This window comes from Lentzea sp. NPDC051838, from assembly GCF_040681245.1.
Taxonomy (GTDB): Bacteria; Actinomycetota; Actinomycetes; order Mycobacteriales; family Pseudonocardiaceae; genus Lentzea.
This window is the reverse complement of sequence record NZ_JBFAYI010000001.1, coordinates 1-115,343: the sequence shown is the minus strand read 5'-3', so window position 1 is coordinate 115,343 and position 115,343 is coordinate 1. Positions and strand designations below refer to the sequence as shown.

Annotated in this window: 84 protein-coding genes (1 of these 84 running past the window's edge); 47 read left to right on the top strand and 37 right to left on the bottom strand. The window is 68.7% G+C overall.

Annotated elements, in window-relative coordinates; genetic code table 11:
* A protein-coding gene (locus tag AB0M24_RS00420; RefSeq protein WP_363758672.1) for a carboxymuconolactone decarboxylase family protein crosses the window boundary here: on the top strand, positions 1–68 show its end. It extends 415 nt beyond the left edge of the window; 68 of the gene's 483 nt are visible here — the last part of the coding sequence; its start codon lies beyond the left edge, outside the window; its stop codon occupies positions 66–68.
* Here the strand turns inward: AB0M24_RS00420 and AB0M24_RS00415 are convergent.
* Entirely contained in the window at positions 65–1,672 is a 1,608-nt protein-coding gene (locus AB0M24_RS00415; RefSeq protein ID WP_363761522.1) for a GMC oxidoreductase, read from the bottom strand. The two genes, AB0M24_RS00420 and AB0M24_RS00415, sit on opposite strands and share 4 nt — an antisense overlap.
* Positions 1,673–1,985: 313 nt before the next feature.
* Here AB0M24_RS00415 and AB0M24_RS00410 point away from each other — a divergent pair, with 313 nt between their 5' ends.
* The 4 genes from AB0M24_RS00410 (at position 1,986) to AB0M24_RS00395 (ending at position 6,670) form a co-directional block, all read left to right on the top strand.
* Positions 1,986–3,386: an alpha/beta fold hydrolase gene (locus AB0M24_RS00410; RefSeq protein WP_363758669.1), complete on the top strand. Its 1,401-nt coding sequence runs from the start codon at positions 1,986–1,988 to the stop codon at positions 3,384–3,386.
* On the top strand, positions 3,377–4,567 hold the full coding sequence (gene dinB, locus AB0M24_RS00405; RefSeq protein WP_363758666.1) for a DNA polymerase IV: 1,191 nt from the start codon (positions 3,377–3,379) through the stop codon (positions 4,565–4,567). Before AB0M24_RS00410 ends, dinB begins: the two co-directional genes overlap by 10 nt.
* A gap of 250 nt (positions 4,568–4,817) precedes the next feature.
* Positions 4,818–4,985: a hypothetical protein gene (locus AB0M24_RS00400; protein WP_363758663.1), complete on the top strand. Its 168-nt coding sequence runs from the start codon at positions 4,818–4,820 to the stop codon at positions 4,983–4,985.
* Positions 4,982–6,670, top strand: coding sequence for an HEXXH motif domain-containing protein (locus tag AB0M24_RS00395; protein WP_363758660.1), 1,689 nt, complete (start codon positions 4,982–4,984; stop codon positions 6,668–6,670). The genes AB0M24_RS00400 and AB0M24_RS00395 overlap by 4 nt, the downstream gene beginning before the upstream one ends.
* Here the strand turns inward: AB0M24_RS00395 and fxsT (AB0M24_RS00390) are convergent.
* From fxsT (AB0M24_RS00390) to AB0M24_RS00380, 3 genes are read right to left on the bottom strand one after another with little or no spacing between them, the layout of a single operon-like run.
* On the bottom strand, positions 6,657–10,814 hold the full coding sequence (gene fxsT / locus AB0M24_RS00390; RefSeq protein WP_363758657.1) for an FxSxx-COOH system tetratricopeptide repeat protein: 4,158 nt from the start codon (positions 10,812–10,814) through the stop codon (positions 6,657–6,659). The genes AB0M24_RS00395 and fxsT (AB0M24_RS00390) overlap by 14 nt on opposite strands.
* A complete protein-coding gene (locus AB0M24_RS00385; RefSeq protein ID WP_363758654.1) occupies positions 10,811–11,875 on the bottom strand; it encodes a MoxR family ATPase in 1,065 nt (354 codons plus the stop codon). The genes fxsT (AB0M24_RS00390) and AB0M24_RS00385 overlap by 4 nt, the downstream gene beginning before the upstream one ends.
* Positions 11,872–13,374: a hypothetical protein gene (locus AB0M24_RS00380; RefSeq protein WP_363758651.1), complete on the bottom strand. Its 1,503-nt coding sequence runs from the start codon at positions 13,372–13,374 to the stop codon at positions 11,872–11,874. Before AB0M24_RS00380 ends, AB0M24_RS00385 begins: the two co-directional genes overlap by 4 nt.
* A 325-nt stretch (positions 13,375–13,699) precedes the next feature.
* On the opposite strand from AB0M24_RS00380, the gene AB0M24_RS00375 reads away from it, so the two are divergent.
* A complete protein-coding gene (locus tag AB0M24_RS00375) occupies positions 13,700–16,639 on the top strand; it encodes a TIM-barrel domain-containing protein (protein WP_363758648.1) in 2,940 nt (979 codons plus the stop codon).
* Between the two features lie 261 nt (positions 16,640–16,900).
* On the opposite strand, the gene AB0M24_RS00370 is transcribed toward AB0M24_RS00375, so the two are convergent.
* Positions 16,901–17,602, bottom strand: coding sequence for a FadR/GntR family transcriptional regulator (locus AB0M24_RS00370; RefSeq protein ID WP_363758645.1), 702 nt, complete (start codon positions 17,600–17,602; stop codon positions 16,901–16,903).
* Between the two features lie 141 nt (positions 17,603–17,743).
* Between AB0M24_RS00370 and AB0M24_RS00365 the strand changes: the two genes are divergently transcribed.
* The 3 genes from AB0M24_RS00365 to AB0M24_RS00355 are packed head-to-tail and all read left to right on the top strand — an operon-like array spanning position 17,744 to position 21,753.
* Complete coding sequence (locus AB0M24_RS00365; RefSeq protein ID WP_363758642.1) at positions 17,744–19,048, top strand: SLC13 family permease; 1,305 nt, start codon at positions 17,744–17,746, stop codon at positions 19,046–19,048.
* A gap of 7 nt (positions 19,049–19,055) precedes the next feature.
* Positions 19,056–20,453: an acyl-CoA synthetase gene (locus tag AB0M24_RS00360; protein ID WP_363758639.1), complete on the top strand. Its 1,398-nt coding sequence runs from the start codon at positions 19,056–19,058 to the stop codon at positions 20,451–20,453.
* Positions 20,437–21,753 carry a carboxyl transferase domain-containing protein gene (locus AB0M24_RS00355; RefSeq protein WP_363758635.1) on the top strand — a complete coding sequence of 439 codons (1,317 nt, stop codon included), beginning with the start codon at positions 20,437–20,439 and terminating at the stop codon, positions 21,751–21,753. Before AB0M24_RS00360 ends, AB0M24_RS00355 begins: the two co-directional genes overlap by 17 nt.
* Here AB0M24_RS00355 and AB0M24_RS00350 read toward each other — a convergent pair.
* The 7 genes from AB0M24_RS00350 to AB0M24_RS00320 all read right to left on the bottom strand — a co-directional run bounded on the left by AB0M24_RS00350 (position 21,735) and on the right by AB0M24_RS00320 (position 26,197).
* Entirely contained in the window at positions 21,735–21,899 is a 165-nt protein-coding gene (locus tag AB0M24_RS00350) for a hypothetical protein (protein WP_363758632.1), read from the bottom strand. The genes AB0M24_RS00355 and AB0M24_RS00350 overlap by 19 nt on opposite strands.
* Positions 21,900–21,911: 12 nt before the next feature.
* Positions 21,912–22,217 (bottom strand): hypothetical protein, encoded by a 306-nt coding sequence (locus AB0M24_RS00345; protein ID WP_363758629.1) that lies wholly within the window; start codon positions 22,215–22,217, stop codon positions 21,912–21,914.
* On the bottom strand, positions 22,214–23,389 hold the full coding sequence (locus AB0M24_RS00340; protein ID WP_363758626.1) for a cation:proton antiporter: 1,176 nt from the start codon (positions 23,387–23,389) through the stop codon (positions 22,214–22,216). Before AB0M24_RS00340 ends, AB0M24_RS00345 begins: the two co-directional genes overlap by 4 nt.
* A 3-nt stretch (positions 23,390–23,392) precedes the next feature.
* Positions 23,393–23,866 (bottom strand): TrkA C-terminal domain-containing protein, encoded by a 474-nt coding sequence (locus AB0M24_RS00335; RefSeq protein ID WP_363758623.1) that lies wholly within the window; start codon positions 23,864–23,866, stop codon positions 23,393–23,395.
* A 10-nt stretch (positions 23,867–23,876) separates the two neighbouring features.
* Complete coding sequence (locus AB0M24_RS00330; protein WP_363758620.1) at positions 23,877–24,500, bottom strand: response regulator transcription factor; 624 nt, start codon at positions 24,498–24,500, stop codon at positions 23,877–23,879.
* Complete coding sequence (locus AB0M24_RS00325; RefSeq protein WP_363758617.1) at positions 24,497–25,474, bottom strand: sensor histidine kinase; 978 nt, start codon at positions 25,472–25,474, stop codon at positions 24,497–24,499. The genes AB0M24_RS00330 and AB0M24_RS00325 overlap by 4 nt, the downstream gene beginning before the upstream one ends.
* Before the next feature lie 72 nt (positions 25,475–25,546).
* The gene (locus AB0M24_RS00320) at positions 25,547–26,197 is read right to left on the bottom strand and encodes a helix-turn-helix domain-containing protein (RefSeq protein WP_363758614.1); all 651 of its coding nucleotides are present in this window, start codon (positions 26,195–26,197) and stop codon (positions 25,547–25,549) included.
* Positions 26,198–26,270: 73 nt separating this feature from the next.
* Here AB0M24_RS00320 and AB0M24_RS00315 point away from each other — a divergent pair, with 73 nt between their 5' ends.
* Positions 26,271–27,467: an MFS transporter gene (locus tag AB0M24_RS00315; protein WP_363758611.1), complete on the top strand. Its 1,197-nt coding sequence runs from the start codon at positions 26,271–26,273 to the stop codon at positions 27,465–27,467.
* On the opposite strand, the gene AB0M24_RS00310 is transcribed toward AB0M24_RS00315, so the two are convergent.
* Positions 27,451–28,035, bottom strand: coding sequence for an XRE family transcriptional regulator (locus AB0M24_RS00310; protein WP_363758608.1), 585 nt, complete (start codon positions 28,033–28,035; stop codon positions 27,451–27,453). The genes AB0M24_RS00315 and AB0M24_RS00310 overlap by 17 nt on opposite strands.
* 67 nt (positions 28,036–28,102) lie before the next feature.
* Between AB0M24_RS00310 and AB0M24_RS00305 the strand changes: the two genes are divergently transcribed.
* The gene (locus tag AB0M24_RS00305) at positions 28,103–29,026 is read left to right on the top strand and encodes an alpha/beta hydrolase (RefSeq protein WP_363758605.1); all 924 of its coding nucleotides are present in this window, start codon (positions 28,103–28,105) and stop codon (positions 29,024–29,026) included.
* Here the strand turns inward: AB0M24_RS00305 and AB0M24_RS00300 are convergent.
* Genes AB0M24_RS00300 through AB0M24_RS00265 form a run of 8 tightly spaced genes read right to left on the bottom strand, consistent with a single transcriptional unit; the run spans position 29,016 to position 36,823 of the window.
* Positions 29,016–30,488, bottom strand: a complete 1,473-nt coding sequence (locus tag AB0M24_RS00300) for an amidase family protein (protein ID WP_363758602.1) — start codon at positions 30,486–30,488, stop codon at positions 29,016–29,018. The two genes, AB0M24_RS00305 and AB0M24_RS00300, sit on opposite strands and share 11 nt — an antisense overlap.
* A 4-nt stretch (positions 30,489–30,492) precedes the next feature.
* Positions 30,493–31,344 carry an alpha/beta hydrolase gene (locus AB0M24_RS00295; protein WP_363758599.1) on the bottom strand — a complete coding sequence of 284 codons (852 nt, stop codon included), beginning with the start codon at positions 31,342–31,344 and terminating at the stop codon, positions 30,493–30,495.
* Positions 31,344–32,744 (bottom strand): amidase, encoded by a 1,401-nt coding sequence (locus AB0M24_RS00290; protein WP_363758596.1) that lies wholly within the window; start codon positions 32,742–32,744, stop codon positions 31,344–31,346. Before AB0M24_RS00290 ends, AB0M24_RS00295 begins: the two co-directional genes overlap by 1 nt.
* Positions 32,741–33,316 carry a TetR/AcrR family transcriptional regulator gene (locus AB0M24_RS00285; protein WP_363758593.1) on the bottom strand — a complete coding sequence of 192 codons (576 nt, stop codon included), beginning with the start codon at positions 33,314–33,316 and terminating at the stop codon, positions 32,741–32,743. The genes AB0M24_RS00290 and AB0M24_RS00285 overlap by 4 nt, the downstream gene beginning before the upstream one ends.
* A 49-nt stretch (positions 33,317–33,365) precedes the next feature.
* Entirely contained in the window at positions 33,366–34,295 is a 930-nt protein-coding gene (locus AB0M24_RS00280; protein ID WP_363758590.1) for a patatin-like phospholipase family protein, read from the bottom strand.
* Positions 34,270–35,184 (bottom strand): DMT family transporter, encoded by a 915-nt coding sequence (locus AB0M24_RS00275; RefSeq protein ID WP_363758587.1) that lies wholly within the window; start codon positions 35,182–35,184, stop codon positions 34,270–34,272. Before AB0M24_RS00275 ends, AB0M24_RS00280 begins: the two co-directional genes overlap by 26 nt.
* Before the next feature lie 50 nt (positions 35,185–35,234).
* A complete protein-coding gene (locus AB0M24_RS00270) occupies positions 35,235–36,221 on the bottom strand; it encodes a cytochrome P450 (RefSeq protein ID WP_363758584.1) in 987 nt (328 codons plus the stop codon).
* Between the two features lie 5 nt (positions 36,222–36,226).
* A complete protein-coding gene (locus AB0M24_RS00265) occupies positions 36,227–36,823 on the bottom strand; it encodes an AraC family transcriptional regulator (RefSeq protein WP_363761520.1) in 597 nt (198 codons plus the stop codon).
* Positions 36,824–37,042: 219 nt separating this feature from the next.
* Here AB0M24_RS00265 and AB0M24_RS00260 point away from each other — a divergent pair, with 219 nt between their 5' ends.
* From AB0M24_RS00260 to fxsT (AB0M24_RS00240), 5 genes are all read left to right on the top strand, one after another.
* On the top strand, positions 37,043–38,644 hold the full coding sequence (locus tag AB0M24_RS00260) for an ABC-F family ATP-binding cassette domain-containing protein (protein WP_363758581.1): 1,602 nt from the start codon (positions 37,043–37,045) through the stop codon (positions 38,642–38,644).
* Entirely contained in the window at positions 38,637–40,226 is a 1,590-nt protein-coding gene (locus AB0M24_RS00255) for an ABC-F family ATP-binding cassette domain-containing protein (protein ID WP_363758578.1), read from the top strand. The genes AB0M24_RS00260 and AB0M24_RS00255 overlap by 8 nt, the downstream gene beginning before the upstream one ends.
* A 37-nt stretch (positions 40,227–40,263) precedes the next feature.
* Entirely contained in the window at positions 40,264–40,716 is a 453-nt protein-coding gene (locus tag AB0M24_RS00250) for a hypothetical protein (protein WP_363758574.1), read from the top strand.
* 105 nt (positions 40,717–40,821) lie between these two features.
* Complete coding sequence (locus AB0M24_RS00245; protein ID WP_363758571.1) at positions 40,822–42,303, top strand: hypothetical protein; 1,482 nt, start codon at positions 40,822–40,824, stop codon at positions 42,301–42,303.
* Between the two features lie 7 nt (positions 42,304–42,310).
* On the top strand, positions 42,311–46,702 hold the full coding sequence (gene fxsT / locus AB0M24_RS00240; RefSeq protein ID WP_363758568.1) for an FxSxx-COOH system tetratricopeptide repeat protein: 4,392 nt from the start codon (positions 42,311–42,313) through the stop codon (positions 46,700–46,702).
* Here fxsT (AB0M24_RS00240) and AB0M24_RS00235 read toward each other — a convergent pair.
* A complete protein-coding gene (locus AB0M24_RS00235) occupies positions 46,699–48,273 on the bottom strand; it encodes an HEXXH motif domain-containing protein (RefSeq protein WP_363758565.1) in 1,575 nt (524 codons plus the stop codon). The two genes, fxsT (AB0M24_RS00240) and AB0M24_RS00235, sit on opposite strands and share 4 nt — an antisense overlap.
* A gap of 496 nt (positions 48,274–48,769) precedes the next feature.
* Here AB0M24_RS00235 and AB0M24_RS00230 point away from each other — a divergent pair, with 496 nt between their 5' ends.
* Together AB0M24_RS00230 and fxsT (AB0M24_RS00225) are read left to right on the top strand one after the other, a co-directional pair.
* Entirely contained in the window at positions 48,770–48,916 is a 147-nt protein-coding gene (locus AB0M24_RS00230) for a hypothetical protein (RefSeq protein WP_363758562.1), read from the top strand.
* Positions 48,917–49,586: 670 nt separating this feature from the next.
* Entirely contained in the window at positions 49,587–52,121 is a 2,535-nt protein-coding gene (gene fxsT, locus AB0M24_RS00225; RefSeq protein WP_363758559.1) for an FxSxx-COOH system tetratricopeptide repeat protein, read from the top strand.
* Positions 52,122–52,138: 17 nt separating this feature from the next.
* On the opposite strand, the gene AB0M24_RS00220 is transcribed toward fxsT (AB0M24_RS00225), so the two are convergent.
* Positions 52,139–52,879, bottom strand: coding sequence for a methyltransferase domain-containing protein (locus AB0M24_RS00220; protein WP_363758556.1), 741 nt, complete (start codon positions 52,877–52,879; stop codon positions 52,139–52,141).
* 54 nt (positions 52,880–52,933) lie between these two features.
* Between AB0M24_RS00220 and AB0M24_RS00215 the strand changes: the two genes are divergently transcribed.
* The 3 genes from AB0M24_RS00215 (at position 52,934) to AB0M24_RS00205 (ending at position 56,648) form a co-directional block, all read left to right on the top strand.
* Positions 52,934–54,133, top strand: coding sequence for a GNAT family N-acetyltransferase (locus tag AB0M24_RS00215; protein WP_363758553.1), 1,200 nt, complete (start codon positions 52,934–52,936; stop codon positions 54,131–54,133).
* Positions 54,134–54,269: 136 nt separating this feature from the next.
* Positions 54,270–55,586 carry a cytochrome P450 gene (locus tag AB0M24_RS00210; RefSeq protein WP_363758550.1) on the top strand — a complete coding sequence of 439 codons (1,317 nt, stop codon included), beginning with the start codon at positions 54,270–54,272 and terminating at the stop codon, positions 55,584–55,586.
* A gap of 135 nt (positions 55,587–55,721) precedes the next feature.
* Positions 55,722–56,648 (top strand): hypothetical protein, encoded by a 927-nt coding sequence (locus AB0M24_RS00205; RefSeq protein ID WP_363758547.1) that lies wholly within the window; start codon positions 55,722–55,724, stop codon positions 56,646–56,648.
* On the opposite strand, the gene AB0M24_RS00200 is transcribed toward AB0M24_RS00205, so the two are convergent.
* Both AB0M24_RS00200 and AB0M24_RS00195 read right to left on the bottom strand, forming a co-directional pair.
* A complete protein-coding gene (locus AB0M24_RS00200) occupies positions 56,649–59,108 on the bottom strand; it encodes an ABC transporter permease (protein WP_363758544.1) in 2,460 nt (819 codons plus the stop codon).
* A 3-nt stretch (positions 59,109–59,111) separates the two neighbouring features.
* Complete coding sequence (locus AB0M24_RS00195; RefSeq protein ID WP_363761518.1) at positions 59,112–59,828, bottom strand: ABC transporter ATP-binding protein; 717 nt, start codon at positions 59,826–59,828, stop codon at positions 59,112–59,114.
* A gap of 232 nt (positions 59,829–60,060) precedes the next feature.
* Between AB0M24_RS00195 and AB0M24_RS00190 the strand changes: the two genes are divergently transcribed.
* From AB0M24_RS00190 to AB0M24_RS00135, 12 genes are read left to right on the top strand one after another with little or no spacing between them, the layout of a single operon-like run.
* The gene (locus AB0M24_RS00190) at positions 60,061–61,437 is read left to right on the top strand and encodes a serine hydrolase (protein ID WP_363758541.1); all 1,377 of its coding nucleotides are present in this window, start codon (positions 60,061–60,063) and stop codon (positions 61,435–61,437) included.
* Entirely contained in the window at positions 61,434–62,273 is an 840-nt protein-coding gene (locus AB0M24_RS00185; protein ID WP_363758538.1) for a serine hydrolase, read from the top strand. The genes AB0M24_RS00190 and AB0M24_RS00185 overlap by 4 nt, the downstream gene beginning before the upstream one ends.
* On the top strand, positions 62,270–63,784 hold the full coding sequence (locus AB0M24_RS00180; protein ID WP_363758535.1) for an ABC transporter substrate-binding protein: 1,515 nt from the start codon (positions 62,270–62,272) through the stop codon (positions 63,782–63,784). Before AB0M24_RS00185 ends, AB0M24_RS00180 begins: the two co-directional genes overlap by 4 nt.
* Positions 63,781–64,758: an ABC transporter permease gene (locus tag AB0M24_RS00175; RefSeq protein WP_363758531.1), complete on the top strand. Its 978-nt coding sequence runs from the start codon at positions 63,781–63,783 to the stop codon at positions 64,756–64,758. Before AB0M24_RS00180 ends, AB0M24_RS00175 begins: the two co-directional genes overlap by 4 nt.
* A gap of 34 nt (positions 64,759–64,792) precedes the next feature.
* Positions 64,793–66,628: a dipeptide/oligopeptide/nickel ABC transporter permease/ATP-binding protein gene (locus AB0M24_RS00170; RefSeq protein ID WP_363758528.1), complete on the top strand. Its 1,836-nt coding sequence runs from the start codon at positions 64,793–64,795 to the stop codon at positions 66,626–66,628.
* A complete protein-coding gene (locus tag AB0M24_RS00165) occupies positions 66,625–67,371 on the top strand; it encodes an ATP-binding cassette domain-containing protein (RefSeq protein WP_363758525.1) in 747 nt (248 codons plus the stop codon). Before AB0M24_RS00170 ends, AB0M24_RS00165 begins: the two co-directional genes overlap by 4 nt.
* Complete coding sequence (locus tag AB0M24_RS00160; protein WP_363758522.1) at positions 67,368–68,381, top strand: membrane dipeptidase; 1,014 nt, start codon at positions 67,368–67,370, stop codon at positions 68,379–68,381. The genes AB0M24_RS00165 and AB0M24_RS00160 overlap by 4 nt, the downstream gene beginning before the upstream one ends.
* Entirely contained in the window at positions 68,378–71,599 is a 3,222-nt protein-coding gene (locus tag AB0M24_RS00155) for a serine hydrolase (RefSeq protein WP_363758519.1), read from the top strand. The genes AB0M24_RS00160 and AB0M24_RS00155 overlap by 4 nt, the downstream gene beginning before the upstream one ends.
* Entirely contained in the window at positions 71,599–72,657 is a 1,059-nt protein-coding gene (locus tag AB0M24_RS00150) for a M20 family metallopeptidase (RefSeq protein ID WP_363758516.1), read from the top strand. The genes AB0M24_RS00155 and AB0M24_RS00150 overlap by 1 nt, the downstream gene beginning before the upstream one ends.
* Complete coding sequence (locus AB0M24_RS00145) at positions 72,654–73,490, top strand: GNAT family N-acetyltransferase (RefSeq protein WP_363758513.1); 837 nt, start codon at positions 72,654–72,656, stop codon at positions 73,488–73,490. The genes AB0M24_RS00150 and AB0M24_RS00145 overlap by 4 nt, the downstream gene beginning before the upstream one ends.
* Complete coding sequence (menC, locus tag AB0M24_RS00140; RefSeq protein WP_363758511.1) at positions 73,487–74,584, top strand: o-succinylbenzoate synthase; 1,098 nt, start codon at positions 73,487–73,489, stop codon at positions 74,582–74,584. The genes AB0M24_RS00145 and menC overlap by 4 nt, the downstream gene beginning before the upstream one ends.
* Before the next feature lie 46 nt (positions 74,585–74,630).
* Positions 74,631–76,214, top strand: coding sequence for a helix-turn-helix domain-containing protein (locus tag AB0M24_RS00135; RefSeq protein ID WP_363758508.1), 1,584 nt, complete (start codon positions 74,631–74,633; stop codon positions 76,212–76,214).
* Here AB0M24_RS00135 and AB0M24_RS00130 read toward each other — a convergent pair whose 3' ends face one another.
* From AB0M24_RS00130 to AB0M24_RS00120, 3 genes are read right to left on the bottom strand one after another with little or no spacing between them, the layout of a single operon-like run.
* Positions 76,215–77,117, bottom strand: a complete 903-nt coding sequence (locus tag AB0M24_RS00130; RefSeq protein ID WP_363758505.1) for a spirocyclase AveC family protein — start codon at positions 77,115–77,117, stop codon at positions 76,215–76,217.
* Between the two features lie 12 nt (positions 77,118–77,129).
* A complete protein-coding gene (locus AB0M24_RS00125) occupies positions 77,130–77,972 on the bottom strand; it encodes an oxygenase MpaB family protein (protein WP_363758502.1) in 843 nt (280 codons plus the stop codon).
* Positions 77,972–83,209, bottom strand: coding sequence for a type I polyketide synthase (locus AB0M24_RS00120; protein ID WP_363758499.1), 5,238 nt, complete (start codon positions 83,207–83,209; stop codon positions 77,972–77,974). The genes AB0M24_RS00125 and AB0M24_RS00120 overlap by 1 nt, the downstream gene beginning before the upstream one ends.
* Before the next feature lie 450 nt (positions 83,210–83,659).
* On the opposite strand from AB0M24_RS00120, the gene AB0M24_RS00115 reads away from it, so the two are divergent.
* On the top strand, positions 83,660–84,625 hold the full coding sequence (locus AB0M24_RS00115) for a helix-turn-helix transcriptional regulator (RefSeq protein WP_363758496.1): 966 nt from the start codon (positions 83,660–83,662) through the stop codon (positions 84,623–84,625).
* Here AB0M24_RS00115 and AB0M24_RS00110 read toward each other — a convergent pair.
* Positions 84,577–85,458, bottom strand: coding sequence for a LysR family transcriptional regulator (locus AB0M24_RS00110; RefSeq protein WP_363758493.1), 882 nt, complete (start codon positions 85,456–85,458; stop codon positions 84,577–84,579). The genes AB0M24_RS00115 and AB0M24_RS00110 overlap by 49 nt on opposite strands.
* Positions 85,459–85,527: 69 nt before the next feature.
* Here AB0M24_RS00110 and AB0M24_RS00105 point away from each other — a divergent pair, with 69 nt between their 5' ends.
* The gene (locus tag AB0M24_RS00105; RefSeq protein WP_363758490.1) at positions 85,528–86,118 is read left to right on the top strand and encodes a short chain dehydrogenase; all 591 of its coding nucleotides are present in this window, start codon (positions 85,528–85,530) and stop codon (positions 86,116–86,118) included.
* Here AB0M24_RS00105 and AB0M24_RS00100 read toward each other — a convergent pair.
* On the bottom strand, positions 86,106–86,675 hold the full coding sequence (locus AB0M24_RS00100) for a TetR family transcriptional regulator (protein ID WP_363758487.1): 570 nt from the start codon (positions 86,673–86,675) through the stop codon (positions 86,106–86,108). The two genes, AB0M24_RS00105 and AB0M24_RS00100, sit on opposite strands and share 13 nt — an antisense overlap.
* 80 nt (positions 86,676–86,755) lie before the next feature.
* Between AB0M24_RS00100 and AB0M24_RS00095 the strand changes: the two genes are divergently transcribed.
* From AB0M24_RS00095 to AB0M24_RS00070, 6 genes are all read left to right on the top strand, one after another.
* The gene (locus tag AB0M24_RS00095; RefSeq protein WP_363761516.1) at positions 86,756–88,276 is read left to right on the top strand and encodes an MDR family MFS transporter; all 1,521 of its coding nucleotides are present in this window, start codon (positions 86,756–86,758) and stop codon (positions 88,274–88,276) included.
* Positions 88,276–88,749, top strand: a complete 474-nt coding sequence (locus AB0M24_RS00090; protein WP_363758484.1) for a universal stress protein — start codon at positions 88,276–88,278, stop codon at positions 88,747–88,749. The genes AB0M24_RS00095 and AB0M24_RS00090 overlap by 1 nt, the downstream gene beginning before the upstream one ends.
* Before the next feature lie 30 nt (positions 88,750–88,779).
* Positions 88,780–89,646 carry a hypothetical protein gene (locus AB0M24_RS00085; protein WP_363758481.1) on the top strand — a complete coding sequence of 289 codons (867 nt, stop codon included), beginning with the start codon at positions 88,780–88,782 and terminating at the stop codon, positions 89,644–89,646.
* A 170-nt stretch (positions 89,647–89,816) separates the two neighbouring features.
* Positions 89,817–91,934: a hypothetical protein gene (locus tag AB0M24_RS00080; protein ID WP_363758478.1), complete on the top strand. Its 2,118-nt coding sequence runs from the start codon at positions 89,817–89,819 to the stop codon at positions 91,932–91,934.
* Between the two features lie 19 nt (positions 91,935–91,953).
* Positions 91,954–94,251 carry a glycoside hydrolase N-terminal domain-containing protein gene (locus AB0M24_RS00075; RefSeq protein ID WP_363758475.1) on the top strand — a complete coding sequence of 766 codons (2,298 nt, stop codon included), beginning with the start codon at positions 91,954–91,956 and terminating at the stop codon, positions 94,249–94,251.
* A 33-nt stretch (positions 94,252–94,284) separates the two neighbouring features.
* Positions 94,285–94,740, top strand: coding sequence for a hypothetical protein (locus AB0M24_RS00070; protein WP_363758472.1), 456 nt, complete (start codon positions 94,285–94,287; stop codon positions 94,738–94,740).
* Here AB0M24_RS00070 and AB0M24_RS00065 read toward each other — a convergent pair.
* Complete coding sequence (locus AB0M24_RS00065; RefSeq protein WP_363758469.1) at positions 94,699–95,727, bottom strand: substrate-binding domain-containing protein; 1,029 nt, start codon at positions 95,725–95,727, stop codon at positions 94,699–94,701. The genes AB0M24_RS00070 and AB0M24_RS00065 overlap by 42 nt on opposite strands.
* 99 nt (positions 95,728–95,826) lie before the next feature.
* Between AB0M24_RS00065 and AB0M24_RS00060 the strand changes: the two genes are divergently transcribed.
* A complete protein-coding gene (locus AB0M24_RS00060) occupies positions 95,827–97,668 on the top strand; it encodes a discoidin domain-containing protein (protein ID WP_363758466.1) in 1,842 nt (613 codons plus the stop codon).
* A gap of 43 nt (positions 97,669–97,711) precedes the next feature.
* On the top strand, positions 97,712–99,511 hold the full coding sequence (locus AB0M24_RS00055) for a ricin-type beta-trefoil lectin domain protein (protein ID WP_363758463.1): 1,800 nt from the start codon (positions 97,712–97,714) through the stop codon (positions 99,509–99,511).
* Positions 99,512–99,563: 52 nt separating this feature from the next.
* On the opposite strand, the gene AB0M24_RS00050 is transcribed toward AB0M24_RS00055, so the two are convergent.
* The gene (locus tag AB0M24_RS00050) at positions 99,564–99,779 is read right to left on the bottom strand and encodes a hypothetical protein (RefSeq protein ID WP_363758460.1); all 216 of its coding nucleotides are present in this window, start codon (positions 99,777–99,779) and stop codon (positions 99,564–99,566) included.
* A gap of 104 nt (positions 99,780–99,883) precedes the next feature.
* Here AB0M24_RS00050 and AB0M24_RS00045 point away from each other — a divergent pair, with 104 nt between their 5' ends.
* Complete coding sequence (locus AB0M24_RS00045; protein WP_363758457.1) at positions 99,884–101,539, top strand: discoidin domain-containing protein; 1,656 nt, start codon at positions 99,884–99,886, stop codon at positions 101,537–101,539.
* Here the strand turns inward: AB0M24_RS00045 and AB0M24_RS00040 are convergent.
* Positions 101,529–105,548 (bottom strand): glycoside hydrolase family 3 C-terminal domain-containing protein, encoded by a 4,020-nt coding sequence (locus AB0M24_RS00040; RefSeq protein WP_363758454.1) that lies wholly within the window; start codon positions 105,546–105,548, stop codon positions 101,529–101,531. The two genes, AB0M24_RS00045 and AB0M24_RS00040, sit on opposite strands and share 11 nt — an antisense overlap.
* Positions 105,549–105,694: 146 nt before the next feature.
* Here AB0M24_RS00040 and AB0M24_RS00035 point away from each other — a divergent pair, with 146 nt between their 5' ends.
* The 3 genes from AB0M24_RS00035 to AB0M24_RS00025 are packed head-to-tail and all read left to right on the top strand — an operon-like array spanning position 105,695 to position 112,734.
* Positions 105,695–107,014 carry an ROK family transcriptional regulator gene (locus AB0M24_RS00035; protein ID WP_363758451.1) on the top strand — a complete coding sequence of 440 codons (1,320 nt, stop codon included), beginning with the start codon at positions 105,695–105,697 and terminating at the stop codon, positions 107,012–107,014.
* A gap of 23 nt (positions 107,015–107,037) precedes the next feature.
* Complete coding sequence (locus AB0M24_RS00030; RefSeq protein ID WP_363758448.1) at positions 107,038–110,115, top strand: GH92 family glycosyl hydrolase; 3,078 nt, start codon at positions 107,038–107,040, stop codon at positions 110,113–110,115.
* A gap of 9 nt (positions 110,116–110,124) precedes the next feature.
* Complete coding sequence (locus AB0M24_RS00025) at positions 110,125–112,734, top strand: LuxR family transcriptional regulator (RefSeq protein WP_363758445.1); 2,610 nt, start codon at positions 110,125–110,127, stop codon at positions 112,732–112,734.
* Here AB0M24_RS00025 and AB0M24_RS00020 read toward each other — a convergent pair.
* The 4 genes from AB0M24_RS00020 to AB0M24_RS00005 are packed head-to-tail and all read right to left on the bottom strand — an operon-like array spanning position 112,727 to position 114,975.
* On the bottom strand, positions 112,727–113,101 hold the full coding sequence (locus AB0M24_RS00020; RefSeq protein WP_363758442.1) for a nuclear transport factor 2 family protein: 375 nt from the start codon (positions 113,099–113,101) through the stop codon (positions 112,727–112,729). The genes AB0M24_RS00025 and AB0M24_RS00020 overlap by 8 nt on opposite strands.
* A complete protein-coding gene (locus AB0M24_RS00015; RefSeq protein WP_363758439.1) occupies positions 113,101–113,469 on the bottom strand; it encodes an ester cyclase in 369 nt (122 codons plus the stop codon). Before AB0M24_RS00015 ends, AB0M24_RS00020 begins: the two co-directional genes overlap by 1 nt.
* Positions 113,469–113,888 carry a Dabb family protein gene (locus AB0M24_RS00010; protein ID WP_363758436.1) on the bottom strand — a complete coding sequence of 140 codons (420 nt, stop codon included), beginning with the start codon at positions 113,886–113,888 and terminating at the stop codon, positions 113,469–113,471. The genes AB0M24_RS00015 and AB0M24_RS00010 overlap by 1 nt, the downstream gene beginning before the upstream one ends.
* A gap of 1 nt (position 113,889) precedes the next feature.
* A complete protein-coding gene (locus AB0M24_RS00005; RefSeq protein WP_363758434.1) occupies positions 113,890–114,975 on the bottom strand; it encodes an MFS transporter in 1,086 nt (361 codons plus the stop codon).
* Between the last annotated feature and the right edge of the window lie 368 nt (positions 114,976–115,343).

Below are 115,343 nucleotides of genomic sequence, written 5' to 3'. Positions count from 1 at the left end.
TCGCGTTCGGCAGGTTGAACCACGTACTGGGCCTCGACGCCATGTGCGTGCTGCCGAAGTTCGCTTAGAAGTCCGTCGCGATGATGTTCTCGACGTTGCGTTCGGCCAGCGCCGTGATCGTGACGAACGGGTTCACCGTGGTGGTGCCGGGAATCAGCGAACCGTCCATCACGTACAGACCGCTGTACCCGTGCAGGCGACCGTAGTTGTCGGTGGCCCTGTTCAGGATCGCGCCGCCGAGCGGGTGGTACGTGAGGTGGTCGCCCCAGATCTTGTACACGCCGAAGAGGTCGGTCCGGTAGATCGTCCCCTCCTTCGCGTTGATCTTGTCGAAGATGGACTTGGCGGCGTTGATGGACGTCTGCTTCCACGCCGTCTGCCAGTTCAGGTCCGCCTTGCCCGCGGCCGCGTTCCAGGTGAACTGGGCGCGGCTCGGCGTCCTGGTGATCGACAGGTAGAACGACGCGTAGGTCTCGATGCCCGTCGGCAACGGGGCCACCTCGGCGAACGCGCCGCCCGCCGCCCAGTTGTCGATGCCCGCGGTCGGGATTGACGACTGCAGCGCGCCGGTCGCGTCCCACATGTGGTTGGCGCGGCCGACCATGACGTTGCCGTTGTCGCCCCAGCCCTGGCCGATCTCGCCGTTCAGGTTCGGCAGAGCTCCAGTGGACTTGAGCTTCGTGAGCAGCTTGCTGGTGCCGACGCTGCCCGCGGCGAAGAACACCTTGGCCGCCGTGACGGACTTGGTGGCCACGACGCCGCCGGTGGTGTTGAGCTGCTCCATCGTCACGGTGTAGCCACCGGACGTGGGCGTGACCGACGTGACGCGGTGCAGCGGGGAGATCGTCACGCGGCCGGTCGCGGCGATCTTCTGGAGATAGGTCTTCTGCAGGGACTTCTTGCCGTGGTTGTTGCCGTACAGGATCTCGCCGGCCAGCGCCGACTTCGTGGCGGTGCCGGCCGCCTCCTGCTTCATGTAGTTCCAGTCGTACACGTTGGGCACGTAGACGAACGGGAAACCGGACCGCTGCGCGTGTTTGCGGCCCACCCTGGCGTACTGGTAGGCCGGGGTCGTGTCGAACCACGCCGGGTCGATCAGCGTCACGCCGAGCTCGCTGTTGGCGCGCGGGTAGTAGACGTTGTACATCTCATCGGGGTTGACCGAAGGCAGCACCTCGCCGAAGAACTCGCGCCGCGGCGTCACGGCCATGCCGCCGTTGACGAGCGACCCGCCGCCGACACCGCGTCCCTGGTAGACGGTGATGCCGCTGAACTCCTCCGCGTCCAGGATTCCCGTGTAGCGCGGGATGTCCTTGTCGATCGGGAAGCCGAGGAAGTTGCTCAGCGGCTGTTTCGTCCGTGTACGCAACCAGAACGACCGCTGGTCCGGTGTGGTGGTGTTGGCGAAGATCTTGCCGTCCGGGCCTGGCGTGTCCCAGGCCATGCCCATCTCGATCATGTGGACGTCGACGCCGGCCTGGGCGAGGCGCAGGGCTGTCACGCACCCGCCGTAGCCGGTGCCGATCACGAGGGCGGGGACGACGGCCGCGTCCGAGATCGACGCTTTCGCCGTTCCTGCCAGGCCTCCCAGGGCCACCGCCCCGAGAATAGAACCTGTTCCAGCAAGAAATGTGCGCCGTGAAGGACCTGTGGAACCGTTGTCACACTTCATTGTGTGGGCCATGTGATCTTCCTCACTCTAGCCGTATGAGAACAAGTTATACCTGCGCTCGCCAGGGGTGTCACTACCTGGGGCGTTCCGGTTCTCTCGTCCGACGGGGTGAAGCGAGTCCTGCTCGGGGCGGATCACGGGGGCGTGCCGCAGCCCTACCCCGCACTGCTCCATCGTGATCCACTTTCGGAAAGTCTTTGCACGGCAAGGGACTTTCGGCCACACCTGGACCGGTTGTCCTACCCCGGGCTGACGTGCCGACGGTCCCCTGGTCTGATGCCCGCCTACGTGCGGCTGATCCACTCTCGGCCGCATGAACATCAAGCTGGCAGGTCTGGCACTGGCCGGGCTGCTCCCGCTGTCGGTCACGGGCGTGGCTCACGCGTCCCCGTCGGTGCGGTGGGAGGAGTGCTCCCGGCCCGAGCTCCCGGTCATGAAGGGCGTGGAGTGCGGCAGGCTCTCCGTCCCCGTCGACTGGTCTCGTCCTTCAGGCAGCACCGTGGCGTTGCGCGTGTTCCGGCTCAAGGTCCCGGACAGCACGGGCACGATCCTCAACTTCCCGTCCGGTCCCGGCCAGACGGGCGATCTGAGCTTCGCGACGTTGCGCGACGCGCTCCCCCGCTACGACCTGATCGCACTGGACCCGCGTGGCGTGGGCCAGAGCAGCCCGATGACGTGCGACACCGCCCTGGCGCTCAAGATCCCTTACGTGCCACCGACCGACAGTTCCGCGTTTGACGCATTGGCGGCGAACCAATCCGCGTTCTGGAAGTCCTGCACCACCGGCGTACCCGGTCTCGACTCCCGTCTGGACGCCTACACGAACGCGCGCGACGCCGACGCGTTGCGGCAGGCGTTGGGGCTGAAGAAGATCAGCATCCACGGCTTCTCGTACGGGACGTTGACGGCCGAGCGGTACCTGGCCCGGTACGGCCGCCACGTCAACGGATCGCTGCTGGAAGGCGTGATGAACCCGGCGCAGGGCCGCACCGAGTTCGTGTCGTCCGAGGCCGCCGGCATGCAGGCGATCTTCGACCGGTTCACGCAGTGGTGCGCCGACACACCGTCGTGCGCACTCCACGGCTCCTCGCCCGCAGACGTGTTCCGCAAGGCGCAGTCCACGGCGGACCGCGTGCCCGGCACGTTGTACGGCCTCAAGTGGTCCGCCGTCACGGTCACCCGCTACTTCGAACTGGCCGGCCCTTCCGACTTCGGTCGCGTGGCGCGCGGCCTGCTGGACCTCTCGGAGGGCCGCAACCCGGTCGAGTCCGGCCCGATCGAGGAGTACCCGAAGCGCGTGCCGTACGCGGATCCCATGGTGTGCCAGGACTTCCCGCTCGGTGTCCACACCGTCGCCGAGGCGCGGAAGGACCTGGAGTCCACTCGGGCCGCTGCTCCGGTGCTCGGTTTCTCGACCAACGCCAGCAACTACAGTTCGATCTGCCTCGGCGGCCCGTCCCCGGCCGCTCACTCGTCCGCACCGGTGTCGTCACGCAGCGCACACCCGACGTTGCTGCTGAGCAACACGCTAGACCCGGCGACCCCGGTCAGCTGGGCGTCGAAGGTGGCCGAGCAACTGGGCCCGAAGGCACTGCACGTCCGCACCGACCAGGTGGGCCACGGCGGAGGCATGGACAACCCGGCCACGTTGCAGAAAGTCCGGGCCTACCTGGACTGTGCCAACCGAGTGAAGGATGCGAACATGTGTTCGTGAGCACGCCGATCCTGCACGCCGACCTGGACGCGTTCTACGCCTCGGTCGAACAGCGGGACGACCCGGGACTGCGCGGCCGCCCCGTCATCGTGGGCGGCGGCGTGGTGCTGGCCGCGAGCTACGAGGCCAAGGCGTTCGGCATCCGCACAGCGATGGGCGGCGCGAAGGCCCTGCGCCTCTGTCCACACGCGATAGTCGTACCGCCGCGGATGTCCGCCTACTCCGCCGCCAGCAAGGCCGTCTTCGAGGTCTTCCGCGACACCACCCCGCTGGTGGAGGGCCTCTCGATCGACGAAGCCTTCCTCGACGTGGGCGGTCTGCACAAGATCGTCGGCCCACCGGAGCTGATCGCGCGGCGCCTGCGAGCACAGGTGCTCGCCCAAGTAGGCCTGCCGATCACCGTGGGCGTGGCGCGCACCAAGTTCCTGGCGAAAGTCGCGAGCGCGGTGGCCAAACCCGACGGCCTCTTAGTGGTCCCGGCCGACCGCGAGCTGGAGTTCCTGCACCCCCTCCCAGTAGAGCGCCTCTGGGGCGTCGGCAAGGTCACCGCGGCCAAACTCCACACCCTCGGCCTGCGCACCGTCGGCCAGGTGGCTCGCCTCGACGAGTCCGACCTGATCTCCATCCTCGGCAAAGCCGCAGGCCGCCACCTCCACGCCCTGGCCCACAACCGCGACCCGCGCCCGGTCCAGGTCGGCAGACGCCGCCGCTCGATAGGCTCCCAACGAGCCCTGGGCCGCCGCGAACGCACCCCGGAAGACCTCGACGCCATCCTCGCCTCGCTGATAGACGGCACAACCCGCCGCCTCCGCACGGCCAACCGAGCCAGCCGAACCGTCATCCTCCGCCTGTGGTTCGCCGACTTCACCCGAGCAACCCGCTCCCACACCGTGATTCACCCGACTGCCGACACAGCATTGCTCCTGTCCACGGCCCGCCGCCTCCTCACCACCGCCCTGCCCGAGATCGCCGAACGCGGCATCACCCTGCTCGGCGTGTCTCTGACCAACCTCAGCAACGAGGACACGATCCAGCTCGTGCTCCCGTTCGACGAGGTCCAGCCCGGCGCGCTCGACGCCACCCTGGACCGCCTGAAAGACCGCTTCGGCGGCTCCTCGGTCACCCGCGCGGCGCTGCTCGGCCGCGACCCGGGCATCTCCGTCCCACTCCTGCCGGACTAGCACTTCCGTCCACTGTGGACTCGGTCGAGACCCGCTCGTGACCCGTTCGAGCATCACCCGTCCGCACCACTGACCACGAGGAAAAGCAGAGGTAAGACAGGCGCAGCGGGGCTAGACTCCCGGCGTCCGGATGGCGGTCCCGGCGCTCGGGCGTGATCGCCAGCGGATAGGATAAATCTGTGAACATCCGTCCCATGCCGCTCGCCGCCGAGTCGCCGTGGACGCGCGCGAGCCTCGGGAGGCGACCTCGATGGTGAACCGAAGGTCGGACCTGCTCTCGAAGCAGCTCGACCTCGCCTCGATCCCGCTGTCCGATCTGCGTTTTCTCCGCGCGAAAGCCCTGGACGCCGCGATCGCCTCGACCGTCGAGCACGCCCGCCACACCGATGCGGGCGACGGCATCCAGGAACAAAGGTGAGCGCCAGAACCGACCTGGCCAGGCTTCCCGTGCCGAGCCACGTCTTCGACCGGATCTGCGCGGGCCCCGCCGACGCCGAGAGCATGTCACTCCTGCGCAGGGGCCAGTACGGCATCCGCCGCCTGAAGCTCCTGTCGTTGCTCGACACGGCCTCGGGACGGCGTTTCTCGGAGAACGACCTCGACCAGGCGTGGGCCGTGCTCGCGACCGCCGAGCACCGGGCACCCGAGGTCGTCGAGGAACTGCTGATGCACCCGGCGGTCGGCGTCTGGCTGACTCGCGAGCTGCACGACGTCAGCACGGCGCCGGCCACGGCCCAGGCGGAAGTCCACACGCTGCACGCCGTTGCGGCCGCCGCGGCTGTCCGATGTGGACTTTCCTGCACGATCTCCGTGCCCGTGGTGCAGGGTGCCGTCACGCTGCCGACAGTCGGCCAGTGGCGCCTGCACGAGCAGCAGCCTCCCCTGAGCAGCGTCGAACTGCGGATCACCGCCGGCGAGGTCGCGTTCGGCCACGGTGTCTTCTTCCCGGCCAAGCGGCACAGCACGAACGCGCAGGGCCGGTCGCTGGAGGTCGCGTTCGACGACGTGGACCCGCATCGCGGCTTCGAGGCGCCCGCGGCCCCGAACCCGCTGGACGACGCCACCTTCGACGGGTGGTGCCGGCAGCTGGACGAGGCCTGGGACCTGCTGACGCGCTGGCACACGGGCTACGCCTCGGAACTGTCGGCGGGCCTGACCACGTTGATCCCGCTCGCCGTCGAGACGCCGGTGTTCGCGGCGTCGTCCACCGACGCGTTCGGCGGCGTCGCGTTGTCCCCCAAGGAGTCCGCGGCCGAGCTCGCGGAAGCCATGGTGCACGAGATCCAGCACTCCAAGCTCAACGCACTGATGGATCTGCTGTCCCTGCACCGCGAAGACGACCACGCGTGGTTCTATGCGCCGTGGCGGGACGACCCTCGGCCGCTCGGCGGGCTGCTCCACGGCATCTACGCCTTCACGAGCGTCGCGGAGTTCTGGCACGTGCAGCGCGATCTCGTACCGTCCGAGGAGGCCCGTCGCGGCCACTTCACCTTCGCCTTCCGGTGCCGCCAGGTGCTGGAGGCCATCGAAGCCGTCCGGGAGTCCACCGAGCTCACCGAGCTGGGCACGAGTTTCCTCGCGGCCTCGTCGGCACGGCTCGCGGCGCTCGACCCGGCTTCGGTACCCGCTGATCTCACCGCCGCGATCACCACGCTGCTGGACGACCACCGGGCCACCTGGCGGATCCGCCACGTCCGGCCGAACGCCGACGACGTCGCGGCTGCCGCCGACGCCTGGACGCACGGATCTCCGCGCCCCCAACGCATGCGCCACGAGGTCGTGCCGGACTCCCAGCCGGCGGAGGCCTCCCGCGCTGCGCTGGTCAAGCTGCGTGCACTCGCGCCAGAGTCGTTCCACCAGAAGGAGACCGCGGACGTGCTGTTCGCCCGCGGTGACCACGAAGCAGCCGCGGCCGCCTACGAGCGCCGCATCGAAGTCGAGCCGCTGAACCGCGACGCCTGGATCGGACTCGGCCTGGCTGCGGGATCGCAGGCCCTGCTGGCACAGCCGGAGACCGTGCGAGCCGTGCACCTGCAGGTGCTCGCCCGGACCGGTGTGGCGACGAACCCCCTCGACCTCGCCGCGTGGCTCACAGCTCCATGATGTCGGTGTCGCAGGTCGCCCTGAAGCCCTCGATCGCCAGCACCGTCGCTGGGTGGTCGAAGCCCAGAACCCTGCGGAACCCGGCCACCGTCTGCGCGTAGAGGGCTTCCGGCCATTCCGGCACGCCGGACTCCTGCTGGTCGATCGTGAGGTTGAGCGCGACGGCCAGCGTCGACGGGTGGTCGGCGCCGAGTACCCTGACCGACCGCTCCACCAGCTCCTCGTCGAGCGCCATCGCCCCGGCGACGTCACCGAGAGCGGCGAGATCGCTGGCGAGGTTCGTCGCGGCCACCAGGGCGAACGGGTGGTCGCTGCTGAACGTCGCGCGCAGCCCGGCCACCGCCAGCTCGTCGAGCTCGCGCGCTTTCCCCACGTCGCCGAGCACCCGGTGCGCCGAAGCGAGGTTCACCGCCGCGATCAACGTGTACGGGTGCTGCGGCCCGCGGATCTCGCGGAAGAGCTGGTAGGCCGTGAGCGCGGCGTCGTGCGCCGCTTTCAGGTCACCGATGTGCCGCAGGTCGACGGAAAGGCTCGTCAGCGCGGTCACGGTGTCGAGGTGACGGTCGCCGTGCCGGGCGCGGTAGGTCGCGACGCACTCCTTGGACAGCTCGACCGCGCCCGCGTGGTCGCCGAGCTTGCGCAAGGTCACCGCCAGGTTCCTGGTCGCGCCGATCGTGTACGGGTGGTCCGCGCCGAACAGCTCCCGCTGGCTGCGCAACGCGTCCTGCTGCAGGCCGCCGGCCCCGTGGTAGTCACCGCACTCGCGCAGGTCCATGGCGAGCGCGTTCATCGACCGGTAAGTCATCAGGTGATCGCTGCCCAGCACGGCGATCCTGCGCCGCAGGGTTTCCTCGTCGAGGTCCCGCGCCCGCTCGAAGTCGCCCATCAACCGGTAGCAGCTCGCGAGGTTGCTCGCGTAGTAGAGCGTGGCCGGGTCGTCCTCGCCGAGAATTCCGCGCGACCTGTCGTAGACGGTCTGCTGCAGCGCGAGCTCCTCGGCGAACTTGCCCTCCGAACGCCGGTCGGCCGCGACCGTGTCGAGCATGCTCAGAACCGTCTCGTGATCCTCGCCCACGGCCTCGCGCAACGCTTCGAGGTTGCGTTCGTTGAGCCGCATGGCCTGGTCGATCTTGCCGACCCTGCGCAGCGCGATCGCGTAGTAGCGGGTCATCTCGACGGTGTGGAGGTTGCTCTCGCCGAGGTTGCGCTGCCACACCTGCACCGCGTTCTCGGAGAGCTCCAGCGCTCCCCCGTAGTCACCGCTGGCGAGCAGGTAGCGGGCCAGGTTGATCATCAGCACCCGCACGCCGCGGTCACCGGACTCCACCGCTCGTGACACCGTCGCGTGCGGCAGCAGTTCGGCGTACCGGGACCAGGTCGTCGAGTCCTCCGGGTCTCCGGGATCTCCGTTGAGCAGCAACACGTGCACGGCGTGCCGCAGGTTGTCCTGCTCGGCGGGCGTCACCCGGTTCTTCAGCACCGCCTGCACGAGCCGGTGCAGCTGCAGGGTGTTGTTGCGGTGGTCGAGCTTGGCGAGGCTGTAGCGGCTGATCTCCCGCACCGCCCGGTTGAGCCTGATCGGGTCCTCGAAGGCCTCGGCGAGCTCGTCGGGCACCGGTGCGGCGCGCACACCGCTGAACCACCGCCGCGAGATCGGCTCCGGCCCGAAGAACGCGCAGACCTGCAGGAGCTGCAACGCTTCCCGGTGTTCGGCCTCCAGTCGCCGCAACGGCACGTTCCACGCCGCCGCGACCGGAAGCTGGTAGTCGCTGGAGTTCCCGACCTCCAGCAGTTCCGTACGGCCCTGCTCCAGCAGGTCCAGGTACTCGTCGACCTGCATCCCCGTCTGCGCGCGCCACGCGGCCGCCTGCTCGATCGCGAGCGGCAGGTCGCCGAGCGCCTCCGCGAGCCGGTTCGCATCGGCGCGCGGGAGCAGCGGATCCCTGCGCTGCAACAGTTCGATGCTCTCCGCGCGGGTGAACAGGTCCACCTCGACGGGGCGCGCGACGCCGGCCCATTCGGAGTTGCGCGACGTGACGACGACGTGCCCGATGCCCGAGGGGAAGAACTGCCGCACGGCTTCCGGGCGGTCGGCGTTGTCGAAGACCAGGATCCAGCGGGAGTAGGGCCGGCCGCGGCGCAACGCCTCCAGCACCGCGGGAATGGCCGTGTCCGCCGAGGTTCCCGGCACGCCGAGCCTTTTGGCCAGTTCGGTCAGGCTCGCCGTGATCTGGGCGGGGTGCTCGGCGGAGATCCACCACACGACGTCGTACTCGGACGCGTGCTGGTAGATGTACTCGATCACGGTCTGGGACTTGCCGACGCCACCCATGCCGTGCAGGGCCTCGGGGAGCACGGCCGTCGTGCCGGGTTCGAGCAGGCGGCGGCGCAACTGCTCCAGGAGCGCTCCCCGTCCCACGAAGTCCGGGTTCCGCAACGGAATCGGACCCCACACCGGCGGCTGGCCGATGGTCTCGCGCCGCTGCTCTTTGACGGCCGCGGCACGGACCGCGGCCGCGGCGGAGGCAGTGGACGACTCCAGTTCCGTTCGCGCGGCCGCGAGTCTCCGCGCCCGGCGGGCGAACGGCCCGGACAGCGCCCGCAGCACGCTCTCCTGGACTCTCAGGTACGGGAGGTTCTCGTGCGTCAGCTCAGGAACGGGAGCCTCGTCCGGAGCTGCGAGCGCGGCACGAAGATCGCGCAACGTCGTGTGCGTGTCCGCGGCCTGCTCGCTGAGCACCCTGGCGACCCGCATGGTGTCCGCACGCCTTGCGGTACCGAGAAGTTCGTCACGGACACCGTCGTGGAACTCGTACGCGATCCGGTCGTCGTCTACCGGCAGGTCGTCGGCGGGCACCTGCTTGAGCAGCCCGCCGAGCATCACCTCCGCCAGCGTCGTCAGGGTGGATCCCGGCAGCAGAACCCGTTGCACCAGCGTCATCAGCCGCGGTGACAACGGAGTCGAGGCGAGCAGACCGGCGAGCTCGAACGCCGTCACCGACGCATGTGTGCGGAACCTCGAAACGCGCTCCCGGGCAGTGAGGAGCTCTGCCCGCCCGTTCGGTGGCGCGGGTGCGGACTCCTCGGCCGTCCTTCCCATCAACGTCGCCGTCATCTCGACCCACCCGGCGTCGTCCGAGGTGAGGAGCTTCGCCCAGCCGGCCATCCAGTCCGCGGACAGCGCCAGCACCGGAACGGGCACCGATCCGGCCCGGTCGTACGCGCCGATGTCCACGTCCGGCGCGACGGCCTTGACGCGCAGGTTCCGATTCGCCGCACCGGCGCTGTTCGCGGACATCAGCACGCGGCGCGTGGAGAGCGCGCTCCAGTGCCAGAGCCGCTGCTCCAGCACCTGGACGATCGCGACGGGCATCGTGCGTCCCCAGCGAGCCAGCAACGCGGGCATGGCACCGTTGCGCCACGCCGCGCCGATGGCATCGGTCAGCACCAACACCACTCGTCTGCCCGAGGGCTCCACGAGGTGCGACCACGGCCAAGCCCTGACCGGTTCGGCTCCGACCTTCAGCAGCAGATCGTCCGGTGAGGTCGCGGAGCAGTCGAGCCGGTAGTCGCGGACGTCCCGGAACGCTCCCTGCCGCCGCAGCAGAGTCAGGAACTCCCGTGCCGTCCGGCGCCAGATGTCCATGGACGGCCCGATGTCCGTCACCAGTGCCAGGTCGAACGGCCGCCAGGGTGCCGGTCTCCACTCCGGTAACCACAGCCCGTCCTGCGCGGCCCGGATCGCGGTGATCTCCTCGTCGAGCACCATGTTCCAGGGCGACGACGCCGTGCGCATGAACGGGCGAAGGGCACGAGCGATCTCCCGTGCTCCCGGCAGTGCGGGAACCACGGGCCAGGCAAGGGGAAAGGCGTCCCCCGCTTCAGGAACGATCTCCGCACTCGGCGGGTCCGGGACCGGCACGTCGTCGACGTCACGCTCCGGCGAGCCGGCGTCCTCTTCCGCACTCCGCGTGCGCGTCTCGTCCCGCGAGGTCGCGCTGGGCGGCGGCTCATCCGGCCGCGCCGCCGCCCGTGTCCCTTCCCGTGGCCGGAGTCTTTCGCTGAGCCACAGGGCGTCGCGCAGTTCCTGACAGGTCAGGTCCGCGGTGGAGAGCCTGTCGTCCGGACGCCCTGCTTCGTTCATTGAGAGTCCGCGGACAGGGGGTGCCAGATCGAGGTCAGCAGCTTGTTCCAGTCGCTGTCGAGCTGGTAGTCGCCGCTCGTCGCGAGCTGCGTCGCCAGGTGCACGGCGTTGAGCAGCTGGTCGGACGCGAGACCACCGAGCTGGGCGCTGGACTCCAGAAAGTCCGCGATCAACCGGGCCAGGTCGACGCCCTCCGCCTCGCCGAAGTGCGCAGCGACCATGCCGCCCAGCTGGTCGAAGTCCGGTGGCTGCACGTGAAGTTTCAGGCAGCGGCGCAGGAACGCGGGAGGGAACTCGCGCTCGCCGTTGCTCGTGATGATGACGATCGGGAACTCGCGGCATCGCACGACACCGTCTCTCACGACGGCGGAACCACCGCGGTCGGCGGTCAGCACGCGCACGTCCGGCTGCCGCGCCGCGAACCGGACGAGCTCGGGAACGTGGTACTCGCCTTCCTCGAACACGTTGAGCAGGTCGTTGGGCAGGTCGATGTCGCCCTTGTCGAGCTCGTCGATCAGCAGCACCCGCGGCAGTTCGTAGGGCAGCAGCGCGGTGCCGAGCGGACCGAGGTGGATGTAGTCGCCCAGATCGGACTCGGCCGCGGCCTTCCCGGACCGGTCCGCCGCGGCCTGCACCCGCCCGATCGCGTCGTAGAGGTACAGACCGTCCTTGAGGACCGTGCGGCTGGTGACGGGCCAGCGGAGGACCGGCCCCAGGCCGAGCTCCCGCGCCACCAGGTACGCGAGTGACGACTTGCCCGTTCCCGGGCTCCCGGTCACCAGCAACGGGCGGCGCAGGTAGATCGCGGCGTTGACCATCAGGACCTCGCGGTCACGCGGCTGCCGGGGCGCTGCTCTGGGCAGGCCGATCCGGCGGTCGCCCTCTCCCCCGTCGTCGGTCGGCCGGAACACCTCGCCCGCGCCGCTGAACCTGCGCCACGGCGGAGGTTCCGGCAACCTGGTGAGCGGCGAGGACGCCACCTGACCGGTGCCCTGGTACACCTGCCATCCGGCACCGCCGGAGGAGTTTGATGAAATAGCCGGTCCGGTATTCGCGTTCACGCCACCGACACCCTTTCCGGTGGTGCCGGATCACTCGGCACCACGACTCGTACAGGATCGTCAAGGAGAATCGTCAGCTTTTCACCCGCAGGCGCGAACTTCGCCCCTTGTTCGAATGCGGTCACCCGCGCCAGCCGAACCCGCTCCAACAGGTCGTGCGGATCGTCGTCGCCGTGCAGAAGACTCTCGGCGATGGTCTTGAACTCCGCGTTGTCACATTTCTCTCGATGCCACAGGATCAGCGGCACACCCGCGCGCAAGCCCGCCGCGACTTCGTCCCTCCCGGCCATCTCCGCTCGCGGTGGCGCGCTGAGCACCAACGACACGAGCGTCGTTGTGCGCGCAAGAGCGGACGTGAGTTCCCTCAGCCCGTCCCCGTTGTCCTGTTTGCCCCACCACGCTGATTCCCGGTGCACCGCACCGGTCCTGCTGAGCTGCGCCCGCAACTGGTCCCAGCGTTCGTGCCACAGCCTGTACCACTTTCGCCGGGTCATTCGCTCCAGGCTGCGCACCACCACCGGGTAACGACAGCCGAGCGGTTCCGGAATGCGGGAATCGGTTTCCCACGGCCACTGGTCCACGTCGAGGTTCATGAACTCGCTCGGCAGCACGAACTCGATGCGGATGTTCGGCCGGTACTGCCCCCAGTCCTCCTCCACTTTCTCGACCAGCGCGGCGACGCGGTCCTTCACCCGTGCCAGGTCACCGACGACGTCCTGGCCGCGGACGGGCGCCCAGCCGGAGGCCTGGCCGAGCTGCCTCCAGTGCGACAGCCGGTACTGCTCTCCCGCCGCGCCCTCGCGCTGGACCTGCAGGATCAGGTAGGCCACCGAGCGCGGCGGCGTTTCGGTGAGGCCGCGGGGTTCCGCCGCCTGCCGGCGCACGGCGACGAGCTCGGCGGAAAGCCCCATGTGCCCCGCCTGCCGATCGGACCACCGCCTCAACTGGGCTGCCAATTCCGGGCGCACCTTCATCGCGAGGTGCTCCACGAAGACGAGAGGCTTCGGTATTCCATTCGGATCGGCATTCAGGGATTCGAGCGTTCGGAGCACTTCGACGTACGTGACCCGCCCGGACAGTCTCGGTGCCGCGAGACCCACCACGACGTAGTAGATCTCGGCGATGTCCGGCAACACAGCGCCTTCGAGGAGCTGGAAAAGCCTGGCGCTTTCCTCCTTCGGCCACAGCTGGGGAGCTGTCATCGCGTGCACGGTCTCGCGCAGTGCGACCATCGGCTTGGAACGCTGCTCAATCCGTTCCAGCACGAGCACCAACGCGGTTAATCCGTCCGGATGACGGCGGCAAACCTCGGCCAGGCTGTAGAGGTGACCGGTGGCGTGGTCGTGTTCTTCGAACGGCAGCTGCTCGCCGAGTTCCTCGCACACCATCCGCATCACGAGGTTGCGGCCACTCCGGTTCATCAGGCACGGAATCCGCCGCAAGCCTTCGACCAGGGACCACAAAGCGCCGCTGTCAGTGTTGTGCTCCGCGAGCGGCATGTGCGGCCTCCCGTTCGAGGTCGGTGATCGAAGTATGACAGCGATCGCAGGATGACACCGCTCCGAGAACGCCGTACGTTACCCAGATTCGCGACGTTCCTCCGTCAGCCTCCGCAGCACTTCAGCCGAATGGCGCACCGGAATCGAATGACCTCGCAATTCCACGCCGAACCCGGAGAAGTCCGGACGAACCGATACGCCGTTGGAGCCCCTGCCGCGCTGCGCCGACTGGCCTCTTGATCGCTCCACATCGTGAGGCCAAGGTGAGAGGTGTTCAGGTATCTGAACGTCCCTCGGAAGGCAACGACGTCAACGAGGAGCACGGATGCGCGCGAAGGTCATGTCCCTGCTGACAGTGCTGAGCCTGGTCCTCCCCGTTCCCGCCACCGCACAGCCCACCGGCGTGGTCGAGTCCGGGCAGGCCAGGTTCCAGATCCTTTCCCCCACCCTGATGAGGACCGAGTACGCGGCTGACCGCGGCTTTGAGCAGGCCCTCACTTACAACGTTGTAAATCGCACGTTCCCCCGCACGGCCTACAGTTCGCGGGTTCAGGACGGCTGGCTGGTGATCACCACGTCCGCGATGACCTTGCGCTATCGCGTGGGGTCCGGGCCGTTCCGGGCGGACAACCTCGAGGTGAAGGTCGGTGGCACGACCGCGTCCCCGTGGCGGCGGGTGGTCTGCGCGACCGGGCAGCTCTGCGAGGCCGAAGACCAGCAACGGGAAGGAATGCTGGTCGCGGCCGAGCATCCCGGGCACACCGGTGCGGGCTTCGTGGCCGGGTTCTCCTACGCGAACAACGGGATCACGGCGACCGTCAACGCTCTTGACGCCGGCCGGCATCGGGTTGTTCTCAGGTATGCCAACGGAGTCGGTGGCGACGGGAAGCACGAGAACCGGACGCTCAGCCTCGGGGTCGACGGGCGGGCGCGGCAGATTACGTTGCCCGCGACCGCAGGCTGGGGCGACTGGACGCTCGTCGAGACCGAGGTCGACCTGACCGCCGGCGAGCACCGCGTCTCGTTGAGCAAGTCGCCGGCCGACACGGGAAACGTCAACGTCGACAGCCTGGCGCTGATTGCTCCTGGTCAGGCCTATCCGGCCGTGCGGGCGATCGACGACTGCCGGTTCGGCACGACCTGCGAGGCCGAGAACGCGGTGACGACGGGTGTGCTCGCGGACGAGCACGCCGGCTACGCGGGGACTGGTTTCGTCGCGGAGTTGAAGGGCGGCACGAGCCTGACTCAGCGGGTGAGCAGCGTGCCGGCGGCGGGCACTTTTGCCGTGAATCTGCGCTATGCCAACGGGGTTGGTGGTGATGGCAAACACGAGCCGCGGACCGTCCTGATCAACGGGCAGGCGGTCACGTTGCCGACGACGGCCGGTTGGACCACGTGGTCCACGGCCGCGACGCGGATTCCGTTGCCCGCGGGCACTTCCGACCTCAAGATCACCTGCCCGGACGCCGGCTGCCATGTCAACCTCGACACGATCGGGGTGAACTCGACGCAGCAGCACCTGGCGCTGGGCGGCTATCGGCGCTCGCTCGACGGTTACGCGGGTGGTGATCCGAGGCTCTATCCGGGACTGTTGCACCGCGACGGCTGGTATCTGCTGGATGACACCAACACCGCTCTCTACAACGGAAGCACGGCCACGCCACGCGCTCGGAACGCCTACCAGGACGGGTACGTGTTCGGGTACGGGCAGGACCTCAAGGCCGGACTGGGCGACCTCGCGGCGCTGACCGGTGGGCCGAAGTTGTTGCCGCGCTGGGCTTACGGCGTCTGGTACTCGGAGTACATCGACCGAACCGCGGCCGACTACCGCGACCGGATCCTGCCCGCGTTCCGGCAGCACGGCGTGCCGCTGGACGTGCTGGTGGTCGACACGGACTTCAAGGCGCGCAACACGTGGAACGGCTGGCAGTTCGACCGGGCCAAGTTCCCCGACCCGCAGGGGTTCCTGGACTGGGCGCATGGTGAGGGGCTGCACAGCACGCTCAACATCCACCCGAGCATCCAGGGCAGCGACCCGGACTTCGCTCAGGCTCAGAGCATTGCGAAGGGCAAGCTGGTCAAGGGATCCTGCGCGGACTGCTACGTGTTCGACTGGGGCGACCCGGACCAGCTGCGGGCGTACCTGGAGCTGCACAAGTCCATGCCCACGGACTTCTGGTGGCTCGACTGGTGTTGCGACGGCTCGGGGTCGTCGTTGCGCGGGGTCACGCCGGACTCGTGGATCAACGAGCAGTACGCGAAGCTGGGCGGGTTCGCGTTCTCGCGAGGCTTCGGTTCGTTGCAGGCCGGTGGGTACAGCGGGTCAGGGCCGCTGCAGACCGGGCCGTGGGCGGAGAAGCGGAACACGTTGCACTTCACGGGCGACACGTCGTCGACTTGGGGTGCTTTGAAGGGCACCATCGGCTACACCTCGGCCGAGGCGGTGTCGACCGGCATGTCCGCGATCAGCCACGACATCGGCGGGCACAACGACACCACCGGTCTGCGCGGATCCGAGACCTATGTGGACAACGGACAGGTGCGGTACACCACCAAGCTGCCGGACGACCTGTACACGCGATGGGTGCAGCTCGGCGCGTTCCAGCCGATCACGCGCCTGCACAGCAACCACAGCGACCGGCTCCCATGGCAGTACGGACCGGCCGCGCAGGCATCCGCTGCCAAGTTCCTGAACCTGCGCGAACGCCTGGTGCCGTACCTCTACACGTTGGCGGAACAGGCGAACCGCACCGGCGTGCCCGTGGTGCGTCCTGCCTACCTCGACTACCCGGGCGTTGCGGAGGCCTACTCCACTGTGGACAGCCAGTTCCTGGTCGGTCCGGACGTGTTGGTCGCGCCGATCACCACGCCCGGCGAGGTCGGCTCGACGCGGGTGTGGTTCCCGCCGGGGCAGTGGACCGACTACTTCACCGGCCGCGTCTACCAGGGCAACACGTGGGCGACGGTCAGTGCCGGCTGGGACACCATGCCGGTGTTCCTACGGTCGGGCGGGATTCTCGTCGAACGCACCCAGGACGTCGCCCATGACGTCCTGACTGACGCGTTGACCGTGCACGTGACAGCCGGGGCTCGCGGCTCGTTCACGCTGTACGAGGATCGCGGTCGCACGCGGATCACGCAGAACGGAGGGGTTCTGGTGGTGCGCGGTTCGTCCACACGGGACTGGACGGTCGTGGTGCACGAGGCTGACGGGACTAGCAGGACGATCCGGGCCGGTCAGCGGGTGGTGATCAACCTGCGGTGATCGGCTCTGCGAGCCGAGCCGAGCCGAGCCGAGCCGGGCTGGTCGTGGGGCGGTGATCCGTCCCCGGCACCCGGACACGTGAACCGGTCCGGGTGCCGGGGTGGTGGTCGAACAGGGCTCACCAGTCCACGGCACCAGGACACGCGAACCCGTCGGACCACCAGTAGGCCGTCGCCTCTAATTTCTGCTGCGAGAGTTGATCTCGACGGGGCGCAATTGAGCCCACGACGGTCTAACAGGGCCACGGTCGGACAGGGCTGATCAGTCCTCCGGCACCCAGTCGAGGAGGCGGACCTTGGCCACCGTGCGCACGTGCTTGCGCATCGCGGCCGCCGCCTTCTTCGGGTCACCGGCAGCGATCGCCTCGTAGATCGCCGTGTGCTGTGCCAGCGACCGGTGCGGGCGGCCGGGCTGGCGCAGTGACTCGTTGCGGCTCTCGGTTATCTGGCCTGCGATGGCCTTCATGAAGTCCGCGAGCAGCGAGGAGTGGGCGGCGGCGGTGACGGCGGCGTGGAAGCGGCGGTCGCCCTCCACTCCGACGCCGCCGCCGACGATCTCCTCGTGCATGAAGTCGAGCGACTCGCGGATGGTGTCCAGCTCGTCCTCGGTGCGGCGTTCGGCGGCGAGTTCGGCGAGCTTGGTCTCCAGGGCTTCGCGTGCCTCGAGCACTTCCGGGAGGCGCTTGCGGCGTTCGACGAGTTGCTCGACCGGTTCGACGTCGAGCGTGTCGCGCACCAGGTACGTGCCGCCGCCGTGCTTCGCCTCGACCAGGCCCTGGACCTCCAGCACGACGATCGCCTGCTTCACCGACGCGCGGCTCACGCCGAGGCTCGCGGCCAGCTCGCGTTCGGCCGGCAGCTTGTCGCCCGCCGAGAGCCCGGCCTCAGCGACGTACGCGCGCAGCCGTTCTAGCACCTGCTCGTACAGGCGGGACTTCACCATCGGCCTCAATGCCTCGGACATCGCTCCAGGATATCCGGCCAAGTGGCTGAGCCACTAGGCCACCTCTTGACAGCTGGTGGACAGAGGGTCGAAAGTGGCTGAGCCACTTAGCCACCTGGCCACCAATCCACCTCTGGGATCGCCCAACGACGGGAGCCCTGCATGTCCCCGGAACTGATCTCGATACTCGTGCTGGTCGTGGTGTTCGTCATCGCCACGACCAGGTCGATCAACATGGGTGCGCTCGCCTTCGCTGCCGCCTTCGGGGTCGGCACGCTGGTCGCGGACATGAAGACCGACGACATCTTCAAAGGCTTCCCCGGCTCGCTGTTCGTCGTCCTGGTCGGCGTCACCTTCCTGTTCGCCATCGCCCGCGCCAACGGCACCACCGACTGGCTCGTGCACCTGGCGATCAGGCTGGTAGGCGGCCGAATCGCCTTGATGCCGTGGGTCATGTTCGCGATCACCGGCGTCCTCACCGCGATCGGCGCGGTGAGCCCGGCCGCCGTCGCCATCGTGGCACCGATCGCCATGGGTTTCGCCGCCAAGTACAAGATCAGCCCACTCCTGATGGGCGTGATGGTCGTGCACGGCGCGCAGGCCGGCGGGTTCTCGCCCATCAGCATCTACGGCACGATCGTGAACGGCATCGTCGCCAAAGAGGGCCTGCCGGGCAACGAGATCGTGCTGTTCCTGGCCAGCGCCGTGGTGAACCTGCTGATCGCGGCCGTGGTGTTCGTGGTGCTCGGCGGCATGAAGCTCGCCCGGCAACCGCTCGAGGTCCACGCCCTCGCCCACGCCACCAGTGGAGGTACCGGTGGCGGAAGCGACACAACGACCGGAAGCGATCCAACAGACGAGCGCGTCTCCCTCGCCGCGCCCCGCATCGCGACCCTCGCCGGACTGGCCGCGCTCGTCGTCGCCGCCCTCGTGTTCGACCTCGACGTCGGCCTCGCCGCGATCACCGTCGCCGTGCTGCTCAGCGTCGTCTGGCCGGAGCAGAGCAAGCAGGCGATCACCCAGATCACCTGGCCGACCGTGCTGCTGATCTGCGGCATCCTCACCTACGTCGCCGTCCTGCAGACCATGGGCACGATCAAGTGGGCGGGCGACTCGGTGGCCGGCGTCGGCGCTCCCCTGCTCGCCGCGCTGCTGATCTGCTACATCGGCGCGATCGTGTCCGCGTTCGCCTCGTCGGTCGGCATCATGGGCGCGCTCATCCCGCTCGCCGTGCCGTTCCTGCTGCGCGGTGACGTCAGCGCGGTCGGTCTCATCGCGGCACTCGCGGTGTCGGCGACGGTGGTCGACGTCAGTCCGTTCTCCACCAACGGCGCGCTGGTGCTGGCGGGGGCGCAGGACGTCGACCGCGACAAGTTCTTCAAGCAGCTCATGGTCTACGGCGGGATCATGGTCGCGGCGGCACCGCCGTTGGTCTGGCTCGCCCTCGTCGTCCCCGGAATCTGGTGAGCCCCTGATGTTTCCCTTGTCCTCAGACGAAGTCGCTCTCCGCTTCAAAGATCGCACGCTGACCCACACCGAGCTGGCGAACTGCTCGAACGCCCTCGCCCATCAGCTCCAAGGGCTGCCGACAGTCGCGGTCTGGGCCACGCCGACGATCGAGACCTGCGTGGCGGTAGTCGCCGCCCTCAAAGCCGGAGTGCCGGCCGTGCCGCTCAACCCGAAGGTCGGCGAACGCGAGCTCGCGCACATCGTGGCGGACAGCGCCCCTGCCAACGTCCTCGCGGCGCCCGGGACGCAGCTCCCCGCAGGCCTCGACTCCGTGCCACGCCGGGATGTGACGCTCAACGGCTCCGCAACAGAACCACTGCCGGAACCCGCGCCCGAAGCACCGGCGTTGATCGTCTACACCTCGGGCACGACCGGATCACCCAAGGGCGTCGTGCTGCCGCGCCGCGCGATCGTGTCCACATTGGACGCTGTCGCCGAGGCCTGGGAGTGGACCTCGAAGGACGTGCTGGTGCACGCGCTGCCGTTGTTCCACGTGCACGGTCTGATCCTCGGTGTGCTCGGTCCGTTGCGCAGGGGCGGCACGCTGCACCACCTCGGCAGGTTCTCCACCGACGAGGTCTCCAAGGCGCTGAAGGGCGACGGCACGATGTTGTTCGGTGTGCCGACGATGTACCACCGCATCGCCGAGGAGGTCCAGGACAACGCGGACCTCTCCAACGCCCTGGGCCAGGCGCGACTTCTGGTCTCGGGTTCGGCGGCGCTCCCGACCCGCGACCACGAACGCATCGCCGACGCGACCGGGCAACGCGTCGTCGAGCGCTACGGCATGACCGAGACGCTGATGAACACCAGCGTTCGGGCCGACGGAGACCGCCGCCCCGGCACCGTCGGCGTGCCGTTGCCGGGCGTCGAGGTGCGGCTCGTCGACGACAACGGCGGGGAAACCACCGAAACCGGCGAGATCCAGGTCCGCGGCCCGAACCTGTTCACCGAGTACCTGAACCGCCCGGACGCCACCGCGGAGGCGTTCGACCAAGGCTGGTTCCGCACCGGCGACGTCGGCACGCGCGACCCCGACGGCTACTACCGGATCGTCGGGCGCAAGGCCACCGACATCATCAAGAGCGGCGGCTACAAGATCGGCGCGGGCGAGATCGAGAACGCCCTGCTCGAACACCCCGCCGTCCGTGAAGTCGCGGTGACCGGCGAGCCCGACGACGACCTCGGCGAGCGGATCATCGCCTGGGTGGTGCCGGCCGGAACGACGCCCGACGCCGAAGACCTCGTCGATCACGTGGCCAGGCTGCTCACCCCGCACAAACGGCCGCGGCTGGTGCGGTTCGTCGAGTCGTTGCCGCGCAACGACATGGGCAAGGTGATGAAACGTGCACTCCGGACGTGAGCTCATCTCCTGCCTGGCCACGGAGTTCACCGAACTGCCCGACACAACCACGGACCTCGGCAACGGGCCAGTCGACTGGCCCGGCTACGGCGATCAACGAGCTCGTGCCACCGAACGAACAGGCGAGCACGAGTCCGTCGTCTGCGGCACAGCGAAAGTCGGCGGCATCACCACTGTCGTCATCGCGTTCGAGTTCGGCTTCTTCGGCGGCTCACTGGGCACCCGCACCGGCACGCTGATCGAGCAGGCCTTCGAACACGCGCGAGCCAACCGCCTCCCCGCGGTCTCGCTCGTCATGACCGGCGGCAGCCGCATGCAGGAAGGCACCCCCGCCCTCCTTCAGTTGCAACGAATCGCCCGCCAGCTCGCCCTCACGCGAGAGGCGGGTCTCCCCCACATCGCTGTCCTGCGCGACCCGACGACCGGCGGCGGCTGGGCCACCCTCGGCGCGGGCGCGGACGTCGTGCTCGGCCTGCGCGGCGCCCAGGTCGGGTTCGCCGGATCCCGGGTGCGCCCACCGGGTTACTCGGTGACGCACCAGTTCGCCGCCGGCCTGGTCGACCAACTCGTACCACCGGACGAGCTCCCAACCCGCCTGCAACGCTGGCTGAGACTGGTCACCACACCCGCCACCACCGCCGAAGTACCGAGAGCACTGGGGCGAACCGACCTCCCGGCAACCGGTTGGGAAGCGGTTCAGCGGGCCCGCGCACCAGGCCGTCCGCGAGCAGCGGCCTACCTCGCCGCCTACTTCGACTGGCACGAACCGATCAGCGGAGACCGCGCGGGCGGCGTCGACTCCGGCGTCCTGTGCGGGTTCGGACACCGCAACGGCACGACCATCGCGTACGCCGCACAATGCGGCACCGCCACGCGCCCTGCCGGATTCCGCACGGCGGCAAGGCTCGTCAAACTGGCCGACCGACTGCAAATCCCGGTGCTCACACTCGTGGACACACCGGGCGCGGCCAACGACGCGGCCGCCGAGAAGGCAGGTGTCGGCGCGGCCATCGCGGACATGTTCACCGCGATCGCCTCCGCCCGCGTGCCCGTCACGACACTGCTGATCGGCGAAGGTGGATCCGGTGGCGCACTGGCGTTCGCGGCACCGGACCGCTTGTGGGCCACCCCGGACAGCTACCTCGCGGTGATCTCCCCGGAGCTGGCGACGGCGATCCTGAAACGCGACCCGTCCCAAGCCCAAGCCACCGCGGACCAGTTGCGGCTCAGGCCGCAGGACCTGGCCGAGCTGGGAATCGCCCAGCTCGCCCAGGCACGCGATCAGGCGACAGCGACGTAGGCGAACGCCAGCAACGAGCTCGGGATGCAGATGGTGAGCAGGCCGACCACTCCGTAGAACGGTTCCTTCCTCACCACCATCGCCCCGAGCGCGCCGATTCCGAAAAGGACGGACGCGAGCAGCAACACCAGCACGACGATCGACATGTCAAAAGGTCCTCAGGTCAGGGATGCACGGAAGTCGGAAGCAGCCGCGAACGGCGGCGCCCGACTCGACCGAGGACCTGACGAGGTCGCCTCGACGTGAGGCGAACGGACAGCGGCGGCGAATCCGCGGTGAAACGACGGGCCCGGCCCCGAACCCGCACGGCACAACGCCCAGCAGGCGTCCGGCGACGGCACGGAAAGCACGTGCACGACGGAGACAGACGCGTTCAGCCCCGAAGCAGAGGAATCGACGTCCTGACGCGCGCTGGTGCCCACGAACACCAGCAGCAACGCGAGCAGGAAGCCGGGCACCCTCACCGAACGGTCGCCCGCCTGCGCGCGAAGAACTCCCCGACCGGTTCCACATAGCGAGCCGCGATCGGCCCGATGATCGCCATCAGCAACACGTACGCCGTCGCCAACGCGGCCAGCTCCGAACTCACCTGCCCGGAAGCGACCGCCAACCCGGCGATCACGATCGAGAACTCACCCCGCGCCACCAGCGCGGCACCGGCCCGAGCACGGCCCATCTTCCCGATCCCCTGCCGCCGGGCCGCCCACCACCCGGTCGCCACCTTGGTCAGCGTCGTCACGACGGCCAGCAGCACGGCCATCCCCAGCACCGGCGGAATCGTCCGCGGGTCGGTGTTCAACCCGAACACCACGAAGAACATCGCGGCGAACAGGTCGCGCAACGGCTCCAGCAACCGGGTCGCGTTCTCCGCGGTGGACCCGGAGATCGCGATGCCGAGCAGGAACGCCCCGACAGCAGCGGAAACCTGGAGCTCGGAAGCGATACCGGCGACCAACAAAGCCGACCCGAGCAGCTTGAGCAGGAACACCTCGTGGTCCGGACTGTCCACCACGGCCGAGATGATCCGTCCGTACTTCAACGCCACCACCAGAACCACGGTGATCGCGAGCAACGAGATCCCGACCGACGTCAGTCCGCCGAGGAAGCTCACCCCGGCGAGCACGGCGGTCAGCACCGGCAGGTAGACCGCCATCGCCAGGTCCTCGAACACCAGCACCGACAGCACGACGGGCGTCTCGCGGTTGCCCAGCCGTCCGAGATCACCGAGCACCTTGGCCACGATCCCGGACGACGAGATGTAGGTGACGCCGGCCATCGCCAGTGCCCCAACAGGTCCCCAGCCCAGCAGCAACGCGACCACCGCGCCCGGAGCCGCGTTCAGCACGATGTCCAGCAGCCCGGCCATCCACGACTTGCGCAGACCCGTGGTCAGCTCGGACGCGGAATACTCCAGTCCCAGCAACAACAACAGCAGCACCACGCCGATCTCGCTGGCGAGATGCGTGAACTCCGAGATGCCGTGCAACGGGACGAGCCCGCCCTCACCGAAAGCCAGCCCTCCCACCAGGTACAGCGGGATGGGCGAGATGCCGAATCTCCAGGCCAGGCGTCCTAACAACCCCAGCCCGAAGAAGACCGCACCCAGTTGGATCAGGGCGATCGTCGTGTCGTGCACGCCTCAGCCGCCCGTCAGGATGTCCGCGGCGGCATCAAGCCCTTCCGCGGTGCCGACGACGACCGCGAGATCGCCGTTCTCGAACAGGAACTCGGGGCCTGGCGACGGGTGGGCGTTCCCCGCCCGCAGCACGGCGACGATCGACGCGCCGGTGCGGGTGCGCAGTGCCGTGTCGCCCAAAGTCCGATGGGCGAACGCCGTGACCGGGAGTTGGCGCGTGGTGATACCGGTGATGTCGCGGTGTTGCTTGGACAGCTGCGTGACGAGCTGAGGTGCGCCGAGGAGTCCCGCCAGCGCGCCGGCTTCCTCCGGGGACAGCGGGATCGAGGCCGCGGTGGCGTCCGGGTCGTCCTGTTTGGACAGGATCAGCTCGAACTTGCCGTCGCGGTAGGAGATCACGCCGATCCGGCGGCCGGAGCGGAGGGAGAAGTCCTGCCGCACACCTATGCCCGGCAGGGGCGTCACTTCGACGTTCACGCAAAGCTTCCTAGGGTTCGATGAGCCCGGCGCGGATCGCGTACCGGGTGAGTTCGAGGCGGTCTTTGAGGCCGAGTTTCTGCAGCAGGTTGGCCCGGTGGCGCTCCACGGTCTTGACGCTGATCACCAGCAGGTCGGCGATCTCCTTGGAGGAATGGCCTTCCGCGACGAGCTTGAGGATCTCCTCCTCGCGGTCGGTGATCGCGCGGGCGTGGTCGAGGTGGTGACGGATCAACGAGTTCATCGCGCCCGGATAGAGGAACGCCTCGCCGCGCATCGCCGCCCGGCACGCCTCCACCAGGTCGCGGTCGGCGACGGACTTCAGCACGTACCCGGATGCCCCGGCCTTCAACGCCTCGAAGAAGTACTGCTCGTTGTCGTACATCGTCAGCATCAGGATCCGCAGGTCCGGCAGCACCCTGGACAGCTCCCGCGCGGCCTGCAACCCGGTCATCCGCGGCATCGCGATGTCCAGGATCGCCAGGTCGGGCTGCTCGGCACGGGCCACGGCGATCGCCTCGGCCCCGTCGCCCGCCTCCGCCACCACGGTCAGGTCGGGCTCGTTGTCGAGGATCAGCCGCACACCGCGACGCACCAGCGCGTGGTCGTCGGCCAGCAGAATGCGCACGGTCATCCGCGCGCCTCCACCACGAGCCGGACCTCGGTGCCGCCGCCATCGGCAGCACCGACCGAGAGATCAGCCCCGACGAGCAGAGCGCGTTCCCGCATGCCCCGAATCCCCGCACCTTCCGCCGACGCACCGATTCCCCGCCCGTTGTCCCGCAGCAGAAGCTCCACAGAGGATGGACGACCGCGCAACGACAGATCGATCGTGTCGGCCGACGCGTGCCGGACCGTGTTCGTCAGACCCTCCTGCGCCACGCGGTACACCACGAGCTCGGTCTCGGCGTCCAGCGCGGGCAGGTCCTTGTCGAACGAACGCCGCACGGTGAGCCCCGCCGGTTCGGAGATCTCCGCCACCAGCGCCTTCAACGCGCTGACGAGCCCGAGCTCCTCCAGCACACCCGGCCGCAACCGGCGGGCGATGCGACGGATCTCGTCCAATGTGGAGCGAGTGGTCTCCTGCGCCTGCAGCAGTTCCTCGCGCATCGGGCCATCGGACTGGTCCGCCACGCGTTTCAACCCGAGCAACACCGCCGTCAGCGACTGCCCCACCTCGTCGTGCAGCTCCTGCGCCACGCGACGACGTTCGGCCTCCTGCGCGGACAACGCACGGGCCGCGCTGTAACCGCGTTCGGCCTCCAGCCGGTCGATCATGCTGTTGAACGTGGTGATCAGCTCCGCGATCTCGCCGTGCCCGCGCGCGGTCAGGCGAGGACCCGGCTTGAGCAGGTCGATGGTCGTCATGGCACGGGTGAGGCGTCCCAGCGGTGCCAAGCCCACGCGGATCAGCACCGCGTTGGCGATCAGCATCACCACGAGCCCGGCCGCGAGCACCAGCACCTCGCCCAGCAGCGCGGGGGTGGAGACGGTCGCCGGCCCGAACACGAGCAACGCCGCCGCTATCACCAGAACCAGGGCGTTGAGCAGGAAGATCCGCCCGAACAACGACACGCGCGCCGCCTCTCCGCAATCACTTCCCGCCACGCCCTTGCAGGCTGACGGGTGGGCCCGCCACGTGTCCATCCGTGGCAACACCCATGTTCGCGGCGCGCGAGGTTATGCGCGCGGGGTGGTGAACACCCGCAGGAAGGTCGCCAGCAGCTTCTGGTCGCCCTCGAGGTCGACGTGCCCGGACTTCGCCGCCCGGATGATCGCCCGGTACGAAGCCAGGTCGTCGTCGGTGATCTCGGCCGTGATCTTCAGGTCGGGCTTGCCGGGGAGAGCACCGACACCGGACTCGAGCTTGCCGTCGACCAGCACCGCGTGCAGCACGATCTCGCGCGCGTGGATCTCGAACGACGCCGTCACGCCGACAGCTTCATCTGGCTTGAAGGCGGCACGCAGGTTCAACGTCACACCCTCGGCGCTCACGTGGTCGCCCGGCTGCGGGTCTCCGAGCTGCTTGGAACCCCACCGGCCCAGTGCGAGGATCGCGGGCTCCAGCTCCTGGCCGATCGGGGTCAGCGCGTAGACGACGCCCCGTTGCGGCGACGGGGCGACCCGGCGCTCCACGACACCGGCCTGTTCGAGCTCCTTCAGGCGCGTGGCCAGCACGTTCGTCGGGATTCCCGGCAGCCCCGCCTGCAGGTCCGTGTACCGGCGGGGGCGCACGGTCAGGTCGCGGACGATCAGCAACGCCCAGCGCTCGCCCACCAGTTCCAGTGCCCTGGCGAGACCGCAGTACTGACCGAAGTCGCGTCGCTTCATGCAGACATCATAGCAAGCTTGCTTAAACAATGTGTACTTGCAAAGACGAAGTACGATGGTTACCGTACTCGGCATGACCACTGCACTCGACCGCCCAGCGCGGACCCACCTGCCTCGCACCGTCGCCTTCGCGGGAATCTCGGCGGCGATGGTCGCGATCCTCGTCGCGGCCGGTGCCCCGACCCCGCTGTGGCCCATCTACCAGCACGAATGGGGCTTCCCGTCGTGGCTGCTGACCCTCGCGTTCGGCGTCTACGCGCTCGCGCTGCTGGTCGCGATCCTGGTGATCGGCTCGCTGTCCGACCACATCGGGCGCAGGCCGCTGATGATCGCCTCGCTGGCCCTCGAACTGGTCGCGATGCTGGTGTTCCTGTTCGCGCCAGGCATCGGCTGGCTCATCGTCGCCCGCGTGATCCAGGGAGTCGCGACGGGCGCCGCGTCGAGCTCACTCAGCGCCGCCGTGGTGGAGCTCGCGCCGGAGAAGCACAAGAAGCTCGGCGCGATGATGACCTCGATGGCCCCGCTCGCCGGTCTCGGCATCGGCGCGCTGTTCGCCGGCGTGCTCGCCGAGTTCGCGTCCGAGCCCGCGTTCGCCGTGTGGCTGGTGCTGGTCGTCGTGATGGCCGCCGGAACGGTCTTCACCCTGTTCACGCCGGAGACCGTGAGCCGCAAGCCGGGCGCGCTCGCGTCGCTGAAGCCCCAGGTGACGCTGCCCGTTCAGGTCCGAGGGCTGTTCGCGTCGGCTCTGCCCGGGATCATCAGCTCGTTCTTCTTCATGACGCTGTTCCTGGGACTCATCCCGGTCGTGCTGGTGGCCGTGTTCAAGGTGCACAGCCCGGTCGTCGGCTCGCTGGCCGCGTTCGTCGCGTTCGCAGCGGGAACCGCGCTGTCGGCGACCACGAGCGGCATCAAGCCACAGCGTTTGAGGCTCGCCGGCACCAGCGCGATGACGGTCGGCGCGATCCTGTTCGTCGCCAGCATCGGGATGCACTCGCTGACGCTGCTCTGGGCCGCCTCGCTGATCGCGGGAGCCGGCATCGGCGCGTCCTTCGCCGGCGCCACCCGCGGTCTCGTGCCCGAGGTCGCACCGCACCAGCGCGCGGGCATCTTCACCGCCATCTACCTGGCCGGATACCTCGCGATGGGCCTGTCCGCGATCATCGCGGGCGTGGTCATCGGGATCGTCGGCGTCGCCTCCACGGCGATCGGCTTCGGCGTCATCACCGCGCTGGTCGCGCTGACCGGCGTGATCGTCACGAACCGGCGTTAGCAGCGTGGACGTGCGTGCGCACTCCCTGCGGGTCGAACAGGACCAGCAGCTCGACCGCGCCACCGTCCGCGCTGCCCAGCCAGTGCGGCAACGACGTGTCGAACTCGGCGGCCTCCCCCGGCGGCACCACCAGGTCGAGGTCGTCGAGCACCAGCCGCAGCTGTCCATTGAGGACGTAGAGCCACTCGAACCCGTCGTGCGTCTGGAGAGTCGGCTCCAGCGGTTGCTTTGAAGCGGGAATCAGCATCTTGAACGACTGCACCCCGCCCGGCCGCCGGGACAACGGCACGAACGTCATCCCGAACTTGTGGATCGGCTTCAGGTGGATGCGCGGATCACCGGTCCGCGGGGCGCCGACGAGGTCGTCCAACGGCACGTTGTAGGTGCGCGCCAAGGGAAGCAACAATTCCAAGGTCGCTCGCCGCTGCCCACTCTCCAGCCTGGACAGCGTGCTTTCCGAGATGCCGGTCGTCGTCGCCAGGTCGGCCAGCGTGATGCCGCGATGACGCCGCAACGTCCGCAGCCGAGCGCCCACCCCGTCCAGGACTTCTTCCGTTTCGCGGTTCACGGCCGCCATCTTGCCAGACCGGCAAGTTTTCGTGCCAGATCCAGCACGACCGAGCGACGCTGAGCCCATGAAACGCGTCCTAGTGGCACTTCTCCTGCTGATCACGGCCTGCTCCGCACAAGCCGAAGCAGAGCTCGAAGGGTTCCGGCACGAATACACCGACGTCGACGGCGTGCGCATGCACTACGTCACCGGCGGCAGCGGCACGCCGGTCGTGCTGATCCACGGCTGGCCCCAGACCTGGTACGGCTGGGCGCCGATCATGCCCGCGCTCGCCGAGAAGCACACCGTCTACGCCCTCGACCTGCCCGGCCTCGGCGACAGCACCGGCTCACCGACCGCGTACGACAAGGCCACCCTCGCCCGATACGTCCACACGCTCACCAAGAAGCTCGACCTGCAGAACGCGGCGATCATCGGCCACGACCTCGGCGCCGCGGTCGCGTTCCAGTACGCCAGCAAGTTCCCCGCGGACACCAAGAAGCTCGGCTACCTCGACCTGCCGCTACCCGGACCGATCGTCAGCGCCGCGACGTACCGGAACCTGAGCTGGCACATCGCTTTCCACATGCAGCCGCAGGTTCCCGAAGCGGTGGTGGGCAACGACGTCCGCGACTACCTCGACCTGTTCTACCCGCAGGTTTCCTTCAACGGCAGCGCGTTCGGCGGCACGAACACCAAGTCTCCTTTCAGTGAACAGGAAGTCGACGAGTTCGCGCGCACTTACAGCAAGCCGGAAGCGTTGAAGGGCGGCTTCGACCTGTACCGAACGCTGCCGAAAGACGTGCAGGACAACGAGAAAGCGGCACCGGTCCACGCCCCGACCCTGATCATGGCCGCACAAGGCCAAGCCGAAGCGATCAAAGCGACAGCAGCCCCGCGGATGACGAACATCGTGCGCGCGACGGACGTTCCGCACGCAGGACACTGGCTCGCTGAGGAGAACCCGCAGTTCGTCTCCGCGGAGCTGCTGCGCTTCCTCAGCGAATGAGAGCCACCCGATCCGCCCACGGCAGCGCTTCCTCGAGCTGCGAGGCCAGCCGCAGCAACAGCGACTCACCGGCCAGCGGCGCGACGAACTGGACGCCCAGCGGCAGCCCGTCCGCGGTCCAGTGCAACGGCAACGAGATCGCGGGCCGCCCGGTGATGTTCGCGAGCTGCGTGTACGGCACCCAGCCGAGGTTGTCGGAGATCATGTCGTCGAGGATCGACGTGTAGCGCAACAACCGGGCCGTGCGCGTCTTCAGCAGCACGTCCGTCGCCCGCTGCAACGACATCGGCAGGTCGAACGCGCCGACCTTGGGCGGCGGAGTCGCGAGAGAAGGCGTCAGCAACAGGTCGTAGGACTCGAAGAACTTGCTCAAACGACGAGTGTGTTCGTGCCGGCGCTGGACGGCGTCCACGTAGTCGACCGGACTCGTGGCCCGTCCCAGCGCGGCCATCAGCAGCGTGTCGCGCTCGAACGCGACGTCCGGCGCCCCGGACACCCGCTTGGCGTCGGCCACCTTCCACGCCAGGTTCACGAACCACGTCAACAGGAAGTCGCGGGCCAGAGCGGCGTCGTCGAACGGCGCCTCGGGCAGCTCCTCGACCTCGTGCCCGAGATCGGTCAGCACCCGGACGGCACTGGCGACCGCCGCGTACGCCTCGTCGTGCGGCTTGGGGTTGATCGCCGACGGCACCCGCACGCCGATCCGCAACTTCCCCGGCGCCACCCCGACGTTCGACAAGAACGACTCGGACGGCAGCGCGGGCGAGTACGGCCCGGCGAACTCCCCGCCGCAGATCACGTCGAGCATCGCCGCCGTGTCGCGCACGGTCCGCGACACCACACCCTGCACCGCCGCACCGTGCATCATCTCGGCGGTCTCCGGCCCGAACGGCGTGAGCCCTCGCCCCGGCTTCAACCCGACGAGCCCGCAGCACGCCGCCGGAATCCGGGTCGAGCCACCGCCGTCGTTCGCTCCGGCGCACGGCACGATCCCGGCAGCCACCGCCGCGGCGGACCCACCGGACGAGCCACCGGGAGTGCGCGTGAGGTCCCACGGGTTGCGCGCCGGTCCCCACACGACCGACTCGCTGATGGCCTTGGCGCCGAACTCCGGCAGGTTCGTCTTGCCGAAGATCACCAAGCCCGCGTCGAGCCAGCGCTGGACGACCGTCGAGTGCTCGGCGACGGGGTGCCGGGACAGCGAGCGCGAGCCGTTCGACGTCGGCAGGCCCGCGTAGTCCTGGCCGAGGTCCTTGATCAGGAACGGCACCCCGGCGAACGGTCCGGTCTCCTCACCGGAAGGCTCAGCCGGGATGTCGCGGACGATCGCGTTGAGCCGCGGGTTGACCTCCGCCGCACGCTCCCGTGCCACGGCCAGCAACTCGGCCGCGGACACCTGTTTCGCCGCAACGAGCTGCGCCAGCCCGGTGGCGTCGTGTTTCCGGTACTCGTCGAAGTCCATCCGGTCAAAATAGCTGTTCAACGACTCCGAAGACGGTTTCGCGCACCACAGCCGGCGACTCCTGCGGAATGAGGTGCCCCGCCTCCTCGACGACGATCATCTTCCCGCGTGGAACAGCGGCCATCAGGTCGGCCGCCCACTGGTTGAACTTGGGCCGCCACTCGGCCATCCCGCGCTCGACCAGCCCTGCCTGCAGGCACACCGTCGGCACATCGGGCGTGCCCACGGCCTGCAACCGCCGCAGCACGGGCAGTGCCGCCTCGATCTGCCGAGCTTCCCTGCTCCCCGCCCTCATCGCCCGCGGGCTGGCGTAGTCGCGGGTCATGATCGCCAGGTCGGCCTCGCTGATCTCGGGCGAGATGCCGTTGCGGAACGTCGCCTTCTTGATCAGTCCCTTGCCGCCGAACCGCGCGACCAAGCCCATCAGCGCGAAGAAACGAGCCGCGATCTTGGCGTTCTTCGACGACATCACCTCGGCGAGCGTCGCGTCGACGAACACCATGCCCGCCACGCGCTCCGGCGCCCGATCCGCGAAGAGCCGGATGATCGGCCCGCCCCAGCTGTGCCCGACGAGCACCACGGGATCCTTCTCCCCCAACGCGTCCAGCAACGCCGTCAGGTCGTCGACGATCCGTTCGAGCGTGCGGTCGTGCAGGTCGTCGTCGCTCCCGCCGTATCCCGCGCGGTCGTAGGACAACGTCCGGTAGCGCGCGCTCACCTCGCGCTGCGTGTGTCTCCACGACGAGCCTGGCGCGCTCATCCCGGCCTCGAACACGACCAACGGCCCTTCCGTGCCCGCCACGACCGCGTGCAGGTTCCGCCCGTCCGGCAACGCGACTGTCGTCTCGGTGAGCATTACTGATCCCAGCAAGGCGGGTGAATCGAGTCCCACAGCGCCGTGCTTTCCAGGTGCGCGGCCAGGGCGAGCAGGTCGGCGTCCCGCCGGTTGCGGCCGACGAGGTGGACTCCGTGCGGCAGCCCGTCATCGTCCACATGCGACGGAAGCGACACGGCGGGCACGCCGGCGAGGTTCACCCACGGCGTGTGGCAGGACCAGCGCAGCATCCGCTCGGCCTCGTCGCCCCCGTAGTAGCCGACGGGAACCGGCCCACCGTTGGTCGTGGGAGTGAGCACGACGTCGTAGTCGTCAACGGCCGCCAGGAACGTGCTGGCATAGCGGGCGAGCACCGCTTGCGCCGTCACGACATCGCCGGCGGACAACGCGTCGTTCATCGTGAGCAGCTGCTGCGAGTACGACGACAGGAGGTTGATGCGATCCGTCAGCATCATCGCCTGCACCGCCGCGCCCACCGAGTACGCGAACCAGTCGACCATCGCCTTGCGCGCCGGCTCGTCCCACCGGGCGGGCAGCGGAATCTCCCGCACCTCGTGCCCGATCTCTTCCAGCAGCTTCGCCGTGCGCTGGACCGCCAGCACCGACTGCGGATCGGCTTGGTCGAACCCTGTGTCGGTCCACATCGCGATCTTCAACGACCTGCGCAGCCCGAGCGCGGCGGTGAAGCTGCTCCCCTGGCTCCAGCCGTAGATGTCACCGGGTGCCGGGCTCGCCATCACGTCCAGCAGCAGCGCGGCGTCCTCGACCGTGCGCGCGATCGGCCCTTCCGTGGACGCGACGAGGAACGACGTCGCCGGCGCCGAACTGACCAGGCCACGACTCGGCTTCACGCCGACGAGGTGGCAGGTCGACGCGGGCGTGCGAATCGATCCCGCGCCATCACTGGCATGCGCGACGGGCAGGAGTCCGGCCGCGACCGCCGTGGCCGCACCGCCGCTCGATCCACTCGAATAGCGATCGGTCGCATAAGGCGTGACCGCGGGCCTTGGCATGACGTCGTTCTCGGTGAAGCAGGTCGACCCGAACTCCGGCGTGTTCGTCTTGCCGACGACCACAGCGCCCGCCTGCCGCAGCAGTCCGACCGTCCAGGAGTCCTCACCCGGCACGAACTCCGCCATCGCCGCCGACCCGAACGTCGTGCGAATGCCCTGGGTGGCAGCGAGATCCTTGATCCCCAGCGGCAGACCGAGCAACGCCGACCGGTCACCCGCGGCCAGCCGTTGGTCGGCGCGATCCGCTTCTTCGAGCGCGTGCTCAGCCGTGACGGTGATGAACGCGCCGAGGTCGGCGTCCAGCCGGTCGATTCGCGCCAGGTAGTGCTCGGTCAGCTCACGAGAGCTGACTTCCTTGGCGCGCAACGACCTCAGCTGCTGCGCCGCGGTGAGCTCGTGCAGGTTCACGACTTCACCGCCGTTCCGGTGAGCAGCCGGTGCACTGACTGCGTCACCACGTCCAGCTCGGCCGGAGTCATCGGCTGCCCGCCGAACATCCGGCGGTGCATCAACGGCCCTTCCAGCAGGTTTCCGACCAGCGGCAGCTCGGGCACGTCCTCGATCTCACCGCGCCGCACCGCCCGCGCGATCGCGTCGACCAACGGCTGCGACCGCCGCACGACGAGCGCGCGGAACGTCCGTTCGGCTTCGTCGTCGCGCCGCAGATCGGACAGGAAACCGATCAGGCCGTCGTTCCACGGCTGGTCCCAGGCCCCGGCCAGGTCTTCCACGAACGCCTTGAGGTCGCCCAGCAGCGTCCCGGTGTCGACGTCGGGCACGGGCGGCAGGAACTGGTCGAGCACGTCCGCCACCAGCCGCACCTTGCTCGGCCAGCGGCGGTACACGTCCGTCCTGTGGGCCTCCGCCTGGGCCGCGACCTGCGACAACGCCAGCGCGTCGTAACCGTGCTCGGTCAGCAGCGACCACGCGGTCGTCAGCAACCGCTGTTCGAGATCGGGATCCCGCGGACGACCCGCCACCGTCGGCCTCCAATTCGCAACAGGTTGTTGCGTTAAGGTAGCACGCCGGTCATCGCGACTCCAGAACTGTCGACGCCAACGAGTCCATCGCCGCCCGAATACCCGTGTCCACGACCGCGCGCATCACCTCGGGGCGCCGTTCCGTACGTCCGACCGCCAGGCTTCCCAGCGGCGGCCTGATCTGCACGCACGCGGGATGCGTCGCCAGCAGCTCCTCTTCCTCGACGCGGAGTTCCTTGCGGCGCAACCACGTCTGCACAACGCCCGGCGCGTGTCGGGCGAACCAGCGCGACAACACGACCCGTTCGCCACGAGACGGCCCGGTCGGAAGCTCGTCCTCCCGCGTGGTGCGCAACGCGACGAGGTGCGTGGCCTGCTGAGCCAAGGCAGACCGCACGCCGACCATCTCGCTCAACCCGGCGTCGACGTAAGGATGACCGTCGATCACCACAGGCGGCCCGGCGAGCAACGGCATAGCGGTGGAGGCGCGCAACGCGGTCTGCAGGCTCGGCACGTCGTGGATCTTCGTGTGTAGATCGGTCGCCCCACCCGTGAGCGCGTCCGTGGCGATCGGGTGGAACTCGACGGGATTGTCCAGAATGTCCTGGAATCCCATCGGCATGACCTCGGTGTAGATGGTGTGGACGAGGTGCCGCGTGTCCACGACCGGCTGACGGCTGAACGCGCGCAACGGGTTGATGGTCGTCCGCATGACTCGCGGGTCCCACCACGCGTGCATCGTCTTCTCGGCACGCCCGCACAGCAGCCAGGCGCCGTTGAGAGACCCCGCCGAGCTGCCGTAGACGGCGTCGAACAGCGGCAGCAGGCCGAGCTGTTCGATCGCGACGGCCATCCCGCTCGAGTACGCGCCGCGCGAGCTCCCGCCCTCGATCAGCAACGCCAGGCGTGCGCCGTCAGTGCGCTGACCCGGCGTGCTGCCCTGCCGCCTGCGTTCACGCAGCAACTCCAGAACGGACACCTTCCACCTTCTCCTTCTGCGTGACGGCGAGCAGCGCACCGGCGATCGTCACGACGGCACCGACGAGCTGGACCACGGTGAAAGTCTCCCCCAGGAACGCGACCGAGAAGACGGTTCCGAACACCGGCACCGCGAACATCGTGACGGTCGCGGTCACCGGGCTCACCGCCTTCAACGCTCGGTAGTAGAAGAGGTACGCCAGCGCGGTTGGCCCGACCGCGAGGAACACGAGGTTCGCCCAGCTCGTAGTGGACACCGCGGCCCAGTCGGTGTCCGGGAACTGCGGAACGCCGATCACGACCAGGCCGAGTGCGCCGACACCGGAGGCGTAGGTGGTGGCGCGCAAGGGATCCATTCCGGCCAGGACCTTCTTCGACGTGATGCTGTAGGCGGCCCAGCACGCCGCGCAGCCCAGGTACAGGACGTCGCCGAGCAGCCGCGCGCCCGTGAACCCGGTCGTGCCGATGCCTGCGAAGAACACGACCGCTCCGGCAACACCGACGGTGAGGCCGGTGATCCTGCGCGACGTGGCGGCTTCCCTGCCCGTGAGCAGGAAGAAGAACGTCGTGAGCACCGGGCTCAGCACCGGGACGATCACGCTGCCGTCGACCGCGGGTGCGAGTGAGATCGCCCAGAAGAACAGGATGTTGTACGCGAACACGCCGATCAGGCCGACCGAACCCGCACGCACGAGGTCCCGCCACGCGAACGACCCCGTGGCCGGACGCAGCAGCAGCATCACGACGAGGACCACCGCCGCACCACCGAAGCGGAGCGCCGCCGCGACTCCGTGGGGCATCTCGCCGACGATCACCTTCGAACTGGTGAAGGCGGACCCGAAGAGGGCCATCGTGATCGCCAGGTACACATACGCGCGCTGTTCGGACATGCGCCGATACTTCGTGGCTGCGAGCCTCAGGTCTTGTACGTTCTTGACACTCAGGCGTGCAGCTTCAGCTCCAGCACGTCCATCCCGACCGGCGTCCGGCGGGTCTCCAAGTCCGCGATCCGCCACCGCTTCCTGAGCAAGGCCTCCAAGGCGATCCTGACCTCCAGCCGCGCCAGATGCGTGCCCAGGCAGAAGTGGATGCCGTGCCCGAACGACAGGTGCGGGTTGTTCGTCCGGCCAGGGTTGAAAGTGTGCGGGTCGGCGAACACAGCGGGGTCCCGGTTGGCTGCGGAGATCATCGCGACGACTCGTTGCCCCGGTTGGAGTTCGACGCCGCCCAACGTCGTCGGCGTGGTGACGAACCGATCAGTGCCGCCCGTCGGTGGCAGGTACCTGAGCACTTCCTCCACGGCCAGCGCGAGATCCACGGGCTTCGGGTGCGAGACCAGGCACAGCATCGCGTTCACCAGCAGGGTCTTGGTGGTCTCGTGGCCGTTGATCAGCAGCAACGTGAACAGGTCGACCCGGTCGTCACCGAAGAAGGCGCGCATCTCCTCCAACGCCAGCCGGAACTCGGTGTCGTCCGCGGTGAACGTGCCGAAGAACGACGTGATCGCCTCGGTCCACCGCACGAAGTGCGGTGACATCGGCACACCCAGCAGGTCCGTGATCGTGTGCAGCGTCAACGGATAGGCGAAGTCCTGCACCAGGTTCAGCTCGGATCCTCCGGCGAGAGCCTCGACCCGCGCCGTGATCGCCGGTTCCAGCGCGGCGACGGCACGCGGTGTGAACAACTTGCTCACGGACCGCCTCAGCTCACGATGTCGGGGCGGATCGGTGGCCAGCATGCCGCGCAGCAAGGGGTTGTCGCGGTGCGGGATCGGCCCGGTGCTGTACCGCAGCTCGTCCGACGAGAACGTCGAGTGGTCGGTCAGCACTCTGTCCACATCGGAGTATCGCGTGACCACCCAGGCACCGAACTCCGCGAACCGCACAGGCCCCACTTCCGGGGCGCGAAAGATCTCTTCGAGCGACACGCCCTTCAGCGTGCTGCGGAGGCCGCTGTCGTCGATTGGAAGAAACGGACACACGACATGCCGACCGCGCGCCGGAACTCCGCCAGCATGTGCGGCTGGTCGTAGAACCCGGCCCGCACCGCCACCGACGCCCAGTCCGGTGCTGCCTCGCGCGCCAACGCCATCGCACGATGCAGCCGCACCACGCGTGCGTAAGCCTTGGGGCTCAACCCGACCGCCACCTGGAACCTGCGCCGCAGCTGCCGTGGCGACAACCCGACCACGTGCGACGAAAGCGGAGCCCCTGGATCCGCGTGAATCGCCCGAATCACCTGTCTCACCACCGAATCGCCCGCACCAGCCGGACCTCGCAACGCGCGAAGGCTCTCGTCGGGGATCCGCATTCCGCCCAGCGGCACCTCGTCGGCGGCGAGCCCCAGCACGTCCGCGCAGGTTCCCGGCTTCAGGTGCACTCCGGTCAGCGGCTGGGTCAGCCTGCCGGTCCTCGCCACGGTCTCCGGACCGCTCAGCCACAGCGTGCCGTCCGCGAACACCAGCAGGTCGACCGACGGGTACGGCAGCTCCAACGGCAGGTCACCGCTCCGCCGCCAGACGGCGTTCATCCTGGTCACAGGGCTGAGTCAACCTGGCGCGGGCCTGTCGCCGCTACTGAATTGCCTCCGGCTGCTACCGTGGAGATCAAGGTTCTGACGAGGAGATCGCTGTGCTGCTGGTGGGTGAAGACGACATCTCAGGGTGAGCCCGAGATGTGAGAGGCCATCGATCGCGATGGCCGTTTCGTCGTCCCCTTTTTCCACGCCTGCACATCTTGGGGTCTCTCCATGTCCATCGTTCTTTCCACGCTGTCTTTCGCCTGGCCGGACGACACTCCTGTGTTCGACGGTCTGTCCGCGACCGTGCCGGACGGCCGCACCGGTCTGGTCGCGCCCAACGGCGCCGGCAAGTCGACTCTGCTCAAACTCGTGGCGGGTGCGCTGAAGCCCGCCGACGGCAGCGTGTCCGTCGAGGGAGTGCTCGGCTACCTGCCGCAGGATCTGCCGTTGACCGCGGACCTGACCGTGGCGGAGGTGCTGGGCGTCGCGGACGTGCTGCGAGCGATCGCCGCCGTCGAGTCCGGTGACGCCGCCGAGGAGCACTTCACCGTCATCGGCACCGACTGGGACCTCGAGGAACGCACCCGCGCCCAGCTCGACCGGCTCGGTCTCGGTGAGCTCGCGCTGGATCGCCGGCTCGACACGGTGAGCGGCGGCCAGATCATCTCGCTCGGACTCGCGGCGCAGTTGCTGAAGCAGCCGGACGTGCTGCTGCTCGACGAGCCGACGAACAACCTCGACCTCGACGCGCGGCACCGGCTCTACGACGTGCTGGACGACTGGCGCGGCTGCCTGCTCGTGGTCAGCCACGACCGCGCGCTGCTCGACCGGATGGACCGGATCGCCGAGCTCGACGGCGGCGAGATCCGGTTCTACGGCGGCAACTTCAGCGAGTACGAGGAGGCGGTCGCGGCCGAGCGCGAGGTGGCGGAGAAGAACATCCGCAGCGCCGAGCAGGAGGTCAAGCGCGAGAAGCGGGAGATGCAGCAGGCGCGCGAACGGGCAGCGCGGCGCGCCAGCAACGCGCAGAAGAACCTCTCCAACGCCGGTCTGCCGCGGATCTTCGCGGGCAACATGAAGCGCAACGCCGAGGTGTCGGCAGCGAAGGCCGACGGCACGCACGCGTCCCGGTTGTCCGCCGCCAGGACACGGCTCGACGCGGCCGAACGCGCGTTGAAGGACGACCAGAAGATCAGCCTGGAGCTGCCGCAGACCGCCGTGCCCGCCGGGCGGACGTTGTTCCTGGGCACGGACATCCGGGTGCGTGCGCTGTTCGACGACGTGGACCTCGCGATTCGCGGTCCGGAACGCATCGCGTTGTCCGCTCCGAACGGCGCGGGCAAGTCGACGTTGCTGCGGGTGATCCACGGTTCTTCGCAACCGGACTCCGGAGACGTGAAAAGGGCCGACGGCCGCGTCGCCTACCTGTCGCAGCGCCTGGACCTGCTCGACGACGCGCTGACCGTGGCGGAGAACCTGGCCGCGTCCGCCCCGGCCATGCCCCCGGCCGAGCGGATGAACCTGTTGGCGCGCTTCCTGTTCCGCGGCGCGCGAGCACACCTGCCGGTCGGCGTCCTGTCCGGCGGCGAAAGGCTGCGCGCCACGCTGGCGTGCATCCTGTTCGCCGAGCCCGCGCCCCAACTGCTGTTGCTCGACGAACCGACGAACAACCTCGACCTCGTGAGCGCCGGGCAGCTGGAAAGCGCGCTGAACGCGTACCAGGGCGCGTTCGTCGTCGTCAGTCACGACGAACGGTTCCTGAGCGAGGTGAGGATCGACCGCCGGCTCCGGCTGGAGAACGGCAAGCTGCTGGAGGGCGGTCATGCCTGAGGCAGCGCTGGTCGCTTCCGACTTGGTGCGCGTCTTCGGCAACCGGCGGGTGGTCGACGGGGTGTCGCTCGTCGCGGCACCTCTTCGCCGGATCGGGCTGATCGGTGAGAACGGCGCGGGCAAGTCGACGCTGCTGCGGCTGCTCGCGGGCGTCGACCAGCCCGACGGCGGCACCGTGGAACGCCCACCGGACCTCGGTTTCCTGCACCAGGAGAGGGAGTTCGCCTCGTCCGCCACGGTGGCCGAGGTCGTCGACGACGCGGTGAGGGAGGCACGGGAAGACCTCGCGGAACTGGAGCGGCTCGCTGCTCTGATGGGCACCGAAGACGTCGAGGCGGCCTACGCCGAGCGCCTCGAACTGGCTCACCGGCACGAAGCCTGGGACGCCGACCGCAGAGCCGTCATCGTCCTCGGCGGACTCGGGCTCGGCGACGTGGAATGGCACCGCACCCTCGATTCTCTCTCCGGTGGCCAACGCCGGCGCCTCGCACTCGCCGCACTGATCATCCGCAGACCGAGCGCGTTGCTGCTGGACGAGCCGACGAACCACCTCGACGACGAGGCAGCCGCGTTCCTGGCCGCACAGCTTCGAGGCCTGCCTGGGTGCGTCGTGCTGGCGAGCCACGACAGGGCGTTCCTCGACGAGGTCTGCACGGACCTGATCGACCTCGACCCCGCCGTCGAGGGCCCGGTCCGGTTCGGCGGCACCTACAGCGAGTACGTCCGGCAGAAGCGCGCGGACCGGGCCCGCTGGGAACGCCAGTACCTCGAAGAACAGGAGGAACTGGACGGGTTGCGTTCATCGCTCGGCACCACCGCGCACCGCGTGGCCCCGAACCGCTTGAAGCGCGACAGCGAGAAGATGGGCTACGGCGTGCGGGCCAACCGCGTGCAGAGCCAGATCTCCCGCCGCGTCCGCAACACCACCCGCCGCCTCGAAGACCTCGAACGCCGCCGCGTCCCCGCTCCCCCGCGCCCGCTGACCTTCACGCCGGACGCGCTGACATCGTTGCCGACCAACGAACTCCTGCTGTCCCTGCGTGACGTGGACGTACCCGGAAGGCTGAATCTCGACCTCCTGGACGTCCACGACGGCGCCCGGCTCCTGATCACCGGCCCCAACGGTGCGGGCAAGTCGACCTTGCTGCTGGTCATGGCCGGTCAGCTGGAAGCCGCTGGGGTGTGGAGGCACCCGGATCTCCGCGTCGGCCTGCTCGCCCAGGACACGTCGTTCGCCAACCCCCGCCTCACCCCGCGAGGCACCTACGGCCGCGCGCTGGGCGCCGAACGCGTGCAGCAGATCCCGCTGGAGTCGTTGGGACTGCTGCACGAACGAGACCTGGCCAAACCCGTCGGCGCCCTGTCAGTGGGCCAACGCCGCCGCCTGGCCCTCGCCCTCCTGGTCGCCAACCCACCACACCTGCTGCTGCTCGACGAGCCCACCAACCACCTCTCCCCCACCCTGTGCGACGAACTGGAGGACGCACTGGGCACCGGACCAGGCGCGATCGTGCTGGCGAGCCACGACAGACGGCTCCGGCAACGCTGGCAGGGCACGCAGCTGACCCTCCACAGTGGATAGTCGCGGGGCCGGCGCTCGCTGTGCCAAGCTGCGAACCGTGACCGAGCCCGAGGAAAGCCCAGAAGACCCACCCGACGACCCACCTCAGGTGAGCAACGAGGCGAACGGCCCGGTGGACGGCTTCCTGTTCCAGGCGGGCGCGGTCCACGGCGACGTCAACAACTACTTCTACGGCCAGCCGACGCCACCTCCGTCCAGCCGGTCGGACGACGCCTTCGGGGCACTCGTCAACGCCCTGCTGGAGGTGCCGTCAGTGCGCGACGAGCCGAGCCGCCGCCTGACCCTGTCGAGGATGCGCCGGGAGATCGCCGACGCGGTGCCGCAGCAGCAGACCGCCCGCATGCAGGTGATCTCGCTGGTGCAGACCTGCCTCAACTACGACGACGGCCTGGGCGACCTGTTGCGCGTCATCCGGGAATTGGAGGGGGAGTCCATTCCGGTGCGCCGTTCGGCGGAGGCGGCGCGCACGCTGCTGGAGGAAAACCGCTGAAATCGACTTCGGTGTGTAATGCGGAACTGGGGTAAAGCGACACCCCGGTGTCGGTCGAACGCTGTCATACTCCGAACACCGACCTCTCGACCGAGGAGGGCTGGCATGGTGTGGGCCGACGACAGCACCCTGTGGGCCCTTGTCGACGCCATGCAGAACATCACCTGTTTGGCGGATCGCAGCGGACGCAACACGGTTGCCCGTATGGTGTGCCTCGAACTGCGCGAGCAATTGCCGTTCGAGGAACACCCCCAGACCGTCATCCACCTGTACAGCCTGGCCGATGTCTGTTCGCAACACCCGAAAGGGTTGACCACGTTGCTGCGCGTGCTCGAACGAATCGAGCCGGGCTCCAAGCCGATGGGAGCGTTGCGCGCAATCGTTGCGGAGATGACAGCGCTCGAACTCCTGCCGCCCGAGGAAACCACAAGGTTGTTCACGTTGCTGCAGGGCGTCGTGGTGGCGGACATCGCGGAGATTTACGACGCCATCGCGGGTCCCGCCGCACCGAGACTGCGCGAACAAACGACCTATCGAGAGGTCTTCCGCGCACTTGAGACGCTGAATTCCGATCCGAGCGGAATACCCAAGCCGCTGCTGCTCGTCGAGCACATCGCCGCCAGGGTTCGCCCGGAGCTCGCGATCGAGCTGCGCCGGTGGGTGGAACGCCAGGCCCTGCGGATGGACCTGGAGGCCGAGCTGAAGGCCTTCCGAGGTGCCCAGGAGCCGCAGACCTCGCTGACCCCGCCACCCAGTTCCGTTGCCTACCTCTTGCTGCAGCTTCAACGGGAAGGCTCGACGGGCGGCCGGTACCGCCTGTCGCACTGGAGGCAGCTCGACCTCTCGGCGGGGTGGGCACCTCATCGCGGCAAGGACCTGGTCGACGAGCTCGACGCGATGAAGGAGCACGTCGCCGCCCTCATCGAGGACGTCGAGGAGAAGTGGGCGCAGTACCGGCCGGACATCCACATCGAGATCGTCCTGCCGAGCGAGATCATCTCGCTGGACGTCGACCAGTGGCCGTGGGAGACGGACACGCTGATCCCCGAACCGATCGGGTGCCGCTACCCGCTGGTCGTGCGCAGCCTCGACCGGATGGTGAAGCGCAAGTGGCACAGGTCGTGGCACGCGCGGTGGGAGGTGCTGCTCGCCCAGCTCACGCACGGTCCGGCGCTCAAACGCGACTCGGCGTGCTGGAGCCGCTCGGCGACCGACAGCGGCCTGCGCGAGCTGATGTCGAACTTCGAGCGCAAGCCCAAGCTGGTGTCGCTCGTGCTGAGCGCGCCGCCCCAGGTCGAGAAGGCCGGTCAGGACGAGGTCGCGGTGGGTCTGCGCGCCGGCGTGCCGTTGATGGTGTGGCACCGGGAGAAGTGCGACACGGCCGAGTTCGTGTCGATGGTCGAGGAGCTGCTGCACGGCGAGGACGACCCCCACCACCTGCTCGAACGGGTGCGGCTGGCGCGGGCGACGGCGTTCGAGGAAGGCGCGGCGGCACGGCACGTCTGCGGGAAGCTGACCGTGCTGTGGGACGACCCGGCTCGGGTGGTGGTGCCGGTTCCGCCGGCCGCCCCGGAAGGGAGCCGGTGACGAGGGCATGAGCCGGCTGCCGAAGGACGAGCGAACCCCGGCCCACGCGGGCAGCGGGTTCGACGCCGTCGTGCTGCAACAGTTCGTCCACCCCGGCGGCCCTGATCGTTCGCTGTCCACAGCGGACCTCACCTGCCGCGAGGTGCGCGACGCCCTCTGGCTCGCCCATCAGTTGCACCAGCCGGAACCCGGCATCTCCTCGGCGCCGCCGGTCGAGGAGGACACCGCTCCCGCCGAGACCGAGCACGAGGAACCCGAGCAGGACAGCCCCGCCGAGGCGCCCGACACCACACCCGAGCAACCGGACCGCACGCCCCGCCCGGAGGCCTCCCCCACCGCGGAGGAGGAGAACTGGACACCGGGGCCCGCGAGGGTGTTCCCGATCCCGGTGGGCGGTGAGGCGACGACGAACGGCGAGGCCGCGTTCGCTTGGCCCACCGTGCCCGCGCTGTCGGAACCGCGCCGGATCGCGAGCGCGCTGCGGCCGTTCATGCGGCCGGAAGCCTCACCGTGGCGCACGGAGCTCGACGAGGACGCCACCGCGGTCCGCGCGGCGCAGGAGGGGTTGTGGCTGCCCGAGTGGCGGCCCGCGGCGTGGCGGAAGTTCGACGTCGTGCTGGTCGCCGATGCCGCGCCTTCGATGGAGATCTGGCAGCAGACCATCCAGGACTTCCTCACCCTGCTGCAGCGCCAGGGTGCGTTCCGCGACGTCCGGTTCCTGCGCCTCGACTTCTCGAAGTCCTCGCTCGCGGACCTGGTGCTGCGGCCCGAAGGCGGGCAGGGACGCGGACAGCACTGGTCGGACCTCGTGGATCCGACCGGCCGCCGCGTGGTTCTCGTCATGACGGACGCGATCGGGCACGCGTGGCACGAAGGCGCCGCGAACGAGCTGCTGTTCCGGTGGGGCAGGGTGATGCCGACCGCCGTCGTGCACGTTCTGGAACAACGACTCTGGCGGTGGGGCGGTCTCGCCACGCGCCGGGTGCGGTTGTCCGCGCCGTCGCCGGGATCGGCCAACAAGGAGCTGCGGGTGCGGGTGGTCGAGCCCGACCTGGCGCTCGACGTGGGCGACCCGTCCGCGATTCCCGTCCCCGTGCTCGCCCTCTCACCGGAGTGGTTCACCGGCTGGTCGCGGCTGATGACCGCGCCCGGCTCGGAGTGGGTCGAGACGACGGCGGCCATGGTGCGCCCGCTCGACGGACCCGTTGTCAGCGCACCGGAAGAGCCCGTCGAGCAGCTCTCGGCGCACGCCCGGCTGATGCGCTTCCGGACCCAGGCGTCGGTTCCCGCCTTCCACCTCGCAGGGCTGCTCGCCGCCACGCCGCTCAGCCTGCCGCTCATCAAGCTCGTCCAGCGGATCATGCTGCCCGGCACCGGCCTGTCCGCCCTCGCCGAGGTGGTGCTGGGCGGGTTGCTGAAACACGTGCCGCCCAACGGATCGGCGCCGGATCCCACCAGGGTCGCCTACGAGTTCCACGACGGCGTCCGCGAAGAACTGCTGGCCGGCGCGCGCCGTGCGGACACGATCAGAGTGGCGCGAATGGTCGGCAGGTATGCCGATCGCGTCAATGGCACATTGCGAAACTTCGCCGCCGCACTCGACGCACCGGACGAAACGGCAGATCCTGCGCCGAATGCCGAAAATCTGCCGTACATCCGGGTGCAGGAGGCCGTGTTCCGCACGCTCTCGGGCCCTTACAGCAGGCGCGCAAAGCGACTTGGAAAGACTAGGCTGCTCCTCGAATGCGAAGGATCTGGATCGATCCAGCAAGAGGAGCAGGAGAAATCTAGCGTGCAGGTGACCGAACCCCCGAACGTGGCCGAGTCGACCGGCAACACGTTCTCGGACGAGGGAGAACAAGTGACCGCCCCAGGATTCCCTCTTTCGGTGGAACAACGACGCGAGGGTATGAGCAAACCTCAGCTGTGGGGTGCGGTCCCGCTGCGAAATCCCGATTTCGTCGGCCGCAAACAGCTGCTGGAGAGCCTTCGCCAGCGGCTGCTCGAACCCGGCGCGACCGCCGTTCTTCCCGAAGCGCTGCACGGCATGGGTGGTGTCGGCAAGTCGCAGACCGTCGTCGAGTACATCTACCAGCACGCGTCGGAGTACGACATCGTCTGGTGGATCTCGGCCGAACACCCGTCGCAAATCACTTCCAGCCTGGTCGAACTGGCGAAGAAGATGTCACTGCCCACGGCCGCGACCGCGGACGCGGCGGTTCCCGCGGTGCTGGACGCGTTGCGGCGCGGTGAAGAGCCGTACTCCCGCTGGATCCTGGTCTTCGACAACGCGGACCGCCCCGACACCGTCCGTCCGTTCTTCCCGGCGGGCTCCGGTCATGTCGTCGTCACCTCGCGCAACTCCGAGTGGGGCAACATCGCCCGCCCGGTCGAGGTCGATCTGTTCACCCGCGCCGAGAGCAAACAGCTGCTCAACCGGCGCGGCGGCGAACTAACCGACGCCGACGCGGACCGCTTGGCCGAAGCACTCGGCGACCTGCCCCTGGCCATCGAACAGGCAGCGGCCTGGCGCGCACAGACCGGCATGCAGGTCTCCGAATACCTCGACCTGCTCGAACAGAACCGCATCGAACTGCTGGAAGCGGGAACATCGAGCGGCTACCAGCTGCCGGTGGCGGCAGCGTGGAACGTCCCGCTGAACCGCTTGAAGCAGGAGCACCGCGCGGCCCTGCAACTCCTTCAGGTCTGCGCCTTCTTCGGCCCGGAACCCATCTCCCGCAAGCTCTTCAGCGGCGCGCGCAACATCTCCGTGCCCGAAGCACTGGCGAAGGCCTTCGCTGACCCGATCAAACTCAACCGAGCCATCCGCGAGATCAGCCGCTACAGCCTCGCCAAGATCGACCATCGGAACAACACGTTGCAGCTGCACCGACTCGTCCAGACAGTGCTGAAGAACCGGTTGGACTCCGACGAGACGGACGTCATGCGGCACGCCGTGCACGTGCTTCTCGTCAAGGGCGACCCAGGAGACCCCGACAGCGCGGCGAACTGGCCGCAGTACGCGGCACTGCTCCCCCACGCCACCATGTCCAGGGCGGTGAACTGCCACGACGAGTGGGTGCGCGAGCTGATGATCAACCTCGCCCGCTACCTGCACGCCAGCGGCGACTACGGCGGCGCGCTCGACTTCTCCAAGCAGTGCATCGACGTCTGGAAGGAGAATCTGGGCGAGACCAACCTGCACACGCTGGAGATGAGCCGCCGGTACGGAATCGCACTGCGCAGGCTCGGCAGGATCGACGAGGCGATGGCTCTCAACGAGAACACCCTCAGCCTGCTGCGCAACGAGGTCGGCGAGAACAACGAGACCTATCTCGGCATGCTCGACACCGCCGCGGCGGACCGGCGCGCCAACGGCAACTTCACCGAGGAGCTGCAACTTCAGCAGTTGGTGTTCGACCGAGCCAAGGACATCCTCGGCGAGAACGAACCGGCCACCCTGAAGTACGCGAACAACCTCGCGAGCTGCTACCGGATCTCGGGCGACTTCTTCCGTGCCCGGGAACTCGACCAGGACACCTTGAACCGCAACACCATCGTGCTCGGTGACGACCACCTCTCGACCTACCGCTCCCGCAACGCGCTGGCCATGGACATCCGCGAGTCCGGTGACTACGTCGGCGCCGCCAGGCTGCAGGGAGAGACGCTGGAGAGGCAGAAGGAGCTCTTCGGCGAGGACCACCCGTTCACCATCGGCGCCACGCGCAACCTGGCGGTCGCCCTGCGCAAGGCGGGCGACCACGACGGCGCGCGGGAGCTGTCGGAGAAGTGCGTGGCGCTCTACCGCAGGCGCCACGGCGAGAAGCACATCGACACCGTCACCTCGCTGATGTGTCTCTCCGCGGACCTGAGGCTCATCCCCGACCTGCCCGGCTCACTCGAGCTGGCCGAGCAGAGTCACAACCTGTTCAAGGACATCCGCGGTGAGGACCACCCGTACACCTTGATCGCGGCCACGAACCTCGCCGTGACCCGCCGTCTTTCCGGTGACCTCGCGAAGGCTCGCTCCCTCAACGAGCACGCGGTCGCGAAGCTGCGGGAGGTGTTCGGCGAGGACCACCCGTTCACGATGGTGGCGGCAACGAACCTCGCCAGCGACCTCGCGGCGCTCCGCGAGCACGAGAAGGCAAGGAAACTCGACGAGGACCTGCTCGCACGGTCGACCCGCGTGCTCGGCGCGGAACACCCGTCCACCCTCGCCGTGGCTCTGAACCTGTCGATCGACCTCACCAACGCGGGGCGATCCGACGAGGCGGCGATCCTGCACGCCACCACCATGGCCGGATTCCGGAGGGCACTCGGCGACAACCACCCAGCCACGATCGCGGCGAGCCAGTCCGTCCGGGCGAACTGCGACGCCGACACGATGGAGCTCTAACTGCACCGGCTCGCTGTCATCCAGACAGCGAGCTCCTGGGGTGCGGGCGGTGCACCAGTGCGCGCTGTCACCAGCGCGTGCACCGCTCGCACCGTCGCTGGCTGGTCGGGCAACGCCCCAGCTCGTGACGTCACGGCAAGCCCTGCCCACGCGTCGAGATCGCTCGGATCCGTGTGGATGCGCCGGGTGTACAGGGCCGCGGCGGCTTCGCACTCACCCCGCGCGAACATCGCGTCCGCTGAGTCGAGTGCGACCGCCACTTCGAACCGATCTGTTGCCACCGCACGCATTTTCAGCATCGCGCCGCGCTGCCCGGCCGGTGTTTCGCTCGGGACGATCTTGCTTTCCGCCTGGCGCGGACACGGTGCTCCCCGCACCCACGCGTCGGCCAGCGCGTCAACGTCACCGGGCTCCGGGCGCAGGTGGTGCAGCCGCCACGTCACCCGGTGCTCGGAGAGCAGCTCGACCACGGTCTCGGCCAGGTCGTCCGGCACCGAGGCCGTCTCGCACACCGCCAGCCGAACCGACGCGGCAGCCACGAACGCCCGTCCCAGATCAGTCAGCTTGGTGTTGCCGCGCAACGAATCCACAGCCGCTCGTACCTGACCACGACGGAGGGCGAACGAGAAATGAGCACGACGAGTCTCCGCGGGTGGAACGAGTTCGCGTTGCACGTGCCAGAACTCGACCACCGCGGTGAACGCGTAGATGCCGTGCAACAGGCCCATGAGCGAGCGAGGATCGTCCCGCCACGGTGCGTAGACCAACCCTGCGTCGGCGGAGGTCAGGTCGACGAGATCCACCAACGCGTTGAGCTTCGAATGCTGAACCTCGTGCACGAGCGCCTCGGCGAGTTGAGTCGCCGTTGCCTTGGGAGACATGGCGATCCCGCCGAACGCGTTCGAGGACGACGCGGCGAACACCGCGGTGCCCGCAGCGAGTGGGATCAACGCGCGCACCCCTGCTGCCAGTTCTTCCGCGCAACCGGGGTGCCATCGCGTCAGGAGACGCCACGCCTCGCCGAGCAACTTCGCCCAATCGTCGTGTTCGACGGCGTCGAGCGGAGCAGGAGCCGTGGGCACCTTGAACTCGCGCTCCGGGTCGAGGTCCTCGAACGTGATGGCCAGCGTCCTGCCACCTGCCTCGACCCTGTGGTCCTTGGAAGGCAGGAAGGTGCTCTTCTGTGCCGTGGTCGCGGAGCCGTTCCCGATGCGCAGCTCCGTCTGCCCGATCGGGAACCCCGTGGACGGCAGCTGCCACTGCCCCACCGTCGGCAGCGTCACGGCGCCGAACACCACCGGCACCCTGATGGTTCCGGTAAGTCCACTTCGGACAGCCACCGCGGCGGCGATCGTCTGCAGCACCCCGACTTCCCGCGCGGACGGCATTGTGGCACTGACGTCGTGCAACGCCTTCGCCAAACGCACGCCCACCGTCGGATACATCACCACGTCTTCAACAACAGCCGGCGCGAGTTCTTCGGCTTCGGCGAGCAGATTCCACGCCATTTCGACATCGCGCGCCAACCGCGCCTCGGCACCCGCCACGGCCTCGGCCAACGACCTCAGCATCAACCGCCGAATGCTGTACTGGCCTTTCCTCAACGCCGCCGAGCTTTCAGCGTCGACGGGGCCTGCACAGAGCTGTTCGAAGGCCTCCCGCGGCAGCCTGAGCAGGCCCAACGGGGCCGAGCCGCTCAATCTCGTTGTTCCTGGACAGCCTCGCCCGGCGAACAGCGCCGGGCGTTCGACAACATCCGCGCAATCGCGGCGTGCAGCTCTGGTCTGTGGAAACTGCGGAGCGCGGAGAGCGGAATGCCGGTGAGATCTATCTGGCGGGTCAACAGATCCTGTCGTGAATCCATCGCTGGCCCTCCCTTGCCCCGACAGCAATTCCATGATGCCCGCCACGCGACGGTATGGGGAGCGCCCAGGGCGGGGATTCCGCTGCGGCCGAACGGGTCGGCACCATCTGGCGCCACCGGTGCGGTCGCCGTCCCGACGGTCGGCTCGAGGCGGAGTGCGTGGCATGCGGTCTCTCGGGCAGGGCCGATTGTGAGGACCCACCGTGACCATTCCGAAGCCCACCGCGGGCGACCGCGGCACGCCACGGGCCGGCGCCACCCACTTCCAGGAATTGGAGCAGAACTCCATTCAGGTGGGCCGTTCGGCGGAAGCGACAAGGGCGCCCGCGGACCAAGAACCGGCGAATTGACTACGGCCTGCGATCCACGACAAGGAGAAACCGACACTCCGATGCCGGTCGATCGCTGTAACACTCCGAACCTGGAATCGGACGGCCGAACACGGCTCCGAACAGAACAGAGCGCGGAAGGTGACGCACTCTGCTACCCGCTGTCGTCACCTTGGCCAGGTCCCGTGGCGCGATGGGCTGCTCGAGAAATCACCGGAGCTGCGATCCATGCGCGCGACTTCAATTCCAACTGAGCGAGAACATGAGGTTCTCGCCCACCAACCGGGCGATCCAGCCGAGCGGACTCTCCACCTCGCCGGCATGCCGAGAACTTCCACGCGAGGTTTGACGACCGGACATGAACCGGTTCCGACGCACGATCGGCCGGTACGCCGATCGCAGCATGAAACATTGCTACACTTGGCGCAGCACCGCATTTGCCGGGCCACGCCACCGTTCCCGTGCCGGATGCCGAAAACCTTCCGCGCATTGCGACACAGAAGCGGTTTCCACGCGCTCTCGGGCCGCTACAGCAGGCGCGCAAAGCGACTTGGAAAGACTGGATCCCTCCTCGAATGCGCGGATCTGGATCGATCCAGCAAGAGGAGCAGGAGAAATCTAGCGTGCAGGTAACACAACCCCCGATTGTCGTCGCATCGAGGTGCGACACCTTCTCAGCTGAGGAGAACGCATGACCGCCGAAGGATTCCCTTTTCCGGTGGAGCGACCCCGCGAAGGGATGAGCGAACCCCAGATCTGGGGTGCGGTTCCGCTGCGGAATCCCGATTTCGTCGGCCGCAAACAGCTGCTGGAGAGCCTTCGCCAGCGGCTGCTCGAACCTGGCACGACTGCCGTCCTGCCAGAGGCGTTGCACGGCATGGGCGGCGTTGGCAAGTCCCAGACGGTCGTCGAGTACATCTACCAGCACGCGTCGGAGTACGACATCGTCTGGTGGATCTCGGCAGAGCACCCGTCGCAGATCACCTCCAGCCTGGTCGAACTGGCCAATAAGATGGAGCTGCCCACAGCAACGACTGCCGACACCGCGGTTCCCGCCGTGCTGGAAGCGTTGCGGCGCGGTGAGCTGTCCTCCCGTTGGATCCTGGTGTTCGACAAAGCGGACCACCCGGAGACCGTCCGTCCGTTCCTCCCCGCCGGTTCGGGCCACGTCGTCGTCACCTCCAGGAACTCGGAGTGGGGCAACATCGCCCGGCCGATCGAGGTCGACCTGTTCACCCGCGCAGAGAGCAAACAGCTGCTGAACCGGCGCGGTGGCGAACTCACCGACGCGGACGCGGACCGGATCGCCGAAGCGCTCGGCGACCTGCCCCTGGCCGTCGAACAAGCGGCGGCCTGGCGGGCGCAGACCGGCATGCAGGCATCGGAGTACCTCGACCTGCTCGAACAGAACCGCATCGAACTGCTGGAAGCCGGCAGGTCCAACGGCTACCAACTGCCGGTGGCGGCGGCGTGGAACGTACCGCTGAACAAGCTGAAGAAGGACCACCCGGCGGCCCTCCAGCTCCTTCAGGTCTGCGCCTTCTTCGGCCCGGAGCCCATCTCCCGCAAACTCTTCAGCGGTGCGCGCGGACTGCACGTGCCCGAAGCGCTGGCGAAGGCGTTGGCCGACCCGATCAAGCTCAACCGGGCCGTCCGCGAGATCAGCCGCTACAGCCTCGCCAAGATCGACCACAGCAACAACACGCTGCAGCTGCACCGACTCGTCCAGACGGTGCTGAAGAACCGCCTGAGCCCCGACGAACGGGAGGTGGCGCTGCACGCCGTGCACCAACTGCTGGTCAAGGGCGACCCCGGCGACCCGTACAGCGCGGCCAACTGGCCGCAGTACGCGGCACTGCTCCCCCACGCGACCGCGTCAAGTGCCGTGCACTGCCGCGAAGAGTGGGCGCGGGAAGTGATGATCAACCTCGTCCGCTACCTGCTCGCCAGCGGCGACTACGGCGGCGCGCTCGACTTCGCCGAGCACTGCATCTCCATCTGGCGGGCGACTCTCGGTGAGATCAACCTGCACGTGCTGGAGATGAGTCGCTGGTACGCGATCGCGTTGCGCAGGCTCGGCAAGATCGACGAGGCGATAGCCGTCAACGAGAAGATCCTCAGCATGGTGCGCAACGAGGTCGGCGAGGACAACGAGACCTACCTCAGCATGCTCGACACCGTTGCCGGGGACTACCGCGCCAAGGGCAGATTCTCCGAGGAACTCCAGCTCCAGCACGAGGTGTACCACCGGTCGACGGACATCCTCGGCGGCAACGACCCGGCCACGCTCTACTACGCGAGCAATCTCGCGAGCTGCTTCCGCATCTCGGGCGACTTCTTCCGGGCACGCACGCTCGACCAGGAGATCCTGGACCGGCGGACCGTGGTGTTGGGTGAGGACCACGTGCTGACCTTCCGCAGCCGCAACGCACTCGCCATGGACATCCGTGAGTGCGGCGACTACATCACTGGCGCCCTGATGCAGGGCGAGACGCTGGAGAGGCAGAAGGAGCTCTTCGGCGAGGACCACCCGTTCACCATCGGCGCGATGCGGAACCAGGCGGTCGCGCTGCGCAAGGCGGGCGACCACGACGGCGCGCGGCAGCTGTCCGAACACTGCGCGGTCCTGTACCGCAGGCGCCACGGCGAGAAGCACATCGACACCGTCACCTCGCTGATGTGTCTCTCCGCGGACCTCAGGCTCATCCCCGACCTGCCCGGCTCACTCGAGCTGGCCGAGCAGAGTCACAACCTGTTCAAGGACATCCGCGGGGAGCACCACCCGTACACGCAGGTCGCGGCCACGAACCTCGCGGTGACGTGCCGGCTCGTCGGTGACCCCGCGAAGGCCCGCGCCCTGAACGAAGACGCGGTGGCGAAGCTGCGGGAGGTGTTCCATGAGGACCACCCGTTCACGATGGTCGCGGAAACGAACCTCGCCAGTGACCTCGCCGCGCTCGGCGAGCACGAGAAGGCCAGGACGTTGGACGAGGATCTGCTCGCGCGGTCGACCCGCGTGCTCGGCGCGGAACACCCGTCCACCCTCGCGGTGACCTTGAACCTGTCGCTCGACCTCGACAACGCGGGACGGTCCGACGAGGCCGCGATCCTGCACGCCAGGGCGGTGAAGGGATTCCGCACCGTGCTGGGAGACGACCACCCGGCGACGATCGCCGCGTGCCGGTCGACTCGGGCGAACTGCGACGCGGACACGATGGAGCTCTGACGACAGCGGGCTCGCCGTCATCCAGGCGGCGAGCCCTTGGTCGCGGTGGCCAGAACGCGACGGCGGCCGGTGAAGCCTTCCAGCACCCGCCGGGCTTCCTCCTGCATGGACTGCACGGCGAGGTCGTCGCCTGCCTCGACGGTGAGCGACTCTCGCCAGAACCGGTCCTCGATCGCCCACCAGTCCGGTTTGTGGGTGACCTCGACGTCGACGAAGCCGGCCTCGGGCAGCTGGCGGGTGAGATCCACCTGGCGCATGCGGAGGGGCAGGCGTGGGTCTTCGGGGTCGAGGGCCTCCCAGGTGGTGATGGCCAGGCGGCCGCCGGGGCGCAGGACGCGCAGGCACTCTCGCAGACAGGAGAGCTTCGGCGAGGCGAACTGGAAGGCGTCGACGATCAGCACCGCGTCGGCCGTGGCTGGGTCGAGGCCGGTGGCGGTGAGCGTGCCCACGCGGAAGTCGCCGCCCTGGCTCAGGGCCTGGTCGATCGCGACAGGTGAGAAGTCGACGCCGACGAGATCGCAGCCGGTGCGCTGGGCGATCTCACGGCCGTAGCCGCCGCGCCCGCAGGCGAGGTCGAGCAAAACCTCTCCAGGGCTCAGAGCCAGTAGCGCGACCACCTCGTCGAGGCCCTGGCCGCTCAGGAGGCTGGTGGACTGCAGATCAGGAGGGAGACCCAGCAGGCGTTGTACGAGGTCGTCTGCCACGGGCGACGAGACTCGGTCGGCGTACCAGCGGTCGAAGTCCTCGGCGCTTGTCACCCGTTCGACGATATTCGGTTGATCTCGTCGACAGGCGCCGATCCACTGTGGTGCGTGAAGATCCGCGCGACGACCGCCCAGGACCTCGACGCCTTCGTCGACACCGTGCACACCGCGTTCGGGCGGTTTCCCGAGACGCCGGACGAGAACGGTGGCGGGCTGTGGTGGTCGGCGATCGAGATCGAGCGCGGTCTGATGGCGTTCACCGACGACGACAAGCCCGTCGGCACGGCCACGGCGTATTCGTTCGAGCTAACGCTTCCTGGTGATGTTGTCGTTCCGGCCGCCGGGATCACCGGCGTGGGGGTGCTGCCGACGCACCGGCGGCAGGGGGCGCTCACCGCGATGATGCGCCACCAGCTCGCTGAACTGCGCGAACGCGGGGATTTCCTCGCCGTGCTGCTCGCGACCGAGGGCGGTATCTACGGGCGGTACGGCTACGGGCCCGCGACCTACACGCGGCGGCTGACCGTGCAGCGCGCTCAAGGTGCGTTCAGGTCGAACCACCAGGACACGGGGTCGATCGAGGTGCTGAAGCGGTCCGAGTGCGGCGGGATCCTCGAGGAGGTCTACGACCGGTACCGGCGTGCCCAGCCCGGCGCGTTGTCGAGGCCCCGCCGCTGGTGGGAGCTGGGCGCGGGGCAGCCTCCGGTGGCGACGGCACCGCGCTACGTGGCCGTGCACCGAGACGCGGAAGGCACTCCGGACGGGTACGCGAGCTACGCGCTCAACGACGGCAGCCTCACGATCGACGAGACGATCACCACGGACGACGACGTGTTCGCGGCGCTGGCCCGGTTCGCGCTCGGCCACGACCTGGTCACCGAGGTCGTGTTCAGGCACTTCCCCACCGGTCACCCGTTGCGCTGGCAGCTCGCGGACTTCAACGCGGGCGTGCTGAGCCCCGAGATCGACTGGCTGTGGGTGCGGCTGCTGGACGTGCCCCGTGCGCTGGCCGCTCGCGGCTACCTCGCCGATGGAGAGCTGGTCCTGGACGTCCACGACCCGTTCCTCGGCGAGCGGAGCCGGTACCTGCTGACGGTTCGGGACGGCAAGGCCACCACCCAGCCGACCGACCGCAAGCCCGACCTGACGTTCGACGTTCGCGACCTGGGTTCGATCTACCTCGGCGGCACCACGCCGAGCACCCTGATCAGGGCGGGACACGTCCAGGCGCACAGCCCCGGAGCTGCCGCGATGGCCGACGCGATGTTCCGCCCAGCACACCCGCCGCACTGTCTGCACTGGTTCTGATCGACATCTGGACCAAAGTATGACGGCGCGTTAGGCCCAGGTATGACGACGCGCGACCTGCGACGTCGTTATTGTCCGTTCCGGTGGGGACCACGATCCACGGAGACCCCCTTTCCGCCGAAGGGACAGTCGCCTCATGAGGGACGTAATGCAGTCAGCGACCGACATGCGCACGCGCGTGACCGGTTGGGTGGGGAAGCGGCTGCTCGCGCATCTCAGCAAGACCGGGTTCGACCTCGAGTCGTCCTGGTTCGTGCCCTCGCGGGTACTGGCACCGCTGCGGCGCAACGGGTTGAACCCGGTGCCCGAGCTGGCGCGGATGCACGCGCACGGGCCGATCACGCGGTTGCCGCTGCCGGTGACGGTGTGGCTGGTGACCGGCTACGAGGAGTCCAAGGCCGTGCTGGTGGACAGCGAGTCCTTCAGCAACGACTTCGGCCACTTCAAGGAGATGGGGCTGTTCGCGGAGGAGGCGCCGGGAGGGCTCGGGTTCAGCGACCCGCCGGAGCACACGCGGCTGCGCAAGGTGCTGACGCCGGAGTTCACCATGCGGCGGCTGTCGCGTTTGGTGCCGCGGATCGAGGCGATCGTGGCCGACCAGCTCGACCTGATGTCCATGAAGGACGGGGCGGTCGACCTGGTCGAGGACTTCGCGATGCCGGTACCGGCGCTGACCATCTGCGAGCTGCTGGGTGTGCCCGCGAGTGAGCGCGAGGAGTTCCAGCGGCGCAGTGTCGCCCGGTTCGACCTCGGTGGTGCCGCGACGGCGTCGTTGTCCGCGGTGTCCGAGTCGGTCGTCTACTTCCGCGAGCTGGTGCGGGCGCAGCGCCAGAACCCGAACGACGGGCTGCTCGGCGAACTGATCCGCAAGCACGGTGACGAGCTGGACGACGACGAGCTGGCCGGACTGGCCGACGGGCTGCTCACCGGCGGGTTCGAGACCACCGCCAGCATGCTGTCGCTCGGCACCCTGGCGATGCTGCGCGACTCCGAGCTGTTCAGCCGCGTGCGCGATGACGACGAGGCCATCGGCGGAGTGGTCGACGAGCTGCTGCGGCACCAGACCGTCGTGCAGGTGGCGTTCCTCCGCGTGGCGCGCAAGGACGTGGAGGTCGCCGGCACTCGGATCCGCGCGGGTGACATCGTGGCGTGCTCGCTGTCGCAGGCGAACCGCGACCCGAGCGTGTACGACTCGCCGGACGAAATCTGCCCGACCCGGGCCGCGGGGCAGCACCTCGCGTTCGGCTACGGCGCGCACCGCTGCATCGGCGCCGAGCTGGCCAAGATGGAGCTGCGGATCGCCTACCCGGCATTGGTGCGGCGGTTCCCGGAGATGCGGCTCGCGGTCGATCCCGCGGAGCTGTCGTTCCGCAAGCTCTCGATCGTCTACGGGCTGCACTCGCTGCCGATCCACCTCGGCAAACACACCAGTCCGATCCAGCCGGGTCTTTAACGGAGTGGCGTGGGGGATGTCCTGATACACCCAACTTTCGATCGTTGGGGTTGAGGGATCATCCCTCATGCCTTCGTGATCGCGATCCAAGAGTCTTTACCTACCAACGCAATCCGCGAACGGAAGGTAAGGACCATGATCCGCAAGGCCATCATCGCCGCCGCCACCCTCTCGACCCTCGCGCTCCCGGCCGTCGCGTCCGCCGACCCGATCATCGGCCAGCCGGCGCCGTGCACGAAGGTCACCGACCTGGTGGGCCCCGACTTCTCGGTGAAGCAGTGCGGGGTCAGCGACGTCGACCAGTTCCGCGCGGGTCTGGAGAACAACGGCAACGCCTACTGCGGGCCGACCTCGCTCTACAACGTGCTGCACTACTGGGCGCACGAGAAGAACGCACCGGTCGGCTGGCTCACCACCAAGGTCAAGAACCTCGACCCCCAGGACCAGGCCGACTACAACGTCATCACGAACTCGGTCTGGCGGATCGGCGAGGACGCGAAGTACGACGGCGACACCAACCTCTACAACCTGCGCGCCGCCTGGAACATCGCGGCCCAGCCCGCCCGCGACGCCGGGTGGACCGCAGTCACCGGCGGCGTGAGCACCGACGGTGCCGCGGACTTCGGCGGTGACCTCGCGAAGAAGCTGGCCCGCGGCCCCGTGCAGATGGTCTACGGGCGCTACTCGGCCGGTCCGAAGACCGGGAGCCTGCAGCGCGGTGGCGGCCACATCGTCACGCTGGTCGCCGTCGACGGTTCCTTCAACGGCGACACCCTGCAGGTCCGCTACATGGACCCCGGTCGTGCCGCGGACCACGGCGTCGGTGACTACCTCAAGACCCAGTCCGACTACGCGACGATCAACGCGACCCTGACGAAGAAGACCGTCGTCGAGTGGGTCCCGACGAAGAACAACCCGGACAACGACCTGGGCGACATCGCCATCCCGGGCACCTACCGCACCGTGACCCGCTGGCAGCTCACCACGCCGGGCTCGACGGCGCCGACCACGCAGCTGGTCGAGGGCTACAACTGGTTCGAGATGGCGCCGCCGGTCGGCTGATCACTCGCGCGACCCGATCGCGTCGACGGGCTTGGCGCGCAACGTCAGGCCCGTCGACACGGCGATCGACACGATGCCCAGCAGTGCGGCTCCGGCGAGCACTGCTGGGTAGACCCATGCCGGGCCGCTCGGCACCGGGCTGCCGGTGAAGCCGATCGACAGCAGGGTCAGCGGCAGTGCGGCGACCAGGGTGCCCATGACGGCGGCGAGTCCGACGGTCACCAGTGCTTCCATCCGCATCATCTTCTTGACCTGACGGCGTTTCGTGCCGACCAGGCGCAGGAGGGCGAACTCGCGTCGCCTCGCCGCGGTGGACATCACCAGCGTGTTGGACACGGAGATCGCGACGTAGCCGAGGATCACGCCCACCGCCACCAGGTTCAGCAGGAACTGGGTGCGTTCGTCGCCCCGGTCCTGCGCTGTCGCGTTGGTGGTGATCGTCAGGCCCGGATAGCTGGTGATCAGGTCCTTCGCGTTGCCGTTGACCAGCACGGCATTGTCCAGCCCCGCGCGGGTGTGGGCGCGGGCGTCCTCGGCGTTCAGGACGTGGTCGCCGAACGCCAGCTCGTGCTGGTAGATCGCGACGACCTTCAGGTTGGCCCGCTGGCCGTCGGCGAACCAGAACTCGGCCGTGTCGCCGACCTTCTTGTCGGCCCAGAACGCATGCGTGTCGCCCAACGCCACCGTGCCCGGCTTGAGGTCTTTCAGGTCGCCGGAGGTGATCCCGAGGTCGACGGTGTCGCCGGCCTCCGGATCGAGGCCGTTTGCGGGGCTCTTGTTCACCTCGACGGTGTCACCGGACTTGCGAGCGGTGATGACTTCCGTGCGCACCAACGAGGTCGCCGTCACGCCGGGGATCTTCCGCGCGGCCTGGGCCACTTCGGCGGGCACTCCCGTCACGCCGCTGACGATCTGGTCGGCAGTGATCGACCTGGTCGTTTCCTGTTGGACAGCGGCGGTGAACGTCGTCTGGCTGTAGAAGTTCACGACGGCGAACCCGATCGCGAGCATCAGCGGAGTGACCGCAGCGGCCAGGCGGCGCGAGTTCTTGGTGACGTTCGCCGCCGCCAGGTAGCCGGCGGACGAGACGTTGCTCAGTGCCGGAGCGATCATCCGGACCGCCTTGCCGACGATCCTCGGTCCGGTCAGCGTCAGGCCGATGATCAGCACGAGCGCGGCCATCACGGACATCGCCGCGCCGATCTGGCCGGGGACGAACAACGGCAGCGTGGTCGCCGCCGTACCGATCGCGAGGAGCACGTATCCGATGACCAGGCGGATCCGGCCGACCTCCTTGCGCTGGATCGCGGCCTCCCCCAACGCTTCCACGGGGTTGATCGAGGACGGCCTGCGCGCCGCGCTCCACGCCGCCAGCCGTGCCGCGCCCAGGCCGATCAGCAGGGCCGCGACGAGCGGGATCGGGCTGATCGACAGCTCGAAGTCCTGCGGCACCACGCCGATGTTCGCGAAGGCGGTGCGCAGGCCGTGGCTGACCGCGATGCCTCCGAGGCTGCCCAGCACACCCGCCACCGCTCCGACGACCAGCGTCTCGAGGCCGATCATCTTGCGGATCTGGCGCGGTGTCGCGCCGACGGCTCGCAGGAGCGCGAACTCGCGGCGGCGTTGTTCGACGGTCAGGGCGAGCGTGCTGGCCACCACGAAGATCGCCACCAGGACCGCGTAGCCGCCGAACGAACCCGCGATCAGCGCGAGGATCGCCTTGGTCTGGCTCACGTCGTCGAACTCGGCGGCGCTGCGATCCGCTCCGGTCGAGACCGTGACGTGGTCGTTCGCCAGGACATCTTCCAGTCGATCACCGACGTCGCCGGTGACGCCGATCGCGCTGACCTGGTCAGGACGCCCGGCGAGCTCGGCCGCCTTGGCAGCGTTGAAGAACAGCGCCGCCTGACGGTCGCCACGGCCTTCAGCAATGCCACTCACGCGGTACGAGACCGGAGCGGACCGAACCATGATCTGGACTTCGCCGCCGGCCGCGACGCCCGCCTGTGCCGCGAGCCCCGAGTCCAGCACGACCTCGTTGTCCGCGGCGGGAGCGTTGCCCTGCTTCAACGTGAACGGCGCGAGCACCGCGGATTCCCAGTTGTGGCCCAGAGCCGGTTTCTCCGCCCCGACCACGACGGCCGGGAACGTCAGCTCGGCCACGGCGGACTTCACCCCCGGCACCGCGGCGATCTTGGCCACCAGCGCGGCGGGAATGCCCGGCTGTTCGGAGGCGTGCTCGAACGCGAGCACGTCACCACCAGGCGGGCGCACCGTGCGGTCGCCGGTGACGACCACGTCGGCGGCCGCGTAACGCTGGGTCGGCACGCCTCCGCGAAACCCGGACTCCATCAGGATTCCGCACGCTGCCACGAGTGCGGTGCCGCACAGGACTGCGATGAACGCTCCCACGAACCCGCTGGTGCGGGCTTTCACGGTCTGCAAAGCCAAAGTCAGCACGGTTCACCACTCCCCGAGGTGTGTCATGCGCTCGGCGACCTTCACCGGCGTAGGCCCGTACAACTCCCCTGCCAGCCGCCCGTCCGCGAGGAACAGCACGCTGTGTGCGGCAGAAGCGGCCACCGGGTCGTGCGTGACCATCAGGACCGTCTGCCCCATCTCGTCCACAATGGACCGCAACAGGGACAACACCTGCGCGGCCGTCCGCGAGTCCAGAGCGCCGGTCGGCTCGTCGGCCAGCACCACCTCGGGCCGGGCCACCAGCGCCCGAGCGATCGCCACCCGCTGCTGCTGACCGCCCGAGAGCTCAGCCGGGTGCCGGTCAAGCCGATCAGCCAGCCCGACCCTGCCCACGACCGTGCGCAACCACTCGCCATCCGGGCGACGGCCGGCCAGGCGCAGCGGCAGCGTGATGTTCTGCAGGACGGTCAGCGACGGCAGCAGGTTGTAGGCCTGGAACACGAAGCCGATCCGGTCCCGGCGCACCTCGGTCAGCCGGGCTTCCTTCAACGCACCGAGGTCGGTGTCGCCCAGCAGCACGCGGCCGGAGGTCGGCCTGTCCATGCCCGACGCGCAGTGCAGGAAGGTGCTCTTGCCCGAGCCGGACGGGCCCATCACCGCGGTGAAGGTGCCTCGCCGGATGCCGACGGTCACCTCGTGCAACGCCGTCACGGCGCCGCCGCCCGACCCGTACACCTTGCGCACCGCCTGCAGCGACAGCGCGTCTGTCCTATGAACGTTCTCCACGTGCAGAAACGTATTTTCGACAGGCCCCGCGGATCGATCACGCAGGCTGCCCGGAGCGAGGTGGAGCCTGCTCTACCCCCGAACGGATTCGTCCGCGCCGACAGATCCAGACCCGCAGATTCGTCGGCCGGCACGAGGTTTCCACCCGTGGCCGAAACCTAGCGTTGGCCGTGACCGGAGTCACGTCGAGGTGGATGAGGCGCGGATGTCCAAGCTGAGCGAGATCAACGACTGGCTGCAGGAGAACCTCCCCAGGCTGGCGGCCCAGTACGAGGTGCCGGGCGCGACCGCGGCCGTGACCGTGGGCGACGAGGTGGTCGAGGCCGCCGCGGGTGTGCTGAACAAGAACACCAGGGTCGAGACGACGACCGACTCGCTGTTCCAGATCGGGTCGATCACCAAGGTGTGGACGACGACGCTCGCCATGCAGCTCGTGGACGAGAACCTGCTCGACCTCGACGCACCTGTGCGGGACTACCTGCCCGAGTTCCGCATCGCCGACGAGGACGCGGCGAAGCGGATCACCGTGCGGCAGCTGATGTGCCACACGTCCGGCTTCGAGGGTGATCTCTTCACCGACACCGGACGTGGTGACGACTGCGTGGAGAAGTACGTCGGCACGCTGCACGACACCCCGCAGCTCTTCGCGCCCGGCGAGATGTTCAGCTACAACAACGCGGGCTACGTCGTGCTCGGGCGGATCGTCGAGAAGATGCGCGGCAAGTCCTACGACGACTGCCTGCGCGAGCACCTGTTCGAGCCGCTCGGCCTGACGCACGCCGCCGCCGACGCCTACGAGGCGATCCGGTTCCGTGCGGCGACCGGCCACCTCACGCCGAGCAAGGACGAAGGGCCGCAGGTCGCGCCGGTCTGGGCGCTGGTGCGGTCCAACTCCCCGGCAGGCGCGATGCTCTCCATGAGTGCCGGCAACCTGCTCAAGTTCGCGCGCATGCACATGAACGGCGGCAACGACGTCCTCTCGTCGATGAGCGTGCGGGCCATGCAGGAGGCCCAGGTCGAGGTGCCGCAGCTCGCGGTGATGGGTGATGCGTGGGGCCTCGGGTGGGAGCTGTTCCACTATCCACAAGGGACGGTCATCGGCCACGACGGCGGCACGATCGGCCAGAGCTCGTTCCTCAGGCTCGTGCCGGAGCACGGGGTCGCGGTGGCGCTGCTCACCAACGGCGGCAACCCTCTCGACCTCTACCGGGAGATCGTGGGGCACGTCCTGCGCGAGCTCACCGGCATCGACCTGCCGGACATGCCGCAGCCGGCCACCACCCAGGACCGCATCGACGCCGCTCGCTATGTCGGCACCTACGCGTCGACGGTCGGCGAACGCGTGGTGACTCAGGACGACGACGGACGGATCTGGATGGAGCTGGTGCCCAAGGGCATCATGGCCGAGCTCAGCCCGGAGCGGGCGGGCAAGACCGAGCTGTTCCCGTGGCAGGGCACTACTTTCGTCGCTTTCGAGCCGATGCTCGGCATCCACATGCCGCACGCGTTCGTCGGTGACGACGGCGAAGGCCGCGCGCTCTTCCTGCACACCGGACGCGCGGACCGGCGAGTCGCCCAGTGATCGCGGACGTCTTCGCTGAGGCCGGCGCCGAGGGGTTCGTGCACGCTCGCGAGATCGGGACGGACAACGAGTTCTGCCACCACGCCGACGACCCGGTGGTGCTGGCGTCGGTGTTCAAGATCCCGGTAGCCGTCGCGTACGCCGAGGAAGTCGCCGCCGGACGACTCGACGAGACCGAGCGGGCCAAGGTCACCTCTCGGTACCGCGTCGGCGGCATCGGAACGGCGGGCTGCGCGGACGACGTCGAGATGAGCTGGCGCGACCTCGCGTTGTTCCTGATGACCATGAGCGACAACGCGGCGACCGACGTGATCTTCCACCGCATCGGCCAGGCCGCGGTCGACAAGGTGCTCAAGAACCTCGACCTCCACCGAACGCGGGTCATGGGCTGCTGCGAGGACCTGCTGAGCTCGGTCGACGAGGAGGCCCTTCTCTCGAACCTCACGTGGGAAACGGTCGAGCGAATGGCCATTGTGGACCCCGAGCGCACGACTTCCTCGACACCGAGGGAGATCACCACCCTGCTGGAAGCGATCTGGACGGACAAGGCCGCCAGTCCTGAGGCGTGCGACCAGGTTCGCAAGATCATGGCCCAGCAGGTCTGGCCGCACCGGCTCAGTTCGGGCTTCCCCGCCGACGTCGAGGTCGCCGCCAAGACCGGCACGCTGCCGAGCGTCCGCAACGAGGCCGGCGTCGTCACCTACCCCGACGGCCGCAGCTATGCCGTCGCCGTGTTCACCAAAGCCAAGTCGCTCGACCTGCGGCAACCCGCCGTGGACGCGGTGATCGGCCGCGCCGGGCGCCTCGCCGTCGACCACCTCAGGAGCACACAGTGAAGCGCACAGCGCTGGTCGTGGCCGCTCTGCTCGTAGCGGGATGCGGGTCCTCCGGCGGCACCGGATCCAAGGCTCTCGTGGACGGCAAGACGTTCACGATGTCGGTCGGCGCCGACCCCGGCACGCTCGACCCGGCGCTCACGGTGCTCTCCGTGGCACGCTCGATCGGCCGGTTCCTCTACGGCCGCCTGGTCGAACGCACGTCGAACGGGGACATCGCCGCCGGTCTCGCCGAGAAGTGGGAAGCCGACGCCACGAAGGCCACTTTCACGCTGCGACAAGGCACGACGTGTGCCGACGGCGCCCCGCTCACCGCCAAGGACGTCGCCGAGAACATCAACTTCATCGGCGACCCGAAGAACAAGTCACCGCTCGTCGGGCTGATGGTCATGCCGGGCACCACGGCGACGGCCGACGACGCCACGCGCACGATCACCGTCACGAGCGGCGCACCGGACGCGTTCCTGCTGACCAACGTCGGCATGCTGCCGATCGTCTGCGCCAAGGGCGTGAGCGACCGCGCGCTGCTCACCAAGGGCGAGCAGGGCACCGGCCTGTTCACGATCTCCGAGATCGCGCCGAACGACCACTACACCCTGACGCGGCGCAAGGACCTCCCCGCCGAGCAGGGCATGCCGGACAAGGTCGTCGTCAAGGTCGTCCCGAACGAGACCACCGCGGTGAACCTGGTGCTGTCCGGGCAGGTCACCGCCGCCACGATCGCGGGTCCGGACCAGGAACGCCTGGCCGCGCAGAAGGTCGAGCACGTCGACCTCGCCGTCCCGTTGGGGTTGCTGAGCTTCAACCAGGCCGACGGCCTCCCGACGCAGGACCCGGCGGTGCGCCGCGCACTCGTGCAGGCACTCGACCTCGCGCAGGTCGGCAAGGTGCTGACGAGCGGCAAGGGCAGGCCGTCGAAGAGCCTGGTGACCGTCGAACCCAGGCCCTGCACCGGCGACAACGTCTCCGCGAACCTGCCGCCGCACGACAAGGCCGCCGCGCAACAGGCACTGGCCGAGTGGTCCAAGGGCGGGAAACCGTTGCAGATCAGGCTGCTGCAACCGACTGTTCTCGGTCCGACGTTCACCGCGACCGCCGAGCTGATCCAGCAGGCGTGGCAGGCGATCGGCGTGCAGGTGACCATCCAGCCCGTCGACTCGGCAGGCCTCAACCAGGCGCTGTTCAGCACGGGTGCGTGGGACGTCTCGATGTCGCCGGTGACGCTCGGGTTGCCGAGCCAGCTGGTGCCGTTCGCGTCGGGCCCGATGCCGCCGCAGGGCGTGAACTTCGGGCACGTCCGCAACGCCGAGTTCGAGGCGGAGTCCAAACAGGCCGCCACGATGCCCGGTTCGGCCGGCTGCGAGCACTGGAACAAGGCCGAGTCCGCCCTGGTCAAGGCCGTCGACCTGGTGCCGTACTTCGACTCCGTGGTGCCGACGTTCGTCAAGGGCGCCCGGTTCACCATGAGCGACGGCATCGACCCCGCGTCGATCCGGATGCTCGCGTCATGACCACAACGGTCGAACGCCGGGTGTCGGGCAGCTCCTGGCTGCCCTTCGCCCGGCGGCGCGCGGTGCGGTTCCTGACCTCGCTGTGGGTGTTGGTGACCGCCGCGTTCCTGATGATCCACCTCATCCCCGGCGACCCGGTCCGCGAGGCACTGGGCATCACCGCCTCGCCCGACGTCGTGCAGGCGCGCCGGGAAGCGTTGGGGCTCAACGACTCCCTCGTGACCCAGTACCTGCGCTACCTCGGCGACCTGTTCGCAGGCGACCTCGGGGTGTCCCTGGTCTCCGGAACTCCGGTGGCGGACCTGATCGGCGACCGGCTGCCCGCGACCGTGCAGCTCGCCGTGTCCGCCTTCCTGGTCGTGGTGGTCGTGGCGGTGCCGGTGGGCGTGGTGATGGCGGTGCTCACCAGGGGCGGTCGCCGTCGCGGCGCCGAGCTCGGGTTCACGTCCACCAGTGTGGTGCTGGCGGCGATTCCGGAGTTCCTGCTGGCGGTGGGGTTGGTGAGCCTCTTCGGGGTGGCGCTGGGCTGGCTGCCGGTGGCTGGACGCGACGCCGCCGGATCGTCGGTGTTGCCGGTGCTGGCGCTCGCGATCGGACCGGCGGCGGTGCTGGCGCGGATTGTCCGGGTCGAGCTGCTTTCGGTGCTGGGCAACGACTTCGTCCGCACCGCACGGGCGAAACGGTTGCCGGCGCGGCTGGTGTACGTGAGGCACGCGTTGCCGAACGCGTTGACCGCGACTTTGACGCTCGGCGCGATGATGCTCGCGGGTCTGGTGGCCGGGACCGTGCTGGTGGAGAACGTGTTCGCCTGGCCTGGGCTGGGTTCCACGATCGTCGGGTCGATCCAGCAGAAGGACTACCCGGCGGTGCAGGGCATCGTGCTGATCTACGGCACCGGGGTGTTGCTGGTGAATCTGGCGGTGGACGTGGTGCTCGCGCTGCTCGACCCTCGCTCGACGATCAAGGAGGCCTGATGAAGACGCCTCGGACGAGGAGCGAGGAGCCGTGATGCGCGTACCACCTACCCTCCGCACCCCAGTCGGCTTGGCTTCAGGCATCTTGTTGGCGCTGCTGGCGATTCTGGCCGTGTTCGCGCCGATCCTCTGGGGCTCCCAAGCCGACGCCATCGACACGGACGCACTCCTGCAGGGCTCGTCCGCCGAACACCTGCTCGGCACGGACGCGCTGGGCCGAGACATCTACTACCGGGTGCTGGTCGCGACCCGCCTCACCCTCGGACTCGCTTTGCTGGCAACGATCGTCGGCGTCCTCACGGGCTTGGTGCTCGGCTCGTTGCCGTCGGTGCTGCCGCGCTGGGCCGGGCGGCTCGTCACGTCGGCCGTGAACATCGCGGTCGCGTTTCCGGGGCTGCTGCTGGCGTTGTTCTTCGCGGTGATCTTCGGAACCGGCACGGTCGGCGCGGTGCTGGCCATCGCGTTCGCGATCACGCCGTCGTTCGCCCGGCTCACCCAGACCCTGACCGCGTCCGTGAGCGGCCGTGACTTCATCGCGGCGGCACGGGTGTGCGGGGTGGGCAGGTTCCGGTTGCTGGTGCGGCACGTCCTGCCCAACATCGCCGAACCACTCGTGATCAACGCGACTCTCGCCGCCGGATCGGCCCTGACCGCCTTCGCCGGGCTGTCGTTCCTGGGCATCGGCGTGCAGGCGCCCTCCTACGACTGGGGACGGCTGCTCGGCGAAGGCCTCAACCGCATCTACCTCTCCCCCGCGCCCGCGCTGGGCCCGGCGGTGGCGGTGGTGCTGGCAGGGCTGGCGTTCAACCTGTTCGGCGAGGCCGCGGCGTCCGCGGCGGGTCGTCGGCAGGTTGCGCGGCAACGACCCGAGCCTGCGTCCACTGTGGAGTCAGCGAGCGGCGAAGGCCTGTTGACCGTGCGGAACCTGCGGGTGTCGTTCCCCGGTGCCCAGGGCTGGGTCACGCCGGTGCGCGGGGTGTCGTTCACGGTCGGGCAGGGCGAGATGATCGGGGTCGTCGGCGAGTCGGGGTCGGGCAAGAGCCTCACCGCGCTGGCGGTGTCGCGGCTGGTCGAGCGTCCCGGAGTCGTGACGGCCGACCGGCTGGAGTTCGCCGGGAAACCGCTCTCCAAGACAACGCAACGAGAGCTGGGCACGTCGCTCGCGATGGTGTTCCAGGACCCGATGACGTCGTTCAACCCGACGCGCCGGATCGGCCGACAGCTCGCCGAGGTGTCCGAGGTGCACCAGGGGATGTCGCGCAAAGCGGCGTTCGAACGGGTCGTGGACCGGCTGCGGGCGGTGCGGATTCCGTCGGCGGAGCGACGGGCCAAGCAATACCCGCACGAGTTCTCCGGCGGGATGCGGCAGCGGGCGATGATCGCGATGGGCCTGATGGGCGAGCCGCGGCTGGTGATCGCCGACGAGCCGACCACCGCGCTGGATGTCACCGTGCAGCGGGAGGTGCTGCGGTTGCTGGCGCGGGTGCGGGAGGAGCGGTCGGCGGCGGTGCTGCTGATCAGCCACGACATCACCGTGGTCGCGCAGACCTGCGACCGGGTGCTGGTGATGTACGCGGGACGGGTCGTCGAGGAGCTTCCGACCGCGGAGCTGTTCACGTCGGCGCGGCACCCGTACACGACGGCACTGCTGGCCGCGGTGCCCGACCTGGAGACGGATCGGGACGCGCCACTGGCGGTGATTCCGGGAAGGCCGCCGGAGCCGGGCGAGATCGGCGCGGGGTGCCCGTTCGCGCCGCGCTGCCCGGTCGCGGACGAGAGGTGCCGGACCGAGGAACCGGAGTTGAAGGTCATCGGTGACCGGCACGAAGTCGCTTGCTGGCAGGAAGAGCTGGTAGGGGGTGTCCGATGAGCGAGCTTCGGTTCGAGCACGTCAGCCTGCAGTACGGCTCCCTGCGCGCCGTCGACGACGTCAGTCTCACCGTGCCGTCGGGCCAGGTCGTCGGGCTGGTCGGCGAGTCGGGGTCGGGCAAGTCGAGCCTCGCCGCCACCGCGGTCGGCCTCGTCCCGCCCACCTCAGGACAGGTCCTGGTCGACGGCGCCGATATCCAGCGGATGCGGCCCCGCGAGCGCGGACTGCAGATGGTCTTCCAGGACCCGTACTCGTCACTCGACCCGCGCATGAGCATCGGCGAGTCGATCGCCGAAGCCATGCCACGGGGAACCGGCAAACGCGCGGAGGTAGCTCGGTTGCTCGAACTCGTGAACCTCGACCCGAGCCGGGCCGGCTCACTTCCAGCGCGGCTGTCGGGTGGTCAACGCCAACGGGTGGCCCTGGCCAGGGCGCTCGCCGGCCGGCCGAAGGTGATCATCGCCGACGAGATCACGTCGGCGCTCGACGTCTCGGTGCAGGGAGCGGTGCTCAACCTCGTGCGCGACCTGCAACGACAGCTGGGTCTGTCGATGCTGTTCATCTCGCACAACCTCGCCGTCGTCCGGTACGTGAGCGATCGCATCGCGGTGATGAAAGACGGCAAGCTCGTGGAAGAGGGAACGGCCGAGCAAGTGCTCGAAAGCCCGCAACACAGTTACACACGCGAGTTGCTCGCAGCAGCACCATCACGGCACACGAGTCTGTGGGAGGACGCTTCGTGATCATCGCCGACACGCACAACGACCTGCTGGACGCGATCGTCTACCGGCCCGTCGACCAGTGGGTGCCGCACTTCCGCGACCAATGGCTGCCGCAGTTGCACGCGGGCGGGGTGAACCTCCAAGTGCTGCCGGTGTTCATCGACGACTGCTTCCGGCCGGAAGGCGCGCTGCGGCAGACGTTGCGGATGATCGAGGTGGCGCACCGGATCGCCGAGGGCGACCCGGACACCGTGAAGCTCTGCGTCGACGGCGCCGACATCGACGAAGCACTCAACGGTGACCGGATCGCGCTCGTGCTGGCGTTGGAGAGCGCGCCGGGCGTCGGCGAGGACGTCGAGCTGATGGAGACCCTCTACCGGTTGGGCGTCCGGATCGCGTCGCTCGCGCACTTCGGCCGCACGTCACTGGCCGACGGCAGCGGTGAGGACGCCACCGGCAGCAGGCTGACCCGCGCGGGAGTCGCCGCGTTCGCGGAGATGGAACGTCTCGGCATGATCTTCGACGTCAGCCACCTGAGCGCGGCGGGTGTCGAGCACGTGCTGGAGATGGCCACACGTCCGGTGATGGCAACGCATTCGTCGGCACGGGCGTTGCGCGACCACCACCGCAACCTCACCGACGCCCAGCTGAAAGGCATCGCGGACAACGGTGGCGTGGTGTGCGTGAACTTCTTCGCGCCGTTCCTGCACGAGTCCGACTTCACCATCGACCGGTTGGTCGACCACATCGAGCACATCGCCGGTGTCATGGGCATCCGGCACGTCGGCCTCGGCCCGGACTTCGTCAAGGAGGTCCTGGAGGACACCACACCGCCGTGCTGCGAGGCCCAGTTCATCGAGGGCGTGCCGACCGACAAGTTCATCCCGGGGCTGGAGGGGCCGTCCGGGATGCCGCTGGTGGCCGAGGCGTTGAAGAAACGCGGCTGGCCGGACGACGACATCGCCCTGGTGATGGGGCAGAACGTGCTCGACCTGTTCCGCACCGAGCTCAAGAGGGGGACGAAGAAGTGAACACCATCGAGGACCTGTACGGCCACGCACTGCCCGAGCAGCCCGCCATCTCGCCGGACGGCACCGAGATCGTCTACGTCCTGCGCACCACCGACCGCGAGGCCGACCAGGACCACCGCGCTCTGTGGCGGGTGGCCGGCGGCAAGGCCAAGCAGCTGACCAGGGGGAAGTCCGACCAGTCCCCCGTGTGGTCACCGGACGGCGGCCGCCTCGCGTTCCTGCGCGCCCAGGACGGTCCGCCGCAGATCTGGCTGCTGGACGGCGGCGAGCCCGAACAACTCACGACGCTGCCGCTCGGCGCTGGCCAGCCGGTGTGGAACGCGGACGGCACCAAGCTCGCGTTCTCCGCACCGGTCGACATCGCGGACGCCAAGGCCCCCGTTGTGGCCCACCGGCTCGACTACAAGTCCGACGGATCTGGCTACCTGCGCAGCATTCGGGCCCACCTGCACGTGCTCGACCTCGAAAGCCGCGAAGTACGGCAGATCACCGACGGCGACTGGTTCGCCGGCTCGCCCTCGTGGTCCCCTGACGGCACGCAGCTTGCCTTCACCGGTGCCCGCGACGAGGACGCCGACCTGACCTTCCGCGTCCCGGTGCACGTGGTCGACGCCAACGGCAAAGCGGAACCGAAGCTCGTCGGACTCGCCACCGGTCAAGCGGCGACGGTCTCGTGGATCTCCGAGGGTTTGCTGGTGACCGGACGGACCTCAGCGGACTCCGGGCACCTGAGTGTGCTGCTGCTGTCGCTCGACGGTGAGGTCCGCAACCTCTCGGAACCGTTGGACCGCAACGTGATGCCGGGAATGGCCGGGTATCCGGGAGGTCTGCCGGTGCTGGTGGGTGACGAGGTCGTGTTCTGCGCCCGCGATCGAGGGTGCACCCAGCTCTACGCCACAGCGCTCGAAGGTGAGCCGCGACTTGTCGTCGGTGGCGATTCTCGTGTCGTGGCCGGCCTTTCGGTGGCGTCAGGGATCGCCGCCGTCGTCCTCTCCACCCCGACCTCGTACGGCGAGGTCGCCACCGTCGACCTGGCCACCGGCGAGGTGACCGTCCACACCGAACACAACAAGCCCGAGCTCCTCGTCCGTGAAGAGCGCGAGTTCACGATCTCCGACGGCACTGTCGTGCACGGCTGGCTGGTGCGCGATCCCAACCACGAGGGTCCGCGACCGCTGCTGCTGGACATCCACGGTGGCCCGCACAACGCGTGGAACGGCGCTGCGGACCCGGTCCACCTCTACCACCAGGTCCTGGCCCGGCAAGGCTGGACGATCCTGCTCCTCAACCCGCGCGGCAGCGACGGCTACGGCGAAGCCTTCTACCGAGCCGCACTGGGCGCGTGGGGCAAGGCCGACGCCGACGACTTCCTGGAGCCGCTCGACCAGCTCGTCGCCGAAGGCATCGCCGACCCGGCCAAGCTCGCCGTCACCGGCTACAGCTACGGCGGCTACATGACCTGCTACCTGACCAGCCGCGACAGCAGGTTCGCCGCCGCGGTCGCCGGTGGCGTGGTCAGCGACCTGAGCAGCATGGCGGGCACGTCCGACGGCGGCCACTACCTGACCGAGCTCGAGCTCGGCGGCCCCGGCGGCCACATCGCCGAACTCTCGCCGCTCACGCTGGTCGACGAGGTCGGCACGCCGACGTTGATCTACCAGGGCGCGGCGGACGACAGGTGCCCGGTCGGCCAGGCCGAGCAGTGGTTCACCGCGCTGCGCCAGAACGACGTCCCGAGCAAGCTGGTGCTCTACCCGGACGAGTCGCACCTGTTCATCCTGAGCGGCAAGCCTTCGCACCGCGAGGACTTCAACCGCAGGGTCGTCGACTGGGTCCGCGAGCACGCCGAGAACCGCAGGCCTCTCGACGCGAAGCACTGGCAGCGCAGGCTTTCCGCGCTCGCGAAGAAGCACGGCGTGCCCGGTGCCGCGCTCGGCATCCTGTACAGGGGCGAGGTCGTCCAGGCGCACCACGGCGTGCTGAACACGGCGACCGGTGTCGAGGTCACCGACGACACGATCTTCCAGATCGGCTCGATCGGCAAGGTCTGGACGACGACCGTCGTGATGCGGCTCGTCGACGAGGGCCTGCTCGACCTCGACGCGCCGATCACCGATGTGCTGCCGGAGCTGAAGCTGGCGGACCCGGTGGTCGAGCAGAAGGTGACCATGCGGCACCTGCTCACGCACACCAGCGGCATCGACGGCGACAACTTCACCGACACCGGCCGCGGCGACGACTGCCTGGAGCGCTACACCGAACTGCTCGCCGACGCCGCCCAGAACCACCCGCTCGGCGCGACCTTCTCCTACAGCAACGCCGGTTTCGTGCTGGCCGGCCGGGTGATCGAGAAGCTCACCGGCACGACGTGGGACGCCGCGATGCGCGAGAAGCTCTTCGCGCCGCTCGGCCTCACCCGCACCGGCACGTTGCCGGAGGAAGCGTTGCTGCACCGCGCCGCCGTCGGTCACGTCACCCAGGACGAGAAGCTCGGACCGGCACCGCTGTGGGCGCTGCCGCGGTCGGTCGGCCCGGCCGGAACGATCTTCGCGAGCACCGCGGACGTGCTGGCGTTCGCACGGATGCACCTCAGCGGCGGGCTCGCTCAGGACGGCGCGCGGGTGCTGTCGGAGGCGTCCGCGCACGCCATGACCGAGAAGCAGACCGACGTGCCCGATCCGGAGGCGCTGGGCGACTCGTGGGGCATCGGCTGGATCCGGTTCGGCTGGGACGGGCACCGGCTGATCGGCCACGACGGCAACACCATCGGGCAGTCCGCGTTCCTGCGCCTGCTGCCGGACCAGGACCTCGCGGTCACGCTGCTCACCAACGCCGACTCGGCCCGTGAGCTGTACCTGTCGCTGTACCGGGAGATCTTCGCCGAACTGGCGGGCATCGACGTGCCGCGGCCGAAGGAACCGGCCGCCGAACCGCCCATTGTGGACACCTCCGGGCACGTCGGCCGATATGCGCGGGAGTCTGTCGTTCTGGAGGTCGCGGAAGGCGAAACCGGGCTGCAGCTGGACATCACGCACACCGGCCCACTCGCCGGCATGTTCCCGAAACCGCCCGTGGTCGACCTCGTGCCGATCGACGACTCGACGTTCCTGTACCGGACACCGGAGGCCAAGAGTTGGTCGTCGGTGGTGTTCTACACGTTGCCGACCGGGGAGCAGTACGTGCACCTGGGTGTCCGCGCCACGCCGAAGGTGTCCTGATGACCCTGATCGACGACATCGAGCGGCTCGTGACGTGCGAGTCGCCGTCCACCGATCTCGCGGCGGTCGCTCGCAGCGCGGACGTCACCGCTTCGGTGGGCTCCGCGCTGCTCGGCTCCGCGCCGGAACGGATCGTGCTCGACGGCCGCACGCATCTGCGGTGGCGGCTGGGTTCCGGGCCGCGGCGCGTGCTCCTGCTCGGCCACCACGACACGGTGTGGCCGATCGGGACTCTGCAACGGATTCCGTTCGAGGTGACGGACGGCGTGCTGCGCGGACCCGGTTGCTTCGACATGAAGACAGGTCTGGCGATGATCTTCCACGCCGTGGCCGCGCTGAACTCTCCTGATGGCGTCACGGTTCTCGTCACCGGTGACGAGGAGATCGGCTCGCCGTCGTCGCGCGGGCTGATCGAGACGGAAGCCCTGCAGCACAAGGCAGTGCTGGTCACCGAGGGCTCGGCTGACGGTGGCGCGTTGAAGACGGAGCGCAAGGGCACGTCGATGTACGAGGTGACGTTGCACGGCCGCGCTGCCCACGCCGGTCTCGAACCGGAACGCGGGGTGAACGCGACTGTCGAGGCCGCGCACCAGATTCTCGCGGTCTCGCAACTGGCAGCCGGCGACACGACTGTGGTGCCGACTGTGCTTTCGGCTGGGGTGACGACGAACACCGTTCCCGCGCAAGGGAAGTTCATGGTCGACGTGCGTGTGCGGAACCTCGCCGAGCAAACTCGGATCGACGAGGCGATGCGGTCGCTGCGGCCGGTGCTCGACGGGGCGAAGGTCGAGGTGACCGGCGGCCCGAACCGCGCGCCGCTCGAACTCGCGATGTCCTCGGGGTTGTTCGAGCTGGCCTCGCGGCTGCTTCCCGGGATCACCCAGGCCGCGGTCGGTGGTGCGTCGGACGGCAACTTCACCGCGGGAGTGGGAGTTCCGACGTTGGACGGGCTCGGCGCCGTTGGTGGTGGAGCGCATGCCGACAGCGAGCACGTGCTGGTGTCGGAGCTCGCGCCCCGCACCGACCTGCTCGCCGCGCTGGTGAGGGAGTTGACATGATCAGACAGCTCACCGAGCACAAGGAACTGCTTGCCGCGCAACGACTGTACGAGTCGATCTGGCGGTCGAGCACTCCCCCGGTCACCGCGGAGCTGATGCGGGCGCTGATCAAGTCGGGCAACTACGTGTCCGGCGCGTTCGACGGCGAGGACCTCATCGGCGCCTGTGCGGGCTTCTGCTCGCCACCCGCGGCGAGCACGTTGCACAGCCACATCGCCGGGGTCGCGGCCGGCATGCGCGGCCGGGACATCGGTTACGCGTTGAAGATGGACCAGCGCGAGTGGGCGATGGAGCGCGGGATCAAGGCGATCACGTGGACGTTCGACCCGCTGATCCGCCGCAACGCGCACTTCAACCTGGCCAAGCTGGGTGCGGACGTCACCGAGTACCTGCCGGACCTGTACGGGCAGATGGGCGACGACATCAACGGGGGCGGGGAGAGCGACAGGCTCCTCGTGACGTGGGATCTGGTGGCTGCTGGACCGCGCCCGATCACCGCGGCGGCGCCCATGGGTCCCGGGACCTCGGCGGACGGAGGGCAGGCGGCGGGCATGATCGGCCCTGGGGCCTCGGTGGACGGCGGGCCGGCGGCGGGCGCGATCGGGCTGGGCATCTCCCCCGACTCCCTGCCGCTGCGGGGCACGACCACCGGCCACACCGTCCTGGTCGCCGTTCCCCCTGACATCGAAGCGCTGCGGGCCACGAACCCGGCCGCGGCCAACGAGTGGCGCCACGCCGTGCGGGACGTCCTCGGTGGGCTGCTCGCCGAGGGTGCCCGCGTCACCGGGTTCGACAAGTCCGGTTGGTACGTCGTGGAGAGGAACGAGTCGTGAAGCTGTCCGGGGTCGAGCTCCGCTGGGTCGAGATGCCGTTGAGGTCGCCGTTCCGCACGTCGTTCGGCACCCAGACCACGCGCTCACTTCTCCTGCTGCGCGCGGAAACCGATGAGGGTGAGGGCTGGGGCGAGTGCGTGGCGATGGCCGACCCCGTGTACTCGTCGGAGTACCTGGAAGGCTGCGCGGACGTGCTGCGCCGCTTCCTGGTCCCGGCTTTGACCGGCCCCATCGACGGGATCTCGGTCGCGCCGAGGGTCGCCAGGTTCCGGGGGCACCGGATGGCCAAGGGCGCGTTGGAGATGGCCGTGCTCGACGCCGAACTGCGCGCGCGTGGGGTGTCGTTCGGCCGTGAGCTGGGTGCGACGCGCGAGAAAGTGCCGTGCGGGGTGTCCGTCGGGATCATGAACTCGATTCCCGAGCTGCTCGACGCCGTCACGGGTTACGTCGAGGAGGGGTACGTCCGGATCAAGCTCAAGATCGAGCCGGGCTGGGACGTCGACGCGGTGCGGGCCGTGCGCGAACGGTTCCCGGACGTGTTGCTGCAGGTCGACGCCAACACCGCCTACACCCTGGCCGATGCCCGGCACCTCGCGCGGCTCGACCCGTTCGACCTGCTGCTGATCGAACAACCCCTCGACGAAGAGGACGTCCTCGCCCACGCGGACCTGGCCAAGGCCCTCAAGACCCCCATCTGCCTGGACGAGTCGATCACCTCGGCGCGGTCGGCTGCGGACGCGATCAAGCTTGGTGCGTGCCAGATCGTCAACATCAAGCCCGGCCGGGTCGGTGGTTATCTGGAGGCGCGGCGGATCCACGACGTGTGCGCGGCGCACGGCATCGCGGTGTGGACCGGGGGCATGCTCGAAACGGGCATCGGACGGGCCGCGAACGTGGCGCTGGCGGCGTTGCCCGGATGCACGTTACCCGGTGACACTTCGGCGTCGGACCGCTACTACCAGATGGACATCACCGAGCCGTTCGTGCTGGAGGAGGGACACTTGACGGTGCCGACAGGGCCAGGGCTCGGGGTCACGCCGTTGCCGGACGCGCTGGAGGCGGTGACGGTGAAGACGGAGTGGATTCCGGTCTGACCCTTCTCCCCTGGATTCCTCTGTAGACAGTTGGCAAGGTGGTGCCATGAGTCCGCGAACTGGCCTGGCCCGTGTCCTGGACGACCTCGGCACCACCTTGATCGACCTGGTCCGCGGCAATCCCGGCCAGGCGGTCGACATCGGCGGCGTGGTCATCCACGACCCGCACGACGACCAGGTGCTGCCACCGTCGGCGCTGGTGCTCGGCGTCGGCGTGCGGGATCCGTCGGAAGTCCTCGACCTTCTGGGCAAGAACGGCGCGGCGGCACTCGTCGTGCGCGGCCCGGTCGACGTGACCGACGAGATCGCGGAGGCCGTCGACCGGTCCGGCGTGGCGCTGCTCGGCCTGGCACCCGGCGCGTCGTGGACCCAGCTCGCCGCCATGCTGCGCTCGCTGCTGGCCGAAGGTGAGGTCGACCCGAACGAAACGCTCGGCGGAGTGCCGGCGGGAGACCTGTTCGCCCTGGCCAACGCCGTCGGGTCGCTGATCGGCGCGCCGGTGACGATCGAGGACCGCAGCTCACGGGTGCTCGCTTTCTCGGGGCGCCAGGACGAGGCCGACTCGTCGCGCGTCGAGACGATCCTCGGCCGTCAGGTGCCCGCGCGGTACTCGCAGATGCTGGAGGCGCGCGGGGTGTTCCAGCGGCTCTACCGCAGCGACCAGCCCGTCTACATCGAGGGCCTGCCCGCGGACGACGGCACGCTCTGCCTGCCGAGAGTCGCGGTGGCGGTGCGGGCGGGCGACGAGTTCCTCGGCTCGATCTGGGCTGCCGTGCGCGAACCGCTGCCCGCGGATCGGTCGCAGGCGTTCTGCGACGCGGCCAAGCTCGTGGCGTTGCACATGATGCGGCAACGGGCCGGTGCCGACGTCGAACGCCGGCTGCGCGCGGACCTCGTCAGCACCGCGGTGGAAGGGGGCCAAGGTGCGGCCGAAGCGGTTCGGAGGCTTGGACTTTCGGACCAGGCGTGCGTGGTGCTCGCGTTGGCGCTGGCCCACTCGCACGGCGATGATCCGGCGAGCCACGCCCGGTTGCTGGCGGAACGGCAGCAGATCGCCGACGCACTCGCGATGCACCTGACGGCGGTGCATCCTCGCGCCGCCGCCGCGTTGATCGGCGATGTGGCCTACGCGATTCTGCCGGCGGAGTCGGAGGATCGGGCCTTGCGGATCGCCACGGACTTCCACAACCGCATCGGGAACCACGTGCTCGTGGGTGTCGGCCAGGTCGCGGACGGCCTGGCGCTGTCCCGTTCCCGCGCCGGAGCGGACCTGGTGCTTCGCGTGTTGCGCGCCGGGCGAGCGTCCTTCCCTGTCGCACGAGTGTCCGATGTGCACAGTGAGGGACTGTTGCTGGAACTGGCGGATCTCATCGCCGAACGCGGTGACACGCTGACAGGACCGGTCGCGCGGCTGATCGACTACGACCGCCGACACAACGCCAACCTGGTCGAGACGCTCGGCGCGTGGCTGGACGCGTTCGGCGACGTCACCGCTGCTTCGGCCGCCGTTTTCGTGCACCCCAACACGTTCCGCTACCGGTTGCGGCGGCTGGCGGAAGTGGGACAGATCGATCTCACCGACCCGGACGCGCGGTTCTCGGCGATGCTGCAGCTGAGGCTGTGGCGGTAGTCAGGGCCTGAGGTCGGCGGGGAGATCCGAGGGCACGGGGCCACCGAGGTAGCTCAGCACCGCCGTGCCGGCCATCAGCGCGAGCATGCCGAGGTTGATGAAACCCACCCCGGCCAGCAACCTCAGCCCGGTGCTGGGTTCCGGCATGCCCTGGAAGATCACCGGCGTCGACCCGGTGCGCCGCGCGTAGTAGTGGACCATCACCGACGGCGTGGACACGAAGAGCACGATCAGCAGGTTGTGCGCGAGGCTGATCTGGTACCAGTGGCCCTCGAACAACGTCAGGTACGGCGTTGGTGCTGTGTACGCGTACATGTGCGTGGCGATCAGCACGTACTCCAGCACGATGTTCATCGCCACGCCCGCGAGCACGCTCACACTCCACAGTCGCACCGCGGGCCAGTGCGGGCGGGTGAGCCGGTCCGTCAGCCAGGTCTGCACCCACACCCAGATGATCAGCAACGGGATGGCGAGACCGCCCGGCGCGAGGACGGTCTCGACCTGCAGCCCGGGATGGTCACCGTGCCAGCCGGGGATGAACGGTCCCCAGCTGGTCACGTTGAGCACGTCCCGGTTGTAGCTCACAAAGAACCCGTGGAAGTTGAACAACGCGTCCTGCCAGACGCACGCCAGGAATCCCACGTACACGGCGAGATCGAGGGTGACCAACCGCTGGGCGAGTGCGCGCCGGACCAGCACCACGCTGACGACCACGAAGCAGGCGGCGAAGAACGCCTGCATCACGACGGCCAGCACACTCGTCCCCTCGGTCCCCGGCACGGGCCGCGCACCGCCGGCCAGCAGCCAGCGGCCGAACACCCACGCCTGGAACACCAGGAACGCCGTCCCGATCACCGCCCACACCTTGATCGGCGCGAGCACGCGGTTGGTCACCTGCACCACGAGAGCTCCTCCTCAGTACTGCGGTCCGAGCCGGTCGACGGTCCAGCCGTGCGGGTAGCTGCGCGGCTTCGGGGTGTAGGCGTTGGCGCGCGACGGAAACAGCCGGATGAGATGTCCCCTGGCGCGCAACGCACCTCGCACCGCCACCCGCAGCCACGGTGGCGGCGAGCGGAACCCGATCATGCCGGGCAACGGCGCGTCGAGCATCGCCATCACCGCCGACGGCAGTGCCGCGCGGACCGGGCGACGCAGACCCGGTGGCATCCACGAGGCGATGACGTCGAACACCGCGGAGGCGATCTCTCGGTTCGCCGGGTCGTAGCCTCCGCGCGCCTCCTGTTCGGAGTGCAGCACCTCCTCGAACCCCTCCCGGTCGGGTGGGATGTCCTTGATTCCCATGAGCTCGCCCATGCGCCGGCCGGTGAGGATCAGCGCTCGTTCCTCCACTGTGGACAGCGGACGCCAGCCGTAGGCGTTGATCCAGCGGATCGGGCCCAGCGTCTGCGAGGCCAGCAGGTAGCGGTAGTCCTCGTTCGGGATCTCGTACCTGCCGTGGATCTTGTTCAACGCCCGGACGGTCTCTCGGCCGTGCGGCGAGTCGAGCCCGGTTCGCTTCAGCTCGTACTCGAACAACATGGTGTCGTCGAAACGTTTCTGGCCGTGCCCGGTGAACTGGCCGGTGCGCTGGAGCAACCTGCTGATGCTCGGCACGACGATGTCGGTCATCACGGCGAGCTGGAACCCGACCCGGTAGTCCCACGGGAACTCGTAGTGGGTGACCAGGTTGTGGATCAGGCCGTGGTCCGCCTCGGGGTCGAGCCGCTGGATCTCCCCGAGGCGGTCGAACCGGCCCACTACCGCGTCACCACGGCGGGGTTGTCGGCGTGCTGCCTGGCCACGGGCAGCTCCGGAGCGTCCACAGCGGACCCGAAGCCCATCCGTTCCGCGATCCACTCGGCGAGCCCCGCCGCCGTCGGCCGCAGCCACAGCACACCGGACTCGATGCTGATCCGCAGCGACCGTTGCAGCCGTCGCTGGAGCTGGACCGCGCCGAGCGAGTCGAGGCCGAGGGTGATCAACGACGTGGTGGGCGTGATGTGGCCGGTCGCGCCGAGGATCTCCCTGACCTGCTCGATGACGTGGTCGGCCAGCACCTGCAGCTTGACCTGCACCTCCTTGGCGGCGAGCAGGTCGGTCAGCACACCCTGCTCGTCGTCCTCCGCGCCCGCGCCGAGAATCTCGCTGAACAGCCGCGACTCGGCGATCTCCGGGTAGGGGGCGACCCAGTCGGCGAGGTCGATCGGCGAGTACGCGACGGCGGTGTGCCCGGCGGCCAGCAGCCGTTCTACCGCGTCGATCCCCTCCTGCGGGGAGATCATCGTGAGGCCCCGGTCGGCCATGTGCTGACCGGCGCCGACCTCGCTCCAGGCACCCCACGCGATGGACGTGGCGGGCAACCCGTGGGCGTGCCGGTACTCCGCGAGCTCGTCGAGCCAGGAGTTCGCGGACGCGTGCACCGCCTGGCCCGGCGAGCCGGCCACCCCCGCCACCGAGGAGTAGAGCATCCACCAGTCGAGGTCGCGATCCGCCGTGGCCACGTGCAACGCCCACGCACCGTCCGCCTTGCCGCGCCAGCACTTCTGGAAGTACTCGTAGTCCTTCTCCGCGGCCAGCGTGTGCAGGGTCGCGTCGGCGAGCGTGCCCGCCGAGTGGCACACCCCGCGCAGCACGCCGCCGTGCCGTTCGACCGCCTCGATCGCCCGTTTCACCGTGGCGGGATCGGCGATGTCGCCCTGCACGACGGTGACCTCCGCGCCCAGTGCCGCGAGGTCCTCCAAGACCCTTTGTGCTGCTGGAGAAGGTTCGCTGCGGCCGACCAGCGCGAGGTAACGGGCGCCGCGCTCGGCGAGCCTGCGGGCGGTGAGCAGGCCCAGTCCGCCGAGGCCGCCGCTGATGACGTACCCGCCGTCCGGGCGGACCAGCTGCGCGGGGCGCTCCGGCGATCCGGGCTCGCCCAGCCGCAATCGCGCCACCCTCCTCGTCCCGCCGTGCCAGGACACTTCCCTGGCCGGGCCGGCGGTGAGCACCTCGGCGATCACCAGGTCGATCCGGTCGTCGGTCTCGACCCCGACCTCGACGATGCCGGGGGTGAGCTGCGGGCACTCGTAGGCCGCGGTGCGCAGCACCCCGCGCAAGCCGGCGGTGATCAACGACGGGCCGACCGCCTGCGCGGCGACCCACAGCGCCGACGAGCCGAGCCTGCCCGCGACCCGGCAGGCGAGCCAGGCCCGCTCCCCCGCCCGCGTGGAGTCGATCTCGTCGCCCTGACCGAACGCGAGCACGAGGCCCGCCAGTGGTTCGCTCAGCTCGTCGTCGAGTCCGTTTGGATACGTGAGCCTGCACTGCACGCCGTCCTGGTGGTTCAGCCGCTCGGCCAGCCGTGCCGCCCAGCTGTCGCCTTCCTCCGCGATGACGAGCCACTGCCCCGTGCGCGTCGGTGTGGCGACGAGGTCCTCCTGCTCCCACGCGACGTGGGTGAGCCTGCTGCGGAAGCGTTCCTCCGGCGGCACGGTGTTGGCCAGGCGCAGGTTCGTCACCTCGGCGATCACCGTGCCGTCGGCCGCGACGAGCACTCCGCTCATGGTCGCCTGCAGGTCGGTGGCCTCGGTCAGGTGGACGCGGGCCCTGCGGGCGTGCCCGGCCGGGCCGTGCAGCCGCAGTTCGTCATATCCCGCGACGACGATCGGTCCGGGTGCGAGCCGGTAGCGATCCCTCCAGACCGCGGCGCCGGTCTGCAGCCACTCGTCCATCAACGCCGGGTGGAACAGCATCATCCACGACGACTGGCGCGCGGAGTTGTTGAGCCGCAACGAAGACACGCCGACGTCGCCGCGCGGAGGCACCTGGATTCGTTCGAGGCCGGTGAAAGCCGGGCCGTGGAAGACGTTGTGCTTCGTGCGGATGGCCTCGTAGACGTCGTCAGGACTGATGTCCACCCAGGTCTCGTCGGGCAGTTCCTGTTCGGTGAGACGCGCACGTGCCGTGGCCTGCAACGGTTGCACGGACGCGGTCGCGTGCGACACCAGTTCACCCGCCGCGCCGGAAAGGATCTCGACGGACGCCGTGTCGCCGCGTTTCACCGCCCGCACCGACACCACGGGCTCCGGTTCGAGCACGAGCGGCATGTCCAGCTTCAGGTCCGCGACCTTCAGGTGATCGGTGCCGAACAACCGGCGTCCGGCGGCGAGGACCATCTCGCTGATGCCCGCACCCGCCATGACCGGCACCCCGGCCACCCGGTGGTCGCCGAGCCACGCCACCCGCTTCGCGCTGATCGGCGTCTGCCACAGGTAGCGCGACGGCTGGTCCGGGTCGTGCACGAACCCGCCGAGCAGGCTGTGCTGATCGGCGCCCACCAGCTCGGGCGCGACCAGGCGATAGGGCGGGTCGATCCGGTGGTGCACCCGGTTCCACGACGTCGTGGGCGCCTCGACGAGCGCGCCCTCGCCGTACCGGCCCGCCCAGTCGACCGTGCCGCCCGCGCAGTGCACCGCGGCGAGGTTGGTGAGGAACGCGTCCAGGTCGTCGACCTCCCGGCGCAGACTGCCCAGCGCCACGACGTCGCGGACGTGCTGCTCCCGCGCGGTCTCCCCGATCGCCCGCACGGTCAGCGGGTGGGCGGAGCACTCGATGAACAGCCGGTGCCCGTCGGCCATCGCCGCCGCGCAGGCGGGCGAGAACCGGACGGTGTCGCGGACGTGGCTGAGCCAGTAGCGGGCGTCCAGCAGCACGCCCTGCTCGCGCGGATCCGCCAGAACCGTGGTGTAGAAGGGGATTCGCGGCACCATCGGCTTCAGGTCCGCCGCGTCGAGCAGGTCGCGGAACCCGTCCATGATCAGGTCCATGTGCGGGGAGTGCGAGCCGATGTCGACGTTGACCAGCCTGGCGAGGACGCCGCGTTCCTGCCACGCGGCGACGAGCTCCCGCACCGGTTCCGCGAAGCCGGAGACCACCGTGGCGCCCGGTGAGGTGAGCACGGCGATCGCCACGCCTTCCACGCCCGCGATGTCCTGCGCGACCTGGTCGGCCGGCAACAGCACGGACGCCATCACACCGGTGCCCTGCACCGTCTCGAACATGCGGGAACGACGAACCGTCACCGCGACGCCGTCCTTCACCGACAGCGCGCCCGCGATGATCGCCGCCGCGACCTCGCCGAGCGACTGGCCGATCACGGCGGCCGGCCGGACACCCCAGGACTCCCACATCCTGGCGACGGCGTACTGGATGCCGAACAGCGCGGGGTGGACGTTCTCCCCCTGGTCACGCAGGTCGGGATCGGTGATCAGGCCCCGCATGCTGGGCCCGCCCTCGGCGGTCATCAGCGGCTCGATCTCGTCGATCGCGGCGGTGAACGCGGCGTCGTGGTCCAGCAACGACTGCGCCATCGCGTGCCACTGCGAGCCGAGGCCGGAGAACACGAACACCGGGCCGGGCATGTCCGGCGTCAGCACGGGATGCCCGTGCGCCACGCCGTCGGCCTCCTCGCCCCTCGTGAACGCCTCCAGCCGCGCGGCGAGCTGCTCGTGGTTCGCCGCGACGACGCCGAGCCGTTCCGCCGCGTGCGAACGCCGGACAGCCAGCGTGTGCGCGAGATCGCCCGGCGGGGTCTCGGTGGAGCGCACCCAGCCGGCGAGCTTGTCCGCGGCGATACCCACGGCGGGTTCCGAGGCGGCGGACAGCAGGAAGACTCGCGGCTCGCCGTCCTCCGGCACGGACGACGGCGTGACCGGAAGGCCCTGCTCGACGACGACGTGCGAGTTCGTGCCCGAGATGCCGTAGGAGCAGACGGCCGCGAGCCGCGGTCCCCGTTCCACCGGCCAGTCGACGAGCTCGGTCGGCACGAAGAGCCGCGAGGTGTCCCAGTCGTCCTGCGGGATCGACGGGTTGGGGCGTTCGAAGTTGAGGTTGGCGGGGATCTGGCCGTGTTGCAGGCACAGCACCGTCTTGATCAACCCGGCGACGCCCGACACCGGTTCGGAGTGGCCGAGGTTGGTCTTGACCGAGCCGAGCGCGCACTTGCCGTTGCCCGTGCCGTAGACGGCGTTGATCGAGTTGTACTCGATCGGGTCGCCGACGGCCGTGCCCGGACCGTGGCACTCCACCAGGCCGACGTCGCCCGCGTCGACACCCGCCCTGCGGACCGCCATCCGGAAGACGTCCTGCTGCATCGCCGTGGACGGCGCGGTCATCCGCTCGGCCGCGCCGTCGGCGTTCACCGCCGAGCCGCGGATCACCGCGAGCACCTGGTCGCCGTCGCGCACCGCGTCCTCGAACCGCTTGAGGAACACGATCCCGGCGCCCTCGCTGCGCACGTACCCGTCGGCGCGGTCGTCGAACGCGTAACACTTGCCGCGCTTGGACAACAGCCACTCGGCCTCGTGGTGCTGCGTCTCCGGCGACGTGATCAGCTGCACCGCGCCGGCCAGCGCCGCGTCGCAGTCGCCCGCCGCCAGCGCGGTGCAGGCGGTGTGCACGGCGACCAGGCCGGACGAGCACAGCGTCTCGACGACCATGTTGGGGCCGCGCAGGTCGAGTCCGAACGCGACTCGCGCGGAGAGGTTCGCGATGAAGTTGCCGTAGGAGTAGGCGAGGTCCGGGTAGTCCTCGATCGGCCGGGCGTCGCGCAGCATGTTGTCCTGCGCGTACACACCCATGTAGACACCCGTGCGCGTGCCCCGCAGCGAGGCGATGGGCACACCCGCGTGTTCGACGGCCTCCCGCGCCACCTCCATCGTCAGGCGCTGTTGGGGGTCGATCGTCGCGGCCTCGACCATCGCGACGGACAACGCTTCGGGCTCCCACGCCCAGATGTCGCCGTCGACGAAGTAACCGCGGAGGTAGCGCTCGAAGTCGTCGGGATGCTGGTAGCCGGCGAGCCGTGCCGCGTCCCAGCGGTTCTCGGGCACCGTGCCGATGACGTCCGTGCCGTCCACGAGCAACTGCCACAGATCCGCGGGTGAGGAAACCCCGCCGGGGAACCGGCATCCCATGCCGACAATCGCCACGGGAATGCTCCGCACATCGGTCATCGCTGCGTTCCTCCACGTTGGGCGGCGAAATACGCGGTCGACGATATGACCCTCTCGACAATTTCCTGAAGACCCGCTCCGAGTGAAGCCGAATCACCTTGTCCCGCTTCAAAAAACCACACCGGGTCGACCTTCGGAACGACACGATCGCGTTCAGGTGAAGCGGTGTTCGCTTTCTGCACAACGGCTTCGCGATACACATACCCAGTACCGCCGAAATGCGCAGAATTGCTGATTGGCGAAGCAACTAGTCCCGACCGCCTCGACTATCTCCCAAAAATTCGACTGATCGTGGCGTCCGATAGGCCGAACGCGTGACAGCGGACGATTCACCAGCACTGCAGGTCGTGAAGTTTCACCCCAACAGGCAGGTGGTCGACAACCCTGCGATCTACCTACAGTTCGCCCGACCGGCAACATCCGCCACCGCCCGGAAAGACGTGAACATCGATGACCACCGACACCGATGCGCAGCCACCACTGGTCCGTCGCCACCGGGTGCACCTCACCGACGTGGAGGAAACGAGCGCCACGCTGGCGCGGCAGATCTCCAATCACTCGCTGACGATCCGCCCTGACCTCCACGATCCCTCGTGCTCGATCACGATCAATGCGACCAGCGGGTTCACCTACTGCCACACCCGGCTGGGCTGGCACGGCGTGATCGACGGAGAGCCGACCAGGTCTCTGCGACTGGTCGAGATCACCGGCGGCCGAATGGTCTTTCTCGGCACCGGCAGCAGGAGACCGCTGCCCGTGGGCAGCCAGACCGCGGTCCCGGCGGGCATCCCCTTGCACGTCGATTTCGCAAACATCGCCTACTGGAGGGTGGAGATCACACCGGACCAGATCTCCGAGGCGCTCGGCCACCCCGCCGACGCCGCGGACCCGACCTACCGCTTCGCCTTCGGCCCCGCCTCCACCCCGTTGCGAAACCAGTACTGGACTGCTGTCCGGAGGCACGTCTTCGAGGACGTCCTCAACAACCCGGAGGCGGCGAACAGTCCGCTGTGCCTCGCGGAAGCCGCTCGCCTGCTGGCGGTCGGCGCGGTGTTCGCCTTTCCCAACAACGCGCTGGAAGCAGGTCCCCAGCCGTCCGGGCCGCCGTCGTTACGGCGCGCGGTCGCCTACATCGAGGACCACGCGCGGGAGCCCATCACTTTGGCGGACATCGCCGCAGCGGCCCGAGTAGGCCCGCGCGACCTTCAGTCGATCTTCCGCCGGCACCTGGACACCAGCCCGATCCTCTACCTGCGCCGGGTCCGGCTCGCGCACGTCCACGACGAGATCAAGGCACGCACCGGCTCGTCGATCACCTCGATCGCGCGGAACTGGGGCTTCACCGACATGTCGCGGTTCGCCGCCTACTACCGCGAGGAGTACGGCTGTTCTCCCCGCGACACGTCGGCGAGGTGACGCCGCGCGAGTGCCACGAAGTCCTCTGTGGACGGATGGGCGGGTGACGCCGGCCAGGCCAGGTGCACGGTGATCGGGTCGGCGTCGGTCAGCGGCAGGTAGACGACACCCGGATGCGGGTTGTGGTGGCTGGTGCCGGCGGCTGTTACCCCGACCGTCGCGCCGGTCGCGATCGACGTGAGCCACTCGACCACGCCCGGCACGTCCACGGTGCGCGGGCGGGCCCCGACCGGCCAGAGATCGGCGGCGGTCGTCCCCGACGTCTCGCACACGGACACCGTCTCCCCGACCAGGTCGCTGAGCGAGATGGCGTCGCGGGCCGCCAGCGGGTGGTCTTCGGCGACCGCCGCGAGCCGTGGTTCTTCTATCAGCGCCACGTGATCGATGCCCGCCTGCACCGGTTTCACGCGCAGCACCGCCACGTCGGCTTCGCCACGCCTGAGCGCCGCCTCCGGGTCGTCGAACCGGCGGATCCGCACGAGCACGTCGGGATGCTCGGCACGCCACGAGCGCAGGAACGGGATGGTGAACCGGCCGAGCGCGGCCCACGCGAACGTCAGCCGCAACGGCTGGGGCTGCACGGCTTCGGCCAATGCCGTGTCGAGCTCAGTCAGGATGCGGTGGCTATGTTCCCACAGCCGTTGGCCGGTGTCGGTCAACGCCACATGACGCGTCGTGCGATCGACGAGCTTGACGCCCAGACGTCGTTCCAACTGCTCCAGCGTGCGTGAGAGAGCGGGCTGCGTGACGTGCAACGACTGCGCGGCCGCGGTGATCGACCGGTGGTCCCCGATCGCGGCCAACGCGCGGAGGTGCCGCAGCTCGACATTCATAACCACCGATCATAAGTGCTGCACGAACGGCATTTCACAGGCGACGAACGCGGCCCTAGCGTCGACGGCATGAGGATTTTGCTCGTAGGAGCCACCGGCACGCTGGGCAGCGCCGTCCACCAAGGGCTCACCGACCGCAAGCACGACGTCGTGACCGTCTCGCGCACGGGAGGCGACCTGCAGTACGACGTGACCGACCCTGCTCAGGTCGCGGACATGTTCCAGACCGTCGGCCAGGTCGACGCCGTGGCGAGTGCCGCGGGCCACGTGCCGTTCAAGCCGATCGCCGAGCTGACAGCTGACGACTACCAAGCGGGATTCACCGGCAAGGTGCTGTCGCAGGTCATGCTCGTGAGGGAAGGCCTCACGCACGTGACCGAGTCCTTCACCTTGATCACCGGCGTGCTCGCGCGCGAACCGATCGTCACGGGCGCCGCCGCGGCACTGGCCAACGGCGCGGTGGAGGCGTTCGTGCGGGCCGCCGCCATCGAGATCGCGCCGCAGCGGATCAACGCCGTGAGCCCGACCGTGTTCACCGAGTCGCTCGACGTCTACGGCGACTTCTTCCCCGGCATGAAGCCCGTGCCGCTGGCCGACGTCGTGCAGGCGTACGTGCGGTCGATCGAGGGACGGCAGACCGGGCAGGTCTACGTGCCCTGAACGTTCACGCGGCTCAGCAGCCGATCGACGAGGTCCGGCAGCTGCTCCTCCCCCGCGCCTTCGAGCCACAGGGCGATCCCGGTGCGGACCGCGGCGAGGAACGTGGCAGCCGTCAGCCTCGCGACCTCGGCTGACGGCTCCCGCAGCACGGCGGCCAGGTCGCGTTCGAGTGCGACCTGGTCTCCTGCTTGGCGTGCGAGCAACGAGGGATGCCGGCGCAGCAACCGCAGCTGGGCCATCCACTCGACGTCCGGAACCGGCCAGGCGCGGTACAGGTCCGCCGTGGCCGCGCGCAGGGCCTGCCACGACTTCTCCTCCACCGGTCGTGATCCGACCAGCGCGACCAGCGTCTGGAACCGTTCGCGGTCGACGCCCAGCACCGCGTCCTCCTTGCTCGTGAAGTAGTTGGAGAACGTTCGGCGCGACACCCCTGCCTCGTCGGCGATGTCCTCGACCGTCACCCCGTCCAGGCCGCGCTCCATCGCCAGCCGCAGCGCCGCCCTGGCGAGCGACCGCCTGGTCTCCGCCTTCTTGCGCTCCCGGAGCGTGGTCTCCACACCGTTCAGGGTAGCCCTGTACGTTGCCCATTGAGCAAATTTGCACGTTGTGCAAGAATCGGGGTGTGGAGAACAAGACGATGGGACACCGCCAGGTGCTGGAGTCCCTGTCCGGACTGCTGCTGGCGTTGTTCGTCGCGATGGTCAGCTCGACGGTGGTGTCCACCGCGCTGCCGCGCATCATCGGCTCGCTGAACGGCACCCAGACGCAGTACACCTGGGTGGTCACGGCCACCCTGCTCACGGCGACGGCGACCACCCCGATCTGGGGCAAGCTCGCCGACCTGTTCAACAAGAAAACCCTGGTCCAGGCCGCGATCGTGATCTTCGTGATCGGCTCTTTGCTGAGCGGTTTCGCGCAGGACACCGGCCAGCTCATCGCCGCCCGCGCGTTCCAGGGCCTCGGCGTCGGCGGTCTGCAGGCACTCGTGCAGGTCGTGATCGCCGCGATCATCCCGCCTCGCGAACGCGGCCGCTACAACGGTTACCTCGGCGCGGTCATGGCCGTCGCGACGGTCGGCGGCCCGCTGCTGGGCGGCCTGATCGTCGACGTGTCGTGGCTCGGCTGGCGCTGGTGCTTCTGGGTCGCCGTGCCGATCGCCGCGATCGCGTTCGTCGTGCTGCAGGCGACGCTGAAGCTCGAGACCGTGCGCCGTTCGAACGTGAAGATCGACTATCTGGGCGCGGCCTTGATCGCCGCCGGTGTGAGCACGCTGCTGATCTGGGTCTCGTTCGTCGGCAACTCGTTCGACTGGCTGTCGTGGCAGACCGCGGCGATGGTCGCGGGCGGGCTCGTCCTGCTCGGCGCGGCCGTCCTGGTCGAGCTGCGCGTGGCCGAACCCGTTGTGCCACTGCACATCGTGGTCCAGCGCACCCCGGCTCTGGCGATCATCGCGTCACTCGCGGCCGGCATGGCCATGTTCGGCGGCGCGGTGTTCCTCGGCCAGTACTTCCAGATCGGCCGCGGCTACACCCCGACCGAAGCAGGCCTGTTGACCATCCCGCTGATGGCGGGCGTGCTGGTGTCGTCGACGATCTCCGGCCGCATGATCAGCCGCTCCGGCGCGGTGAAGCCGTACATCGTGTCCGGCACGATCATCCTGGTGCTCGGCTTCCTCGGTCTCGGTTTCGTCGACCACGCCACGGCGTTGTGGATCGTCGGCGTCGCGATGGCCGTCGTGGGCATCGGTGTCGGCATGACGATGCAGAACCTCGTGCTGGCAGTGCAGAACAGCGTGCCCCTGAGCGAACTCGGTGCGGCTTCCGCGTCCGTGACGTTCTTCCGCTCCCTCGGCGGCACGATCGGCGTGTCGGTGCTCGGTGCCGTCCTGGCCAACCGCGTCACCGCCGACCTCTCCGCCGCACTGCACGTCCCGGCGGGCCAGTCGACCGGCGACACGAGCGCGCTGAACCTGTCCGCCCTGCCACCCCAGGTGCAGACCGTCGTGCACACCGTCTACGGCGACGCGACCGCGCACATCTTCCTGATCTCCGCGGCCGTCGGCGTGATCGGCGTGATCGCCGCACTGCTGCTCAAGCCGATCACCCTGCGCACCACGATCGACCTGGAGAAGAAGGAAGAGGGGGCAAAGGTGTCGTGATGACCAACGCCTTCGAGTCCACAGTGGTCTCCTTCGGCCCACGCCCGGAACCGTCCGCGCGCACCATCCTCGTGGGCGTGGACGGGTCCGACACCGCAATGCGCGCGGCAGCCTTCGCGTTCGGCACAGCGCGTCGCCAAGGAGCGCGGCTCGTCGTCACGTTCGTGGCGTGCCACTCCTCGCTGGCGGCACTCACCCCCGCCGTCGCCTCCGTGTTCGAGCACGAAGCGACGGCACGGCTCTACAGCGAACTGCGCGCGCAGATCGAGTCGTTCGCGGAGGAGCTGGACGTGCCGGTGACGTTCGTGAAGACGTTCGGCGATCCGTACACGGTGCTACGCGACTCGGCCGACCAGTGCCAGGCGGACATGGTGGTGGTCGGGGCGTCGCAACAGGCCGGGCACCGGTTCGCGGGATCGGTGGCCAAGAAGCTGATCCGCTCTGGACACTGGCCGGTGCTCGTCGTGCCGTAACTCGTTGGACAGCAACGAGATGATGATCCGGTGGTGGTCTTCGAGTGCGCGGCGTGCGGGGCCGCGCTCACCGTTGCGCTGACGCGAGTGGCGATGCCCGACCACGCGAACTTCCAGGTGGGCAACGGCTACATGGAGCTGCCCGCGCTCCTGTCACCTGGCACCTACGCCACCGGCGACGGACGGATCGCGATCGCACCCGGCGATGTGCGGGAGGTGTCGTGGATCCCGGACCAGCTCGGTGATGGCTGCTGCGGCCTGGGCGATTCCGACAGGCCCAACCTCGCCTGCGCGTGCGGACGGCAGGTCGCGACCCGAATAGACGACTGCTCGCAGTGGCAGGTGGTGTGGCTCGAACGCGAGGCCGTGCGACTCGCCGGCGGCCCGGAACCCGTGGCGGCCTGGGAGACGTTCGACTGGGAGTCCGTGCCGCTGCCAGGCCCGGACAGGTGGTGGCAGGTACACGCCGAGCTGGCGGCGGGAAAGGCGCTCGCTCACATCCTCGTCGCTTCCGGCGGGGTTCGCGTGACCGTGCCGGACGGACCGGTGGCGGACACCTTCCGGCGCCGGCTCGACGAGATGCTGACTGGACCTCTGTCGAAGTCCCTCGCACCGGCCGGTCCCGGACTGCACTCAAAGGCAGACATCCTGCTCGTGCCTCGGCATCCGCAGACCGGCGAACCCTGGCCCGCCGACGGAACCCTCGTCCCGATCTCGGCCGAGCTGTGGACGTGGCTGGTGCGCTACGACGACCAGCCGGTGATCCCCGCGACCGGCGGGAGATGGCAGTCGTACCTCGCCGACGACCCGCTGCCCACCCGCCCGAAGGGCGTCGAACCGAACCTCTGGGCCATCAGGGACACGCTGTCGCGCTTGCAAACACCTCGGATGACCTGACACCCGTCCACCGTCGCTGTACCGGAACTCGCTCCGCAGGTCAGCCATAGGTCGGAGCGCTGCTACCGTAGGCGCGGGCGCAAGGACTACTAAACCTTATTTAGTATTTATTCTTGACGGAGTCGAACGGCCGCCGCATGCTGTGGCCCTCGACGACGAGAGGTACGGGTATGCCCAGAACCCTGCTGACCGTGGCCATCGCCCTCACGCTGCTGGCGCCTCCTGCCGCCGCCGCGCCCGCGCCGCCTCCGACAGAGCACGCGGGCGTCGACCAAGGCGCGCCCACCTACTACGACTCCGGCATCGCGCGCACTCCGTACATGGGGTGGAACTCCTACTTCGCCGTGGGTGCGGCGTCGGAGGAGAAGGTGCTCGGGGTCGCCGACCACCTGGTGAGCAGCGGGCTCGCCCAGGCCGGGTACGACATCGTGTGGATCGACGGCGGGTGGAACGCCAGCCCGCCGCGGGACGGCAAGGGTACGTTGCTGCCCGACCCGGCGCGGTTCCCGTCCGGGTTCACCAAGCTGGTGGACACGTTGCACGCCAAGGGACTCCGAGCCGGCATCTACACCGACGCCGGTGCATCGGACGGCAAGAACTGCGCGGCCGGCAGCGGTGGCGGGTACTACGAGGCGGACGCGAAGCAGTTCGCCGGGTGGAAGTTCGACGCCATCAAGATCGATTTCCTGTGCGGCATCGCGCAGAACATGGACCCGGCCGTCGCCTTCACGCAGTTCTCCGCGGCGGTGCAGAAGGCCGGACGCAAGATGATCCTCAACCTGTGCAACCCCGTCACGGACGAGTGGGGTGTGCCGCACCGTTGGGACCAGACGGCGTATGTGGCGTACACGTACGGACCGCGGGTCGGCGACTCGTGGCGCACCAGCACCGACGTCGCGTTCGGCACGCCGTACGAGGGCATCTGGCGTGACGTGCTGCGCAACATGGACCGGAACCTGTACCGGCCCGGTGCGCAGGGACCCGGTCACTACAACGACCCCGACTACCTGATCCCGATGCGCAAGACCGAGCAGGGCACGTACGAGCTGAACGAGGAGGAGTCGACCTCTCAGCTCGTCATGTGGTCGGTGATGGCCTCGCCGCTGATCATCGGGTCGGACCCGCGCACGCTGCCGCCGTCGATGATCGAGACGCTGAAGAACCCCGAGATCATCGCGGTCGACCAGGACCCGCTGGCGATCCAGGGCGTGCGCGTCGCGGGCTCGAACAACGTCGACGTCTACAGCAAGGTGTTGTCCGGCAAGGGAGAGCGTGCCGTCGCGGTGCTCAACCGCAACGACCAGCCCGCCCAGTACACGGTCAGCTTCGCCGACGCCGGTCTCAAGGGTGACGTGCAGATCCGCGACCTGCGGGCACGCGCCGACAAGGGCACGGGCACCTCCTACACCGTCACGGTTCCCGCGCACGGCACCGCGTTCCTGAAGCTGCGCGGCGAGACCGCGGTTCCCGGCACGGACGTCGGCGGCGACACGTCCGCGAGCCCCGCACTGGTGCGGCACGACGACCAGAACCTGTCGGTGTTCGCGCGGGACAAGGCAGGACGCCTGCAGCAACGGTCTCAGATCAACGGCGAGTGGCGCGGCTGGGTCACGCTCGGCGGTCCGCGCAACGGCCAGATCCTCGGCCAGCCTTCCGCGTTCGCGAGCGCCGGCGGCCGGATCGACCTCTTCGTCCGCGGCACCGACAACGTCGCCTACCAAAGGACTTACAGCGGTGGCCGCTGGAGCGCCTGGACTTCTCTTGGTGGCACGCTGACCGACTCGGTGTCGGTGGCGTTCACCGGACCGGACAGCTGGAGCCTGTTCGGCCGCGGCGCCGACGGTCGCGTGTGGACTCGGGACGAGAACACGAGCTGGTCGTCCGTCGGCTCGCCCGGCAACCAGCAGATCTACGGCAGGCCTTCAGCAGCAACGGTGTCGGCCGGCACGTTCGTCACGGTCCGGCTGCAGGACGACTCCGCCTGGTACCGCAGGCGGACCGCGAACGGCTGGTCCGCGTGGACCTCGCTCGGCGGCGTGATCAGCGGCAGCCCGACGGCCCTGGCCAACGGCGACCGCGTGAACGTCTTCGTCCGCGGCAGTGACTACACGCTGTGGCAGCAGGATCTCGTCGACGGCGCGGGCACGTGGTGGTTCAAGCGCGACCAGTACGTCAGCAACGCGCTCACCGGCGCGGTAGGCGCGGCGGCGGGAACGAACGGCTCGTCGTGGGTCGCGGTGCGCGGCCCGGACAACGCCGTGCACGTGTCGGCCCTGCCTGCCAACTGAATCCGAGGAGCACCAGAAGATGACCACCCGTCGCGACTTCCTCAAAGCCACCGGTGCGCTGGGCCTGGGTGCCATGATCCTCCCCGCCTTCACCGCGCACGCCGAGCCCTACCGCCCCACCGGCAATCCCCTCAACACGAACCCGACCACTCTCTGGTACCCCGCTCCCGCCGACGAGGCGATGATCATCGAGCAGGGTCTGCCGATCGGCAACGGGCGTCTCGGCGCGCTCGTCGGCGGCGGCGTCGAGAAGGACTTCCTGTACCTGACCGACGTCACGATGTGGACCGGCGAGCTCAACGACGCGCTGGAGGGCGACGGCCAGTTCCCGTACGACCCGACGCACTTCGGCACGTTCTCGTTGCTGGCCAAGCTCTACGTCGAGATGCCGGGCCACACAGCGACCGACTACCGCCGTGCGCTCGACCTGAGCAACGGCATCGTCACCACGAACTACACGTACCAAGGCAAGCAGTACCGCCGGGAGATCTACGCGAGCCACCCGGACGACGTGGTGATCGTCCGGCTCGTCGGCCCGAACCAGACCGGCAGCGTGTCACTCCAAGGCGCCCACGGCGAACCGAGCGTCGGCGACGCGCCGCACACCGCCGCGCTGTTCACCGGCTCGTTCCAGAACCGGTTGGCGTACAGCGGTGTCGTCACGGCCTGCAGTCCTGATGGGACGGTGAAGGTCGACGGCAGCAAGCTCGCGTTCACCGGATGCTCGGACCTGGTGATCGTCTTCTCCGGCGGCACGAACTACGTCCCGGACGCGTCGAAGGGCTTCCTCGACCCGTACGTGGAACCCGCCAAGATCGCGCTCGACAAGGCAGCTGTCCGCGCAAAACCAGACGCGTTGCTGCGCACCCACGTCGCCGACTACCGCAAGCGCTACGACCGGCAGAAGGTCGACCTGGGCCGCTCCACCGACACCCAGCGCGCGATGGACACGTGGTCCCGCCTGAAGGCACGAGCGGGTGGTGCGCCGGACCCGGAGCTGGAGGCGAGCTACCTGCAGTTCGGCCGCTACCTCACGATCACGGGGTCGCGCGACAACCTGCCGATCAACCTGCAGGGCCTGTGGCTGTCGAACAACAATCCGGACTGGTACAGCGACTACCACACCGACATCAACATCCAGATGAACTACTGGCTGGCGGACCGGGCGTCGCTGTCGGACAACTTCGACGCGCTCGCGGACTACTGCGTCGCCCAGCTGCCCGCGTGGACGAACTCCACGCAGGCGTTGTTCCAGGACTCGCGCAACCGGTTCCGCAACACCAACAACCGCGTCGCCGGGTGGGCGATCGCCTTCTCCACCAACATCTACGGCGGCAGCGGCTGGTGGTGGCACCCCGGCGGCAACGCGTGGCTGTGCATGTCGCTGTTCGAGCACTACGAGTACACGCTCGACCGCGACTACCTGGCCAAGATCTACCCGTTGCTCAAGGGCGCCTGCGAGTTCTGGGAAGCACGCCTGGTCCAGACGCCGCAGGGCCTGGTCGACGACTACGACTGGTCGCCGGAGCACGGCCCGCAGGACGCGCGCGGCCTCACCTACGCGCAGGAGCTGGTGCACAACCTGTTCGGCAAGTACCGGATCGCGACCGACGTGCTGCGCAAAGACCAGTCCTACGGCCGCAGGATGTCGGAGCTGCGGGCCAAGCTGTACCTGCCGGAGGTCAGCCCGAAGACCGGCATGCTGCAGGAGTGGATGTCGCCCGACGACCTCGGCGAGACCACACACCGGCACCTGTCGCCGCTGGTCGGCTTCTTCCCCGGTGACCGCATCAACCAGGACGACTCCCCCGCCGCGCTGATCGACGGCGTGCGCAAGCTCCTCACCACGCGTGGGATGGAGAGCTTCGGCTGGGGTCTCGCGTGGCGGGCGGCGTGCTGGGCGCGGCTGAAGGACGCGGACCGCGCCTACCAGGCCATCCAGACCGTGCTGCGGCCGTCGCTGAACTTCGCCAACGGCTCGGCGGCGAACTTCTTCGACATGTACAGCTTCGGCGACAGGTCCATCTTCCAGATCGACGCGAACCTCGGCGCTCCGGCGGCGATGCTGGAGATGCTGCTCTACGCCCGGCCTGGCGTGATCGAGCTGCTGCCGGCGTTGCCGTCGGCGTGGAAGACCGGCTCTGTCACCGGAATCGGCGCGCGTGGCGGCTTCACGGTCGAGCTGACGTGGAAGGACGGCAAGGTGGTGACCGCTGTCGTGCACAGCGTCGGCGGAACGGAGACCGAGGTGCGGTTCGGCCGGTGGCGCAAGCGGATCAAGCTGCGCAAGGGGCAGTCAGTCACGCTGAAGCCGTGACATGGGAGGGTTCGTGGTCATTAGGATCAGCCGGTGACCACGAACCCTCCCGAAGTCACCTTCACCAGCCGCAAGTCCGCAGTGGCCCAGCGCGTGATCGCCGGAGTGTCGATCGTCGCGGTGGCGGCGGGTGCCATCGCGCTCGCCTTCTCCGGTGAGCCGTGGTGGGCGATCGCGCTGTGGGAACTCGGCCTGCTGGTGACCCTGATGTTCCTGCTGGCGGTCTTCTCCTCGGCCAGGAGCGACGCGGACGAGACCGCCGCGCTGGTCGCCGCGGGGACCAAGGTGACCGGCGAGGTCATGGACAAGACCCTGTACGACACCGGCGACTCGATCTACTACCTGCTCACGGTCTCGGTTCCGTTGCCGGACGGCGGTTTCGAGGCGCGGCACCGGTGCAGCCAGCAGGAGTGCAAGGATCTCGAACCTGGCGGGCGGATCACCGTCCTAGTCGATCCCCAGACCCGAGCCTGGGCCGTCCTGCACTAGCGCGGTCGAATCCCGGACCACCAACGTCGTGGCCAGCTCGATGTGCAACGCCTCGGGCTGATGGCCGTCCAGCACCCGCATGAGCTGCGTGACGGCGATCCTTCCCATCTCCTGCAACGGTTGCCGCACCGTCGTGAGCCGCGGATCGGTCGCCTCGGCGAGATCGATGTCGTCGAACCCCGTCACCGACAGGTCTGACGGCACCCGCAGCCCACGTTCCCGCGCCGCCTGCAACGTGCCCACGGCGACCTTGTCGTTGAAGCAGACGATCGCGGTCGGCCGAGGCCGCAGGTCCAGCAGTTCCGACGCTGCCTGCTTGCCTTGCGCGGTGGTGGGTTCGACGTACCGCAGGCGATCAGGCGTCAGCAGCACACCTGCCTGAGCGAGCGCCGCGCGGTGGCCGGCCAAACGCGCATCACCCGCCAGCCACTCCGAAGGCCCTGCGATCACGCCGATGTCGCGGTGTCCCAGGCTGATCAGGTGGTCCGCCACGGCACGGGCTCCGGACGAGTGCGCGGCCGACACGGCGGCGATGTCCGGCGGCGGTGGCGTGCGCGGATCGACCACTACGAACGGGAAACCCGCCTCCGACAAGGCGACCAGTGCGGAGCCCTCCTCCGGCGGCAGGATCAGGATCGCGGCGTCGACGTCCGAACCGGGCAGGTCGCGCAGCGCGTCGGTGTGCTGGCCGGACTCCCCCGCGTCGAGCAGCAGGCGCAGGCCGTGCAGCTTCAGCGTCTCCGCGATCGAGGACACGATCAGCCCGAAGTAGTCGGTGAGGACGTACGGGCACCGCACGTAGACGGTCCGGACTCGCACCGGGGCCTTGCGACGTTCCAGGGCCTGAAGCACCAGGTCACGGGTTCGCGGAGCCACGTTCACATGATCATTGAGCACGCGGGAGACGGTCGCGACCGAGACACCGGTCTCCGCGGCGATGGCACGGAGGCTCGCGCGTTGTTTCACGTTCTCGATCTGACGTTCCACCAGGTCAATGTACCGGAACTCGTCCAGACCATTGACCCTTGCCACGCCCAGGTGTTTCATCCTGAAAGCTGATGTTTCACAGTGATGAACGGGTGTTACATGAGACGAATCGCGATCGTGGCACTGCTGCTCGGACTGACCGCGCCGACGGCTGAGGCGTCCAGCGCGCCGGAAGTGCGCGTGTGGGTCACCACGCCGGACCGCGCGGAGCTGATGCACGAACAGCCACGCGTCGCGTTCGCCAAAACCGATTCAACGCATCCGACGATCGTCGTCGACCCCGATCAGAGCTACCAGACCGTCGACGGGTTCGGCGCGTCCATCACCGACTCGTCGGCAGAGGTCCTCGCGGGCCTCAGCCCGGCCGTGCGCGCGGACACCCTGCGCAAGCTGTTCGACCCGGCGAGCGGCATCGGCGTCAGCTTCCTCCGCCAGCCCGTCGGTTCGTCCGACTTCACCGCAGCCAAGGACCACTACACCTACGACGACGTCCCGGCCGGGCAGACCGACTTCGCGCTCAAGCACTTCAGCATCGAGCACGACGAGGCGAAGATCCTTCCGTTGCTGCGCGAGGCAAAACGGCTCAACCCGAAGCTGAAGGTCATGGCCACGCCGTGGAGCCCGCCGGCGTGGATGAAGACCAACGACTCGCTCGTCGGCGGTCAGCTCAAGGACGACCCGAAGATCTACGACGCCTACGCACGCTATCTCGTGAAATTCGTTCAGGCGTACACCCGAGCCGGAGTGCCGATCGATTTCCTGTCGGTGCAGAACGAACCGCAGAACCGCAAGCCTGACGCGTACCCCGGCACGGACATGCCCGTCGCGGCACAGATCAAGGTGATCGAGGCACTCGGCCCGAAACTGCTCGGCTCCCGCACCAAGATCCTGGGCTACGACCACAACTGGGCCACGCACCCCAACGACGGCACCGCGGAAGCCGACTACCCGTACCAGGTGCTGCGCTCCCCCGCCGCCAAGTGGCTCGCCGGCACCGCCTACCACTGCTACTACGGCAACCCCGCGGCCCAGACCGCGCTGCACAACACCTTCCCGGACAAGGGAATCTGGTTCACCGAGTGCTCGGGTTCGAAGGGCGCGACCGACCCGCCCGCCAAGGTCTTCAGCGACACGCTCAGGTGGCACGCCCGCAACGTCGTCCTCGGCACCACCCGCAACTGGGCCCGCAGCGCGGTGAACTGGAACATCGCCCTGGACAGCACCGGCGGCCCGCACAACGGCGGTTGCGGCACCTGCACCGGCCTCGTCACCGTGCAGCCGAACGGCGAAGTCACCACCGACGCCGAGTACTACACGATCGGCCACCTGTCGAAGTTCGTGAAGCCGGGCGCGCGCAGGATCGCCAGCACGTCGTTCGGCACGACCGGGTGGAACGGCCAGATCATGGACGCCGCGTTCCGCAACCCGGACGGTTCCACGGCTCTGGTGGTGCACAACGAGAACGACGAGCCGCGCACGTTCGCCGTCAACGTCGGTGACCGCGCCTTCGAGTACACCCTGCCCGGTGGTGCGCTGGCGACGTTCACCTGGATCGCGCGTTTCCACAGCAAGCTGGACGCCGTTCCGCTCACCGGCGCCACTGCCACCGACCCCGCGCTGATCGACGACGACGCCTCCACCCGCTGGTCGAGCGGCGCAGCCCAAACGCCGGGTCAGGCTGTGCAGGTGGATCTGGGACGCCGCAAGGACTTCCGCCGGGTCGCGCTCGACAGCGGCGGCAACCTCGGTGACTACGCCCGCGGCTGGGACCTGTCGATCAGCGACGACGGCACGACCTGGCGTTCGCTCAAGACCGGAACCGGCACCGGTCAGCTGACCAACATCGACGTGCGCAGGACCAGCGCGCGGTACCTCCGCATCACGTCCACCGGCACGTCGAGCAGCTGGTGGAGCATCGCGGATCTCCGTCTGTACAAGTAAAAAACCTGGGCGCCCAAACCCTGCAAGGAGCGCTATGTCAACGATGACAAAACGCCTGCGTGGCATCGCGGTCGTGTCGGCCGTCGTGATGGCGGGGATCGCCACCCCGTCGGCGACCGCAGCGACCAACGCCAATGTGTGGCTCACCACCGCCGACCGCTCGAACCTGTTGCGGCAGCAGGCGGACGTGACGTTCGGCTCGGGCGGCACCGGGCCGACGATCACGGTCAACCCGAACCAGACCTACCAGTCCATGGTCGGTTTCGGCGCGTCGTTCACCGACGCGGCGGCGTGGAACATCTTCAACTCACCGCGTCGCAACGAGATCATGAACAACCTCTTCAACAAGACCACCGGCATCGGTATGAGCTTCATCCGCCAGCCGATCGGCGCGACGGACTTCTCCCGCAGCTTCTACACCTACAACGACGGCGCGGCGGACCCGACGCTCTCCCGGTTCTCGATCTCGCACGACAACGCCTACATCCTGCCTCTCCTTCAGCAAGCCAAGCAGCTCAACCCACAGCTCGCGGTGATGGCGACACCGTGGAGCGCCCCCGCGTGGATGAAGAACAACAACAGCCTCATCCAGGGTTCGCTCAACGACAGCAGGATCGGTGTCTACGCCGACTACCTGGTGAAGTTCGCGCAGGCGTACCAGGCCGCGGGCATCCCGATCGACTACCTGAGCGTGCAGAACGAGCCGAACTTCGAGCCACCGGGCTACCCCGGCATGCGGATGTCCGCGCAGCAGCAGGTCAACGTCATCAACACATTGGTGCCCAAGCTGCGCGCGGCCGGACAGCAGGCCCGCATCCTCGGCTACGACCACAACTGGGACGACACGAACTACCCGCAGACCGTGAACAACGGCGCGGGCAACAACGTGATCGGCTCGGCGTGGCACTGCTACGGCGGCAACCCGAGCGGACAGTCCGTCGTGAAGAACAACCAGCCGGGCAAGGACATCTTCTTCACCGAGTGCTCTGGCACTCGTTCCAGCGATGACGCCTCGACGTTCCGCGACACGTTGCGCTGGCAGGGGCTCAACCTCGCGATCGGCGCCACCCGCAACCACGCGCGGTCCGTCGCGATCTGGAACATGGCCCTGGACAACAACAACGGCCCGGTCATCGGCAGCTGCGGCAACTGCACGGGCGTCGTCCGGACCAACGGCAACGACGTCACCTACAACGCCGAGTACTACGTGCTCGGCCACCTCTCGAAGTTCGTGCAGCCGGGTGCGGTCCGCATCGACTCGACCGGATACGGCGAGGGCGGCATCCAGAACGTGGCGTTCCGCAACCCGGACGGCCGGATCGTGCTGGTGGCGCTGAACTCCGGTGGCGCGCAGAACTTCCGCGTGTCCTACAGCGGCCAGACCTTCGGCTACAACCTCCCGGCCGGCGCCATGGCCACGTTCACCTGGCCCGGCACGCTCGACCCCGGTCAGCCCGGCCGCACCGGCACCATCACGGGCCTGGGCGGCAAGTGCCTCGACGTCACGAACGGCTCGACCGCGAACGGCAACCAGCCGCAGCTGTGGACGTGCTTCTCCGGCAGCGCGAACCAGCAGTGGACGCTGGCCGCCGACGGAACCGTGCGGGGGCTGGGCAAGTGCCTCGACGTCACCGGAAACGGGACGGCGGACGGCACGGCGGTGCAACTTTGGGACTGCTTCGGCGGCGGGAACCAGCGCTGGACCGCGACGAACGGCGCGCTGGTGAACGTCGGCAGCAACAAGTGCCTGGACGTCATCGGCAACAGCACGGCTGATGGCGCGAGACTGCAGATCTGGTCGTGCACGGGTGGGGCCAACCAGAGGTGGACCGTACCCGCGTAGTGAAGACGGCGAGGCCGGTGTCCGAAGACGGCGGGCACCGGCCTCGCTCTTTTCACCGCACGAACCGGTAGATCTGGCCGTCACGCAGCTCGTAGGAGTCCGGGGCACCGACCGGCGGGGTGGCGGCCAGATGCGCGAGCACCTTCGTGCGGCCGCGGATCGTCACGCCGCCCTCGGTCCAGTGCAGGTACGGGTGCAGCAGGAACTTGAGCCCGTCCCAGTCGCGGGCCTCGATCGCCGCCACGGCGTCGTTCACCACTTGGTCCACATGCATCAGTACAACACTTGGCGCAATACCGGTTCGTCTACATCTTGCGTGTTCTTGTTCACTTCTTGCACTCTGGAGTCGGATCGCCGACAAAGGAGTTTGCGATGTCCCTGTCCAGACGAACACTCCTCAGCACCGCCCTGACAGTCCCCGCCCTGCAGTTCCTGCCCGCCGCCCAAGCCAGTCCGCCCGGTGACGTGGTCGGCAAGATCACCGTCGGGTACCAGGGCTGGTTCGCCTGCCGCGGTGACAGCTCCCCCATCGACGGCTGGTGGCACTGGAACAACAACTGGAGCCAACCGCCCGCTCCCCCGACGAGCTCGGTCCGGGTGTGGCCGGACGTGCGCGAGTACACCCGCACCTACCAGACCGCGTTCCAGAACCTCAACGACGGCCGCCCGGCCACGCTGTTCTCCAACTACGACAGGCAGACCGTCGACGTCCACTTCGCCTGGATGCGCGACAACGGCTGCGACACGGCCGCCCTGCAACGCTTCAACCCGACCGGCGGCGAAGGCCCGATCCGCGACGCCGTCACCGCGCACGTGAGGTCTGCCGCCGAGGCGACCGGGCGGAAGTTCTACATCATGTACGACGTCACGGACTGGCTGACCATGCAGCCGGAGATCAAAACTGACTGGCAGAACAAGATGTCGGCGTACATGTCGTCGCCCGCCTACGCCCGCCAGAACGGCAAACCCGTCGTCGGCATCTGGGGCTTCGGGTTCAACGAGCCCAACAAACCGTGGTGCCCGGAGCCGTGCCAGGACGTCATCAACTGGTTCAAGGCGCAGGGTTGTTACGTCATGGGCGGTGTGCCGACGCACTGGCGGCTCGAAGGCGAGGACTCCCGCAAGGGGTTCGCGAGCGTCTACCGGTCGTTCGACATGATCTCGCCGTGGATGGTCGGCCGGGTCAACAACATCGGCGAGTCGGACCACTTCCACACCAACATCAACGGCCCGGACCAGGCCGAGTGCACCGCGTTCGGCATCGACTACCAGCCCTGTGTCCTGCCCGGCGACGTCGCGCAACGCCAACGGGTGCACGGCGACTTCATGTGGCGGCAGTTCTACAACATGGTCCGCCTCGGCGTGCAGGGCATCTACATCTCGATGTTCGACGAGTTCAACGAGGGCAACCAGATCTGCAAGACCGCCGAGACCCAGGCCGACGTACCCGCCGGATCCGGCTATCTCGCCCTGGACGAGGACGGCACGCGTTGTTCCTCCGACTACTACCTGAGGCTGACCAACGACGGCGGTCGCATGCTCAAAGGCCAGATCCCGCTGACTCCAACGCGTCCAACGCAACCGATGCTCGGCAATCCGCCGGCGCCGAACGTCGACCTCGCGGCTGGCAAGCCGACGCAGCAGAGCTCGCAGACCCAGCACTACGGCAGCGGGTACGTGACGGACAACGACCCGCGCTCGTACTGGGAGAGCGCCAACAACGTGTTCCCGCAATGGGTTCAGGTCGACCTCGGCACGCCGGCGATGCCGGGGCGGGCGGTGCTGACGCTCCCGCCCGACCCGGCCTGGGGACGGCGGACCCAGGTCATCACCGTTGAGGGCAGCTCCAACGGCCAGTCGTTCACCGTGCTGCGACCGGCCGCCGGGTGCGAGTTCGACCCGGCGACCGGCAACTCGGTCACGCTCTCGTTGCCCGGCAACGAGGTTCGTTACGTCAGACTCACGTTCGCGAGCAACACGGGCTGGCCCGCGGGCCAGTTGTCCGGGCTGAAGCTGTTCACGACATGAGGTGAATCGGCACGACGTTGTCCCCGGAGACGACGAACCGCACGCGCCCGATCGCCTGGCCGGCCGTTCCGATCTGCAACCGCAGATCGGAATGGTTGTTCTGCCTGCTGGTCAACGCCGCTTCGGGCAACGGGATCACCGCGGTCTTCCACGTCTCGGTGCCGGTGTTCGTGACGAACTGCGAGTCGCGGTAGGCGTTGTTGCCCACGTTGCCGAACGAGTCGTACTGGATGTTCCAGGTGCTCGTGCCGCGGTCGAAGTAGTCGACGTGCGCCGTGGCCTGGTAGCGGCCGCCGGGCACCACGCTGTCGTCGATGTCGAAGTACATGAACGGCGACGCGGAACCCGTTGTGGTGCGGCCGGTTCGCCCACCGACGGTGATCGGTGTGGTGCGGCCGTCGTCGCCGTCCTTGATCCACGCGCCGCGCGGTGTGTCGGGGTTGCCGAGGTCGGCGCCGACCACCGCGTCGGCCGACTGCCCGATGCCGACGGCGAACACGTGCATCGCCGGGTTGTTCGGCACCTGGCTCGGCGCGATGTCCGGCAGGATCACGTACTTCACCGTCTTGGCCGGGTCGAGCGGTGCCCACGCGAGGTAGACGTGCACGCGCTGATCTTGACGGGTGCTGTTCGGGCCGACGTTGATGTACGGGGTGGCGGCGGCGATCGAGGTGCCCGGCAAGGCGTTGCCCGACCACCAGTCCGCGAACGACAGCGTGTAGCTCTGCGTGCTGCCGTCGGTGTAGACGATCGTGCCCGGTGCCGAGGTGCTGCCGAACGCGCTCGAGCCGAGGAAGCCGAGCAACCGGCCCTGGCCGCTCACCGGCAGCACCTGACCACCCGCGACGACGTTGTTGGCGGTGTTCGGCTGCGGCCAGGTGAACGGGATGCCGCCGACGTTCACCGGACCGGACGCGAGACCTGCCGCCGCCAGTGCCTGCGCGGAGTAGTTCAGACCGCTGCCGTCGAACGCGCCGCTGACCGGCTGGTTGTCGTTGCTGATGCCGGTGTTGGTGAACGCGGCCGCGACCGAGCCGTACGGGACCTTGACCGTGCCGCCTGCTTCGAACGCGCCGAGGCTGGAGCTCGCCGTGAACCCGATCTGATAACTGCCTGGGCTCGCACTGCCGGACACCGTCCACTTCACCGTCACCGAGGCACCGGCGGCAACGCGGTCGAACGTGGTCGGCGTCGTCGGCGTGGCGGTCCAGCCGTTCGGCGCGGTGATCGTCACCGACAGTCCGCGCACTTCTTCGGTGCTGCCGTTGGTGAACGTGGCGCTCGCGGTGTCGGACGTGCCGGCGGCCAGGATCGACGGCACTGTGCTGGTCAGCGTGCCGGTGACCAGGATCGGCGCTGAGCCGGAGACTCCGTTCACGGTCGCGGTGATCGTCGCGGCGCCGTCCTTGATCGCGCGCACCACGCCTTGGGAGTCCACCGACGCGACAGCCGGGTTGCTGCTCTTGTAGCTGACCTGCGCGCGGCTGAGGTCCACAAAGGTCTGGTCGTCGTTGACGGCCTCCAGCACCCGGTCGGCGGTCACGTTGGTGTCCGTGGCGAGCCAGCGGTTCTTGCCCAGCAACGAGAACGTCTGGCCCGGCCGGTGCACGACGTTCTCAGGCTGAACGGTCACGTGCTTCACGCGTGGTGTGATGGCGCCGCTCACCCGGACGTCCTTGCGCGCCACGATCGACGCCGCGTCCGTGCCGACGCGGAACTGGTAGGTGCCCGCCGTCACCGTCTCGCGCTTGTTCACCGTGTCCCACAACGCGAGGTCGCGGACCTTCACCGGGATCACGACCCGTTGCGTCTGACCTGGGGTGAGCAGGCGGGTCTTCTGGAACCCGGCGAGCTTCTGCAACGGCACATCGCCCGTGCCCGCGCCCGGTGCGGCGACGTAGAGCTGGGCGACCGTTGTTCCGGCGCGCTGACCGGTGTTCGTCACGTCGAGGCTGACGTTGACGGTGTCGTTCGGGGAAGCGGTGGTCCGGTCCGCTGTCACGTTCGAGAACCTGAAGGTGCTGTAGCTCTGGCCGTAGCCGAACGGGAACGTCGGCGTGCCGGTGAAGTACTGGTAGGTGCGGCCGAGTCCGCCCGTTCCCGCCGCGTTGAGCCGGTAGTTCTGCATCGGCGGCAGCTGCGAGTCGTCGCGGTACCAGGTGAAGCTGAGGTGCCCGTCCGGGTTCTGCTTGCCGAACAGCACGTTGGCGAGCGCGGTGCCCTGGCTCTGGCCGTTGTAGCCGCTGAACAGCACCGCCGGGACCTTCGTCTGGTCGAACGTCACCGGGCCCATCGCCTGCACTGCGAGCACCGTGCGCGGGTTGCCGAGCGCGCTGACCTGGTCGATCAACGAGGTGTAGTTGCCGGGCATGGCGATCGTGGACCGGTCCTTGCCCTCCCGTGCCACGTCCATGTCCGTCCCCGCGAAGATCACGACCAGGTCGGCGGCACGCACGGCGTTCTTGGTCGCGTCGCTCAGCACCGCCGGAGAAGTTGCGGTCGTGGAGGTTCCGGCCGCGTCGAACACGACCGAGGCGTTCGGCAGCGCGGCCTGGATGCCCTGCACGACGTTCACCGTGTGGGTCGGCTGGCCGCTGTAGCCGCCCAGGGTGACCTTGTTCGCGAGGTCGCCGAGCACCACGACCTTGGACGTCCGCGCGGGATCGGCGGGCAGCACGTTCTGGTTCTTCAGCAGCACCACCGAGTTGTCCGCGACCTTCGTGGCGAGCGCCTGGTTGGCCGCGCTCTCGATCACCGACTTGGTGATCTTCGTGTAGCCGACCTGGTCCGCCGGGTCGAACTCACCGGTCGCCATGCGCATCGTGAACACTCTCACCAGCGACGCGTCGAGCACACCCTCGGACAGGATGCCCGCGTCGATGGCGGCCTGGACGTTGGTCACCGTCGCGTTGGCGCCCTCGCAGTTCAGCTGCGTGCCGGCGCGCAGACCGAACGCCAGAGCTCCCGCGGCGGCCGGGATCTTGCGACTGGTGGAGTTGTTCGTCCACACGACCTGGGCGCCCTCGATGGACGAACGCCAGCCCGGCGCCGCCCACAGGTGCCCGGTGGGCGGCGGCTGCCAGACCGTCGCGATCGCGTCGCAGTCCGACACCGAGTACCCGTCGAAGCCGTAGGTGCGCTGCGCCAGCTGGTTCACCAGGTAGCCGTGCACCGCGCCGGGCGTGCCGTTGATCGAGTTGTACGACGTCATCAGGCCACTGGCGTGGTCGCGCTCGATGATCCCCTGGAACTGCTTGAGGTAGTACTGCCGCAGGTCGGCCTCGGTCGCGGCGGAGTTGCCGGACAGCCGATCGTCCTCGACGTTGTTGAGCGCGTAGTGCTTCAGCGTCGCGGCGACCTTGAGGTACGGGGTCGTCGGGGTGCCGTCGATCGTGTTGCCCTGGTAGCCGTTGACGAACGCGCCCGCCATCCGCGTGACCAGGTGCGGGTCCTCGCCGAAGCCCTCGTCGGTGCGGCCCCAGCGCGGGTCGCGGTCGAGGTTCACGGTCGGCGCCCAGTACGTCAGGTCGCCGTACTCGTTGATGTCCGGCCCGATGTTGTTCTGCCCGGTGCCGAACAACGACTTGTCGACGAAACCCCTGGCCTCGTCGGAGATCGCGGTGGTCTCGGCGTGGATCAGGCCGGGATCCCACGACATCGAGGTCGCGAAGTTCACCGGGAAGCTCGTCGCGTGCACGTTGTCGACCCAGCCCTGGCCGCCGCCGCGCGGGTCGCCGCCGAGCCGGTTGAGGCCGTGCTGGCCCTCGCTCCAGTACGTGTACTGCTGCACGCCGAGCCGCGGGATCGCCGGGGCGTTGTTGGTGTGCAGCTGCCGCACCTTCTCCGGCAAGGTCATGCGCGACACCAGGTCCGCCGCTCGTTCGGCGAACGTGTAGCGGGTGTCGCGGTAGATCGGCGTCGCGGCCGCGGCTCTGGCCGGGCCGGTCGCGACAACGCCGCTGATCACGGTCAACGCGGCGACGAGTGCGGGCAGCAAGCGACGAGACATGGAGGACCTCCGCCAGGACCGAAGGTGAGCCTTCGCAACGCGGAGTTCACGGTTCCGCCGATTCACGACACAAGTCAACGTTTTGCGCGAGTTCCGGTACAAACTTTCGCCTGAAGTCGGAAGAACTCCGTTGCTAGAGTTGTCCGATGTCAGAGACCCCGGCCAACATGCGGCGCCTCGGCCGCCTGCGCGTGCTGCAGGCGTTGACCGAACTGGGCGAGGTCTCGCGCGGGGATCTGTTGCGCTACACGGGGTTGTCGCGCGCCACGATCAGTTCGCTGATCGGCGACCTGATCCGTGAAGGGATCGTCCGGGAACAGAGCGCGGGGTCGGCCAAGCCCGGCCGCCAGCCAGACGTCACTGCCCGCGAACAGAACGCGGTGTCGGCCAAGCCCAGCCGCGAGCCAGCCCTCGCTGCCCGCGAGCAGAGCGCGGTGTCGTCGCACCTGGTCGGCGAGCCACCCCACCGCGAACCCGGCACGCCATCCCGCCTCGGCCGCCCACCCCAGGTCATCTCCTTCGTCCCCGAAGCCGGGTACGCCTTCGGTCTCGACATCGGCCACGACCACGCCCGCCTCGTCCTGAGCGATCTCACCGGCACCCCGGTCTGGGACGACAGCGTCGACCTCGACGTCGACAGTTCCGCCGACGCCACCGTGTCCGCGGCCGCCGAACTGGTCGAGGCCGCGCTCGAAGAGGTCGACCGCTCCCTCGTGCTCGGCCTCGGCGTGGGCATCGCGTGCCCGGTCGACCGAAGAACGGGTGTGCTGCGCGCCGAGGGGATCATGCCCGCGTGGGTCGGCGCCAAGCCGGCGGAGATGCTGACCGACCGCACGGGCCTGCGCACGCTCGTGGTCAACGACGCCAACGCATGCGTTGTGGCCGAACGCAGGTACGGCGTGGCGCGCGCGTGCGACGACGTGGTCTACCTGCGGCTCTCGGCCGGGATCGGCGCGGGCGTGGTGTGCGACGGGCAGATGCTGCTCGGCCACGACGGGCTGGTCGGCGAACTCGGCCACATCTCGATCGACCCGAACGGCGAGGTGTGCCGGTGCGGCAACCGCGGCTGCCTGGAGACCATCGCGAGCCCGTCCGCGATCGCCCGGTTGTTGTCGCGCAGCTGGGGCCGGGTCGTCACGAACGCCGAGCTGATGGCGTTGCTGCTGGCCGGTGATCGCGGTGCGGTGCGGGCGGTGGAGGACGCGGGTGAGGCGGTCGGCAGGACGCTCGCGATGACGGTGATGGCGTTGAACCCCGAGCTCGTGGTCGTCGGTGGTGAGCTCGCGGCGGCGGGCGATGTGCTGTTCGACCCGATCCGGCGGGCACTGCGACGGAACGCGCTCAGCGATCTGCACGGTGAGCTGCGGATTCTGCACAGCGCACTGGGTGACAGCGCCAGTGCGCGCGGGGCCGCCGCACTCGTGCTCGCGGAGGCGCCGAACCTCCTCACTATTGACAAGGTTTGATCAAAAACCGATAGTTCAAGCCCATGCGCTGTGCAACTGTGTTATCACGGAGCGTAGTAGCGGTTGTCGTGGTGCTCGGTGTGATCACGCCACCGGCCCAGGCGGTTTCCCTTGTCGCTGACCCTGTTTCGCTCGTCGACCCGATGATCGGCACCGGCAACGGCGGCGAGACGGTCGGCCAGATCAACAACTTCCCCGGTCCCGCCGTGCCGTTCGGCATGCTGCAGTGGAGCCCGGACACACCCGGCGCGTACGCGGGTTATTCGTACGACAGCACCAAGATTCGCGGGTTCAGCCTCACGCACGCGTCGGTCGGGTGCACGCAGTACGGCGACGTGCCGATCCTGCCTGTCGTCGGTGACGTCGGTGCGGCGCCGTGGAACCGGACCGAGACCTTCTCGCACAGCACCGAGATCGCGAAGGCCGGCGAGTACGCGGTGACGCTCGCCGACTCGAACGTCCGCGTCGACATGGCGTCCGCGACCCGAACCGGGCTTTCTTCTTACACATTCCCGGCCACCGACGAGGCACGTGTGCTGGTCAAAGCGGGCGCGAGTCTCAACGGCAACAAGGCCGCGTCGGTGCGCACGGTCAGCGATCGCGAGGTCGTCGGATCTGCGGTGACCGGTGACTTCTGCGGCAAGAAGCACAGCTACACCATCTACTACTCGCTGACGTTCGACCGTCCATTCACGACGGTCGGCAGCTGGGACGGCACCTCTGTCAGCCCGCCGTCGAGCTCGTTCGACGTGTCCGGGCCGCGTTCCGGCGGCTACCTGACGTTCGACACCAGCGCTGATCAGACCGTTCGGGCGAAGGTCGCGATCTCGTACGTTAGCGTTGAAGGCGCACAGAAGAACATGCGTGCGGAGATTCCTGACTGGGACCTCGCGCCGATCAAGGCCGAGGCGCGGAAACTCTGGCACGACAACCTGTCCCGCATCGAGATCGGTGGCGGCACGACGGACCAGCAGAAGACGTTCTACACCGCGCTGTACCACTCGTTGCTGTACCCGACGACGTTCAGCGACGTCGACGGCCGGTACATCGGGTTCGACTCGAAGATCTACTCGGTGAGCGGGAAGCAACGCGTCCAGTACGCCAACTTCTCGTTGTGGGACACGTATCGCTGCCTCGCCGCGCTGCAGGCGTTGCTGCGGCCGGACATCGCGAGCGATCTCGCCCAGTCTCTGGTGAACGACGCCGTGCACTTCGGATGGCTGCCGAAGTGGCCGGTGATGAACTCCGAGTCGGGAGTGATGAGCGGCGACAACGCCACACCGTTCCTGGCTTCGCTGCACGCGTTCGGCGCTCGGGACTTCGACACCGCGACGGCGTTGCAGTACATGGTGAAGGGCGCGACGACGCCGGCCCCGCCCGGTTTCCCCTACCAGCAACGACAAGGCGTCGTGGACTACCAGAAGTTCGGGTACGTGCCGAATGATCGTTCCGAGCAGGGACACGTGCGGCTGGGCGGGTCGCAGACGCTGGAGTACGCGCTCGACGACTTCTCGATCTCCCGGTTCGCGTCGGCTCTGGGCAAACCCGATGTCGCACGGACGTACGCGGCTCGCGCGCAGAACTGGCAGAACGTGTTCGACGGCGGCACCGGATATCTGCGGCCCAAGGACAGCGTCGGAGCGTTTCCGTCCGGGCCCGGGTTCGTCGCGCCGCCGCCTGGCAGGTTCGGGCAGGACGGGTTCGACGAGGGCAACGCCGCGCAGTACAACTACTTCGTCCAGCAGAACATGGCCGGGCTGATCACCGCGATGGGCGGCCGGGACGCGGTGAACAAGCGCGCCGACACGTTCTTCCAGCAGCTCAACGTCGGGCCGAACGCGCCGTACCAGTGGTCGGGCAACGAGGTCGACTTCGCGACGCCGTGGCTCTACGACTACACCGGCCAGCCGTGGAAGACGCAGGAGGTCGTGCGGCGCATCGAGAAGCAGCTGTTCTCGGCGACACCGAACGGTGAGCCCGGCAACGACGACCTGGGCGCGCAGTCGTCCTGGTACGTGTGGGCGGCGCTCGGCCTCTACCCCGTCACGCCGGGCACCACCGATCTCGCGCTCGCGAGTCCGTTGTTCTCCAAGGCCGTGATCCACCTGGCGAACGGGCGGACGATCACGATCAACGCCCCCGCGGCCGCCACCGATCGTCCGTACGTCCAGCGCCTGACGCTGAACGGAAGGGCGTGGGAGCGCACCTCCCTGCCGTCTTCGGTGTTGCGGGACGGCGCGGCGCTCGGCTTCGACCTGTCGGCCACGCCGAACACCTCGTGGGCGACCTCGCCGAGTTCGGCTCCGCCGTCCTATTCGGAGGGTCAGGCCGGCGCGATCGGCTACACCAGCCCGACCGGTCAGGTGGTCGCGCAGGCCGGCACGTCCTTCCCGCTGACCATCGGTGTGGTGGATGCCGATGGACGCTCCGATGTCGTGCACTGGACCGCGAAGCCTTCCGCCGGGATCACCGTGACCCCGTCGTCGGGCGTTCTGCGCGGGCGGAGTTCGCAGCAGGTGAGTGTCGCGGTGAACGCGCCGTCCGGTTATCACTCGGTTCCGGTGAATTTCACGGACGAGTCCGGACGGGCACTGCCGGGCGGAACGATCAAGGTCACGGTTCCAGCTGCGGACGGGCGGGCAACGGTGTGCGCTGATCTCGCTGCCGCAGACACCGAGTGCGGGTTGCAGCGGCTGGACAGCGGCGACGGGCACAGCGAACCGGTGAGCGTTGACGGCAGGCCAGGGCGCAAGACGCTCGACGGCTACCTGTACTTCGCGATCACCGACGACCTCGTGCCCGCCGGTTCGGCCCATGCCGCGACGATCACAGTGGACTATCTGGACACCGGCACAGGGCAGTGGAACGTGCAGTACGACTCGACCGGTCAGCCGTACCAGGGCAGCGCCTCCTGGACGAACACCGGTACCGGCACGTGGCGGACAGCCACCTTCACGCTGCCCGACGCCGGGTTCTCCAACAGGCAGAACGCCGGTGCGGACTTCCGGCTGTCGACCGGGCCGGGGTTCGTGGTCTCGCGTGTCCACGTCGGCGTCTCAGGTGGGAGCGTTCTCCCGCTGCACCTGTGTCCGGGTGACTAATGTGCGGTCATGCGCACACACCTCCTCGGCCGTGATGACGAGATCCGTTGTCTGGACGGGTTGATCAGCGCGGCCGGGGAGGGTCGTGGCGGAGCGCTCGTGCTGCGCGGCGAGGCGGGCATCGGCAAGTCCGCGCTGCTGGACCACGTGCGGGAGGCGGCGTCCGGGTTCCGGCTGCTGGAGGCGTCGGGGTCCGAGTTCGAGACCGAACTGCCGTTCGCGGCGCTGCACCAGTTGTGCGTGCCGGTGCTGGACCGCCTGGGCGAGCTTGCTCCCGGTCGCCGGGCGGCACTGGAGGTCGCGTTCGGGCTGGCCGGCGGACAGCCGGACGTGCTCCAGATCGGACTGGCCACTTTGGACCTGCTGTCCGCCGCGGGTCCGTTGGTCTGCCTGGTCGACGACGCGCACTGGCTCGACGAGGCGTCGGCGCGGGTCTTCACGTTCCTCGGGCGGCGGCTGGCGGCGGATCCGATCGTGCTGGTGCTCGCCGCACGAGAACCCGGCCTGATCGCTCAGCTTCCCGCGCTGGTGCTGGAAGGCTTGCCCGATGCGCAGGCACGGGCGTTGCTCGCGGCCGAACCGGTGGACGACAAGGTGCGGGAGCGGCTGCTCGCCGAGGCGCGCGGCAACCCGTTGGCGCTGCTGGAACTGCCGCGCGCGGGCGGGTTCGCGCTGCCTTCGGTGTCGTCGGCGCCGAGCGCGGTCGAGGCCAGTTTCCAGAGCAGGGTCGCTGCGCTGCCCGACGACGCGCGGTCGTTGTTGGTGGTGGCCAGTGCCGATCCGACAGGTGAGCCTCGGCTGCTGTGGGCGGCGGCGGGGCAGCTCGGGCTGGATCTCACGACAGCCGGTGCGGTCGCCGAGGCGTCCGGGCTGGTCAGCCTGTCGACTCGGGTCCGGTTCTGCCATCCGCTGGCACGCTCTGCCGTCTACCTCGCGGCCGATGCCGCGGAGAGACAGGCCGCGCATCTCGCGCTCGCGGCGGTGACGGACGCTCAGGCGGATCCGGATCGGCGGGTGTGGCATCTCGCGCAGGCCGGTACCGGACCTGACGACGAGGTGGCGGCGGAGCTGGAGAGATCGGCGTCCCGGGCGCGGTCTCGCGGTGGGGTGGCGGCGGCCGCGGCGTTTCTGGAGCGGGCGGCGGCGTTGTCGCTGGACCCGCGGTTGCGCGCGCTGCGCACGCTCGCGGCGGGCGAGGCGAAGTTCGACGCAGGAGCCGTGGACGACGCCGGCGAGTTGCTGAGCACGGTGGATGTGGGATTGCTGGACTCGTCCGAGGTCGCGAAGGTCGAGAGGTTGTGTGGGCAGGTCGCGTTCGCCCGCAACCCCGCGAACGACGGACCTGGGTTCGTGCTGAGCGCTGCCCGGCGGATGACCGGTGCGGCGGCTCGTGACTGCGTGCTCGACGCGCTGGAGATGGGGCTGGTGGTCGGGCGGGCCAGCGGGGTCATGGACGTCGTCGTGCGCGAGGCTCGGACGATGCCTCCTGAGCCGGACGTGCTGAACGCGCTGGTGGTGCTCGCCGAGGAAGGGCATCGGGCCGCTGTTCCGTTGCTGCGGAAGGCTTTCGACAGTCTCGTGTGGACTCGCCATCCCGCGCTGGCGACGATGCTGGCGGGCGAGCTGTGGGACACCGCGGTGCACCACACGGTCACCGACTGGCTGATGAAGACCGGTCGGGAGGCCGGGTCGCCGTTCGTGTTGCGGCTCGGGCTGGCCCAGACCGCTGTGGTGGCGGTGCACGCCGGTGATTTCGGGGCGGCCGCGTCGGCCATCGCCGAGGAAGAAGCCGTCGCGGACGCGCTGGGCGTGACTCCCCTGCCCTATCCGCGGCTGCACCTGGCGGCGATGCGCGGGAGCGGCAAGGAGCTGGTGACGCAGATCCAGCACGCGACGCAGGCTGCCGCGCGCGTCGAGGGGCTGCTGGTGGCGAACGCGCAGTGGGCTTCCGCCGTGCTGCACAACGCGACCGGCCAGTACCCGGCGGCACTTGCGGCCGCGCAGAAGGCCGTGGAGCCCGGGGATCTCTACCTCGCCGGGATCGCGTTGCCCGAGCTGGTCGAGGCGGCGATGCGGTGTGGTGAGGAGAAGTCCGCGCTGGAGGCGCTGGAGGATCTCACCGAACGAACCTCGGCGGCCGGTACCGAGTGGGGCCTGGGAGTCGCGGCGTCCGCGCGGGCTCTGGTCTCCGGTGAGGAATCGGACTACCTGGCTGCCCTGTCGCACCTGGAGATCACCACGGCTCGGCCGTACCTGGCGCGGGCGCATCTGCTGTACGGCGAATGGTTGCGCCGGGCCGGTCGGCGGGTCGACGCCCGGGAACAGCTGCGAACCGCGCACTCGTTGTTGTCCTCCATGGGAATGCAGGCTTTCGCGACGAGGGCGGCTGTTGAGCTGAAGGCCACCGGGGAGGTCGCCCGCAGCCGGTCCGCACAGGCTGCGGACGACCTCACCGAACAGGAACAGCACATCGCGCGGCTCGTGGCCACCGGGGCGACGTCCAAGGAGGTCGCCGCCCGGCTGTTCCTGAGCCCCCGCACGGTCGATGCCCACCTGCGGAACGTCTTCCGCAAACTGGGCATCAACTCGCGGCGGCAGCTGGCGGGTGTGTTCAGCTGATCCTGGGCATGATGCCGAGCTGTTGAGCGGCCCAGAGACCGTCGGCGTTGAGCCAGTACTCCACGATCTTGCCGTCCTCGGTCCGGAGGATGTCCGTGCCGTGGAAGGAGATCTCGCCCGCCTCGGCGAACCAGCGGAGCACGTGGAACGGTTCCTCCGAGATCGGCCCGACCTCGACGGTGAACTTCAGGCCCGGCATGTTCTCGTGGGAGCCGCGCACCCACTGGACGAGGGCCTCGCGTCCGCTGTGGTCCTGGCTCGGGCCACCGGTGAGCGGTGCGACGTGCCAGACGAAGTCGTCGTGGACGATGTTCTCGGCGAGCGACAGGTCGCCGTTCCAGAAGTCGATCCAGGCCTGGGTGGCCATCACTGGGCTCCGAGCTGCTGGGCGGCCCACAGGCTGTCGGCGTTGGCCCAGTACTCGACGATCACGCCATCCACGACACGGAGGATGTCCGTGCCGTAGAAGGAGATCTCCCCGGCCTCGGCGTGCCAGCGCAGCACGTGGAACGGCTCCTGCACGATCGGTCCGACCTGGACGGTGAACTTCAGCCCTGGCAGGTTCTCGTGCGCGCCCCGCACCCACTCGGCGAGGTTCTCGCGTCCGGTGTGGTCCTGAGGCGGCCCACCGAGCAACGGTGCGGCGTGCGAGAGGAAGTCCTCGCTGACCGTGGTCTCGACGAGGGCGAGGTCACCGTTCCAGAGGTCGGCCCATGCCTGCGTGACGTCGATCATCACTTGTCTCCGTGCGGGCCGGGGGCAGCGCTGCCCGTGTACTCACCGAGGTCGGACACGAGCTTCGTGAGCTCGGGGTCTGCGTCGTAGCGCTTCTGGTGCAGCGCGGCGATCTTCGCGCCCATCTCGGGGTCCTCGTCGTCGGTGATGTCGAACGACACGAACTTGTCGACGAGCGGCAGACCCACGCGGTCGGTGTTGCGGTGGGCCGGGTGGATCAGGTACTCCCAGTAGCCCTCGAGGTCCTCGATGACGAACGTGGCGCCCCACTCGAACTCGCCACCGTAGTCCCGGCCGACGACGAACGACTTGACGCTCGGAATCACGCGCCCCTGGTTGCGCAGGCTCTCCAGCGCTTCCTCGATCTGCTCGGGCGAGGCGTCCTGGCGCAGGGTGAAGCGGTTGCCGTGGTAGATCATCTCAGTTCTTCTCCTTGTGTGCCAGGGCGAGGACCGCCCCTGCGATGGTGGTGACGACACCGGTCCAGATGAACGCGGCAGGGATGCCGGCCGTCTGGACCAGCGGTGCGATGACGAGCGGTGACAGGAACTGGCCGAGGAAGATGCCGGCCACGAGTCCACTGAGGACTCGCCCGCGTTGCTGCGGGCCGGCCGCGTTGGCCAGTTGGAGGTTCAGGTTCGGGACGACGAGGCCCACGCCGAAGCCGCCGACGAGGAGTCCCGCGGTGACCAGTGGGATGGAGTTGCCGAAGCCGATCACGAGCCAGCCGAGACCCAGGAGTGCGACGCTCGCTGCGGTTATGTGGCCCTTGGGGAGTTTGTTGAACGCCAGGGCGCCCGCCACGCTGCTCAGGGTGCTACCGGCTACTACCAGGCCGATGACGGCTGGGCTGGCGTTGAGGTTCTTCAGCAGGAACGGGAGCTGGGTCGGGGCCATGTAGAAGACCAGCGTTGCCGTGCCCGCGAGCAGGTAGATGCTGATCGCCTTCTTGGGGAAATCGGCTTTCGCTGCTTTCAGGGTGGTTCTGGCGTCGTGTGTCAGCCCGGTGACGGCGGCCAGTGCGATTGCCGCTGCGATGCTGTAGAGCCAGAACGGCAGGCGCCAGTCGATGCCCGCGAGGATTCCCGCCAGCGGGAGGAACATGACGCCGCCCAGGCTGGCTGCTGCCTGTTGCAGGCCCAGGAATCTGCCTCGTTCCGGGCCGTCGAACCAGTCCGTGATCAGGGCGCTGACCGACGTCATGATGCCGCCGACCGCCAGGCCCAGAAGGGTTCTGGTCATGAGGAGCACGGGGAGGCTGTCGACGAAGTAGCCCGCGGTGCCCGTGATGGCGTAGGCGGCGAGGCTGGCGGTCAGGAGGGGTTTGCGGCCGACTCGGTCTGCTGCCAGGCCCGCGATCGGTGCGCTGATCGCGATCGCCAGGGAGGTGATGGTGAGGGCGAGCCTGACCAGGACACCCTCGCCGTACACCTCGCCCATCGCGGGGAGGCTCGGGGCGATGATCGCCGCCGCCATGATCGTCAGAGTGGCGGAGGCCAGGACCACCGCCCTGGCCGTTCGCGTTGGTGCAGGTCGTGTCGTTGTCACACGAGGAGTTTTGCGATTTCGGGGTGTCGTTCGCGTCGGTAGGTACTACGTAGATGGCTGGGTTACGTAGTCCTGTGGGGTGGGCGCTGACGCGCCGTGCGGTGGTTGCGGTTGCGGGTGAGCTGCGGTTCCAGCGGGGTGGTCGCGTGCCGTGCGTTCTGTCGCCTTGCGTAGGTGGGCGCGCGGGTCAAAGACCTGACGAGCTTTGGTTTCGTCATCGCCGCTTCGCGACGATTGCGATTGGGGCTTGACTTCGGGGCCCTTGCGAGGCGCTTGTTCGGGCGGAAAAGGTCGGATGCTCCGCACCCGCCCGATCCGAAAAGGGT

Excerpts from the sequence above, each read along its gene's own strand:
- AB0M24_RS00415 (WP_363761522.1), bottom strand. The coding sequence starts at position 1,672 with ATGAAGTGTGACAACGGTTCCACAGGTCCTTCACGGCGCACATTTCTT.
- AB0M24_RS00410 (WP_363758669.1), top strand. The coding sequence starts at position 1,986 with ATGAACATCAAGCTGGCAGGTCTGGCACTGGCCGGGCTGCTCCCGCTG.
- AB0M24_RS00400 (WP_363758663.1), top strand. The coding sequence starts at position 4,818 with ATGGTGAACCGAAGGTCGGACCTGCTCTCGAAGCAGCTCGACCTCGCC.
- fxsT (WP_363758657.1), bottom strand. The coding sequence starts at position 10,814 with ATGAACGAAGCAGGGCGTCCGGACGACAGGCTCTCCACCGCGGACCTG.
- AB0M24_RS00380 (WP_363758651.1), bottom strand. The coding sequence starts at position 13,374 with ATGCCGCTCGCGGAGCACAACACTGACAGCGGCGCTTTGTGGTCCCTG.
- AB0M24_RS00375 (WP_363758648.1), top strand. The coding sequence starts at position 13,700 with ATGCGCGCGAAGGTCATGTCCCTGCTGACAGTGCTGAGCCTGGTCCTC.
- AB0M24_RS00370 (WP_363758645.1), bottom strand. The coding sequence starts at position 17,602 with ATGTCCGAGGCATTGAGGCCGATGGTGAAGTCCCGCCTGTACGAGCAG.
- AB0M24_RS00365 (WP_363758642.1), top strand. The coding sequence starts at position 17,744 with ATGTCCCCGGAACTGATCTCGATACTCGTGCTGGTCGTGGTGTTCGTC.
- AB0M24_RS00360 (WP_363758639.1), top strand. The coding sequence starts at position 19,056 with ATGTTTCCCTTGTCCTCAGACGAAGTCGCTCTCCGCTTCAAAGATCGC.
- AB0M24_RS00350 (WP_363758632.1), bottom strand. The coding sequence starts at position 21,899 with ATGTCGATCGTCGTGCTGGTGTTGCTGCTCGCGTCCGTCCTTTTCGGA.
- AB0M24_RS00330 (WP_363758620.1), bottom strand. The coding sequence starts at position 24,500 with ATGACCGTGCGCATTCTGCTGGCCGACGACCACGCGCTGGTGCGTCGC.
- AB0M24_RS00320 (WP_363758614.1), bottom strand. The coding sequence starts at position 26,197 with ATGAAGCGACGCGACTTCGGTCAGTACTGCGGTCTCGCCAGGGCACTG.
- AB0M24_RS00315 (WP_363758611.1), top strand. The coding sequence starts at position 26,271 with ATGACCACTGCACTCGACCGCCCAGCGCGGACCCACCTGCCTCGCACC.
- AB0M24_RS00305 (WP_363758605.1), top strand. The coding sequence starts at position 28,103 with ATGAAACGCGTCCTAGTGGCACTTCTCCTGCTGATCACGGCCTGCTCC.
- AB0M24_RS00300 (WP_363758602.1), bottom strand. The coding sequence starts at position 30,488 with ATGGACTTCGACGAGTACCGGAAACACGACGCCACCGGGCTGGCGCAG.
- AB0M24_RS00295 (WP_363758599.1), bottom strand. The coding sequence starts at position 31,344 with ATGCTCACCGAGACGACAGTCGCGTTGCCGGACGGGCGGAACCTGCAC.
- AB0M24_RS00275 (WP_363758587.1), bottom strand. The coding sequence starts at position 35,184 with ATGTCCGAACAGCGCGCGTATGTGTACCTGGCGATCACGATGGCCCTC.
- AB0M24_RS00265 (WP_363761520.1), bottom strand. The coding sequence starts at position 36,823 with ATGAACGCCGTCTGGCGGCGGAGCGGTGACCTGCCGTTGGAGCTGCCG.
- AB0M24_RS00260 (WP_363758581.1), top strand. The coding sequence starts at position 37,043 with ATGTCCATCGTTCTTTCCACGCTGTCTTTCGCCTGGCCGGACGACACT.
- AB0M24_RS00255 (WP_363758578.1), top strand. The coding sequence starts at position 38,637 with ATGCCTGAGGCAGCGCTGGTCGCTTCCGACTTGGTGCGCGTCTTCGGC.
- AB0M24_RS00245 (WP_363758571.1), top strand. The coding sequence starts at position 40,822 with ATGGTGTGGGCCGACGACAGCACCCTGTGGGCCCTTGTCGACGCCATG.
- fxsT (WP_363758568.1), top strand. The coding sequence starts at position 42,311 with ATGAGCCGGCTGCCGAAGGACGAGCGAACCCCGGCCCACGCGGGCAGC.
- AB0M24_RS00235 (WP_363758565.1), bottom strand. The coding sequence starts at position 48,273 with ATGCTGAGGTCGTTGGCCGAGGCCGTGGCGGGTGCCGAGGCGCGGTTG.
- fxsT (WP_363758559.1), top strand. The coding sequence starts at position 49,587 with ATGACCGCCGAAGGATTCCCTTTTCCGGTGGAGCGACCCCGCGAAGGG.
- AB0M24_RS00210 (WP_363758550.1), top strand. The coding sequence starts at position 54,270 with ATGAGGGACGTAATGCAGTCAGCGACCGACATGCGCACGCGCGTGACC.
- AB0M24_RS00205 (WP_363758547.1), top strand. The coding sequence starts at position 55,722 with ATGATCCGCAAGGCCATCATCGCCGCCGCCACCCTCTCGACCCTCGCG.
- AB0M24_RS00190 (WP_363758541.1), top strand. The coding sequence starts at position 60,061 with ATGTCCAAGCTGAGCGAGATCAACGACTGGCTGCAGGAGAACCTCCCC.
- AB0M24_RS00175 (WP_363758531.1), top strand. The coding sequence starts at position 63,781 with ATGACCACAACGGTCGAACGCCGGGTGTCGGGCAGCTCCTGGCTGCCC.
- AB0M24_RS00170 (WP_363758528.1), top strand. The coding sequence starts at position 64,793 with ATGCGCGTACCACCTACCCTCCGCACCCCAGTCGGCTTGGCTTCAGGC.
- AB0M24_RS00165 (WP_363758525.1), top strand. The coding sequence starts at position 66,625 with ATGAGCGAGCTTCGGTTCGAGCACGTCAGCCTGCAGTACGGCTCCCTG.
- AB0M24_RS00150 (WP_363758516.1), top strand. The coding sequence starts at position 71,599 with ATGACCCTGATCGACGACATCGAGCGGCTCGTGACGTGCGAGTCGCCG.
- AB0M24_RS00145 (WP_363758513.1), top strand. The coding sequence starts at position 72,654 with ATGATCAGACAGCTCACCGAGCACAAGGAACTGCTTGCCGCGCAACGA.
- AB0M24_RS00135 (WP_363758508.1), top strand. The coding sequence starts at position 74,631 with ATGAGTCCGCGAACTGGCCTGGCCCGTGTCCTGGACGACCTCGGCACC.
- AB0M24_RS00120 (WP_363758499.1), bottom strand. The coding sequence starts at position 83,209 with ATGACCGATGTGCGGAGCATTCCCGTGGCGATTGTCGGCATGGGATGC.
- AB0M24_RS00115 (WP_363758496.1), top strand. The coding sequence starts at position 83,660 with ATGACCACCGACACCGATGCGCAGCCACCACTGGTCCGTCGCCACCGG.
- AB0M24_RS00110 (WP_363758493.1), bottom strand. The coding sequence starts at position 85,458 with ATGAATGTCGAGCTGCGGCACCTCCGCGCGTTGGCCGCGATCGGGGAC.
- AB0M24_RS00105 (WP_363758490.1), top strand. The coding sequence starts at position 85,528 with ATGAGGATTTTGCTCGTAGGAGCCACCGGCACGCTGGGCAGCGCCGTC.
- AB0M24_RS00095 (WP_363761516.1), top strand. The coding sequence starts at position 86,756 with ATGGGACACCGCCAGGTGCTGGAGTCCCTGTCCGGACTGCTGCTGGCG.
- AB0M24_RS00090 (WP_363758484.1), top strand. The coding sequence starts at position 88,276 with ATGACCAACGCCTTCGAGTCCACAGTGGTCTCCTTCGGCCCACGCCCG.
- AB0M24_RS00080 (WP_363758478.1), top strand. The coding sequence starts at position 89,817 with ATGCCCAGAACCCTGCTGACCGTGGCCATCGCCCTCACGCTGCTGGCG.
- AB0M24_RS00075 (WP_363758475.1), top strand. The coding sequence starts at position 91,954 with ATGACCACCCGTCGCGACTTCCTCAAAGCCACCGGTGCGCTGGGCCTG.
- AB0M24_RS00060 (WP_363758466.1), top strand. The coding sequence starts at position 95,827 with ATGAGACGAATCGCGATCGTGGCACTGCTGCTCGGACTGACCGCGCCG.
- AB0M24_RS00055 (WP_363758463.1), top strand. The coding sequence starts at position 97,712 with ATGACAAAACGCCTGCGTGGCATCGCGGTCGTGTCGGCCGTCGTGATG.
- AB0M24_RS00045 (WP_363758457.1), top strand. The coding sequence starts at position 99,884 with ATGTCCCTGTCCAGACGAACACTCCTCAGCACCGCCCTGACAGTCCCC.
- AB0M24_RS00040 (WP_363758454.1), bottom strand. The coding sequence starts at position 105,548 with ATGTCTCGTCGCTTGCTGCCCGCACTCGTCGCCGCGTTGACCGTGATC.
- AB0M24_RS00035 (WP_363758451.1), top strand. The coding sequence starts at position 105,695 with ATGTCAGAGACCCCGGCCAACATGCGGCGCCTCGGCCGCCTGCGCGTG.
- AB0M24_RS00030 (WP_363758448.1), top strand. The coding sequence starts at position 107,038 with ATGCGCTGTGCAACTGTGTTATCACGGAGCGTAGTAGCGGTTGTCGTG.
- AB0M24_RS00025 (WP_363758445.1), top strand. The coding sequence starts at position 110,125 with ATGCGCACACACCTCCTCGGCCGTGATGACGAGATCCGTTGTCTGGAC.
- AB0M24_RS00020 (WP_363758442.1), bottom strand. The coding sequence starts at position 113,101 with ATGGCCACCCAGGCCTGGATCGACTTCTGGAACGGCGACCTGTCGCTC.
- AB0M24_RS00015 (WP_363758439.1), bottom strand. The coding sequence starts at position 113,469 with ATGATCGACGTCACGCAGGCATGGGCCGACCTCTGGAACGGTGACCTC.
- AB0M24_RS00010 (WP_363758436.1), bottom strand. The coding sequence starts at position 113,888 with ATGATCTACCACGGCAACCGCTTCACCCTGCGCCAGGACGCCTCGCCC.